Source organism: Stenotrophomonas maltophilia (assembly GCF_002799155.1).
Lineage (GTDB): Bacteria > Pseudomonadota > Gammaproteobacteria > Xanthomonadales > Xanthomonadaceae > Stenotrophomonas > Stenotrophomonas maltophilia_R.
Genome location: NZ_NERD01000002.1, coordinates 1 through 113,392, shown reverse-complemented (window position 1 = coordinate 113,392; position 113,392 = coordinate 1). Strand labels below are relative to the sequence as shown.

The window sequence follows — 113,392 nt, the reverse complement described above, 5'->3', positions numbered from 1 at the left end:
GCCCCTAAGCCGCAGACAGTAGGCACGATGTGGCTGCGAGCGTCGGCGCTGCGGTCACTACTGGATGCGCACTGCTATCCCAGTGAGCTGGACAACGACAATGCACTTGATCCGGTCATGCAGTTGCTGCCGGACCTTGTTGCCAACGCAGGCTACGTCGTCTCAGGCCCACAACGCCAGCCCTGAGGCTGGCGCTGCGCGGCAACATCGTTGACTTCAGCGCTGGAACGCGACGCCGGTCTTTTCCTTCAGTTCTTCATCGCTGACACCCGGCGCGGCTTCCACCAGCAACAGGCCCTTGCCAGTCACGTCGAACACCGCCAGATCGGTGATGATGCGGTCGACCACGCCCACGCCGGTCAACGGCAGCGTGCATTCGGGCAGGATCTTGTGCTCGCCGTTCTTGGCAGTGTGCTCCATCAGCACCACCACGCGCTGTACGCCGGCGACCAGATCCATCGCGCCGCCCATGCCCTTGACCATCTTGCCGGGCACCATCCAGTTGGCCAGGTCGCCCTTGTCGGTCACCTGCATGGCACCGAGGATGGCCAGGTTGACGTGGCCACCGCGGATCATCGCGAAGCTGTCGTGGCTGCCGAAGTAGCTGGCGCCGGCACGTGCGGTGACGGTCTGCTTGCCGGCGTTGATCAGGTCGGCGTCCACTTCGGCGTCGGTCGGGAACGGGCCGATACCGAGCAGGCCGTTCTCCGACTGCAGCCACACATCCACCCCTTCGGGAATGTGGTTGGCCACCAGCGTCGGCAGGCCGATGCCCAGGTTCACGTAGGCGCCATCGGTCAGCTCCTGGGCGGCGCGTGCCGCCATCTCGTCACGGGTCCACGCCATGTCAGTTGCCCTCCGCGCGGATGGTGCGCTGTTCGATTCGCTTCTCAGGATGCGCGTTGTGCACGATGCGGTGCACGTAGATACCCGGCAGGTGCACCTGGTCCGGGTCGATGGCGCCGACCGGCACCACCTCTTCCACTTCCACGATGCAGACCTTGCCGGCCATCGCGCAGGCCGGGTTGAAGTTGCGTGCGGTCTTGCGGAACACCAGGTTGCCGGCCTCGTCGGCCTTCCAGGCCTTGACCAGTGCCACGTCGGCGCGCAGCGCAGTCTCCATCACGTAGTGCTTGCCGTCGAACTCGCGGGTTTCCTTGCCCTCGGCCACCACCGTGCCGTAGCCGGTGGCGGTGAAGAACGCCGGGATACCCGCGCCACCGGCACGCAGGCGCTCGGCCAGGGTGCCCTGCGGGTTGAACTCCAGTTCCAGTTCGCCGGCCAGGAACTGCCGTTCGAATTCCTTGTTCTCGCCCACGTAGGACGAAATCATCTTCTTGATCTGCCGCGTTTCCAGCAGCTGGCCCAGGCCGAAACCATCGACGCCGGCGTTGTTGGAGATCACGGTCAGGCCCTTGGCGCCACTGTCGCGCAGCGCAGCGATCAGCGCCTCGGGGATGCCACACAGGCCAAAGCCGCCCACGGCCAGGGTCTGGCCATCGGCGACCACCCCCCGCAGGGCCTCCGCCGCACTGGCGAAGCGCTTGCCGCGCTTTCCGCCGGAAGTCGATTGCTGCATTGCTCTACTACCCTGCACGTTGAGGATGACCGCATTCTAGCCGGAGGCAACGAAAGAGCTGGATGCGCCGCAGCATTGCGGAGGCATCGCCAAGGGTTCCGTTGCATCGGGAATTCTCCTGCCGATCGTGGGCGCCGTGGCCGGCTCGCCTGCACTGATGGCCCGGACCCGCAACGAAGAGGCCCTGCTCCGCTGGATGAACGCGTGGCCAATGGAAAAGGGTGAACGCCGCCTGTCAGATGCCGCGGCATGCAGCGATGCGGCGACATGCTCATCGCCGAGGTGAAATGCGCGGCCAGATACCCCTGCCGGAGGAAATCAACCTCGCCACCCGCCTGCGTCATCCCTGCAGCTGTTCACGTCCGACCATCGCCCCCATCCTGCTCCGCCACGTCAAGTACGCCAGCAACGGCGTGATCGAGTTCGGCCGGCAGTGGCAGGAAACAACGCCTGGGCTGCTGCTGGAACCCCCGGCCACTTGACGCAGGCAGACCTGGCCGTGATCGCCCTGCTATGGGCTCGTCACCCGCTCGCCAACCGGTACAGGCGGCCCCTTACCCAATGTCATCAGCCAATCACGGGGAGTTGCGGAATGGAAACGATTCCCATACAGGACAAAGGCTACAATCAGTGGCTAAGCTCACATTGGATCTGACCGATGCCCCTGCCCGCCTTCAAGGCCTATGACATCCGCGGCCGCGTGCCGGAAGAACTGAACGAAGACCTGGCACGCCGGATCGGCACGGCCTTGAATGCACAGCTCGCTCCGGGCCCCGTGGTGCTGGGCCACGACGTCCGCCTGACCAGCCCCGCGCTGCAGGACGCGCTGGCGGCCGGCCTGCGCGGTGCGGGCCGCGAAGTCATCGACATCGGCCTGTGTGGCACCGAGGAGGTCTATTTCCAGACCGATCACCTGGGGGCTGCCGGCGGGGTGATGGTCACCGCCAGCCACAATCCAATGGACTACAACGGCATGAAGCTGGTCAAGGAGAACGCCCGGCCGATCAGCTCCGATACCGGCCTGTTCGCGATCTCCGATGCGGTCGCCGCCGATTCATCCGCGGCACAGCCGCCTTGCGCCGGCCAGATCGCCCAGCACGACAAGAGCGCCTACATCCAGCACCTGCTGAGCTACGTTGACGCCAGCAAGCTCAAGCCGCTGAAGCTGGTGGTGAACGCCGGCAACGGCGGCGCCGGTGCCATCGTCGACCTGCTGGCACCGCACCTGCCGTTCGAGTTCATCCGCATCTGCCACGAACCGGACGGCAGCTTCCCCAACGGCATTCCCAACCCGCTGCTGCCGGAAAACCGCGCCGCCACCGCCGACGCCGTGCGCGAACATGGCGCGGACTTCGGCATTGCGTGGGATGGCGACTTCGACCGCTGCTTCTTCTTCGACCACAACGGCCGCTTCATCGAGGGCTACTACCTGGTCGGCCTGCTGGCCAAGGCAATCCTCGCCCACCACCCGGGTGGCAAGGTCGTGCATGACCCCCGCCTGGTCTGGAACACCGTGGAGATGGTCGAACAGGCCGGTGGCGTGCCAGTGCTGTGCAAGAGTGGCCACGCCTTCATCAAGGAAAAGATGCGCGCGGAAGATGCCGTGTACGGCGGCGAAATGAGCGCCCACCACTACTTCCGCGAGTTCGCGTATGCCGACTCGGGCATGATCCCGTGGCTGCTGATCGCCCAGCTGGTCTCCGAAAGCGGCCGCTCGCTGGCCGACTGGGTTGAAGACCGCATGGCCGCCTATCCTTGCAGCGGTGAGATCAACTTCAAGGTTGCCGATGCCAAGGCTGCGGTCGCACGGGTGATGGAACACTTCGCCGCGCAGTCGCCCGCGCTGGACTACACCGATGGCGTCAGCGCCGATTTCGGCGACTGGCGCTTCAACCTGCGCAGCTCCAACACTGAACCGCTGCTGCGCCTGAATGTGGAATCGAGGGGAGACGCTGCATTGATGCAGGCGCGTACCGACGAGATTTCCTCCCTGCTGCAGAAATAATCAAAGGAAGGCCATGAGCACTATCCAGCCTGTCATCCTGTCCGGTGGCTCCGGTACCCGTCTGTGGCCGCTTTCGCGTGAGGCCTATCCCAAGCAGTTCCTTCCGCTGGCCAGCGAACAGACGATGCTGCAGGCCACCTGGAAGCGCGTCGCACCGATTGCCTCGCGTGGGCCGCTGGTGATCGCCAACGAAGAGCACCGTTTCGTCGCCGCCGAGCAGCTGCAGCAGGTCGGCGCCGAGCCAGCCGCGATCATCCTTGAGCCGGTTGGTCGCAACACCGCCCCGGCGATCGCGGTGGCCGCGCTGGAAGCCACCCGCGACGGCGCCGATGCCCTGCTGCTGGTGCTGCCCTCCGATCATGTGATCACCAACGAGACTGCATTCCGCAGCGCCGTGCAGGCTGCCGCCGCTGCCGCCGAAGCTGGAAAGCTGGTGACCTTCGGCATCGTGCCGACCGGCCCGGAAACCGGCTACGGCTATATCAAGGCCGCCGATGGCCAGGGGCTGCGCGCGGTCGAGCGCTTCGTCGAGAAGCCCGACCTGGACACCGCCACCGGCTACGTCAGCAGCGGCCAGTACTACTGGAACAGCGGCATGTTCCTGTTCAAGGCCTCGCGCTACCTGCAGGAGCTGGAACGCTTCCAGCCCGCCATGCTCGCCGGCAGCCGCCAGGCCTGGCAGCAGGCGCGTCGCGATGCCGATTTCACCCGCCTGGACAAGGATGCCTTCACTGACGTTCCGTCCGATTCCATCGACTATGCGGTGATGGAGAAGACCGCCGATGCGGTGGTGATTCCACTGGATGCCGGCTGGAACGATGTCGGCTCGTGGACCGCGCTGCGCGATGTCTCGCAGCAGGACGGCGATGGCAATGCGCACCAGGGCGATGTGATCGCCATCGACTGCCGCAACACCTATGCCTACGCACAGCGCCTGGTGGCGCTGGTCGGGCTGGATGACGTGATTGTCGTCGAGACCGACGACGCGGTGCTGGTCGGCAGGGCCGACCGCATGCAGGAGGTCAAGACCGTCGTCGGTCAGCTGAAGTCCGAAGGCCGCAGCGAGGCCACCTGGCATCGCAAGGTCTACCGCCCGTGGGGCGCCTACGATTCGATCGACAACGGCGAGCGCTTCCAGGTCAAGCGGATCACGGTCAAGCCGGGCGGCACACTCAGCCTGCAGATGCACCACCATCGTGCCGAGCACTGGATCGTGGTCAGCGGCACCGCCGAGGTGACCCGTGGCGATGAAGTGATCCTGCTCAGCGAGAACCAGAGCACCTACATTCCGCTGGGCGTGACCCACCGCCTGCGCAACCCGGGCAAGCTGCCGCTGGAACTGATCGAAGTGCAGTCCGGCAGCTACCTCGGCGAGGATGACATCGTGCGGTTCGAGGATACCTACGGGCGGAGCTGACCCAGCGCCCGCTGGAGGCTGCCGACCGTTGGTCGGGGTGGGTGCCGACCGTTGGTCGGCACTTCGCCTACCGGGTCAGGCAATCTCCGCCATCACCCGCTTCAGGCCGTCCTGCCAGGTTGGCAGTACGATGCCGAAATCCTGCTGCAGCTTGCGATTGTCCAGCACCGACCAGGCCGGGCGCTTCGCCGGGGTCGGATACTCGGAGCTGGGAATCGCCTCGACCGTCGGCACCTTGGCCAACATGCCGGTGGCCAACGCTTCGGCGAAGATCGCCTCGGCGAACCCATGCCAACTGGTCTGGCCGCTGGCGGTCAGGTGCCAGGTACCAGACAACTGGCCCGGATGCTGCAGCGCCTGCGCGGTGACATCGGCAATCAGCGCGGCCGGCGTCGGTGTACCGATCTGGTCGGCCACCACCCGCAACGCATCGCGCTCGGCGCCCACGCGCAGCATGGTGCGCAGGAAGTTCGCGCCGTGCGAGGCATACACCCACGCCGTGCGGAAGATCAGATGGCGGCCGCCGGCCGCGCGCACCGTATCCTCACCATCGCGCTTGCTGGTGCCGTACACGCCCAATGGCGCGGTCGGCTCATCCTCGCGGTACGGCGCGCTACCCTGGCCATCGAACACGTAGTCAGTGGAGTAATGCACGAACGGCACGCCGTGCGCCGCACACCAGCGCGCGATCACGCCTGGCGCCTGCGCATTGGCAGCGAAGGCCGCATCGACGTCCTGTTCGGCGCGATCAACAGCGGTGTAAGCCGCCGCATTGACCACAACCGATGGCTGCACGCGGTCCAGCAATGCCGGCAGGCTGTCGGGCTGGGAAAAGTCGGCCACCTCACACGCACTGCCATCAGGCAACTGACCAGTGCGGGTGGTCGCGACCACCGGCCCAAGCGGGGCCAGCGCGCGCAGCAGCTCCTGGCCGACCTGGCCGTTGCCGCCGAACACCAGCACCGTCATGGGGTGTAGACCGGCAGGCGGTCCTCGGCGACGTCCTTCAGGAACGGTGCGTTCTCGTCCTTGGCCGACAGCGTCGGTGCACTGACTGGCCAGTCCACGGCGATATCCGCATCGTTCCAGCGCACGCCGGCGTCGAAGTCCTTCAGGTAGACCTCGGTACACAGGTAGCTGAACACCGCACGCTCGGACAGTACGGCGAAACCGTGGGCGAAGCCCTCCGGAATCCAGAACTGCTTCTTGTTCTCCGCGCTCAGCACCACCGCATCCCACTGGCCGAAGGTCGGCGAGCCGCGACGGATGTCCACGGCGACGTCATAGACCTCGCCTTCCAGCACGCTGACTAGCTTGCCCTGCGGCCGCGGCCACTGGTAATGCAGGCCGCGCAGCACGCCCTGCGCGGAAGTGGAGACGTTGCTCTGCACGAAACGGTCCGGCAGGCCCAGCGCGGCGAAGCGCTCGGCGTTCCAGGTTTCGAAGAAGTAACCGCGGGCATCACCGAACACGGCCGGCTCGATCACCACGCAGCCGGGCAACCTGGTTTCAATCACTTTCACGGAACGACTCCACGCAGGGCGAGTTTATGCAGGTATTCGCCGTAGCTGTTCTTGATCAACGGCGCGGCCAGCGCTTCCAATTGTCCAGCGTTGATCCAGCCCTTGCCGAACGCGATTTCCTCGGGACAGCAGACCTGCAGACCCTGACGGGTCTGGATGGTCTCGATGAAGTTGGATGCCTCCAGCAGCGACTGGTGGGTGCCGGTATCCAGCCACGCATAGCCACGGCCGAGTGCTTCCAGGTGCAGGTTGCCTTCGGCCAGGTAGCGCTTGTTGAGATCAGTGATCTCCAGTTCGCCCCGCGGCGACGGCTTCAGTTCGGCCGCGTAATCGCTGGCGTTGCCGTCATAGAAGTACAGACCGGTCACCGCATAATTGGAGCGCGGCTTTTCCGGTTTCTCCACCAGGTCGATCACCTTGCCGCTCTGGTCGAACTCGGCCACGCCGTAACGTTCCGGATCATTGACCCAGTAGCCGAACACGGTCGAGCCGTGCACGCGCTCGTCGGCACGCTTGAGTACCTCACGCAGCCCGTGGCCGTGGAAGATGTTGTCACCCAGTACCAGGCAGCTCGGCTTGCCGGCCACAAAGTCCTTGCCGATCAGGTAAGCCTGGGCCAGGCCATCCGGGCTCGGCTGTACCGCGTACTGGATGTCCATGCCCCACTGCGAACCATCGCCCAGCAGCTGCTGGAACAACACCTGTTCGTGCGGGGTATTGATGATCAGGACCTCACGGATACCCGCCAGCATCAGCACGCTGAGCGGGTAGTAGATCATCGGCTTGTCGTACACCGGCAGCAGCTGCTTGCTGACGCCCTTGGTGATCGGATACAGCCGGGTGCCGGAACCACCGGCGAGGATGATGCCCTTGCGCTGGGTCATGGTGTCTCCTGGGTTCAGGCCGTGGTGCCGATGCGCTGCAGGCGGTAGCTGCCATCCAGCACGCCGTTGACCCACTCCTGATTGTGAAGGTACCAGTCAACGGTGAAGGCGATGCCCTGCTCGAAGGTGTAGGCCGGCTCCCAGCCCAGGTCGTTCTTCAGCTTCGAGGCGTCGATCGCGTAGCGGCGGTCATGCCCGGGGCGGTCGGCAACATAGGTGATCTGGCTGCTGCGCGGCTCGCCGTCCGCGCGCGGGCGGCGCTGGTCCAGCAGTGCGCAGATCGCCTGCACCACTTCAATGTTCTGCTTTTCCGAATTGCCGCCGACGTTGTAGGTCTCGCCGACCTGGCCCTTGGCCAGCACGGTGCGGATCGCCTCGCAATGGTCGGACACGAACAGCCAGTCGCGCACCTGCTTGCCATCGCCGTACACCGGCAGCGGCTCGCCAGCCAGCGCCTTGGCGATCACCAGCGGAATCAGCTTCTCCGGGAAGTGATACGGGCCGTAGTTGTTGGAGCAGTTGGTGGTCAGCACCGGCAGCCCGTAGGTGTGGTGGAACGCACGCACCAGGTGGTCCGAGGCCGCCTTCGACGCCGAGTACGGCGAATTCGGGGCGTATGGCGTGGTTTCGCTGAACTTTCCGGTCTCGCCCAGCGTGCCGTACACCTCGTCGGTGGACACGTGCAGGAAGCGGAAGGCCGCGCCCTGCCCGGCCGGCAACGCCTTCCAGTAGTCACGCACGGCTTCCAGCAGGCCCAGGGTGCCCACCACATTGGTCTGGATGAAGGCGCCCGGGCCGTCGATGGAACGGTCCACGTGACTTTCGGCGGCGAAGTTCAGCACGGCGTCCGGCTGGTGTTCGGCCAGCAGGCGGGCGACCAGCGCGCTGTCACCGATGTCCCCCTGCACGAACACATGGTCCGGGTTGCCATCCAGGCTGGACAGGGTCTTCAGGTTGCCGGCGTAGGTCAGTGCGTCGAGATTGACGACCTTGATGCCACGGGCGACCGCTTCGAGAACAAAGTTACCGCCAATGAATCCGGCGCCGCCGGTGACAAGCCATGTGGGCACTACCTGTTCTCCTGATTGGTACGGGTTGGGACGTGTCTGCAGCGAAGTGTTCAGAGGACCACGGGATATCAAGCGTTGATCCGGCCTGGCAAGCGTAGCCTGCCCGCGGCGGCAATGATGAACAGCGCCGCTGGGACCAGTGGCAGAAGGTAGCGTCCCTGCCCCTCGAACAGCAGGATCGACACCATTCCCAGGCCAAGTGTGGCCACGGCAAGCCAGTGAACGGGCTGCCAGCGGCGCAGATGGAGGCAGATGCGCAGCAGCGCAACCGTCGTCCAGACCGTCAACGCAATGTTGAGTGCCAGCGTCAATCTACCCAGCCACACCGGAGCACCGCCTCTTTCCAGGAACGGCCAATGCAGGAGGCTGCCGACATCGAACGATCCGCGCACGCGCAGCAGCGCCAACTCCAGGAAGCGGCCCGGGTGTTCGGAAATCCAACGGCGGCCAATTCCTGAGCCAATCACGTCGGCCGCAGGCGTCCAGTGGCGGAGCTTCCAGTCCTCGCTTTCTCCGGTGAAGAACCCTTGGGGAAATCCAGCATCGGCAAACCGAGCCTTGTCGTCAGCCTGGAGGGGTACGTCCTTCAACGGCATCCACCCGCCATGCGCATTGGCATCGTTGTTGTTGACCATCAGTACATACCCACTGTTTGCACTGACGGGCACAAACTGGCCGAAAAGAAGTGCGTTGCGCAGGGTCCATGGACCAAGTACCAGCAGAAAACCCAACACCACCATGCAGATCCGCCGCCAGGTGGCGACGCGTATCCCATCACGCAGGAGCAACGCCAGTGCCACGGCTCCCGGCAACGGGAGCATCTGTGGCCGGTTCAACGCGGTAAGTGCCAGCACAGCTCCCAGCAGCAGCCATCGGCCCGGAAAACGCACGACCGCCAGAAGCATGCCGAACACGGCAAGGAACAGTGACAGCGATTCGGTACCCAGTACATTGCTGTAGGCGACCAGCGCTGGGTGGAATGCCAGCACTGCCAGAGAGGCGACCTGCCAGGCCGGGCGCAGCTGGAGGCGCACCCCCAGACCGACCCACGAAACCAGCGTGCCGGCCCAGAGCAGGACGTTGAGAATCTTGCCCGCCCCCACGTTCACGCCGGTGAGCATGAACCAGGCGCCGAGCACTCCGGGGTACAACGGAGGCTGGGACACATAGGGAATGCCTGAAATCCGGAAGCCGCCACCGCTGGCAACGCTGCTGGCAACCTCCAGATAGCGGCCGAAATCGGCAACGGGCTGCAAGGGGATCCATTGCACCAACAGCAGGCGCATGGCCACACCAGCAACGGCAATCGCCAGCAGCAGGCGGCATGGAGGGGGCGAGGTCAATGAAGGCATGTGGCGGGGCAACGGAACCGGCCGCTAGAGTAGCCACTCAGGCGACTTGGATACAGGACGCCGTTTCACCATACGCATTCGCATGGTCGACAAAGGCCAGTTAGAATCGGGGTCCCACCCCCGAACCGGTTGCTGTGCGAGGACCGGACGTTCTCCCCGTTATTGAAGGACCCCGTACCAGATGAAAATCCTCGTCGCGTACAAGCGCGTGGTGGACTACAACGTCCGCATTCAGGTCAAGCCGGACGGTTCCGGCGTGGTCACCGACGGCGTCAAGCTGTCCCCCAATCCCTTCGATGAAATCGCCCTGGAAGAAGCCCTGCGCCTGCGCGACAAGGGCATCGCCAGCGAAGTCGTGGTCGCCACCATTGCTCCGGCCGATGCCCAGGCGCACCTGCGCAACGGCCTGGCCATGGGCGCCAACCGCGCCGTCCATGTGGTCACCGACCAGGCCATCCAGCCGCTGACCGCCGCACGCACCCTGCTCAAGCTGATCGAGAAGGAACAGCCGGACCTGGTGATCCTGGGCAAGCAGGCCATCGACGACGACGCCAACCAGACCGGCCAGATGCTGGCCACGCTGTGGGGCCGCCCGCAGGCGACCTTCGCCAGCAAGCTGGACATTGCCGACGGCAAGGCGACGGTGACCCGCGAAGTCGACGCCGGCCTGGAAACGCTGGAAGTCGATCTGCCAGCGGTGGTCACCACCGACCTGCGCCTGAACGAGCCGCGCTTCATCAAGCTGCCGGACATCATGAAGGCCAAGGCCAAGCCCTTGGAGACCCTGCAGCTGGCCGACCTCGGCGTTGAAGCCGCCGATACCTTCAAGACCACCCAGTACGCCGCGCCGTCCAAGCGCAGCAAGGGTGTGATGGTCAAGGACGCGGCCGAACTGGTTGCCGCACTCAAGCAGAAGGGGTTGCTGTAATGAGCAAGATTCTCGTCATCGCCGAGCACCACGACGGCAAGCTCAACGCTGCGACCGCCAAGACCGTCAGCGCTGCTTCCGCCATCAGCGGTGCCAGCATCGACGTGCTGGTGCTGGCCGCCGATCCGGCTGCCGTCGCCGCCGAGGCAGCGAAGATCAGCGGCGTCGCCAAGGTCCTGACCGTGGCCAACGCCGCCAACGCGCAGGCCATCGCCCAGGTGCTGGCGCCGCAGATCGCGCAGCTGGCCAAGGGCTACACCCACGTGTTCGGCCCGTCGACCACCTTCGGCAAGGACCTGATGCCGTGCGTGGCCGCCCTGCTCGGCGTCAACCAGGTCTCCGACCTGATGAGCATTGAGGGCAGCCACACCTTCAAGCGCCCGATCTACGCCGGCAACGCGATCATCACCGTGGAAGCCCCGGCCGACCAGATCGTGGTCGCCACCGTGCGTGCCGCCTCGTGGCCGGAAGCGGCCCAGGGCGGCAGCGCCGCCATCGAAGCGGCCAGCGTCGACGCCGCCCTGCCCACCCACACCCGCTTCATCGGCCTGGCCGCCGGTGCCAGCGACCGCCCTGATCTGCAGAGCGCCAAGCGCGTGGTCTCCGGTGGCCGTGGTGTCGGTTCGGAAGAGAACTTCAAGGTCATCTTCCAGCTGGCCGACAAGCTCGGTGCCGCCGTCGGCGCCTCGCGTGCCGCAGTCGACGCCGGCTACGTGCCCAGCGACCTGCAGGTCGGCCAGACCGGCAAGATCATCGCGCCGGAACTGTACGTGGCGGTGGGCATCAGCGGCGCGATCCAGCATCTGACCGGCATCAAGGACGCCGGCACGATCGTGGCGATCAACAAGGATGCGGATTCGCCGATCTTCGAGATTGCCGATATCGGTCTGGTGGGGGATCTGTTTGCGATCCTGCCGGAGCTGGAAAAGGCGCTGTAAGTCGAAACCTGCATAGCAACCCGCAGGGTGGGCAGACATTGCTCACCCTGCCACTCGTCAAAATGTGTCGGCGTATTGCAACACGCCTTTTGTGCTGTCTTGATTCTGTAGCATTCCCCCTCCCATCGCTCCAACCGGAGGGAGAGAATGCAGATGGCGATGAAATGCCTGCTTTTTGCGGCATGGATCGGAATGCTCGCGTTGCTTGCGCGACGTTGCACACATGGACAGCGATGGAAGCTGCTGGTCACTGCGCTCTGCGGAGCACTGCTGGCGATCTGGCTTTTCATTGATGCACTCAGTGGCAACGGCATCGATTACGCCGTGATCTATCATCTGCGCGCAGGCATGCGCGGCGCAGGAGCCGCTGATTTCAGCTTACCCATCGTTCTGCTTTCGGCAGCACTGGTGGCGTGCCTGCTCCTCGCTTTCATGCCCCGCCTGCATTCGGCACGAAGGTGGGCACCCGCCGGTCCTATGTTCACGGCTTCTCTGCTGGCGACGCTGGTTTTCAATCCGATCGTCTACGACGTCGCGACACTGGTACGCCAGGATCGGCAGGCGCGTCTTGCACCGGCACAAGGGGACCAGTACGTACGGCCCGACGGCCCGCTCGGGAATCACCGCAACGTGGTGATTCTCTACGCCGAAAGCTTCGAGCGTACCTATCTCGATGAGTCGCGATTCCCCGGACTGACGCCAGAGTTGAACAAGCTGCGCAGCGAGGCCGTGGATTTCCTGCACGTGGACTCGCGTGAAGGCGGCACGTGGACGATTGCCGGCATGGTCAGTTCTCTGTGCGGCGTCCCCCTTTCCCTCAGCCAGGATGCCAATGGCTATGCAAGCATCGGCCGCTTCCTGCCTGGCGCGTACTGCCTGACCGATCACCTGCGCGAGCGCGGATACGACGTCGAGTTCATCGGAGGCGCCGCTTCTGATTTCGCTGGAAAGGGACAGTTCCTCGCCAGCCACGGCTTCGGCACGGTACGCGATCGCTCCTATTTCAAGAACCTGAAGCTGGGCGACAACCGCTTCTCGCCATGGGGCGTCCACGATGATGTCCTGTTGGATGCGCTCTGGGACCGCTTCGCTGCGCTCTCGCAGCGGACCACGCCTTTCGCGCTCGTCGGCCTGACTCTGGATACACATCATCCAAGCGGACACATCCCCCATGCCTGCCTCGATGTAGCCTATGAAGGACTTGGCCAGCGCAGGCCGATGCTCGACGCAATCCATTGCTCGGACCGACTGGTTGCTGATTTCGTACGTCGCATCCGCACCAGTCCCTACGCTCGCAATACAATCATTGTTGTTGCATCGGACCATCTGGCTCTGCCCAACGACGTTGCCGACCTGCTGCGCGATGCTGATCGCAGCAACCTTCTCCTCATGTTCGGCAGCGGCCTGCGCGCGAGGCAGGTTGATCGACCCGCAACCACCCTCGATACGGGGGCCTCTCTGCTTGATGCCCTGCAAGGCGGAGTGGCACTCGGATTTGGCCGCTCACAGCTTTCAGTGAAAGGCGCAGGCACTTCATTGAGTGTCCGCCCCGGTCGGGAACCAGATGCCAGCCAGGACCACTTACCAGGTTTCATGGCCTATTCCAGCACACTATGGGAACTGGGCCGGATCGACGATCATCTGCAGTTGGTGGATGGCGTCATCCAGTTGGGTAAGCAGACCCTGACTCCGCCCTTGGCCATCGCTGCCGATGACCGCGGCCGAATTGCCCAGCTGGGCACGAATGGCATCCGCTCTGGCCACCTTCTGGCCGGAGGTGATTCCCAGCAGGTCCTCTATATTGATCGCTGCTTTGCGTTCGACGAACGACAGCCCGCCGATGAGTGGTGCCTGTGGGGGAGTGCTGATGGAACGGCTCGCGTGGTATCACAACAATCGCTCAAGGCCGGCGCGTTGGTGCCGGAACTGCTGCAGGCTGCACGCGAAGCCCCCCCGGCATCTCAGCTGCGCAACGATTTCATCATCCGCAACCACTTCGATGCGAGCAATACGATCGTCGGAGAGGCGATGGATGGAAAGCTGTTCTCGCAGGGTGCCGAAGGGACCTTGGCCTATGGTGCCTACCAGGATCTGTGCGCGGGCAACTATACCCTCAGCCTGAAGGGCGTGGCCCACCCCGCCAACGGTGCCTGGGCAGACATCGTCGCCAGTTACGGGGCACAGACCTACGATCGCCATGCGCTGCTGGACACAGCCGATGAACTTGACGGGACGATGCTGGAAGCCAGATATGTATTCCCTGATGACCTGCCTCTGGCTGAAGTACGTGTCGGGGTGTCGCCAGAGGCTGCGGTGCGACTGGATGGCTATACCTTGTTGCCTGCCTACGAGGCGCTCCCCGTAGGATCGTCGGTGGATTTCAGCACCGATGCCAGCAATCGTTTCATTTCCTGTGGCTGGCACGGTCCATCTCCCCAAGGGCGCAGCGTTCGGGCTGCGGCCGCCTCGCTCCGCCTGCGCCTGCCATCCGAACCCGCCCGGCTGGAGGCAGTCCTTTCACTGTCAGCGCAGTCACCTCGCGAGATCACGGTGCTGGCCAATGACGCCCCGCTCGGCTTGCTTCAGATCGAGGCAGGGACGCGTGAATACGCCATCGACCTGGCACGCCTGTCCAGCGAGGCTGGCGGGCAGCTCACCTTGACGCTGGTGCCTGGACAAACGACCTGCGCTACGGCGGGCTGCGAGCTCATTACCCTGCACCAACTGCGATTGGCCCCTGCTGTGACGGCTCAGCCGGCTGCTCCAGCCTGTCCTGGGACGCACTGCCTTCACGCCCCCGGGGTGGTACCTGAATCTGTCGCAATGTAACGCCCCCTCGTATACTCCCCGCACTATTGGATGAGGGGAACTGCGGCACATGTCGCATCACAATGATGTACCGGCCGGATCCGGGGAGTTGACGCCGGGAGCAGCCCTGTGCGTCGATCTGGACGGGACGCTGCTGCGTAGCGACCTGCTGTACGAATCACTGTTGGCCCTGCTGGCGCGCAACCCGCTGTTCGCTTTGCTGGTACCGTTCTGGCTGCTGCGCGGCAAGGCCTACGTGAAGCGCCAGCTCGCTTCCCGGGTGACCTTGGAGGTTGAAACGCTGCCATACGATGAGCGTGTCGTGGCATTGCTGCGCGGGACACCGCAGCGTCCGCGTGTCCTGTGCACCGCCTCGGACCGGCTGCTGGTCCAGCCGATCGCCGATCATCTCGGTGTTTTTGACGAGGTCATCGCCAGCGATGGTGCCCGCAATCTGGCCGGGCACGCCAAGGCTGAGGCCCTCGTCGAGCGCTATGGGGAACGGGGTTTCGACTACCTTGGCAACCACCGCGTTGACCTGCCGGTCTGGAAGCACGCCGCAGGTGCCATCGTCGTCAACGCCTCCGAATCGCTGGCAAACCGAGCCAGCGCGCAAACCCGGTTGATCGATCACCTGCCTGGACAGCCCGGAGGACTCCGCACCTGGATCAAGGCCCTGCGGCTGTACCAGTGGCTGAAGAACCTTCTGGTACTGGTCCCACTGCTTACCGCGCACCGCCTGTTCGAGCCAGAAGCCGTAGTAAACGCGGCGCTCGCCTTCCTTGCATTCGGCCTGTGCGCATCCGGCGTTTACCTGCTGAACGACCTGCTGGATCTGGCACCGGACCGGCAGCATCCACGGAAGCGGAAGCGACCATTCGCGGCCGGGACCTTGCCCCTGTTTCATGGCGTGGTCGCCACCCCCCTGTTGACACTGGCTGGTTTCGCCCTGGCCCTGTGGACAAGTCCTGCGTTCGCGCTTGTCCTGCTGATCTACTTCATCACGACCCTGGCCTATTCGTTCACGCTCAAGCGCATCGTGATGATCGATGTGGTGGTGTTGGCGGCGCTTTACACCGTACGGATAATCGGCGGCGCTTTTGCAATCGATTCGCCACGGTCATTCTGGCTGCTGGCGTTCTCGATGTTCATTTTCCTCAGTCTTGCCCTTCTCAAGCGCTATACCGAACTAACTGCAGCTGCAACGCAGGGGAAACAGAAAGCCTCGGGGCGCGGATACTCCGTGGCCGATCTGCCGCTGGTGCAGTCATTCGGAACAGCTGCGGGCTACATCGGCGTTCTGGTCTTCGCCCTCTACATCAACAGCCCTGACAGCCTCAGGCTCTACGCCACACCCCAAGTGCTCTGGCTGCTCTGTCCTGTGCTGCTGTACTGGATCAGCCGTGCCTGGTTTGTCGCCCACCGGGGCGACATGCATGATGATCCCATCGTTTTCGCAGCGCGCGACCGCGTCAGCCAGGGCGTCGGCCTCGTCGGGCTGGTCATCGTAATGGCGGCGACACGCCACTGGTAATGCCTCCTCACCATTCCAAAGTTGATCGCATGTATCTCAAATTCATCCCACTCATTCTGTTCTCCGTAGCCCTCAATGCGAGCGCGCAGCTTTTCCTTCGCAAAGGCATGCCGAATGTTTCGCTGGTGACCAACCAGGGCGTGCTTGAACTCGCACAGGGCGCCCTCCGCATCGTCTTCAATCCATGGGTGTTCAGCGGACTGTCGTGCTATGCGATCAGCATCGTGCTCTGGATGTACGTCCTCTCCAAAGTCCAGGTGAGTTTCGCGTATCCCTTCCTGAGCGTGGGATACGTAATCGTCGTTGGTGCTGCATATCTGTTCTTCCGTGAACCGGTCAGCGTAATGAAGCTGGCTGGAATCGCGCTGATCTGTGCTGGCGTCGTTCTCGTCGCGCGTGGGGGCTGAGCCGTGAGCAAGCATATTGTCATTGGTGGATCAGGTTTCACCGGATCGCATCTCGTCCGGACCCTCCTTGCACAGGGCCAGCAAGTCCACACCGTTGACCTGCTGCCTCTCCCTGCAGAATTTTCAGGGAGGGTCGTCCACCACCAACTGGATATCCTGGATACTGCGGCGCTATCGCGCGTGCCATTGGATGAAGGTGATGTCGTCCACCATCTTGCGGCAAGGCAATTCCATAACGCCGTGCCGGCAAAAGAGCAGGACGCCTGGTTCGCCGAGGTCAACGTTACCGGTACAGCCAATGTACTGAAGTGGATGCGCAAACTGCGCCAGCCACGCTTGATCTATACCAGCACGGATATGGTGTACGGGCTGCCGGAATCGCTGCCTGTACCTCCAACGCACCGGCGCAACCCGTTGGGTCCGTATGGGCGCAGCAAGGCGGCTTCAGAACAGCTGTGCGAACAGGCACGGACCGATGGCTACCTGATTACCGTGCTGCGTCCACGCATGATTGTGGGCCCCGGACGCTTTGGCATCCTGATCAAGCTGTTCCGGCTGATGGACCTGGGCCTTCCCGTGCCAACCATCGGCAGCGGCCGGAACCGCTACCAGATGATCGCCGTGGAGGATGTCGTCAGCGCAATTCTTGCTGCGGTCGAGAAGGGATTCCCCGCCGTCGCACTGAGCTTGGGATCAGGCGATGCACCGCCAGTCCGCCAGTTGCTGCGCAATACGATCAAGCGCATCGGCTCGCGCTCGATTGTAGTGCCAGTACCGGCCAAGCCGTTGAAGTTGGCCCTGTCGTTGCTGGAAAAGCTGGGCAAACCACTGCTGCATCGGGAGCAGTATCAGATTGCCGACATCAATTACGTGGTCGACATTGCACCTACCGAGCGCCTTCTGGGCTGGCACCCGAGCCGGAACGACGAGGACATGCTTGTCGCAGCCTACGAGCACTACCGCCAGCAACATTGAGTAGCCCAATGAAAGAAATGTTGATGGACTCCGGGCGCCGCCCCGTAGTTGCGCCATTGCAGAGTGCCGCGCCGCGCCGCGTGGCCGCAGCGCTGATCGTGCTGGTAATACTGATGGTGACGGGAAAGGCGCTCAGCACCTACCTGGGGCTGCCATACGCCTGGATCGTGCTGCCCTTCGCTGTCGGAGTCCTGCTCGTGCAGCAGGCCGGTATCCGGAACTGGGCACTGCCTGCGGTGCTTGCTGTGGCCTTGGTGGCACTCGCAGCCTGGACGGGCAATCAATTCCAGGATGCCACCTGGGATGGGAATATGTATCACAAGCCAGCCACTGTGGCATTGCACGAGGGCTGGAACCCTTGGAGCGCACCGGAGTTCATCGATTGGGCGCGGACCCGGGACGAACCGTACTACGCTGGCAGCATCTGGGAAGGCAACGACAACAACAAATGGGTCAGTCACTACCCCAACCTGTCCTGGCTGTTTGGCGCGGCTTTGATGGACACAGGCTTCGGGTGGGAGTCGGGCAAGGCCTTGGGCATGGTACTGGCCATCGCGTTGTTCCTGTATGCGATCTCCGTACTGACGCCAGTGCTGGGCCAGCGTCGGCGGGCGGTTGTGGGAGCGATACTGCTGGCGATCGCACCTACGCTGATGGCACAGGCGGCGACCAACTACGTTGATGGCGCGACCTATGCCGCGGTTGCTCTATGCGTGCTGGCTTGCCTGGATGAGCAGCGGGGACCCACCGGCAACGTCATCGCATGGGGCAGCCTGATCGTTCTTGCTGGACTGAAATTCACCGGAGCTCTTTATGGGGCGCTGTTGGCTCTCCCCTTCCTGTTTCTGCGCAGGCCCAACTGGAAAGAAGTCCTCGGATGGGCGCTGCTGGGCGCGTTCGTTCTGTCTCATCCCTACCTGAACCATCTCGTCTCGGGCCTGCCCATCGCCTATCCGGTCACGGGCAACAACAAGGTGATGGAGAATCAGGCCGAGCCCAGCATGCTCGAGGGAAATCGTGCGGTAACGCTGGCGCGATCGCTGTTCGCCCATACCTCCAACACTTTTGTGCACCCAGGCCTGAAGCTGCCGGGTGAGGTAGGCCCTGGCGAGGTCGAGGCCGCCGGCATTCCTGACACCCGTTATGCTGGTTTTGGACCACTGTTCTCCCTGGCATTCTGCATCGCCGCACTGGCCATCCTGGTTGCCACGATCAAGCCGCGCGAGCGCACTGATCAGCCCACTCGTCTTCTCTTGGCGCTGATCGGATACCTGATGCTGCTGACCTTGGTGCACGCCGCACCTTGGTGGGCTCGTTACGTACCGTTCCTTTACATTGCGGTGGTACTTGCACTGCTTGGCAGTTGGAGGTCGCCATCCTTGCCGGCACGTTGCCTGTCCATTGCCGGGATGCTGGTGCTGGTGGCCAATATCGGGCTTGTCAGCCAGGGCGTGCATCGCTATACGCACCAGGCTGCTGTGGAATCTGCCGCCGACGTGGACGCGGTAGTGAACCAGCACTGGCGCGCTGACAGTACGCTGATTGTTCAGGCACCTCAGTTCGTTGGTTTTTCGGCGGTCTATCACTTCAGCGAAGTAATGAAGATCGGCCGCGTCCAGTATCAGTATGTGCCCTTGGGTTCGGATAACTGTGGCAGCGATGCCGATCGGGGTTACTGGATTCGCCTGGTGCGGGTCTGCCAGCACACTCCATGAGCCGGATCCAAACCGGCTCACGCGTCCAGCATTTGCCGCAGGCGCTCGCGAAACCGCCCGGCGTCGTAACGTTGGCGAAGATAAGCTGCTGCCCCTGACGCTGCCGTCACCCAGGCAGCGTCATCCTCTACCAGTTGATGGATGGCGGAAACGATCACCTGTGGATCATCGCTGACGGGCAGGAAGGTTTCCAAGCCATCCAGTCCCTGGGCACCAGCGGTCGACATCACGCAGGGAACTCCCTTGCCGATCGCTTCGAGAACCTTGCCCTTGACCCCCCCGCCGAAACGCAGCGGCGCGATCACTACACGGGCGTGGCCATAGCACGCATCCAGGGTTGCATCGTCAACGCGCCCCAGAATGCGGACCTGCGTCGTGGGCAACGGCGGCACGTAAGCCTCCATTCCGGAACCCACGATCGTCAGCGTGCGTTGTCCCGCATGCAGCTTCAGCTTGGGCTGCACCTCCCTCAGGAACCAATCCAGGCCATCCACGTTCGGCGCGTGTGCGTAGCTGCCCACAAACAGAAGTCCCTGCCGACCGCTGGGCGCCGCAACGCAGACGTCACCCTCCAGAGTCCACAGCGGGAACATTTCGGCATTACCGGCCAGTGCTTGCGCACGACGGAATGCATTTACCTCGTCCGCTTCCTCCTGCGAGGGATAAAGCACCACATCAACGTACTGCCATAAGCGTCGCTCGACCCTGCTCATCACCCACCGCTGCCAGAGCAGGCCCCGGCTCGATATGGTGCCGATGCGCCGCATCGCCTGCAGGCGGCGGAAATGAATGTCATGGCCGTAGTAGATGCAGGGGCCAGGCAGGCCGCGGCGTATGACCGGCAGGTACATGGCGGCGATCAAGGGTCGACTCAATACGGTGCCAACCAGGTTCCAGGCACGACCGGGACCACGCAACCATTCTTCCAGCGGCCCCGTTTCCCTGCGGCAGGAGGCATGGATACCGGCACGGTGCAGCGTCGCTCTTCCCGCAGCAGATGGCGTGGTCGATGCTGCCCAGAACACAAGCTCGAATCCGGCCTCACCCACGAGCTTGGCGAACGACAGAATCGCTCGCGAGCCCGCATCACGGTCGATCTCCGGGAAGTCGTGGTCCACCAGCAGAACAGCGCGACGCCCACCCTGTACCAAGGGCACGCGCTGTTCGGTCGCTGCTTCGGGTGATCGACTGCGATCGAACCAGCGGCTATAGAACTGTGGAACAACCGCCAACATTGCTTCCAGCACATGGTGCCTGGCCCTGGAAAGCGCTGCCAACCAGCGATGCATGCTCAATGCCAGGACTTGAGGTCCACGAAGAACTCCGGATACCCCTTCCACTTGTCGCGGAAATAGGCTGCGTTGCGATTGAACAGCCGCTTGTAGCGCTCGCTACCCTCGCTGGCGCCGGTAGTCTGGTGCGGCTGATGACGGACACCGGCCAGGTCACGGAACGCCACCGAATAACCAGCCTTCTTCACCTGGAAGCAGATGTCCGTGTCTTCGAAGCACGTAGGATCGTAGAACACATCGAAGCCTTCCAGACGCTCGAACAGGTCGCGGGCAATGAACATGCAACTGGTTCCCAGGAATCCCACGTCATCGCGGTATCCCTTGACGCGCGCCTCGTTGTTCATGCCGCGATTGGGAAGGTAGTCGGAGATGGGCCCGCCCAGGTCATCACGCGAGGCGTCGAACCAGCCTGCGTTCCAGCCGATGGTGCCGACACCGGGGTTGGCCGCCAGGATGTTCACGGCTTCACTGAAGCAGGAAGGAGAGGTCAACCATTGGTCGGAATCGAAGAACGCAATGTAACTGCCGGTGGAATGCTTGACACCCAGGTTGCGGCCCGAGGAGCACCCATTCTCACTATTGCGAACAAGCTTCACCTTGGCATGCCCTGCATACAGCGATTCAACCAGTTCGGCGCCACCATCGCTGGACTGGTTATCAACAACCACGATTTCCTGCAGCCATTCCCCGGCATGCTCCAGCAACGTGCTGACGCAGCGTTCAATGATGCGGCGGTTGTTGTGGATCAGCACGACCACGCTTACTGACACCGGATACTCCGGTTGCATCAACTGCTCGACATGGCCCAGCCAGGCGTGACGGGCGATGAATGCGTAGTCTTCCGACGCAGTGGCACCGGCCAGCTGTGCGGAAAGCTGCGCGGCATCCATACGATGCAGGTTGGGCGACGGTGCGAACGACGGCAGCGCATCGACAAACACCGGCTTCTCCAGCAGCAGCGCCGCCATTGACAGGTCGGCAAGGCGCGTACTGTCCCCGGCTCCGCCGACGATGACGACCGCATGTGCGCCGGCGATCAGCGGAGCCATCTGCTGCGGCTGCCACGACCAATCGAGGGCACGTACCTGACGGCTGTCGCGGCCATCCACGTTCATTCCCGTGACATGGAAAACGAGATCGGGGGATGCCTTCAGCGCGGCATCGAGCCAAGCGTCGCCGTCTCCGCCGAGGACAACGAACAGGACATGTTGTCGCCCGTCCTCATATGCCTGCGGCAGCCCATGACTGCGGTAGGAGTCGAAGATTTCATTGTCTCCGGCCGCGCCCAGGAAGCGCGACGGCACGCCGTCGACCTTCTGCTCCGGGGTTTCGGTGACAACGCGATCAGTAAGGACGCGCAGTTCCGCTGAGAGAGAATCCGCACCGAGTGCAGCAAGATCGACGATCACTTCGGCACCGCGTTCACGCGCCGATCGGGCCAGGCCCAGCGCCTCCGGCGATGCATCTGCAAGCAGAACGCGAGTGCCCTCGGCACGCACTTCCTGCAGCCAGGTGTGCGCATCGACAGCGAGACGCGCAGGCAGGCCGCTGCCATCGTCCGGCCAGGCACTTCCATCCACTGCGGTGATGCGCACGAAGAAGCCGGCACGATCGCCCGCCTTCGCGAACTGCATCGCCCGGTTGGGCCAACCATCGGTAGCCAACGTACTCGCAAGCACCAACAGGCGCTCGCGACGTACCGGGCGCACCATTGACGGAGGCGGCTCGACCGCCAGTTGTGCGCCTCCGGGCTGAGGAACACCCAGCGTCTTCATGCGCCGCGGGATCTGTTGCAGTGCGACCTTCAATCCATGCCGCCTCCACACCGAAGCCAACTTGAAGGGGGCGGCCAGCAGGCGCACCAGGTCGCGGCGAAGCAACTGCAGGAACCTGCGCAGGCGACGCCAGAGATTCAGCGCATCTGCGGTTTCCTGACGGCTGCGCACCAGCTCGGCCTGCACCTGCTCGATCTGCTGCCGCAGCATCGCGATGTAGACTTCCTTGTCATCAATGTAGGCCTGTTTGACTGCCAGCTCCTGCTGGATCTGCTGCAACATCTGCGCACTTTCCTGAAGCTGGCCTTGAACCGTATCCAGGCGGACCATGTCTTCATTCATCTTCGTTTGCTTCTCGACAAGTTGCTGCGTCAGGTTTGTGTTCTGCGTGGCCTGTTCGGCAAGCTGATGATCCCGGAACAGCAGTAGATCGTGGGCCCGTTGGCTCTGCTGCCGGGTCTGTCCAAGCTCGACCAGTGCCTGTTGCAACCACAATGACAACCAGTCTGTGGAGGTTGCGTCGAAGCGAAGGGGCACCGGCGGCAGGGAGGAGCAGTCGTCAAGCAGCCGCAGGTGTGCGCTGGCGGACACTTCCAGGCCGTCTACCACCTGCGGATCCGGCCGCCAGGCTTCGGCGACCAGCGATTGGATCGCCTGCACGAAGCGCTCCGGGCCATCGTCGGTCGAGAGCCTCAGAATCGACGGCATTCCAGCCATCGCATGGGCATGCGACAGCTTGTCGTCGTACTCAAGGCCCGCAGTAGGTTTGCCCGCCAGCAGGGCAAGGATACTGGCATGCAGGCGCATGGACAGCACCGCGTCAGCGCTGGCGATGGTCTGCCAGGTCGCATCCGTTGTTGCCGGTGCGATCAGTTCGTCATTGCTGCGCCCCGGTAGCTGCTGGCGCAGCGATTCGATCAAGGGCAGGTCGGACGTGGCGCCACTGCCTTCGGTATGGGCCTGGAACGCCACCCATTGGATGCGCCATCCTGCAGGAACTGCGGTGCGCAACGCCTCCACCAGGGACGTTTTCCACTGCCCCTTGTCCCATTCACGCACCACCACCGCCAACACCTTGTCCTGCGGCTGGCCTGCGCCATGCGCGGCCTGTTGCGGCGGCAATGGGTGATAGCGGCGGAACAACCATCCCGGATCGGCGGCAACCAGGATATCCCGTTCCACGCCGATCTGGCGCAGCAGTGCCTTGGATGATTCGTCCCGCACGGATACCGCAGCCGCATGCTGGAACAACTCGCGCACCAGGGTGCGTGCGCCCTCTGAACTCAGCGGCCCAACCCCCTGCCCCCATACGATCGTCGGCACTCCCAGTTGCCGCGCGAGCAGCATCGGCCGTGCATAGCCGGAAATGTCGTTCGCATAAGGGAGGTACACGGCATCGAGGTTGAAGGGATGATGGTCCTGGAAGATGCCGCCGCCCCCCATCACCAGTACGTCGCAATGCATCAATGCACGAGCGATGTCCCCGACGTTGGCAAACTGCACGGCATCCACACCATGCATGCGGCGGGTCAACGAGGGATCGATGCTGGCAACCACCGGCTCGCCGCCCAGTTCGCGGATGCGGCGGACCAGCAGGTCCAGCAGCACCTCGTCGCCCACGTTGGGTGCCCCATAGAAACCCACGACCAGGGCCCTGAATACTGGCTTGGAGTGCGTCATCATGCAGTTCTCACTGGTGCGGTGAAGCGAGGGGCCGGAGCAAGCCAGCCATGACCGGAATGGGGCTGAGGCAATACATCCACATGGCCCGCGTAGGGCACGCGTGAATGACGGTGGTACTCACCCGTGTCGAGGTCACCGATGCCCAGTGCCAGCACATAGCGGTTGCCGGTCACATTCAAGGTCAATTTCCAATCGAAAACATAATCGCCCGGTTCCGTTGGCAGCGGCGAAAGGCTCATGTTCTGGGTGGTGCCAGCCCACAGGGCAATATCATCCACGCTCTTCAACTGAATTCCATAGCAGGGCTGCTCGATACGCCGGCGTACATGGATGGCGACCTTCACCAGTACTTGTTCGCCATGGCTGAACGTCGTCCTCGGCTGCCCCTGCAGGTCAAGAATCTCCACGCCGGTGATTTCGCTTGCCGGCAATGCCGCAGCGTCTGCAGGCAGGTCATCGTCCTGCAAGCTGGAAAGGGCCTCGTCCGCATAGATAACGGCTCCGCCTTCTTCGTCCACCAGGTCGTCGGCATACTTTTTGACAACCTCGCGGCAGGGGCCATCCAGCACGACCCGTCCTCGGCGCAGATAGATGCCCCGGTCACAGTATTCCAGCAGGGTATTGGTGGAATGGGTAACCAGGATGATGCTGACACCTTCGGACTGCATCCTGCGGATGCGGGTGAGGCACTTGGTCTGGAAGGCGGTATCACCCACTGCCAGTGCTTCATCCACGACCAGGATATCGGGCGACACATGGATTGCCACGGCGAACGCGAGCCGTACAAACATGCCCGAGGAGTAGGTTTTGACGGGCTGGTCGATGAATTCGCCGATATCGGCGAACTTCTCTATCTCAGGCATGAGGCGGGTCATGTCCGCCGAACCCAGGCCGATGATGGCGCCTGCCAGGTAGACGTTGTCGCGTCCGCTGAATTCCGGGTTGAAGCCAGCGCCCAGTTCCAGCAGCGCCGATACCCGTCCATTGACGGCTACGCTACCGGTATTGGCCTGCAGCGTACCGACCAGGATCTGTAGCAGCGTCGACTTGCCGCTGCCATTGCGGCCGATGATTCCAACAGTTTCGCCCGGCGCGATGTCGAAGCTGATGTCGTCCAAGGCATGAAACACGCGCACCGGCTGCGGCTGCATGCCTACCAGGCGCCGGAGCCGGTTTGCTGCCGGCTGCAACAGACGCTGCGCCGGACGGTCGAAAATGCGGAAGACCTTGCCGACACCACGTACCGAAACCACCGGCGCAACCGTCAACGGCGTATCTGCTGCCTGCATTACATCACCCCCGCATGCCGATAGGCGGCTCGCTTGGCGTCCAGGCTTGCCTGCTGTGAATACTCGCGCGCCATGAGATCCTGCCCGGCGGCCGACAGAGCTGCCAGTCGCGTTCGATCCTGCGCGCATTCCAGCAATGTACGGGCAAACCCTTCGGCGTCATCACGCACCAGGATGTTCACGCCGTCGGTCGCGCCGATGCCCTCGCACCCCTTGCTGGTGCTGAGAACCGGGATACCGGCAGACATCGCCTCGACAATCTTGACGCGGATGCCGCCGCCGGATAGCAGTGGCACCATCAGCAGATGCGCTTTGTCCAGCAGCGACTGCAGGTCGTCGACGAAGCCATGCACGAGAACGTTGCGCCCATCATGCAGTGCCTGCAGCGCCTCCGGAGGATTGCCGCCGCAGAAGTGCAGAACAATCTTCCGCTCCCGCAACTGGTCTGCCAGCAGCGGATGGATCTTCTCGGCAAACCACGTCACCGCCTCCGCATTCGGGTACCAACCAAAGCCTCCCATCCACAATACGTGGAAGACATCATCCGGCTTGTCTTCAAAACGCGTGGTACCCAGCGGAAAGTGCAGCGGCATGAGGTAGCGGGGGACCTTGTCGGTAACCCGCGACATGTCATGGCGAGAGATGAAGGTCATCGCCGAGAACCCGAAGGCATTGTCGATCTCGACAGCCTTCGCGGCTTGCCGGCTTCGGCTGGCAACCCACTCCATGAATCGCAGCTTCCATCCGGTCAGGCCTGCCGGCATCCAGAACGGAAAAATGTCAGCTTCGATGTTGTGGCTCAGCAGGATGCCCGGCACCTGTGGCATGAACCGACGGAAGAACGCAAGATGGGTCGAGTTGACCTCGATCGCATCGATGCCCTGCTCCCGGACGATGCGACGTGCAGCCGCAACGGCGCTGCGGCTGTAGTAGCTGGCATCGATGAAAGGCAGACCCTGCAGTGCTTGCCGCGCCATCGACAGGGCACGCTGCACCTTGGGCAGCTCGAACGGCATCTTCGGACGAGGCTCGAGGTGGACCGAGCGGAACACTTTGTCGTAGAGCGTGCGATGCTGCTCGACTTTACGTCGATCTGCGTCGCCGCCCACGTAACAGAACAGGTGGTAGTCGATCTCCTCGGCGAACGGCAGTACTGCGTTCACCGCATAGATGTCGCCCCCTGTCACCGCCGGCAGCGAAGGCGCCAGCATGAACACGAGGACTTGTTTCTTAACCTGCGGTTTCATCGAAGACATCCGAATCAAAATACGGTGAGAACCTGGTGAGGTACTGGATATCCCGGTTGCGTTCACCGATCTTTCGGGCGGGTACGCCACCCACCACCTCATACGGTGCCACGTCGCGTGCGACGACCGCACCCGCCGCAACCACGGCACCTTCGCCGATGGTCACGCCCGGCAACAATGTGGCGCGGGCGCCGATCCAGGCATGGTCCTGGATGGTGACCACGCCGCCAATCGCGGGAAAGGTCGGTGCGTTGTGGTCATGGTGCAGGCTGAGGATGCAGGTCTGGAAGGACACATTGACGTTGTTTCCAACAACCACGCCTACCCGGCCATCCAGATACACCTCTCGGTTGATCACGCAGTTGTCACCGATGCTGACGTGCGCGCGCACCGGATAACCGGTGACGAACCAGCGCATGCTGACGTGCGTGTCCTTGCCGATCGCCACCTTGAGCACACGGGTCAGATAGAAGCGGCGAACACATTCGATCGGAAAGCGGGCAACGACATTGTTGCCGAGGTAGTACTTCAGCCCCATAAGCACATAGAAGAAACGCTGGCGAAGAAGCCATTGCTTCAGGCGACTCATCGTGCAAGCTCCTTCTCAAAGGACATCAGCGAATCCACACTTGGTGCGACGGAACCAGGCCATTCCCAGCAGGCAGACCACAGACGCGGCAGCAAACTGCCCCGCCAGCTGCCACCAGTCCGGAAGCTGACCGAACACCGCGACGGCACGGGCCTGCTCGATGATCGTCGTAAGCGGATTGGCCAGGAAGAGCGGACGGATGTACTCGGGAATCTTGGTGACCGGGAAGAACACAGGCGAAATGAACAGCAGAATCTGCGAGAACACACCCACCACCTGGTTGACGTCCCTCAAGTACACGCCCACAGACGCCAGTATCCAGCTGATGCCCAATGCATACAGCACCAGAGGGACCATCACTACCAGAATCAACGGAAAAGTGACCGGAACACCGTTCCCAACGAACACCAGTGCAAGCGCCAGAACGCTCAGACTGATGAACCAATGGAACAGCGCCGATGAACAGGAAACGATCGGCAGAATGCCGATCGGGAACACGACTTTCTTGACGTAGTTGACGTTTCCAGTGATCAATCCCGGCGCGCGGTTGATGCATTCGGCGATGAATCCATGGAGGATCAGGCCGACGAACAACAGGATCGCAAAATCCGACTGACGCTGTGGCTGATCACCCCAGCGAACTTTCAGGATCACCGAGAAGAACAACGTGTATACGCTGAGCATCAACAGCGGATTGACGAAGGACCAGAACAAGCCGAGCACTGAGCCCTTGTAGCGGCCACTGACTTCACGCCGGGTGAGCTGGAAGATGAGACCAGCCAGATTCGAGGCACTCATGCGTCAGACACCATGGACAATCCGACGGTCACTGAAGCGCCCTCTCCAGATCCACCTGCAGATCCCCCAGCTCCTCCACACCCACGCTCAGCCTTACCAGCGCATCGCTGATCCCCAGCTGCTCCCTACGCGCCACCGGAATCGAGGCATGGGTCATCACCGCCGGGTGGTTGACCAGGCTTTCCACGCCGCCCAGCGATTCGGCCAGGGTGAACAGTTCGGTCTTCTCGCAGAAACGCTTGGCCGCCTCGAAACCGCCCTTGAGGACGATCGAGACGATGCCGCCGTAGCCGCCCATCTGGCGGGTCGCCAGCTCATGCTGCGGGTGCGACGGCAGGCCCGGGTAGATCACCTTCTCCACCGCCGGGTGCTTTTCCAGCCACTGGGCCAGCGCCAGCGCGTTGGCGCAGTGCGCCTTCATGCGCAGCGGCAGGGTCTTCAGGCCACGCAGGGCCAGGAAGCTGTCGAACGGACCCTGCACACCACCCACCGAGTTCTGCAGGAAGGCCATCTGCTCGGCCAGTTCGGCGTTGTCGCCGACCACGACCATGCCGCCGACCATGTCCGAGTGGCCATTGAGGTACTTGGTGGCCGAATGCAGGACCAGGTCCGCGCCCAGTTCCAGCGGACGCTGCAGCATCGGCGAGGCGAAGGTGTTGTCCACCACCACGATCAGGCCATGGCGCTTGGCGATGGCGGCGACCGCGGCGATGTCGACGATCTTCAGCATCGGGTTGGTCGGGGTCTCGATCCACACCATCTTCGTCTTCGGCGTGATGGAGGCTTCAAACGCCGCCAGATCGGTCAGGTCGACGAAGCTGAAGTCCAGCCCGGCGGTGCGGCGACGCACGCGCTCGAACAGTCGGAAGCTGCCGCCGTAGATGTCATCCATCGCCACCACGTGGCTGCCGGCGTCCAGCAACTCGATCACGGTGGAGCTGGCCGCCATGCCCGAGGCGAAGGCGAAGCCGCGGGTGCCGCCTTCCAGCGAGGCCACGCAGCGCTCATAGGCAAAGCGGGTCGGGTTGTGGGTACGCGAGTACTCGAAGCCCTGGTGCTCGCCCGGGCTGGACTGGGCATAGGTCGAGGTGGCGTAGATCGGCGGCATCACCGCGCCGGTGCTGGGGTCGGGCGACTGGCCGCCGTGGATGGCCAGCGTGGCCAGGGCCAGCGCGCGGTCCGGGGAAGAAGCGTTGGACATGTCGTTTCCTGATTGGCGCCGATGACCGGCGCCGTCGAAGGAGCGGGAGTCTATCAGCGCGGCCTTAACGAGCTTTGACGCGGATAAACCGGGATTCAGCAGCGATCTGCGGCGATAAACGCCTTACTGAACGCGCCGGCGCAGGTAATTCAGCAGGTCGATGCGGGTGATCAGGCCGAGGAAGGCGTCCCCGTCCATCACGATCGCCACCTGGCCGCGGTCGAACACCGGCAGCAGGGCCTCGATCGGCGACTTCACGTCCAGCCGGTCCAGCTTGCTGACCATCGCGGTGGCCACCGGGTCGCGGAAGCGCGCTTCGTCGCCATAGACGTGCAGCAGCACGTCGCTTTCGTCGACGATGCCGACCAGCTGCTCACCCTCCATCACCGGCAGCTGCGACACGTCGTACAGCTTCATGCGCTGGTAGGCGGTGGTCAGCAGGTCGTTCGGGCCGATCACCACGGTGTCGCGCTGGCCATACGGGCGCAGGATCAGGTCGCGCAGGTCGCCGTGCTGCGGGCGCTGCAGGAAACCGTTGTCCAGCATCCAGTAGTCGTTGTACATCTTCGACAGGTACTTGTTGCCGGTGTCCGGCACCAGCACCAGCACCTTCTTCGGCGTGGTCTGCTCGCGGCAGTATTTCAGGCCGGCGGCCAGCAGGGTGCCGGTGGACGAACCGCCCAGGATGCCTTCCTTGCCCAGCAGCTCGCGCGCGGTGTGGAAGCTCTCGGCATCGCTGATGGCATAAGCCTTCTTGACGCGGCTGAAATCGGAAATCGACGGCAGGAAGTCCTCGCCGATGCCTTCCACCAGCCAGCTGCCCGACTTGTCGTTGAGATTGCCGTCGTTGATGTACTCGGCCAGGATCGAGCCGACCGGATCGGCCAGCACCAGTTCGGTCTTCGGCGACCGCTTGGCGAAGGCGCGCGACAGGCCGGTCATGGTGCCGGAGCTGCCGCAGCCGAACACGATGGCATCAAGGTCGCCGCCCATCTGCTCGAGGATCTCCGGGCCGGTGCCGAATTCATGCGCGGCCGGGTTGTCCGGGTTGCCGAACTGGTTGATGAAGTAGGCGCCCGGGGTCTGCTCCGCGATGGTCTTGGCCAGGTCCTGGTAGTACTCCGGATGACCCTTGGCGACGTCCGAACGGGTCAGGCGCACTTCGGCGCCCATCGCCTTCAGGTTGAAGATCTTTTCCCGGCTCATCTTGTCGGGAACGACGAGGATCAGCTTGTAGCCTTTCTGCTGTGCAACCAGCGCCAGGCCCAGGCCGGTGTTGCCGGCGGTACCCTCGACCAGGGTCGCGCCCGGCTTCAGGTCGCCCCGCTGCTCCGCCGCCTCGATCATCGACAGGCCGATGCGATCCTTGATCGATCCGCCCGGGTTGGCGCTCTCGAGCTTCAGGTACAGCTCGCAGACGCCGGTGTCCAGGCGCTGGGCCTTGACGATCGGGGTCTGGCCGATGAGTTCGAGGACGGAAGAATGGATGGGCATTCGGAGGACTTTCGATTCGCGCCACGCAGGGCCGGACCGATGATTATCCGACGGATGGCGCTGAATGTCAGGTCGGTGCGGGCATGCCGCTCGCCTGCCCCTTGAGGGGATGCGGGCGGCCCCGGATCGACGAGGAGACCGGTACCGCCCGCATCGGTGAGTGTGCCTGCAGGCCAAGGCACCACCGCCTGTGGTGCCTTGGCGCGGCCGCCTCATCGGCGGTGCCGCGATGCCGGGGCTGGAGCGCCCGGCGGGGCCATCGATGGCCGGGTCACGCCGTTCCAGGCGTAACGGGGTGCGTCAAAGCGTGGGGGACGTCGTGGGGAGCGGTGTTTCGTACATTCGCAGAAGTCGTTGCTTGGCCAGCAGCTTCTCGCGCTTCATGCGACCCAGGGTGACATCATCGATCGGGAGTACACCCAACTCCGCGTCCATGCACTTCTTGTTCAACTTGCGGTGCTGGTCATGGAGTGCCCTGAACTCCGGATCACGCGCGCGACGGGCGTCGATCTCGCTCTGGGGCTGATCTTCAAACATGATGGACCTCCTTCGACAGATACACGAACGCCCCGGCCGCAAGGCACGGGGCGTTGTTCATGGAGGAGCGCCGGTCGATGGCCACCTGGACGCCTGCAACGACCTGCGGCACTGGCCTGCGCACGTCGATCTGCTGCGGTTCGCGCCCTGCTTGCATCGGCCCGGCCCTCCCATCGTCCGGTCCGCGGCATTGCGTCCCGGACGATTGACCCTACGCCTGCTCAAGGCGGGGTACAAGACCCCTGCGTCAAAAAGACCGAACCCCGCCGGGGCGGGGTTCAGGCTGAATGCTCATCACAACGAAAAACAAACAATATCAATGCATTACGGGGCGATGATGACCTCGGCCGAGCGCGCCCGGGTGGAGGCTGCCTTCTTGCCGCTGACCTGGATGCGGTTGCTGGCGACACCGGCTGCAACGAGGGCGTCGCGCAGCGCTTCGGCACGCTTCTGACCGACCCCGTTGGCGCTGTCATAGGCCTCGATGCGCAGGCGGCCCTTCTTGCCGATGTTCAGATACTCGGCCAGCGCCTTGGCCTGGTTGCGGGCTCCACCGGACAGGCTGGAGGCGCCTGCGGCGAACGCGTCGCCATTGAAGGTGAAGACTTCGCCACGGCCATCGAACTTCGAACCCGGCAGCTTCTGCCCGGACACCAGCTCGGCTTCCTCCCGGGCCAGCTTGGCGGCGTTCTGCTGGGCGGCGCTGAGGCGCTGCTGCTGCTTGCCGGCCACGCTGGTCAGGGCGTTCTCGGCGTCCTGGCGGGCCAGGGTTTCGGCCTCGGCGGCCTGCCGGAGGCGCTCGGCCTCCTCGGCCTGCATCTGCGCCTGCATCCTGAGCTGCTCGGCTTCCTGGCGGGCACGTGCGGCATCGCGGCGGCTGGCCTCGATCAGCAGGTCGCTGCGGGTGCGCTCCAGGCGGTCGACCTCGCGCGCGGCCAGTGCGGTACGCACGGCAGTCTCGGCGATCTCCACCCGGCGCTCGGCCAGGTAGGTGGCCAGCTCCTGGTCACGGCGCTTGGCCTTGTCCAGAGTGGCGATGGCCTGCTGGGCCTGCATGCGCTCGAAAGCGCCCAGCTCAGCGGTGTCGGGATTGGCCTGGATGGCCATCAGGCGCTGGCTCAGCTGCGCCACCAACGGGTTGTCAGCGGCCACGGCCAGGGTCGGCAGCGCCAGCAGCGCAGCCAGGGTTGCGGCGGTCATCGGCTTCACCGGCGGTCCTCCCCGGTCGACAGCTGGCGTTGCAGCTGGTTGACCTCGTTGCGGCGCAGCTGCAGCTGCGCGGTCACGGTGGCTTCCTCGCTGCGGGCGCGGGCCAGGTCGGCATCGGCGGCGGCGCGCAGGGCCATCGCCGGGGCGTTCTTGCGCTCGCGGCGGTCGCCAGCGGCGCGCTGCGCCTGCTCCAACCCCTGCCGGGCCAACCCGATCAGGTCCGGAGCGTACTGGTCGGCATCGGCCTGGGTGGCCTTGTCGACCGCCTGCCGGGCCTGGGCCAGTTCCAGTGCGCCGTCCTGCGCCCAGGCGGGGGCAGACAGTGCGAATGCAAACGCCATCACATACAGGCCATGGCGCATTCGTGCGAAGCTAAGTCGTTTCATTGGGGAGGCCGTACCGGTTGTCGGTTCACGGCCATTGTCGTCAAGCCGACACCGTGCTGGCAACGGGCGTCGGCCGTTTCGTTGGGGAAAATTCGCAATGGATATCGGCTACTTCCTGAAGCTGATGACCGAAAAGAACGCTTCGGACATGTTTTTGACCACCGGGGCACCGGTCTACATCAAGATCGAGGGGAAGCTTTATCCGCTGGGCAACACCGGCCTGCCACCGGGCATGGTCAAGAAGATCGCCTACTCGCTGATGGACGAAGGCCAGGTGCCGCAGTTCGAGCGCGAGTTGGAGCTCAACATGGCCATCGCCCTGCCCGATGCCGGGCGCTTCCGCGTCAACGTGTTCAAGCAGCGGGGCGAGGTCGGCATGGTCATCCGCGCCATCCGCAGCCGCATCCCGAGCATCGAGGAGCTGAACCTGCCGCAGGTGCTGAAGGACGTCATCATGACCCCGCGCGGGCTGGTGCTGGTGGTGGGGTCCACCGGTTCGGGCAAGTCCACCTCGCTGGCGTCGATGATCGACCATCGCAACAGCACCACCACCGGTCACATCCTCACCATCGAGGATCCGATCGAGTACCTGCACAAGCACAAGATGTCGATCGTCAACCAGCGCGAGGTCGGGCTGGATACCCATGCCTTCCACAACGCGCTGAAGAACGCGATGCGTGAAGCGCCGGACGTGATCCTGATCGGCGAGATCCTGGATGCGGAAACGATGGAGGCGGCGATCGCCTTCGCCGAAACCGGCCACCTGTGCCTGGCCACCCTGCACTCCAACAACGCCGACCAGACCATCGAGCGCATCCTCAACTTCTTCCCGGAAAGCGCGCACAAGAACGTGCTGATGAACCTGGCGCTGAACCTGCGAGCGGTGATCAGCCAGCGCCTGGTGAAGAACAAGGAAGGCCGTCGCCTGCCGGCCACCGAGGTGCTGATCAACACGCCGATGATCCGCGACCTGCTGCGTCGCGGCCAGGTGCACGAGATCAAAGCGGCGATGGAGGCCTCGCTGGAGGAAGGCATGGAGAGCTTCGACCAGTGCCTGTTCCGGCTGGCCAAGGCCGGCACGATCGAGCAGGAGGAAGCGCTGCGCGCGGCCGACTCGCGCGATGGCCTGGCGCTGAAGTTCCGGCTGTCCGAGGGCAGCAGCGGCGAGCACGACCCGTACGCGGATTTCTCGGCCGGGCAGCCAAGCATCACTCACGGGTTCTGAGTGCACGAAAAAGGGGACGGAGGGGATTAAGTCGTATATGCACTTACGACGTAATCCCCTCCGTCCCCTTTTTCTGAAGCGTTCAGGGGCGGTCTCATCCAATGAGACCGCTCATCCGTAGGTTTCCTCAATGGAAACCATCCGCAAGCTGGCCATCCTGGCCGACGCCGCCAAATACGACGCCTCCTGCGCCTCCAGCGGCTCGGGCAAGCGCGATTCGCGCGCCAGTGGCGGCATCGGCAGCACCGAGGGCATGGGCATCTGCCACAGCTATACGCCGGATGGCCGCTGCGTTTCGTTGTTGAAGATCCTGCTGACCAACTTCTGCATCTACGACTGCGCCTATTGCGTGAACCGGGTTTCCAGCAACGTGCCCCGTGCACGTTTCAGCGTGGACGAGGTGGTCGCGCTCACCCTGGACTTCTACAAGCGCAACTACATCGAGGGGCTGTTCCTGTCCAGCGGGATCATCCGCAATGCGGACTACACCATGGAACAGATGGTGGAGGTGGCCCGGCAGCTGCGCGAAGAACACCGCTACGCGGGCTACATCCATCTCAAGACCATTCCCGAGGCCTCGCCGGAACTGCTGGCCAGTGCCGGGCGCTACGCCGACCGCCTGTCCATCAACGTGGAACTGCCGACCGAAGCCGGCCTGAGCGCCTTGGCGCCGGAGAAGACCGTGCATTCGATCCGCGGCGCGATGGGCGAACTACGCTGGCGCATCGAGGAAGCCAGGGAGGCACGCAAGGCTTCCGCCGCAGTGGCGCCGACGGCCAGCCGCAGCGCACGCCCGCGCCCTCCCCGTTTCGCCCCGGCCGGGCAGAGCACGCAAATGATCGTCGGCGCGGACGGGGCAAACGACCAGCAGATCCTGGCAAGCGCCGAAAGTCTGTACGGCAACTACCGCATGCGGCGGGTGTACTACTCCGCGTTCAGCCCGATTCCGGACGCCAGCCGGCAGTTGCCACTGCAGCCGCCACCGCTGCAGCGCGAACATCGCCTTTACCAGGCTGACTGGCTGCTGCGCTTCTACGGGTACGGCGTGGATGAGATTACCGATACCACCCAGGACGGCATGCTCGACTTGGATATCGACCCGAAGATGGCCTGGGCGATCCGCCATCCCGAGCGCTTTCCGGTCGATCTGAACCGGGCACCGAAGGAAATGCTGCTGCGCGTGCCCGGCCTTGGCGTGCGCAACGTCAAGCGCGTGCTGATGGCACGCCGCCACGGTCGCCTGCGGGTTGCCGACGTGGCTCGCCTGAAGGCGCCGATGAGCAAGCTGCTGCCCTTCGTGCTGCTGGCCGACCACCATCCGCGCAGGGCGCTGGACGATCCGGCGGCGTTGCGCGCGCAACTGGCCCCGCCGCCGCGCCAGGGTTCGCTGTTCGATGCCCCGTCCGCAGCCTGACGCGCAGCGCTGGTCGCTGCGGGTGGATCCGCCATGGTCGCTGGAGGCCTGGCGCAACGGTGCGCGTGATGCCCTGCTGCGCGGCGTCGCGCCGGAACAGCTGGACTGGCTGGAGGGCAGCCACGCATCACTGCTGGACGCGCCCGCGGTCAACTCGGCGCCCATGCAGGCCGATGCTGGCGCGCCGAATGTACCGCGCGACTTCCTGGAACTGGCGGCCACCTGCCTGTGTCATCGCGATGTGCAACGCATGGCCCTGCTGTACAGGTTGCTGTGGCGCATCACCCATGGCGAACGCTCGGTGCTGTCGAACCCCGCCGATGCCGACGTACTGCGGGCCATGGCCATGGCCCAGGCCGTCCGCCGTGACACGCACAAGATGAAGGCATTCGTGCGCTTCCGCGAGGTGCCTGGCCAGCCTGATGCATTCATCGCCTGGTTCGAGCCGCAGCACCACATTGTCGGCCGGGTCGCGCCGTTCTTCGCGCGCCGCTTCACCGGCATGCACTGGGCCATCCTCACTCCTTCGCGCAGCGTCGCCTGGGATGGGCAGGCGCTTGCCTTCGGTCCCGGCGCACGGCGCGAGGATGCCCCGGCCGAGGACGCACGCGAAGCGCTGTGGCAGACCTACTACGCCAGCATCTTCAATCCGGCCCGGCTCAACACGCGGATGATGATGCAGGAGATGCCGGCCAAGTACTGGCGCCACCTGCCCGAGGCACAACTGTTGCCGCGCCTGGTGCGCGATGCGGCCGACCGTGTGCAGGAAATGCATGACCGGCCGGCGCAGGCACCGCAGCGCAGGATTCCCCTGAGTGCAGGCGCTGTGCCATCGACCACCGATGCCAGCAGCCTGGAGAATCTGCGTGGACAGGCCAGTGCCTGCCGCCAGTGCCCGCTTTGGGAGCAGGCCACGCAGACCGTGTTCGGGCAGGGGCCGGCAAGCGCCGAGGTGATGCTGGTCGGGGAACAGCCTGGCGATAGCGAGGACCTGCGCGGACAACCGTTCGCGGGCCCTGCCGGCCGGTTGCTCGACCGTGCGCTGGCTGAACTGGGAATCGATCGCGCGACGCTGTACCTCACCAACGCGGTGAAGCACTTCCATCATGAACGGCGCGGCAAGGTACGGCTGCACAAACGACCGGAAAGCCGCCATATCCAGGCCTGCCGCCCCTGGCTGATGGGCGAGATCGCGCGCGTGCGGCCCCAGGTGATCGTGTGCCTCGGCGCAACCGCGGCAGCCTCGGTATTCGGCCGTGATTTCGACTTCTCACGTGACCGCGGACGCTGGCACACCCTTGAGGACGGCACACGCGGCTATGCCACGGTGCACCCGGCATGGGTGTTGCGGCAGACCGACGATGCGCGCCGCGAGGATGCCTATCGGCTGTTCCGCGATGATCTGGCCCGATTGCAGCAAAAAGGGGACGGAGGGGATTAAGTCGTAAGTGCACAAACGACTTAATCCCCTCCGTCCCCTCTACTTTCAGGCGGCGTCGAGCTGGTTTTCCGGGCGCGCGCGGTCGAAGGCGTCCAGCGCCTGGCAGGCGGCCTCGATGCGGCGCAGGGTCGGGTACGACGCCAGATCCAGGCCGAAGCGATGCGCGTTGTACAGCTGCGGCAGCAGGCAGATGTCGGCCAGCCCGGGGCGGTCGCCGTGGCAGAAGGTGCCGGTGTCCGTGCTGTTGGCCAGCAGGGCTTCCATCGCAGCGAAGCCCTCGGCGATCCAGTGCAGGGTCCATTGCGTGCGGGCATCGGCCGGCAGCTGCAGGGTGCGCTCCAGGTACTGCATCACCCGCAGGTTGTTGATCGGGTGGATGTCGCAGGCCACCAGCTGGGCCAGCGCCCGAACCCGCGCGCGGCCAGCGGCGTCGGCCGGCAGCAGCGGCACGTGCGGGAAGCGCTCATCCAGGTACTCAAGGATCGCCAGCGACTGGGTGAGCGCGTGCCCCTCGTGCAGCAGGGTGGGCACCAGTTGCTGCGGATTGAGCGTGCGATAGGCGTCCAGGTGTTGTTCGCCGCCCTCGCGCACCAAGTGCACCGGCCGCGCCTCCCAGGCCAGGCCCTTCAGCTCCAGGCCGATGCGCACGCGGTAGGCGGCGCTGGATCGCCAGTAGGTGTACAGCACGATGCCGTCGTCGGCCGGGATCTCCATCGCCGCCTCCCTGCTCAGGGCCTGGTCGCCTGTTCGATGCGCTGCTCGATCGCACCGAAGATGCTGTTGCCGGCGGCATCGAGCATCTCGATGCGGACCACATCACCGAAGGACATGAACGGCGTGCTCGGCTTGCCATCACGCAGGGTTTCGACCACACGCTGCTCGGCGAAGCACGAAGCGCCCTTGCTGGTGTCCTCGTTGGCAATGGTGCCGGAACCGACGATGGTGCCGGCGCCCAACGGACGGGTCTTGGCCGCATGTGCGACCAGCTGGGCGAAGTTGAACTGCATGTCCACGCCCGCTTCCGGCGCACCGAACCACTGACCGTTGATGTGGGTCAGCAGCGGCAGGTGCACCTTGCTGTCCTGCCACGCAGCGCCCAGCTCGTCGGGGGTGACGAACACCGGCGACAGCGCCGAGCGCGGCTTGGACTGCAGGAAGCCGAAGCCCTTGGCCAGTTCGCCGGGAATCAGGTTGCGCAGCGAGACATCGTTGACCAGGCCGACCAGCTGGATGTGGCCAGCGGCCTGTTCCGGCGTGGCCGCCATCGGCACGTCGTCGGTGATCACCACGATTTCCGCTTCCAGGTCGATGCCGTAGTCCTCGCTGACCACCTTGACCGCGTCGCGCGGGCCATGGAAGCCGGCGCTGGTGGCCTGGTACATCAGGGGGTCGGTATAGAAGCTCTCCGGCACCTCGGCGCCACGGGCGCGGCGCACGCGCTCGACATGCGGCAGGTAGGCGCTGCCATCGACGAATTCGTAGGCACGCGGCATCGGCGCGGCCAGCGCCTGTGGATCGAGGTCGAACACGCCATCGGCGTCGCCGGCGTTGAGCGATTCGTACAGGGCGTTCAGGCGCGGTGCGATGTGGCTCCAGTCCTCCAGGGCCTGCTGCAGGGTGGCGGCAATGCCGGTGGCGCGCACGCCGTGGCGCAGGTCACGCGAGACGACGATCAGGGTGCCGTCGCGGCCGCCTTCCTTCAAAGAACCAAGCTTCATGGGTGGGTGTCCGGAGTCGTGGGCAAACAAGTTTCAAGTGTAATCAAATCTACGGCGGCGCCAAGCTGCAGCGCGGCATCGGCCCACCCTACCGCAGGAGGGGGTTCGGCAGGGCTGCGCCCTGCACCTGCTCAATGCAACGGCAATGGCAACGGCAACGACAACGTCAAAAACAGCTCTGGCGTTCTGCTGGTTGGGCGGGGCGGTGTGGGTGGGCAGGACACGCCGTAACCCCCCCCTCCGGGGTCCGGCCCAGCCGCTGGCGGCTGCGCGCTCGGGCGCTTGCGAAGCTGTGCTTCACAAGCAAAGCGCCCTCACCCATGGGGGCTCGATGGCGCCATCCATGGCGCCAACGTTCCTGCCCACCCACACCGCCCCACCCGACAGGTTCACGCGGCTGACGGTGGGTGCCGACCGTTGGTCGGCACATCTGTCAGATATCGAAATTCAAAACAGAATCAGAGCTCGTGCCGACCAACGGTCGGCACCCACCAAAGCAGAACACCGTTCCGACAGATCGCGGAAAACTGTCGAAGGCGGGGTGGGTCCGGTGGCAGGGGCGTGAGCCGCATGGATGCGGCGACCGAGCCTACATGGACGTATTTACGGCGCCCCCTGCCACCGGACCCACCCCGCCATCCCTCAGGAAACCAGCTTTTGACGTTGACGTTGACGTTGCTCCGGCCTCTGCGGGTGCAGGGCGCAGCCCTGCAGAGAGCCCCTACCTGAACAGGCCTTTTTGCGTGAAGTCTCAAACATCGTTTAGACTTGCGGGGTCTGCAGCGGCCGTCCGTTTCCCTCCGGGACCGCCGGCGACCAGGGTCCGCCCTCTTCGCCCGCCCCCACTCCGACGCCGTTCGTCACGCATTCCAGCCTGCGCTTCGTGCCGGCTGCACCCAATTCTCGCAGCGCGGTTCACGGGAACGCTCCGAGTCAGCCGATCAGTTTGATCTGCCCCCGCCTGTCCAGTCGGTCAGGCGTTTCTTGTACTTGGAGCAAACTCAATGTCTTTTGAATCGCTGGGCCTGGCGCCCTTCCTGCTGCGCGCGCTTGCCGAACAGGGCTACGAAAACCCGACCCCGATCCAGCAGCAGGCGATCCCGCTCGCGCTGGCCGGTCGCGACCTGCTGGCCGGCGCGCAGACCGGTACCGGCAAGACTGCCGCCTTCGGCCTGCCACTGCTGCAGCACCTGGGCACCGCCTCGCAGGAAGTGCGCAGCGGCCCGCGCAAGCCGCGTGCGCTGATCCTGGCCCCGACCCGCGAGCTGGCCACCCAGGTGCATGACAGCCTGCGTGGCTACAGCAAGTATCTGCGCATCCCCAGCGCCTGCATCTACGGCGGCGTCGGCATGGGCAACCAGCTGGACATCCTGCGCCGTGGTGTGGACCTGCTGGTGGCCTGCCCGGGCCGCCTGATCGACCATCTGGAGCGCCGCAGCGTCGATCTGTCCGGCATCGAACTGCTGGTGCTGGACGAAGCCGACCGCATGCTCGACATGGGCTTCCTGCCGTCGATCAAGCGCATCCTGGCCAAGCTGCCGAAGCAGAACCGCCAGACCCTGCTGTTCTCGGCCACCTTCGAGGACAACATCCGCCAGCTGGCGCTGGAGTTCATGCGCAACCCGGAACAGATCCAGGTGACGCCGAAGAACACCGTGGCCGAGACCATCACCCACCGCGTGCACCCGGTCGATGCCGGCCGCAAGCGCGACCTGCTGCTGCACCTGCTGGCGCAGGACAGCCGCGAGCAGACCCTGGTGTTCGCCCGCACCAAGCACGGCAGCGACAAGCTGGCCACGTTCCTGGAGAAGTCGGGCATCAAGACCGCGGCGATCCACGGCAACAAGAGCCAGGGCCAGCGCCTGCGCGCGCTGGGTGACTTCAAGGCCGGCCGGGTGACCGTGCTGGTGGCCACCGACATCGCCGCGCGCGGCATCGACATCAACGAGCTGCCGAAGGTGATCAACTTCGACCTGCCGATGGTGGCCGAGGACTACGTGCACCGCATCGGCCGCACCGGCCGCAATGGCGCGACCGGCCAGGCGATTTCGCTGGTGGCGCAGGATGAAGTGAAGCTGCTGCGCGCGATCGTGCGCCTGCTGGGCCGCGACATGGACATCCGCGATGTGCCGGGCTTCGAGCTGCAGACGCCGATCCGCTGGGGCAACAGTGCGCCGGGCAAGGCCGAGCACGATACCGGCGAGCGCGCACCACGCAAGAGCCACGCGCGTCGCCCGCACGGCGATGCGCCGCGCCATGCGCATGCCGGCCCGAAGAAGGCCGGTGGTGGCCGTCGCGAGGGCGGTGGCAATGGCCAGCAGCGTGCGGGTGCAGGCGCCGGTCAGGGCCAGCGTCGTGGGGGTGGTGGCAATGGTGGCGGTCGTGGTCGTGGCCAGGGCGGCGGCGGTCGCGCCGGCTGATCACAGCTGACAGCTGTTGTGCTTCCCGCTGCGCGGGAGGCTATCGGGGGACGGCGCTGACGCGCCGTCCTTTTTTTTTGCCGGCTACCGTGGGTGAAAGCACGCGGATGGTTTGGCTTGGGGCGGCGCAGGGCGGAGTGGGGGCAAAACACGCCGTAAACCCATCCATGGGGGCTCGATCGCGCCATCCATGGCGCTCACGGTTTTGCCCCCACTCCGCCCTGCGCCGCTTCAAAGATCGCCAGCGCCTACTTGTCCCGCCGGGTAGCCGGGAGAAGAAGATCAAATTCAAATTCAAATTCAAATTCAAATTCAAATTCAGATTCAAAGGCAAAAGCCGAAGTCGAAATTCCTGGCTTTGCTTTTGCCCTTGCTCCCGCCTTGGGGTTCGATGCGTCCGCGCCCGCAGGAAACTGTCGAGGGGAGGCCGGGCGGGCTGCGCAGGACCGTGAGGCGCATGGATGCGCCGATCGAGCTTACATGGACGTATTTACAGCGTGTCCTGCGCAGCCCGCCCGGCCTCCCCCACACGCATCAATCAAGGCGCGCAAAGCCTCAACCCCGCGCTTTACTCGGATTCACCAGATTCCCGAAGAAGATCGCGTTGATCAGCAACCGATCCGTCCCGTGCCAATACTTGCGATGCGCGGGGTCATCGGCAAACAACACCACGTTGCCCTGCCCCTGGGCCGACACCAGCAGCCATGCGCTGCCCGCCACCCGCGTGCGGTTGCGCGCGGACAGATAGCCATTCACTCGCGGCGGCGTGTCGATGCGCACCACCGTCGAGAACGGATTCGCGCTTGGCTGCAGCGTTACCGTATTTTCCTTGTTGATCGCCAGCTGCCTGCGTGGCACGCCGAACGCCAGCGGATGGCTGGTATCCACGTCGGCACTGAGGATGTTGCCGCTGACCCGCTCGATCGCGGCGATGTCACGCTGGTCACCAAACGCACGACGGCTTTCGTCAGCAGCATCTTCCTCCTTGCCAAGCTTCTCACCGTCGGCCAGCTTCTGTTCGATCGCCCATTTCGAGGCACTGCCGTAGGTCACCAGTGAACCACCGGCCTGTATCCAACGCTTCAGTGCAGCCACCGCCGTGGCATCGATGCCGGTGTAGGTTCCGCCGGACAGCACGATGGTGGTGTAGCGATCCAGCGGCACCTTGCCCAGCTGCTGGGGATCCAGCTTGCTGGCGCGCAACCGCAGCTGCTGGTCCAACAGGAACCACGCCGAACCAATTTCGGTGGCCGCTACGCCCTCGCCCATCACCAGCGCAACGGCCGGCTTGCGCAGTGCCTTGACGCCATCACTTCCGAGATCGATGCCCTCGCTGCTGCGGCCGCTGGACAGCGCATGCACCGGCACGCCGGCAGCGCGCGCGGCGGACGTCACTGCTTCAAGCAGCGCCGCGCCCTGCAGCGACTGCCCGGCAACAGGAATCACCAGGCTGCCGGCAGCGAAGCTGACCTCGCCCTGCGCGGTCGCGGTGGTGAACGGCTGGAATGCCGCGCGTGCATTCACACCCTTGTCCTGCAGCGCGGCCAACGCGCGCCCGGCATTGTAGTCGCGCCAGTCGATCGCGTAGGCGAATCCGGCCTGGCCGCCCAGCACGGCGCCCGGCTCCGCCGGTAGCGCGGTCACGCGTGCGCCGCCGTCGATGCGGCTGCGGCTGCCGGCGAAGGCCACGCCGTAAGCGGGTGCAATGGCATAACTGGTGCTGCCGTAGAACACATCGCCCTTGATCGGCGGCGTCTCGGCAAAGATCGAATGCACCAGGCGGAACTGCGCCTGCTGCACCGGCACCACGTAGGCGCTGCCGGCATCGAAGCGCTGCCCATCGACAGTGACTGCACGATCCAGCGCGCGCACTTCGATGCGATGCAGCAGCAACAGTTCCAGCAGGCGGCGGGTCAGTGCCGGATCATGCGCATCGCCGAATACGAAACTCTTCACCGGCTGCTGTGCGGCCTGCTTCAGCGCGCTCTGGAAGAACTGCTTCTGCAGGTCGAACAGGCCGCTGCGCTCGGTCACCGCGCCACGCACCGTGCCCAGTCCGGTAGCGACCTGGTTGCGGATGGTGAACGGGAAGGTCAGCAGGCCATTCACCGATTCCTGCACGCGGCCGCGCGAGCTGGCCTGCTCGACGGTAACGCCGACGGCGCCATGGAAGTCCGGGTAGGTGGAGCCATAGACCGGCGAGAAGTTGTCGAAGTTTTCGCCGGTGTAGTACAGCGAACCCAGTGCATCCAATGCCTGCGCGTGGTACTTGGCCAGGGTCTTGTTGAACTCATATGACGCCGCCGGAATCAGCGGGCTGTGCATGCTCTTCGGCGACGGCTCGAAGTAGTAGGTGCTGTCCTTGCCCATCTCGTGGAAGTCGATCTGCACGTTCGGGTACCACTGGTGGAACACCTCCACCTTCGGCCGCGAGTCCCGCTGGGTCAGGGCCAGCCAGTCGCGGTTGAGATCGGTGAAGTAGTGGTTGGTGCGGCCCTGCGGGAACGGTTCGACGTGTTCCTTGTCGGCCGGGTCGGCTGAAGCTGGATCGGACGCCCAGGCGTTGTGCCAGTTGGCGGCGCGATCGCGGCCGTCCGGATTCTGCGCCGGGTCGAACAGCACCACCGCCTGCTGCAGCCACTGCTGGGTTTCGGCGCTGCGGTTGGCCACCAGGTAGTAGGCCGTCAGCATCGCCGCTTCGGCACTGGAGGTCTCGTTGCCATGCACGCTGTAGCCCAGCCACACCACCACCGGGCTGTCACCGGCGGCGCTGCGCGGCTGCGCCGGATCGGCCAGGGTCGCGTGCTGCTGGCGGATCTGTTCCAGCCGCGCATGATTGCCTGCAGCGGTGACGGTGGCGATCAACAGCGGGCGACCTTCATAGCTGCGGCCGATCTCGCGCACACTGATCCTGTCCGAGCGTTTCGCCAGTTCCTGGAAGTACGCCACAAGCTGGTCGTGCCGCGTGTAGCGGCTGCCGATCGGGTAGCCGAGGAACTGTTCCGGCGTGGGCACCGCCGCATCGAACGCCGCTGCATCGGCAACCTGCGGGAAGAAGTAGGCACTCTGTGCCTGCGCCGGCTGCGGCAGGGACAGTGCGGTGGCGGCGGCAAGCAGCAACGGAAGAACGGCACGGCAATGCAAGGACACGATGACTCCCCTGGAACGCAACAGCAGACAGTCGCGCGGCCGGTCCCGTCAGGTGACCGGCCGCGGCGGATGGATCAGAAGCGGTAATCGAAGCCCAGCGTGAAGTAGCGGCCACGCAGGTCGTACTGGCTGAAGTCGTACGGCGCGCGGATGCCGGGGAAGGAGGCGTCGTACGGCGGCGTCTTGTCGGCCAGGTTCTGCACCTTGGCATACACGGTCAGCTTGTCGATGCCGGTGTAGGCCAGGTACAGGTCGTACTGGCTGTAGCTGCCGACGCGCTGCTGCACGGCCTTGGCGGCGGAGCTGGCCTCCTGGCGGTAGCTGCTGGTGTAGTACCAGGTCAGCGCTGCGTTGAAGTCGCCGTACTTCCAGTCCAGCGTGGTGGTGGCCTTGTCCTTGGGCAGGGTCGCGCCGAGGTTGCTGCCGGCGTAGTCGACCAGCGGGCCGCCGACCACGGTCGGGCGACGGTAGTCGCGCACGTGGGTGTAGGCCGAGGACACGGTGAAGTCACCCAGTGCAGCGGTCGGGATGCGCTGGCGCAACTCGACGTCGATGCCCGAAGTCTTCAGCTCGCTCAGGTTCTGGTAGCGGTTGTAGACCGCCTGCAGCTTGCCGCGCTCATCGCGCTGCACCGCGCCGGCCACGTTGTCGTTGACCAGGGTCTGGGTGTTGTTGGTGCCGACCAGGTTGTCCAGCTGGATGCGGTAGTAGTCCACGCTCAGGTTGGTGTTGGCCCACGGCGACAGCACCACGCCGAAGTTGACGCTCCTGGTGCGCTCCGGCTTCAGTGCGTTGTTGCCGACGGTGAAGAAGGTCGGGTTCTGGCGCGAGCCCGGCACGTCCGGATCACGCGGATCGACCACGCTGCCGTAGGCGATGCTGGTGCTGTTGGAGTTCTCCGACAGCGACGGTGCACGGAAGCCCTTCGACGCCGAGGCACGCACCAGCAGGAAGTCGAGCGGCTGCCAGCGCAGCCCGATCTTTGGCGAGAACGCATCGCCAAAGTCATCGTAGTGATCGGCGCGCGCGGCGGCGGACAGCTCCAGCGTCGAAGCCAGCGGCACGTTCACTTCGGCGTAGGCGGCACTGACCTGGCGCTGGCCATGCACTTCGGCGATGGCCGGGCGCACCTGCAGGCCGGCATCGATCTGCCACGGGTTGTTGGAATCGAGCTTCTCGCGGCGCCACTCGGCACCGGCAGCGAAGCCGATCTCGCCAGCCCAGGTATGGCCCAGGCTGCCGGAAATCTTCGCGTCGACACCCTGCAGCTTGGACTCGGCCGGGCGCAGCGTGGCGATGTTGATTGAATCACGTACCGACTGCGGCGTGGCCGCCGGATTCAGCAGGTTGTAGCTGCCGGTGGCCAGCGCATCGGCCAGTGCCCAGCGGTTGGCGAAGCCGCCGGACACACTCTCGCGCTCGCTGCTGCGTGCGCCGAATGCGGCCACTTCCCAGTCCCAATTGGCGGTGGTGCCGCGCAGGCCGAACACGCCGCGATAGGCGGTGGAGCGGTTGGTCTTGATCGTGCCGCCGAGGTCGAAGAAGGTGTATTCAATCGGGATCGCGCGGCCGTACGGGTTGTACGGGTTGTTGGCCGGCAGCAGCGATGACACCGGCTCTGCCAGGCCGCTGTTCGCGTTCAGTGCGAAACGTCCGCTCTCCAGGGTGAAGAACGGGCTGCTGCCGAACCACGCGGCGCTCTTGATCTGGCTGTACAGCACTTCGCCGAACGCTTCGACATTGTCGTTCAGGCGGAAGGTGCCGTTGGCATAGGCCTGGTAGCGCTTGGTGGAGGGGATCAGCGTGGTGAACGGCGCCTGGTTGAAGCCGCAGGTGTCGCCGGCCAGGCCGTCGATCGGTGCGCTGGCAACGCGGGAGGTGCCAGCGGGGCAGTTGCCGTTGGCATCGAGCATCGGCACCGACACGCCGTTGACCAGGTAGCGCGCGCCCTTGGCCGACCAGCCGTTCCAGCGGCCGCCAGGCTTGTCGGTGTAGATGCCGCTCCTGGTCAGGTTGCGTTCGTCCTGGTCCAGGCGTTCGCGGTTGTAGCCCTGCAGGCTGAAGAGGATGTTGTAGCCATCGGTATCGAGATCACCAAGGCCACCGACGAACTTCAGGTTCTGCTCGTGCAGGCCGCCCTGGTCGGCACCGCCGAAGCTGCCGCCGATCTCGGCGCCTTCGAAGTTCTGCCGGGTGATGATGTTGACCACGCCGGCCACGGCGTCGGAGCCGTACACCGCCGAGGCACCGTCCTTGAGTACTTCGATGCGCTCGACCGCGACCAGCGGCAGCGCGTTGAGATCGACGAAGGTATCGGACAGGCCGCCGGCGGGGAAGCCGTAGTTGGCCAAACGGCGGCCGTTGAGCAGCACCAGCGTGTTTTTCTGCGACAGGCCACGCAGGCCGATGCCGGCCGAGCCGGAGGCCCAGCCGTTGTTGGTGGTTTCGTTGCTGGCGTTGCCGGTGTTGGCCGAGATCGAACGCAGCACGTCGGCCACGGTGGCCTTGCCGGTCTGTTCCAGCTGCTGGCGGCCGATCACCTGCACCGGGTTGGAGGCCTCGGTATCGGTGCGCTTGATGTTGGAACCGGTGACACGCACGGCGGCCAGGGTGCTGGCTTCGCCACGGGCGTCGGCGGAGGTTTCGGCGGCGGCGGACAAAGGCGCGGCCAGAGCGACGGCCAGGGCCGCCACGAGCAGGGTGTGCTTGGGCATGACGATGTAGGGGAGGTGGTAAGGACGACGAAGTTCCGCAGTAGTCCATGCCTGGCCGGGGTCCGGCCAATAACATCTCTTCATACGGATATAAGAGAAACTATCATCTCTTCATCCGGATGAAAAGACGTTCTTCACGAAAGACCAACCTCCGCTCAGGCTGCCCGGCGGCCTGCGGCGTACAATCGCGGCATGGAAATCTTCAAAGTCTTCATGCTCGAGGCGGCGCACCGCCTCCCCAACGTGCCGCCCGGGCACAAGTGCGCGCGCCTGCACGGCCACTCGTTCCGGGTGGAACTGAAGGTCGAGGGCGAACCCGGCGCGCAGACCGGCTGGATCATGGACTTCGGTGACGTGAAGGCGGCCTTCCAGCCGATCTACGACCGTCTGGACCATCACTATCTCAATGACATCCCCGGCCTGGAGAACCCGACCAGCGAGAACCTGGCGGTGTGGATCTGGAACGAACTCAAGCCGAGCCTGCCGGCGCTGAGCGAGATTACCGTGCACGAAACCTGCACGTCGGGGTGCCGCTACCGCGGCCCGGCGACCTGATTAACCCATTGATCTGAAAGGTTTTCCAAAGGCGTCTTGGGCGCCTTTTTTATTTTTGTTGCAATGCCGCATCAAGGGCGTATGCTGCATTGCATCAAGTCACTCCCTGATGCCCCATGGCCGCCGCCTTCAGCGATCGCTTCAGTGATGCCACCCGCCAGCTCGCCGCCGCGGCAACGCGCGCGAACCGGTTGGCGTTGGAGAACGCGGAAAGCATGTTCGGCGTGCAGCTGAAGGTGATGGAGCGCAACCTGACCGCGACCGGCGGCTGGCTGGGTGAACTGGCCCGCGGCGACGATGCGGCCGGGACACTCTCCAAGGGGGCGCAGCTATGGCAGGACAACCTGCAGCGGCTGGGCCAGGCCCAGCAGGACGTGGTCGGACTTGGCCTGCAGGCCAGCAAGGCCTGGTCCGAACTGGTGCAGGGCTACAACGAATCAACGGCGGACGCGAACAACCACTGACGCGACGCAACGCTCATTGCGTGGGTCCCTCCCCCCACGCAATCCGGACCCGGCAGATCCCTCCCTCTGCCGGGTCTTTTTTTGCCTGGCGTTCGGATTACGGAGCGCGTCTTCGTCCGGATTCGCTGCGAACTGATGGGCCTCGCCGGGGTGAGCAGGGGCCTGGGCAAATGTCCCCCGGCGCCGGCCGTTGGCCGTCACCTCCTCCTTTACTTTGCCCAGGCCCCTGCTCACCCCGACGAGGCTCGGCGTGCGGTGAGTAGAGCGCAGCGCGCGCGGGCGCCTTTCAAGGACGCGCCGACGAGCTCCGAACGCAGGGCGGATGCCCTTGCGTACGAAGTAAAGGGGGAGGTGACGGCCAACGGCCGGCGCCGGAGGACATTCGTACGCAAGGGCATCTGCCCTGCGCCGCGCAGAATGAAACCGCCGCACGCGATGCAGGAACGACTCAGCGCCCGCGGCTACCGTGCCAATGCTGGTGCCACGCCTGGAACATCAGCACGTTCCACAGGTGCGTGTGCCACTTGCGCTCACCGCGCAGGAACGCTTCCCAGATACCGCGCACCCGCGCCGCGTCGAAGCAACCCTGGTTGCGTAGCAACTGCGGGTCCAGCAGCGCCTCCGCCCAATCGCGCAACGGACCTGCCAACCAGCGCGCCATCGGCGGACCGAAGCCGCGCTTGGGGCGATACACCAGCGGATCCGGCAGGTAGCGCGCCAGCAGGTGCTTGAGGATCCGCTTGTGCTCGCCATCGTGGTACTTCAGGTGCTGCGGCAGGCGCCAGGCCAGGCGCACCACCTCCATGTCCAGCAGCGGCGCACGGGTTTCAACGCCCGCCGCCATGCCCGCGCGATCAACCTTGGCCAGGATGCCCTCGGCCAGGTCCATGCGGAAATCCAGCAGCTGGATGCGCGCCTCGGCCGGCAGCGCCGTGTCCTGCTGCTGGAAGATCGTCACCGGCTCACGCGCGCCCAGCACCACCTGCGCCGGCTGCCGCCAGCGGGTCACGCGCTGCAGGTAGTGGCCTTCCACATCGTTGGCGGCAACCTCGGCCACCAATGCGCGCCAACCACCGAGGCGGCCACGCTCCACGTTCATGCGATTGCCACTGCGCCGCGCCAGCCCGCGTACCCAGTCCGGCAGGCCGCCGCACAGGCGCGCATTGCGCAGTGCGCGGCCGTAGCTGGGGTGGCCGAAGAACAGTTCATCGCCGCCATCACCCGTCAGCGCCACCGGCTTGCGCGCGCCCAGCAGTTCGCTGGCCAGCAGGGTCGGCAGCTGCGAGGCGTCAGCGAAGGGCTCGCACCAGACCTGTGGCAGGCGCTGCAACAGGTCCAGGCCCTGCCGCGCGTCCATGCGGTGCAGGTGGTGTTGCACACCCAGGTGGCGCGCGACCTGCGACGCCCAGTCGCTCTCGTCATGCCCTGGATCGTCGAAGCCGACGGTCCACGCTTCGATCGGCAGCGTGGATTGGGCCTGCATCATCGCCGTCACCAGCGAAGAGTCGGTGCCGCCAGACAGGAACGCGCCGCAGGCCAGTGGCGAGTGCATGCGTGAAGCAATGGCCTTCTGCAGTACCGCTTCGAGCTGGTCGGTGGCCTGTTCCAGGCTGGGCGCCGGCTGCAGCGGCTCCTGCAGTGCGCTCTGCATCGCATCGCGTGCACACCAGTAGCGCGTTCCCCCCTGCGCGGCCTGGCTGGCGCAACCCGCGGCATGGTCACTGAGATCGATGCGCAGCACCCCGCCCGCCACCAGCTTGTGGATGCCACGGTAGATGGTGTGCGGCGCCGGCACATAGTCGTGGCGCAGCAGCAGGCTCAGGGCGTCCTGGTCGATGCTCGGCGCGAAGCCGGCGAAGGCCTGCAGCGCCTTCAACTCGGAGGCGAACAGGAACTGGCCCTGGTGCCAGCCGTAATACAGCGGCCGCTCGCCCACCGGATCACGGGCCAGCCACAGCACGCGCGACTCGCGGTCCCAGATACTGAAACCGAAAGCGCCCTCGATACGCGACAGCGCCCGCTGCACGCCCCATTCAACGATCGCCTGCAGCAGCAGCCGCGCATCGCTGCAGCTGCGCGGCAGATCGCGCAGCTGCGCCTGCAGGTCGCCGCGGTTGTACAGGCGGCCGTCCAGGCACAGTACGTAGCGACCGCAGTCCGAGCTCAGCGGCTGCAACGGCGTATCGGTCGGCGCCCGGCAGTGGCCCAGCGCGAGGCCGGCCTCGGCATCGGTCCAGTAGCCGATGCGGCCACGCCCCCGCTGCTGCAGGGCGCGCAGCATCGGGGCCAGCTGCTGCAGCAGCTGCTCGTCCTCGGCCGGCGGCAACCAGGCCCCGACCACGCCGCTCATCGGGAGCCTCCGCACTGACAGCGGTGGGACGGGTTCGGCAGGCAGGGGGCGGCGGGCGACATGAGGACGGCACGCGGAGCGGAGGAGACTCCATGCTCGGCCCCGGGCCGCGCGGCGTCAGTCGCTTTGCTGTCAGCGATCGTCACCAGACGTATCACGAAGGTAACGTTTTGTAACAGCCTCAGGCTATGCTGGACGCCAAGTTGTTGCCGGGACTGAGACCCGGCCCGCGCGCCAGCAACCCCGGCTGAATGGCGCCCGCCCCCGGGACCCGGGCGGCCCGAAGGCTGGGATAGCATCGCCGCGCTCGTGCCGTGGCGGTACGTTTGCGCCCACGGAGGCCTTGGAAATGCTGGATATCGTACTGGTCGAAGACGATGCCCGCCTGGGAACGATGGTCAGCGACTACCTGCAACGGCATGGCTACCAGGTGGCCCACGAGCGCAGCGGCGAGCGCGCAGTGGCCCGGATCCTGGCCGAGAAGCCGGCCCTGGTGCTGCTCGATGTCGGCCTGCCCGACCAGGATGGTTTCGAAGTGTGTCGGCAGATCCGGCCCCACTATGACGGCATCATCTGCGTGCTGACCGCCCGCACCGACAACATCGACCAGGTGCTGGGCCTGGAACTGGGGGCCGACGATTACATCGGCAAACCCATCGAACCGCGGGTGCTGCTGGCCCGGCTGCGTGCCCACCTGCGCCGCCACCGCCGGGTCGAGCCGCGTGACGGCAGCCTGCGCTTCGGCGAGTTGAACATCGACCCGTCCACCCGCAACGTGCACCTGCAGGGCGGCCTGCTGGAGCTGACCACGGCCGAGTTCGACCTGCTGTTCCTGCTGGCCAGCAATGCCGGCCAGATCCTGGACCGCGACGCGCTGCTGCGCGGCCTGCGTGGAATCGCCTTCGACGGCCTGGACCGTTCGATCGATGCCCGCATCTCGCGCCTGCGCCGCAAGCTGGGGGACAACCCCGAGCAGCCGGAACGGATCAAGACCGTCCGTGGCCGCGGCTACCTGTTCAGCCGGTCGGCATGGGGATGAAGCGCACGCCTTCGGCGATGCGCGGCCACGCCTTCCACTTCCTGCGCTACGGCATCGGCTTCCTGGTCGCCCACCTGTTGTTGATCGTGCTGGGCCTGTGGGCCTGGGATGCCCTGCTGGAAGACCGCACTGAAGCCGGCCTGCAGGCCGAGATGCGCGGTACCCACGCGCTGCTGCAGCATCGTTTCGCCGAAACCCCGCGCGAGCAGTGGCCGGCGCTGGCGCGCGAACTCGACGCCGATTTCGCCTACGCGCTGCGCATGGTGCCGCTGGCCGAGGCCATGAAGGAGCTGCCGGCCAGCCAGCGCCCGCCGTTCAACAACGGCCGCGTGCAGATCGACCTGGAGCACATGCGCAGCCTGCAGCGGATCGGCCACAGCGACTACGCGGTGATGCTGGGACCGTTGGACGAGGCGCTGCCGGAAGAAGGCTGGCAGGACAGCGAAGTATCCGGCGTGGCGATCCTGCTGCTGATCCTGATGGTGGCGGTGGCACTGCCGATGTACGTGATGGTCTACAGGCTGTGGCGGGATGTTTCGCAGTTGGCCCAGGCGGCGCGGCAGATGCGCGACGGCCAGCTGGATACCCGCGCGCCACGCGCCGGTACCGCGCTGGTGCGGCCATTGGCCAACGCCTTCAACCACATGGCCGAGCAGCTGCAGCAGCTGCTGGAAAGCCAGCGCGTGCTGGCCCAGGCGGTGGCGCACGAGGTGCGCACGCCGTTGGCACGGATGCGATTCGGCCTGGCCGATCTGGAAGACACCGCGCTCGACGATGTACAGCGCGATGCGCTGGGCGGGCTGCGCACCGATGTCGATCGGCTGCAACACCTCACTGATGCCGGCGTCGAGTACGCCGCACTGGGCCGCTGCCATCAACTGACCCGCCAGCGCCTGCAGCTGGCGGCGCTGGTACGCGGCGTGGTGGCCCAGTTCGCACCGTTGCCGATGCCGGTGCAGCAGGCGTTGTCACCCGTGGGCCTGGTCAACGTCAACCGACACATGCTGGAACTGGCGCTGCGCAACCTGCTCGGCAATGCGCTGCGTTACGCGCGTCGGCAGATCCGCATCGCCAGCACGGTCAACGACGGCTGGCTGTGCGTGCAGGTGGAGGACGACGGCCCCGGCATCGCACCGGAACTGCGCGGCCAGGTACTGCAACCCTATGTGCGGCTGGACCCTGGCAGCCCCGGCTTCGGCCTCGGCCTGGCACTGGTGCAGGTGGTGGCCGACAAGCACGGCGGCCACGTCGAGGTGACCGATTCGGAACTGGGTGGCGCCTGCATCCGCCTGCACCTGCCGCTGGAAACCGGCGGTGTCGTGGAGGGCGAGGCGACCTGCTAGACCGACGGTTCCGCGCGCGGCAGGGCAAACACGAACAGCGCGCCTCGCTCGCTGTCGCGCAGTTCGATACGGCGGCCATGCAACTGCACGATGCGCTGCACGATCAACAGGCCCAATCCGCCGTTGTCGCCACGCCGCGCACCCAGCGCGGCCGGTGCCTGGAACAGCTGGGTACGCAGCGCCGGTGCCACCCCGGGGCCATCATCGGCGACGCTGACCTCCACGCTGTCTGGGGTCGCGCGCAGGCGCACTTCGATCTGGCCACCCTCGGGTGCATGCCGCAACGCGTTGTCGAGCAGGTTGGTCAGCACCCGTTCGACCAGGCCCAGGTCGGCACGGACCAGGGGCAGGCCGGGCGGGAACGCCGCGTGCAACTGCTGGCCACGTGCCTGCGCCGCCAGCTCGAATTTCTGCAGCACGTCCTGCAGCAGCTCCGGCAGCGCGAACACCTCCCACTCCAGACGTACTTCGCCGTGCTCCAGCCGCGCCAGCTCGAACAGCGCGCGCGCCAGCCGGCCGACCTTGGCACTCTGCGCCAGCGCAATGCCGAGATAACGCCGGCGCTCATCCGGCGAAAGCGTGGCGTCCTTCAATGCCAGCGTTTCCAGATAGCCGTGCAGCGACGACAACGGCGTGCGCAGGTCATGCGAGATGTTGGCGACCAGTTCGCGGCGCTGCAGGTCCTGCTGGCGCAGCTGCTGCCACTGCTCACCCAGCCGCTGCGCCATCTGCGCGTGCGCGTGTTCAAGGATCACAAGCTCGTCGCGCTCACCGGGGCGCAGCGGCTCCGGCGGCGGCAACGGCGTGGGCGCATCGATGTCGAAGGCCTGGATGCGCCGGGTCAGCCGCCGCAACGGGCGCGTCACCCAATAGAACGCCACCAGTCCGGCGAACAGGCCGAGGCCGCCGACCAGCACCACCGACCACAGCGTGGTGTTCCACTGGCTGCCGGCGGCAAGATCGTCGGCGAGCATCTGCCGGTGCTCGCCGACCAGCACCACGTACACATAACCGGCCTGGCGGCCCTGCACGATCAACGGCGCGGCGCTGAACACCTTGCGGCCATCGGCGCTGCGCGGGTCATCGCCGAGGATCGGCAACGGCGCGCCGGCCAGCAGGCGACGCAACGGCGTCACGTCCACCCGGTTGCGCACCAGGTGCCCACTGGGTGCATCGTGGCCGAGGATGCGGCCCTGGTCGTCCAGCAGGTAGACCTCGACGCTGGGGTTGACCGCCATCAACTGGCCGAACAGCGCACGCACCGCGGCATCGCGCATGCCACTGGTGTCCATCAGTTCACTGCGCTGGGCGATGTGCTCGGCCAGGCCCAGCGACAGGCGCTGTACCACCTCCTGTTCGTGGCGGGTGTTGGCACGCATCTGCAATGCCAGCAGCGCCATGCAGCACATCAGCATCAGCGCGGCGATCACCACCGCCAGCTTCTGCCACAGGTTCGGCTTGATCATGCCGCCGCCCCGGCCGGATCGACCAGCTTGTAGCCGCGGCCCCACACCGTCAGCAGGCGCCGTGGGTTGGCCGGGTCGGGTTCGATCTTGCTGCGCAGGCGGTTGATGTGGGTGTTGACCGTATGCTCGTAGCCATCGTGCTGGTAGCCCCAGACCTGGTTGAGCAGCTCCATGCGCGCGAACACCTGGTCTGGATGACGGGCAAAGAACAGCAGCAGGTCGAACTCGCGCGGGGTCAGCTCCAGCGCGTTGCCATCCACCGAGGCAGTGCGTGCCACAGGGTCCAGCTTCAGCCCACCCAGCTCGATCGCGCCGGCATCGATGCGTGCGCTCTGCGCCATCGCTTCGGCGCGGCGCAGCAGGGCGCGCACCCGTGCCACCAGTTCCGGTATCGAGAAGGGTTTTGCCAGGTAGTCGTCCGCGCCCAGTTCCAGGCCGACGATGCGCTGCGTTTCGCTCCCGCGCGCGCTGATGATGATGATCGGTACATAACGTGCCATCGCGCGTGCACGCTGGCACACCTGCAACCCATCGACGCCGGGCAGCATCACGTCCAGCACCAGCGCATCCCACGGACCTTCCTGCTCGAGCAGGCGCAGGCCGGCATCGCCGCTGGCGGCATGGGCGACGTCGTAGCCCTCGTCGCCCAGATGCATGCGCAGCAGGTCGGCGATGTGGGCATCGTCTTCAACGATCAGCACGCGTTTGGTGGACATCGGCAGCTCGGGGCCAGTGGGGAGGCTGGCTGCATTGTGGCGCGGGACGGCCGCCGATACCTCACGAAAAATTGAATCCTGCGTGAGGATTCGTTGACCCGGGCCGGCGCAGCATGGCCCCGTCGCCCCTTCCCGGAGTCCGCCATGTCCCTCTCCCGCCGCCATCTGCTGGGCCTGGGCGGTGTTGCCACCGCCGCCGGACTGCTCGGCCTGGGGGCCTGCAGCCGCGCCGCCCCGGCCGCCGCCGAAGCGCGTCCGTCGCGACAGTTCGAGGTCATGCACAGTGATGCCGACTGGCGCCAGCGCCTGACTCCGGCGCAGTACGCGGTGTTGCGCCAGCAGGCCACCGAACGGCCGTGGAGCAGCCCGCTCAACAAGGAACACCGGCAAGGCACCTTCGCCTGCGCCGGCTGTGCACTGCCACTGTTCTCCTCGTCCACCAAGTTCGAGAGCGGCACCGGCTGGCCCAGCTTCTGGGCGCCACTGCACAACGCCATCGGCGAAGACCGTGACGTCACCTTCGGGATGCTGCGGGTGGAGGCGCATTGCCGCCGCTGCGGCGGCCATCTCGGCCATGTGTTCAACGACGGCCCGCGCCCGACCGGGCTGCGCTACTGCATGAACGGTGCGGCGATGGTGTTCGTTCCCGGTGCCACTGATGGCACTGCCGACGGCTGGCGGGTACCGGTCGGTTCTTCCACTGCTTCCGGAGCCTGACGATGCTGCTGTTGCTGCTTGCCTACCTCGGGGGCGCGCTGACCCTGCTCAGCCCCTGCATCCTGCCGGTGCTGCCGTTCGTGTTCGCGCGTGCCGATCGCCCGTTCCTGCGCAGCACGCTGCCGCTGCTGCTGGGCATGGCGCTCACCTTCACCGTGGTCGCCAGCCTCGCCGCGGTGGGTAGCCAATGGGTGGCGCAGGCCAACCAGGTCGGACGCTGGATCGCCCTGCTGCTGATGGCGCTGTTCGCGGTCGCTCTGTTGTGGCCACGACTGGCCGACCACCTGCTGGCGCCGTTCCAGCGCGTGGGTGCCCGCCTGAGCGCGCGCGCCGATGCGGCGGATGCTGCCGGGCATGGCGGCGCGTGGACCTCGCTGCTGATCGGCATCGCCACGGGCCTGCTGTGGGCACCCTGCGCCGGGCCGATCCTCGGCCTGGTGCTGACCGGCGCCGCCCTGCATGGCGCCAGCGTCGGCACCACTGCGCTGCTGCTGGCCTATGCGCTGGGCGCGATCACCGCACTGGCGCTGGCGGTGTGGATCGGCGGCCGGGTGTTCCGCGCCATGCAGGCGCGGCTCGGCCTCGGCGACGTCCTGCGCAAGGTGCTGGGTGTGGCCGCGCTGCTGGCGGTGGTGGCGATCGGCCTGGGCTGGGATACCGGCCTGCTGACCCGTCTTTCGACGGTCAGCACCACGCGCATCGAGCAACGCCTGCTGGACGCAGTACCCGGCGCGCAGCCGGCGGCACCGCCGATGATGATGATGGCCGGCGCCAATGCCGGTGCCGATGCACCACTACCGGTGGAGGGCACCCTGCCCGCGCTGGACGGTGCCACTGGCTGGCTCAACAGCCCGCCGCTGAGTGCAGGGCAGCTGCGCGGCAAGGTGGTGCTGGTCGATTTCTGGACCTATTCCTGCATCAACTGCCTGCGCGCGATGCCGTTCGTGCACGAATGGGAGCGACGCTACCGCGACCACGGCCTGGTGGTGGTCGGCGTGCACACGCCGGAGTTCGCCTTCGAGCGTGACCCACGCAACGTGATGAAGGCGGTGCAGCAGCTGAAGGTCGAGTACCCGGTGGCGCTCGACAACCAGTACACGATCTGGCGCGCCTTCAACAACCGTTACTGGCCGGCGCAGTACTTCGTCGACGCACAGGGCAACATCCGCGGCCACCAGTTCGGCGAGGGCAACTATGCGCGCTCGGAACAGATGATCCGTCGCCTGCTGACTGAAGCCGGGCAGACGAATCTGCCGCCACCGGCCGATCCCGCTGCCGCCGAACTGAAGGGCGTGGCCGTGCAGGCCGACATGGGCAACCTGCGCTCGCCGGAAACCTACCTGGGCCACGCCCGCGCCGAGCAGTTCGCCTCGCCCGGTGGGCAGCGCAGCGACACCGCGTTCGACTACACGCTGCCGACCACCCTGGCGTTGAACCAATGGGGACTGTCCGGGCGCTGGACCGTCACCGACGAAGCCGCGCAGCTGCAGCAGGCCGGTGGCCGCATCGCCTTCCAGTTCCATGCGCGCGACCTGCACCTGGTGCTGGCACCGAGCGAGGACGGCAGGCCGGTGCGCTTCCGCGTCTGGCTGGATGGCCAGCCGCTGCCGGCCGCCGATGCCGGCAGTGATGCCGGTGCCGATGGCAGCGGCGTGATCGATGAGCACCGCCTGTACCAGCTGGTGCGCCAGCGCGGCACGGTCGGCCCGCATCGCTTCGAGATCGAATTCCTCGATGCGGGCGTGCAGGCCTACGCCTTCACCTTCGGCTGAACCGGGAGGACACGATGAAACTTTCCTTTGAACAGGGCATCGCCGCCGGTGTCGCCGGACTGGTGGCTGCCGCATTGATCACCGGCGTGCTGCTGGTCGACCACAGCGCAGTGGCGGCACCGGTCGAGGCCAGCGCGCAGGTCAAGGCACTGCCTGCGCCCAGCGGCGACGCCGCGTTCCGCGATGAGGCCACCCATGCCAGCGTGGTGTTCGCCGGCGGCTGCTTCTGGGGCGTGCAGGGGGTGTTCCAGCACGTCAAGGGCGTGAGCAATGCGGTGTCCGGCTATATCGGTGGCAGTGCTGCCAATGCGCGCTATGAGCGCGTCAGCGGGGGCCAGACCGGTCATGCCGAAGCAGTGAAGATCGACTACGACCCGCGCCAGGTCAGCTATGGGCAGCTGATGCAGGTGTTCTTCTCGGTGGTGCATGACCCGACCCAACTCAATCGACAGGGACCGGATCAAGGCAGCCAGTACCGCTCGGCGATCTTCAGTGACGACGCGCGCCAGCAGGCTGCCAGCCGCGCCTACATCGCCCAGCTTGGCCAGGCCGGCAGCTACCGCGCGCCGATCGTCACCCAGCTGGTCAGCGGCCAGCGCTTCTATCCGGCCGAGAGCTACCACCAGAACTACATGAGCAACTACCCGCAGGCGGCCTACATCCGCTACTACGACGCACCGAAGCTGGCCGCGCTGGGCAAGCAGTTCCCGGCGCTGTACCGCCGCGAAGCGGTGCTGGTACCGATGCGGTAGCGGTTCTGCACAAAAAAAGACGCACGGCCATCCAGCCGTGCGCTTGGGAAGTATCGGCCGTGCCCCGATCAGGCCCGGCCGACAACGACATGCTAGGCTCGCCATCATCATGGGTACAGCACCAGATGGCGGGAACTTCGATGGATACAGATGACCAGAGCGCGATGATCCCACCCCGCTACCAGCGGCTGTCCGACGAACTGGCCGAGGCCATCCACGGCGGGCGCCTTCCGGTCGGCAGCCGCCTGCCTTCGCTGCGGCAGATGGCCCTGCAGCGCAGGCTCAGCCTGAACACGGTGATTGCCGCCTATCGCCAGCTGGAAGACGCCGGCCTGGTCATTCCGCGGCCCAAGGCCGGCTTCGAGGTCGCGCCGCGGCTGTCGGTACCGGAGCGTTCGCTGCGGGATACCCCGTCCGCACCCACCGCACCACTGCAGCAGGTGCTGATGGCCCGCGTGCTGGAAGCACAGCGGCGCCCCGGTGTGGTCGACCTGGCCTTTGCCGGTCCGCGCGGGCGCCAGTTCTATCCGGGCGCGCAGCTGGCCCGGCATACCGCGCAGGTGCTGCGCCACGGCCTGCAGACGGTGGAGACCTACGCGCGCCCGAACGGCTCGCCGCGGCTGCTGGCGCAGATCGTGCGCCGCGGGCCACGCATGGGCCTGCACACCCACAGCGAGCGCCTGCTGCTGACCCACGGTGCGATGGAGGCCCTGCAGCTGGCGCTGCGCGCGGTCACCCAGCCCGGTGATGCGGTGGGCATCGAGGCGCCGTCCTACTTCAACCTGTACCCGTTGCTGGCCAACCTCGGCCTGCAGGCCATCGAGCTGCCCACCCATCCGCAGCACGGCCTGGATGTGGATGCGCTGGATGCGCTGCTGGAGCACACCCCGCTGGCCGCGCTGGTGGTGATGCCCACCGTGCACAACCCGCTGGGCTGCACCATGCCGACACCCGCCAAGCAACGCCTGGCCGAGCTGGTCAACGCACGGCAACTGCCGCTGATCGAGGATGCGGTGTACGCCGAGCTGCAGTTCTGCGAACCGCCGGCGCCCTTGCTGAAGGCCTTTGATCGCGATGGCTGGGTGATGGTGGTCGGTGGTTTCTCCAAGACACTGGCACCGGATTACCGCATCGGCTGGCTGGACGGCGGCCGCTTCGCCGAACGCATCGCACTGCTCAAATTCCAGTCCACCGGCGGCGAGCCGCAGTTGCTCGGCGACGCGGTGGCCGCGTATCTGGAAGCGGGCAGCTACGAGCACCACCTGCACCGCATGCGCCGGCTGTATCGCGAACAAGTGGGACGGCTGCGCCAGCTGGTGGCCGAACACTTCCCGGCCGGCACCCGCGCCACCGAACCGCAGGGCGGGTTCCTGCTGTGGCTGGAACTGCCGGGCGTGGATACGCGCGAGCTGTTCGAGCGTGCATTGCAGGAGGACATCGTGTTCATGCCCGGCCAGGTCTATTCACGGGGTGCGCGTTATCGCCACTGCCTGCGGCTGTCGTGCTGCCAGACGCTGGACGCGCGCTTCATCGGTGCGGTGGAGCGGCTGGGTGCGATCGCGCGGGAGCTGGCGCTGATTGATCGGTAGCGCCGGGCCATGCCCGGCGGGCTTTCTGGTCGCCGCGCTGCGCGCTCGCGGGGCATGGCCCGGCGCTACCCCGGGTCCCCGCGCAGATTGGCACTCAGCGCCTCACCACTCGCACCCGGCAGATGCGGCAGCCGTCCCCAGCACGGCATCGGCAAGCGTTGCTGCAGGGTCCTGATGTTCTCGTCCTGGCGCTGCATCGCCGGGTCGATGTGGTTGCCGATCCAGCCCAGGCACTCCACGCCGCTGGCCTGCAGCGACTGCGCAGTCAGCCGCGCGTGGTTGACGCAGCCCAGCCGCATGCCCACCACCAGCAGCACCGGCAGCCGCAGTGCACGTACCAGGTCCAGCTGGTCCAGCGTGGCCGAGACCGGCGCCAGCCAACCGCCAACGCCCTCCACCACCACGACATCGGCCTGCGCGCGCAGTCGCGCGAACGCGGCCACGATCGGCGCCAGCTCCACCTGCACGCCATCCTCGGCAGCGGCCAGTTCCGGTGCCAGCGGCTGCCGCAGCGCATACGGGTTCAAGTCGGCGTAGTCCGGCACCGGCCAGCTGGCTGCCTGCAGGGCCAGCGCGTCTTCGTTGCGCAGGCCCTGCCCCAGGTCTTCGCTGCCGCTGGCCACCGGCTTCATGCCCACCGCGCGCAGGCCGCGCCGGCGCAGTGCATGCAGCAGCGCGGTGCTGGCTGCAGTCTTGCCGATCTCGGTATCGGTGCCGGTAACGAACAGGGCGGGCGGCAGCGTGGCGGGCAGCGGCATCGATGGGCTCCAACGGGACGACAGGGCGTGCATTATCGCCGGCCCGGCGTGCTTGCTAGACTGCGGGCATGTTCGCCAATGCCTCGCTTACCGGCAGCAAGCCGGAACAATACGCCCAGCTGCTGGAACAGGCCCGTGGCCTGGTCTACGCCGAGTCCGACCGCATCGCCAACGCGGCCAACCTCTCCGCACTGGTCTACCACGCCCTGCCCGAGCTGAACTGGGTGGGCTTCTACCTGTACGACGGCAAGGAGCTGGTGGTCGGCCCGTTCCAGGGCCTGCCGGCCTGCGTGCGCATCCCGCTGGACAAGGGCGTGTGCGGTGCCGCCGCCAGCCAGCGCGTGACCCAGCGCGTGGACGACGTCGATGCCTTCCCCGGCCACATCGCCTGCGATTCGGCCTCGCGCTCGGAACTGGTGGTGCCGCTGCTGCGTGGTGATGAACTGATCGGCGTATTCGACATCGACAGCCCGAAGGTCGGCCGCTTCGATGCCGATGACCAGGCCGGCCTGGAAGCCATCGCCCGCGTGTTCGTCGAGGCGCTGGGATGAGCGCGCCAAAGCTGCGCAACATCGGCCCCAAAAGTGCAGCCTGGCTGCGCCAGGTCGGCCTGCGCAGCCGCGAGGACCTGGTTGCGATCGGTGCGGTCGGCGCCTTCGTCAAGGTCAAGCGCGCGGGCTTCAAGCCCAGCCTGAACCTGTTGTACTCGCTGGAAGGCGCGCTGCTGGACTGCCATTGGCAGGAACTGAGCGAGCCGCAGCGTGAGGCGCTGGTGCAGGACTATGAAGCGCGCATCGCCGCGCACCCGCTGAAGGCGGCCGGCCCGGCGTCGGGTCCGGTGCACGAGCAGCGCTTCGACGCCGACGATGACGCGGAAGACAGCGTGGCCGAGCACGCCGACGAGGACTGACGGGTAGTGCCGGCCGCTGGCCGGCAACTGCACGATCTTTGCAGCGTTCCTGAGGAAGCCGGCCAGCGGCCGGCACTACCGTCGGGTCAGGGCTGCTGCAGTTCCAGCAGCTCGCCCACCAGCCCGACCTCACCGCGTTCCAGCCACACCCGCAGGCGGGTGCCGTGATCGATGCGCAGTGCCCAGCACAGTGACATCGGCAGGCCGCAGACCTGTGACAGCACCATGCGCAGTGGACCACCATGGCTGACCACCAGCGTCGGCACCGGATCGTCAACATCAAGCAGGCGATCCAGCGCGCGCGCGATGCGCCGCTCGAAGTGCCCCCAGCTTTCACCGTTCGGTGGCGGGAATGCATGCGGATCGGCATGGAAGGCCGCCAGCGCGTCCTCCGGCAGGTCGAATAGCGACTGCCCGTCCCAATCGCCGAAATCCAGCTCTTCCCATTCCTCGTCCGCTTCCACGTCCAGCCCGCGCGGGGTGGCCAGGGCCATCGCCGTGTGCAGCGAGCGCAGCCGCGGCGAACTGATCACCCGCTCCCAGGGCTGCGCAGCGTAGGCGTCGACCAGTTCCTGCGGCAGGCGGGCCAGCTGCGGTGGATCGCTGCGGCCATCGAGGAACTCATCGCGACCGTTGGCGGCATGGCGGACCAGGTCGAGGATCATGCACGCGTCCTGTACGGGCAACGCGGGAACAGCGGAAAACAGGCGGACATCGGCAACGGCACCACGGGATCAAGGGACCATTCTAAAGGCACGGCAAAGGCAGTCGAGCAGGCTCGACGCTACGGGCCGCCTTCGATGCCGTAGACTGCGCGCACTTCCAGGTGACCTGCGGCCACGGCCGGCAGGTTGAAACGGGAAGCCGGTGACGCGTGATTCAACGCCATGCCGGCGCTGCCCCCGCAACGGTAAGCACGTCAGTTCCAGGCAACAACGCCACTGTGCCGCAGGCATGGGAAGGCGCCTGGACGGTGGCCTCGCGCCACCCGGCGGCAAGCCCGGAGACCGGCCCGGAAGCCTCAGGTCGCGATGCGGTGGGCATGGCGCTGGATGACCGCAGCCTGCGCTGCGGCGTCGGCGCATGCCTGCCTTCGCGGCTCCTCCCCTTCGCCACGCGGGCGTGCGTGGCACCTGGAGTCCCCCATGAAGCTGCAGTCCCGAATGCTGTCCCTGGCCGTGCTGGCCGCCCTGCCCACGCTGGCCCAGGCCGCCGATGACACCACCGCGCTCGACCAGATTCTGGTCACCGCCACCCGCACCCCGATCGCCCTGCAGGACAGCATCGCGCCGGCCCAGGTGATCGACCGTGCGCAGATCGAATCCAGCCAGGCCACCTCGCTGCAGGAGCTGCTGCGCGGCCGCGCCGGCATCAACCTGGCCAATGCCGGCGGGCTCGGCAAGCAGAGCTCGCTGTTCCTACGCGGCACCAACTCGGGCCACACCGTGGTGCTGGTCGACGGCGTGCGCATCAACAGCGCCGACCTCGGCCTGGCCATGTACCAGGACCTGCCGCTGGCGCAGATCGAGCGCGTGGAAATCGTGCGCGGCCCGCAGTCCAGCCTGTACGGCGCCGACGCCATCGGGGGCGTGATCCAGATCTTCACCCGCCGCAACCAGGGCGATTTCGCCCCGCACTTCCAGCTCGGTGGCGGCAGCAACGGCCTGCGCGAAGCCAGCGGCGGCATCGGTGGTGGCACCGAACGCGGCTGGTTCGGCGCCGACATCGCCTACCAGCATTCCGATGGCATCGACGCCTGTCGCGGCTCGGCGACACTGTTCACCGGCTGCTTCGCCGACGAACCCGACCGCGATGGCTACCGCAACCTGTCCAAGAGCCTGCGTGGCGGCTACACCTTCAACGACCAGTGGAACGTGGAAGGCAGCGCGCTGCGCGCCGACGGCAAGAACCACTACGACGGCTATTACAACTACTCGGAAACCCGCCAGCAGGTGCTGGCCGGCAAGGTGCGCTACACCCCGTCCGAGCGCCTGGCCTTCACTGCAAATGTCGGCCGCAGCGACAACGAGTCGGATAATTTCGGCGACTTCGGTGCCCGCGGCAGCGCGCAGACCCATCGCGACAGCGCCTCGCTGCAGGGTGACATCACCTTGGCCGAAGGCCAGCTGCTGAGCACCGGCGTGGACTGGAGCGAAGACAATCTGGATGGCAGCAGCGCCGGGTATCTCGTCGACAGCCGCCGCAACACCGGCGTGTTCGTGCAGTACCAGGGCCGCTTCGGCCGCCACCAGCTGCAGGCCAGCGCGCGCAACGACGACAACCAGCAGTTCGGCAACCATGCCACCGGCAGCCTCGGCTGGGCGATGCAGCTGGAGCACGGCCTGCGTGTCAATGCCAGCTACGGCACCGCGTTCAAGGCGCCGACCTTCAGCGACCTGTACGACCCGTGGAGCGGCGTGCCAACGTTGAACCCGGAGAAGTCGAAGAGCGCCAACCTCGGTGTTTCGCAGCAGGGCCAGGGCTGGCATTGGGGCCTGGACGTCTACGAGACCCGCATCGATGACCTGATCACCTACGATGCGTCCACCATGAAAATGCAGCAGGTGGAGAAGGCGCGCATCCGTGGCGCCGAGCTGACCGGCGGCGTGCTGTTGGCCGGCTTCGACATCAACGCGCAGCTGAGCTACACCGACCCGCGCAACCGCACCCACGGCAGCACCCAGTTCGACAACTGGCTGCCGCGCCGTGCACAGCAGACCGCACGCCTGGACATCGACCGTCGTTTCGGCGGTTTCCGCGCCGGCCTGACCGTGCAGGGTGCGGGCAAGCGTTATGACGATGCCGCCAACGCGGTGAAGGTTGGCGGCTACGGTACCTTGGACCTGCGCGCCGAGTACGCGCTGACGCCGGAATGGTCGCTGCTGGCGCGTGCCGCCAACGTGTTCGACCGCCGCTACGAGACGGTGGCGTGGTTCAACCAGCCCGGCCGCGAGTACCAGCTGAGCGTGCGTTACCAGCCGAAGTAAGGAAATGCGCCGGGCATTGCCCGGCGCATCCTGACGCCATCGACGCATGGCGTCGATCTACTGTGAGCCGAGCGTGGGCTCGGCTCTATACCGGAATGCCCGTGGCCAACCCCGGCAGCTCACGCAGGTCGTCGATCACCGCCACCGCATGCGCGGTGGCCAGGTCCAGGCCGCGCGGATAGCCGTAGCGCACCAGCGCGATCGGCATGCCGGCATCTTCGGCGGCACGGTAGTCGGTCAGCGAATCGCCCACCATCAGGCAGGCATCCACCGGCAACCCGAAGTGCGCGGCGATGTGCCGCAGTGGCTCACCGCTGGGCTTGCGCTGCGGCAGCGAATCGCCGCCCAGTATCAGCGCGAACGCATCACCGATGCCCAGGTGCTGCAGAAGCGGTGGCACCAGCGCTTCGGGCTTGTTGGTGCAGATTGCCAGCGGCACATGGCGTGCACGCAGCTGGGCCAGTGCTTCGGCCACGCCATCGAACAGGCGCGGGCTGCGCAGCAGGCACTCACGGTAGTGCACCATGAACACCGGCATCACTTCGGCCAGGTCGACCTCGCGGCCGGCCGCATGCATGGCCTGTTCGACCAGGCGGCGCACACCGTCGCCGATCCAGCCGAGCACCGTGGTTTCCGGCACGCGTGCCACACCGATGGCCTCCAGCGTGCGGTTCAGCGCTTCAGCGATATCAGCCGCGCTGTCGACCAGCGTGCCATCGAGGTCGAACACGACCAGCGGATAGGGATACGACAAGGGACGGCACCTGTTGAACGTGGGGCCGTCCATTGTACGCCGCCGCTTTTTCCGCAGACCCTTCTGCCGCTGTGCCTCAGCCGATCCTGCGTGCGCGGGTGGCGAGGAAGGTGGGCAGATAGCGGTCGATCAGGAAGCGCGGCTGCGGCTGCCAGTCTTCCATGAAGCGGTCGATGACGAAGCCGGCATCCAGCTGCCCACCGATCAGTTCGGTCAGGCTGTGGCCGAAGGTCAGCGCATCGCCACGGGCCAGCTTTGCCTCGCGCTCGGCCGGCGCCAGGTCTTCCAGGTCCGAATAGGGAATGGCGTACCGCGGCCGGATCAGGCCCTGTGCATCCAGCTGCGGATCACGTGCACCGACGAACAGCACCGGGTTGTAGAAGCTGGCCATCAGCATCCCGTCGCGCGCCAGCACACGGCGGCATTCGGTCCACACCGGGCGCACGTCGGGCACGTACAGGTTGGAGATCGGGTGGAACACCACGTCGAAGCTGTCGTTGGCGAACACGTGCAGGTCGCGCATGTCGCCCTGCACCGTGCGCAGCTGCAGGCCGTCGCGCGCAGCGACCCGGCGGTCCTGTTCCAGCTGCCCGTCGGACAGATCGAACACGGTGACGTCGGCGCCCGCAGCCGCCAGCACCGGCGCCTGCTGGCCCCCGCCCGAGGCCAGGCACAGGATGCGACGGCCGCGCACGTCGCCCAGCCAGTCCAGTGGCAACGCGCGGGGCGTGAGGTGCACCTGCCAGCGGCCTTCGCGCGCGGCGGCAATGGTTGAACTCTCCACCGGGCGCGACCATTCGCGCACTTCGCTGGCCTGGCGGTCCCAGGCAGCACGGTTGTGGTCGATCAAGGCCTGTCCATGGTTCATGTGTTCTCCTTGCCCGGTGGGCGCCAATCCAGATCCTGGAAGGCCGGGCTGGCGAAACACTCGGCCAGGTAGTCCAGGAATCGCCGCATGATAGCGGGCTGCTGGCGCCGCGACGCGTACACGGCATGAATGCCGAGCTCATCCAGGCTGAATCCGGGCAGCAGTTCGATCAGCTCGCCACTGCGCAGCAGCGGCGCCACCTGGTAGGTCGGCAGCATGGCAATGCCGGCACCGGCGCGCACCGCCTCCAGCAGCAGCGAGGCCTCGTTGGCACTGATGTTCCCGCCTACCGCCACCGACAACGAACGGCCATCGCGGTGCAGCTGCCACAGGCTCCTGCCGACGTAGTGATGGGTCAGGCAGTTGTGCGCGGCCAGGTGCTCGGGGGCGGTCGGTGTGCCGCGTGCCTGCAGGTAGGACGGCGTTGCGCACAGTACCGAGCGGCAGGTGGCCAGCCGCCGTGCGATCAGGCTGGGGTCGATCTGGCGCGCGATACGCACGGCCAGGTCCACCCGCTCCTCCACCAGGTTCACCGTGCGGTCGACCAGCAGCAGCTCGATGCGTGCCGCCGGATGACGCGCAACAAAGCCGGCCACCGCCCGCGCCAGGTGGCTCTGCCCGAACGACACGCTGGCAGTCACCCGCAGCGTGCCGTGCGGCTCGGGATCATCACTGGCCAGCTCGCCCTGCAGCTCCTCGCCAATCGCCAGCATCTGACGGAAGCGCGCCAGCGCCGCCTCGCCCGGGCCGGTCAGGCTGATCCGGCGCGTGGTCCGGTGCAGCAGGCGTGCACCCAGCCAGCCCTCGACCTCGGCCAGGTAGCGGCTGACCATCGCCCGCGACATGTCCAGCACCTCAGCGGCAGCGGTGAGGCTGCCGCGCTCGGCCACTTCGACGAACACGGTCATGGCGGTCAGTCGGTCCATATGCTCGATCCATGCAACAAACAAGCGCGTTATACGCTGTTTTTCGAGCGACTGCAGCGGCCTAGAGTGGCCCCATTCCCACCCCACACCGCCCCACGGAGTCCTGCCATGAAGATCGCCCTCGTTGGTTCCACCGGCAACATCGGCCGCCAGATCGCCCGCCACGCGCTGGCCCACGGCCACGAACTCACCGTCATCGTGCGCAGCGCACAGGACCTTCCGGCTGAACTGGCCGGTGCCCATCCGGTGATCGCCTCGCTGGATGACCCGGACGCGCTGGTTGCCGCCATCGCCGGCCACGACGTACTGGCCAGCGCCTACGGCCCGCGACCGGGCGATGACATCGGCCGCGTGGGCGAGGTTGCCGCGCAGCTGGCCGCCGCCGCACGCAAGGCCGGTGTACCGCGCCTGATGGTGGTCGGTGGTGCCGGCAGCCTGGAAGTGGCCCCCGGCGTGCAGCTGGTCGATACCCCCACCTTCCCGGAGGCCTACAAGCCTTACGCACTGGCCCACCGTGAGGCGTTCAACCGCCTGCAGGCGGTGGATGACCTGGACTGGACCTTCTTCTCGCCGGCCGCCGAAATCGGCCCGGGTGAAGAGCGTGGCCAGTACCGCGTGCAGCCCAAGGCGCTCCTGGCCGATGCCAGCGGCCACAGCCGCATCAGCTACGCCGACTACGGCGCCGCGTTCGTCGCCGAGCTGGAAGCGCATGCGTACCCGAAGCAGATCATCACCGCGGCGTATTGATCCACGTGCGTCCCTTGTAGTGCCGAGCCTGCGCTCGGCGCTACGCGAACCTGCAGCCGGGCATTGGCTCGGCGCTACACAAGGAATTCCGATGCGTACCGCTGCCCTGCTGCTTCCCCTCGCCCTGGCCGCCACCTTCACCGGTGCGCCGCTGCTGGCCGCGCCAGCCACCGCAGCGCCGACCACGGCGACGAAATCCCAGCTGCACCTGCAGACCTTCCATCCCGGCCCGCAGGCGATGTTCTCGGTGTCCTCGGTGCTGATCGAAGGCCGCCACGACGCGATCCTGGTCAATACGCAGTTTGGTGCCAGTGACGCGCGCAAGCTGGTCGCGCTGATCCGCGCCAGCGGCAAGCAGCTGACCACGATCTACATCAGCCACGGTGATCCGGATTACTACTTCGGCCTGGCCACCGTGCAGGACGCGTTCCCGCAGGCACGCATCGTCGCCACCGCGCAGACCGTCGCCCACATCCAGCAGACCCAGGCCGGCAAGCTGGCCTACTGGGGGCCGAAGATGGGTACCGACGTGCCCGCGCGCATCGTGGTGCCGCAGGTGCTGGACGGCGATGCCCTGCAGCTGGAAGGCCAGCGCCTGCCGCTGATCGGCCTGGATGGCCCGACCCCGGACCGCACGGTGCTGTGGGTGCCGTCGCTGCGCGCGATCGTCGGTGGCATTCCGGTGGTGGCCGGTGAACACGTGTGGATGGCCGACACGCAGACGCCGAAGTCGCACACCGACTGGCTGCAGACCCTGCAGCGACTGCAGGCACTGAAGCCGAAGGTGGTGGTGCCGGGGCATTACGCGCCGGGTGCGGCGCTGGATGCCAGTGCGCTGCGCTTCACCGCGGACTACATCCGTGCGTTCGACGCCGAGACGGCAAAGGCCAAGGACAGTGCGGCGCTGGTGAAAGCAATGCAGGCACGCTACCCGAAGCTGGACGGCGTGGCATCGCTGGAACTGAGTGCGAAGGTGGCCAAGGGCGAGATGCAGTGGCCATGAGCTAGGGGGTTTTCTTTTGCAGGGCTGCGCCCTGCACCGGCAGAGGCAACAGCAACAGCCGAAGCAACAGCAGAAGCTGGTTTCCTGAGGGTGGGCGGGGTGGGTCCGGTTGCGGGGGGCGCTGCAAGTACGTCCATGTAAGCTCGGTCGCCGCATCCATGCGGCGTACGCCCCCGCAACCGGACCCACCCCGCCTTCGACAGTTTCCCGCTAACTGTCGGAACCTGCTGCTGATGGTGGGTGCCGACCGTTGGTCGGCACGGGGTCGGATCCCGTTGCTACGCAACGGGCTCTGACCCCACTGTTTGATGATTAGGTATCTGTGGGATTGTTCATGTCGTGCTCGAACAATTCCCCCTGCACCACCGGTTCCTTTTCGCGGAAGCCGCCGAGCCCGACGCCGACCAGCCGGTAGCGGGTCTCCGCCGGCAGGTCGACGCGGGCACGCAGGGCCAGGGCGATATCGCGCAGTTCTTCCATCGACTCGGGCGGGCGCTCCGGAGTGAAGCTGCGGGTGAGGATGCGGAACTGCGCGGTCTTCAGCTTCAGCACCACGGTGTGACCGACACGCTCGGTCTTGCGCGTGGCATTCCAGGTCTTCTCCGCCAGCTGCACGATCGCCTCGCCGAGGTCTTCCAACGGCAGGTCCTCGGCGAAGGTGTCCTCCGAGGAGATCGACTGCACCTGCTGGTCCGGCTCCACCGGCCGCTCGTCGATGCCGCGCGCACGGTTGTACAGGCTGCGACCGAAACTGCCGAACGCCTCTTCCAGATCGATCAAGGCCCACTGCCGCAGATCGCCGCAGGTGACGATGCCACGTGCGGCAAGTTTTCCTTCCATCACCTTGCCGACGCCGGGCACCCGGCTCACCGGCAGTGGCAGCAGGAAGGCGTCCACCCGCTGCGGCGGAATCACGAACTGGCCGTCGGGCTTGCGCCAGTCCGAGGCGATCTTGGCCAGGAACTTGTTCGGCGCGATCCCGGCTGAAGCGGTCAGGTTCGTCTCCTCGCGGATCTGCGCACGGATGGTGCGGGCGATGTCGGTGGCCAGTTCGATGCCGCTCTTCGGCTCGGTCACGTCCAGGTAGGCCTCGTCCAGCGACAACGGCTCGACCAGGTCGGTATGGCGCAGGAAGATCCCGCGTACCTGCTGTGACACCGCCTTGTAACGTGCGAAGTCCGGCGGCACGAAGATCGCGTCCGGGCACAGGCGCTCGGCACGCACGGCGGGCATCGCCGAACGCACGCCGAACACGCGTGCCTCGTACGAGGCCGCGCACACCACCGAGCGTGCGCCGCGCCATGCCACAACCACCGGCTTGCCGCGCAGTGACGGATCGTCGCGCTGCTCCACCGACGCGTAGAACGCGTCCATGTCAACGTGGATGATCTTGCGCAGTCGGGTCATGTCAGGCGGAAAAGGCGGGGGCGTGCCGAACGGGCCACACGCCGAAGTATGGTCGTTGCACATCAACAGGATGCGCGTATTCCCTTGAAAACACTACGGTTGCGTACGGTTGAAATGTTTGATCGGCACAGTTTCCACGGGCATCCTCGAGGACTTGTTTTCCCGTTTCCCCGCTTCCAGGATTGTGCTTCATGACCCGTCTCCACGCGTTCAACCGCGAACAGCTGCTGGCCAGCGCACGCGGTGAACTGTTCGGCACCGCCGCCGGCCGTTTGCCCAACGATCCGATGCTGATGTTCGACCGCATCACCGACATCCGCGAGGACGGCGGACCGCATGGCAAGGGCATGGTACGCGCCGAGCTGGATATCCGCCCGGACCTGTGGTTCTTCGGCTGCCACTTCATCGGTGACCCGGTGATGCCCGGCTGCCTGGGCCTGGATGCCATGTGGCAGCTGACCGGCTTCTTCCTGACCTGGCTGGGCGCCCCGGGCAAGGGCCGCGCACTGGGCTGCGGCGAGGTGAAGTTCACCGGCCAGGTCCTGCCGGAGGCCAAGCGGGTGCGCTACGAGATCGACATCAGCCGGGTCATCAACCGCAAGCTGGTGATGGCCCAGTCGGACGCCCGCATGTACGTGGATGATCGCGAAATCTACAGCGCGCGCGACCTGCGCGTCGGCCTGTTCACTGAAACCGGGAGCTTCTGATGCGTCGCGTCGTCATCACCGGCATGGGCATCACGTCCTGCCTCGGCAATGATCTGGATACCGTTTCGGCTGCGCTGCGCGAAGGGCGCTCGGGCATCACCGCCCTGGCCGACCACGCCGAAGCGGGCCTGCGCAGCCAGGTCGGCGGTCGCGTCGACCTCGATCTGGAGGCGCTGATCGACCGCAAGCAGAAGCGCTTCATGAGCGATGCAGCGGCCTTCGCCTACCTGTCCATGCGCGATGCCATCGCCGATGCCGGGCTCAGCCCCGAGCAGGTCAGCAACCTGCGTACCGGCCTGATCGCCGGTTCCGGTGGCGGCTCCAGCGAGTGGCAGATCGGCGCGGTCGACCTGCTGCGCGAACGTGGCGTGCGCAAGGTCGGCCCGTACATGGTGCCGCGCACGATGTGCTCGACGGTCTCCGCCTGCCTGGCCACGGCCTACCAGATCAAGGGCGTCAGCTATTCGCTGTCGGCCGCCTGCGCGACCTCGGCGCACTGCATCGGCGCCGCCGCGGACATGATCCGCCATGGCGCTCAGGACATCATGTTCGCCGGAGGTGGCGAAGACCTGCACTGGTCGATGAGCGTGATGTTCGACGCGATGGGCGCGCTGTCGACCAGCTTCAACGACACCCCGGCCAGCGCCTCGCGCCCGTACGACAAGGACCGCGACGGCTTCGTCATCGCCGGTGGCGGCGGCATGCTGGTGCTGGAGGATTACGACCACGCCGTCGCACGCGGCGCACACATCCATGCCGAGCTGATCGGCTATGGCGTGACCTCCGATGGCGCCGACATGGTCGCCCCGTCCGGCGAAGGCGCGGTGCGCTGCATGAAGATGGCGCTGCAGGGCGTCGATCGCCCGCTGGACTACCTCAACACCCACGGCACCTCCACGCCGCTGGGCGACGTCACCGAGCTCAACGCAATCCGCGAAGTGTTCGGCGACGCGATGCCGCCGCTGTCCTCGACCAAGGCGCTGTCCGGCCATTCGCTGGGCGCGGCCAGCGTGCACGAGGCAATCTACTGCCTGCTGATGATGCGCGATGGCTTCGTTGCCGGTTCGGCCAACATCGGCGAACTGGACCCGAAGGTGGAGAGCTTCCCGATCCTGCGCGAGAGCCGCGAGCAGACGCTCGATACGGTGATGTCCAACAGCTTCGGCTTCGGTGGCACCAACGCTGCGCTGGTGTTCGGGCGGGTGTGATTGGGCAGGTGTGCCGACCAACGGTCGGCACCCACCTGGGCAGGGGTGGGTGCCAACCAAGGTTGGCACCCACCAAAGCAGTAAAGAGTGCCGACCAGCGGTCGGCACCCACCTTACCTCGGTAGCAGCGGCAGCAGCAGCGCGTGCGCGTCCACCAGCGAGCCGACGATGCGGTGGCCCAGTGCGCGCAGCTCTTCATCCGGATGCACCAGATCCGGCACCTGGATCACGGTCATGCCGGCCGCCAGTGCGGCGCGCGTGCCGGCCGGTGAGTCTTCCAGCGCCAGGCAGCGCTCGGGCACCTGGCCCAGCCGCTGCGCGGCCAGCAGGTAGATGTCCGGCGCCGGCTTCGGCCGCGCCACGTCACCACTGGTGATCACGGCATCGAAGTACGGCAGCAGGCCTGCGGCCGCCAGCTTGCGGTTGGCGCGCGGCTGCCGCGTGGTGGTCGCCACCGCACGCGGTACCGCGTGCGCCTTCAGCAGCTCCAGCAGCTCCAGGATGCCTGGTCGCAGCGGCAGCCCGGTCTGCGTGCGTGCTTCGTACAGCTCATGACAACGTGCCGCCACCGCCTCGATCACGCTGTCCTCGATGCCCTGCGCGCGCAGCAACGCGTGCGTATCACGGTCACCGAGGCCGACCATGCGCAGGAACACGGCGTCTTCCACGCCCAGCCCGAATTCGTCGGCGGCCTCGCTCCAGCAGGCCAGCGAGACGCGCTCGCTGTCGATCATCAGGCCGTCCATGTCGAAGATGACGGCGTCGGGCAGGAACGGCAGCGCAGCGATGGTGGTCATGGAGCGAACAGCGTATCCAGGTCGGTGGAAGTGAGCTGCCGCCATTGCCCTTCGTCCAGGCCCTGCAGGTCCAGCCCGCCGACGCGGCTGCGGTGCAGGGCCTGCACGTGGTTGCCGGTGGCGGCGAACATGCGGCGTACCTGATGGTAGCGGCCTTCATGCAGCACCAGCCGCGCGCGACGCGCCTCCAGCACTTCCAGTTCAGCCGGCAGCAGGGGCGTCTTCTCGGACTCCAGCATCAGCGTACCGCTGGCGAACAGCGCTACCTCGTCGCCGCGCAGGTCGTCGCTCAACTCGACCTCATAGACTTTCGGCAGCTTCGACTTCGGCGAGATGATCCGGTGCAGCAGGCTGCCATCGTCGGTCAGCAACAGCAGGCCACTGGTCTCGCGGTCGAGGCGGCCCACCGTGGACACCACCGGGTCGCGGTCGCGGAAGCGCGGCGGCAGCAGGTCGTAGATCAGGCGGCCGGTGTCCTTGGTCGAACAGGTGTAGCCGGCCGGCTTGTGCAGCGCGATCGACAGCCCCACCGGCGGGTCCAGCGGCTCGCCATCGACCCGGATCGCCTCGTGCGGCACCTGGTCGTCGGCATACAGCACCTCGCCGTCGGCGTCGGTGACGCGGCCTTCGCGGAACATCCACTGCACCTGCTTGCGGCTGCCATAGCCCAGGTTGGCGATGTGCTTGACCAGCTTCACTTGCCCTTCCCCTTCACGGCTTCAACCAGCTTGAAGCCGTCGCGCTCGGCGACCACGCGCACCGCGCCGAAGCTGTCGTTGAGAGTGTGCTCGTACGGCAGGTGGCGGTTGGCCACCACGTACAGGCGCCCGCCCGGGCGCAGTGCCTGCGCGGCCACGGCGATGAAGCGCTGGCCGATGTCCGGGCGGTCGGCACGCGACGGCGTGTGGAACGGCGGATTGCTGATGATGACGTCGTAGCCTGGCTCGATGCCGGCGGTGACGTCCTGCCACAGGAAGCGCAGCGGCAGCGCGCGCGGCGGCGGCGCCAGGTTCAGTTCGGCCAGCGCCAGCGCACGCTGCTCGGCCTCGTACAGGTCCAGCGCAGTGATCTTCGGGCAGCGTTCCAGCAGCTCGCGCGACAGATAGCCGTAGCCAGCGCCCAGGTCGGCAGCGCGTCCGGCCAGATCGGCCGGCAGGTGCTCGGCCAGCAGCGCCGACGCCGGATCGATGCGATCCCAGGCGAACACGCCCGGGCGGCTGAGGAAGCGGCCACCCACGATCGGGCGCACCGCATCCAGCGCGGACCAGCGCTTGGCCAGGTCGGCGTCGTGCTGGCCCTGCAGCGGGGCGGTCCAGTACACGCGGCAGTGGTTCTTGGTCAGGCAACCACCGAGGCCGGCCAGCTGCTTGAGGTCGCCTTCACCGGAGCGCGCGCCTTCATTGTTGGACTGGCAGGCAACGATGCGGCCGCCTTCGGCGACCAGCGCCAGCGCGCGGGCGAACAGCGCACGGGCTTCTTCACGCTGGCGCGGTGGCAGCACCAGCACCAGCGGGTAACGGCCCTTGCCGGCCACATCATCCAGCTGGCCACAGACGGTCCAGCCGGCGGCCTGCTGCAGTGGCTGCGCGAACGGGGCAAAGCTCTGTTCGCAGTGCACCTCGCGGTTGCCGGCCGCTTCGCGCAGCGGCCAGCCATCGCGGGCACGCAGGAACGCCACCGGGCCCTCCGGCCAGCGCAGCGCGCCTTGGGAGAACGGCAGGAGCAGGGTCTGCAGGGGGGCGTCGTCGCTGGAGGCCATCGGCGCGGGTACTTCAAGCGTGAGGGCCGTCCATTGTACCGGCTTGGCCGCGCCGGCCCCGGCTGGTCGCTTTGCGAAACCCGAACGGGGCCTTGATGTGGCAGAAACATTGAAACGTTCAGGGTAGAGGCTCCCCCCCGGAAACCCAGGAGAACCTGCATGCGAGCCTTGTTCGTCGGTGGCGTGGTCGATAACAGCGAAATGGACCTGGAAGGCAGCCATCCGCCCGTGCATTACCCCGAGGACACCGGCGGCGGCCACTCACGCTACCGGCTGCACCAGGTTGGCCATGGCGCCGACGGCAGCGTGGCGTATGCGGTGTACGGCGCGCCGGACCTGGCCGATGACGAGGTGGCCCGGGTCGCTGAAGAACGTGCCTACGCGCGCCGGTTCGAAGCGACGCCGACGTTGTTCGAGCATTGAGCGTGAGGGATCGGCAACCGGTCGCCGGGCATGGCCCGGCGCTACCGGTTTACGCGGTCCTCGGTGGCAACTGCCGGATGCTGGCAATCTCGTCCAGCCAGACATGGTGCTGCTGCACCGGCGTATCGTAGTCATCCAGGCGCAGCTGGCCATTGCTGCCTTCGTCACCGGCCTCGTTGCGGTACTGCTGCACCGTCGGTCTCACCGCGACGGTGCCGAGCAGGCGGCGACCATCGTGCAGGGTCAGTTCCACCTGCGTTTCGCCTTCCAGCTGCGGCAGCAGGGCTTCCAGGCGCGCGATCTGCGCCGGGTCGGTATGGATGCGGGGAGCTATGCGGGACATCGGCGACCTCCTGCAGGCAGGGTCGCCGATCGGCCGTGAATGCTCAGTGCAGCGCGCTGTCCACCCGGGGTACCTGCACCTTGCGCACCGCAGCCACCAGCTGCGCCACCGAGTACGGCTTGGCCACGTGTTCCTGGAAGCCCGACGCCAGCGCGCGCCGGCGGTCATCGGCACGCGCCAGCGCGGTCACGGCCACCGCGGGCAGGGTCATGGCGTCCACGCCCATGTCCTCGCGCAGCGTACGCACCAGGCCATACCCATCCATGCCCGGCATGCCGATGTCGGTCAACATCACGTGGTACTGCAGATGGCCGGTGTCGGCCAGCAGCGCCAGCGCCTCACCGGCCGAACTGGCCGCGGACACGCTGGCGCCCTGCTCTTCCAGCATGCGCCGCAGGTACTCCAGCACTTCCGGCTGGTCTTCCACCGCCAGCACGTGCATGCCGCGCAGCGGGTACGGCTCGACGATCACCGGTTCCAGGATCGGCCCGCTGATCACTTCGCGCAGCGGACGCCGCTCGGCATCGGGAATGTGCTTCGGCAGGCGCACGGTAAAGGTGGAGCCGTGGCCGTGGCCCTCGCTGGCCGCGGCGACCGTGCCGCCATGCAGTTCGACCAGCTGCTGCACGATCGCCAGGCCCAGTCCCAGTCCACCATGGCGTCGGGTGGTGGTGCCATCGGCCTGGCGGAAGCGGCTGAACAGATGATTGAGGAATTCGGGCGCGATGCCATCACCGGTATCGCGCACGGTGATCTCCCAGTGATTGCCATCGGCCCGCAGCTGCAGGTCGATGCGGCCTTCAGCCGGGGTGAACTTGATCGCGTTCGAGAGCAGGTTCCAGAACACCTGCTGCAGGCGCGTGGCATCGCCCAGCACCAGGCTGGGTTGCCCGGGCAGCTGCAGGTGCACGTCCAGCGCCTTGCCTTCGGCCACCAGTTCCTGCGCGCCGAGGGCCTCACCCAGCACCGTGCTCAGGTCCAGCACTTCCACCTCCAGCTGCACCTTGCCCAGCAGCATGCTGCTGAGGTCGAGCATGTCCGAGATCAGCCGCTTCTGCGCGCCGGCGCTGTTGGCGATCACGTTCAGGCCCTTGTACAGCGGGCTGGTGTTGTCCACGCGCTGCAGCAGCAGCTCACTCCAGCCGAGGATGGTGGTCAACGGCGTACGCAGCTCATGCGACAGCGTGGCCAGGAATTCATCCTTCAGCCGCGCCATGTTTTCCGCCGCACTGCGCGCAGCGCGCTCGGACTGCAGCAGTTCCTCGCGGGCCAGTTCGATCTCGCGGCGTTCGGTCACGTCCGGGCTGCTGCCGGCCAGGCCGATGAAGCGCCCCATGCGCGAGAAGCGCGGGCGGGCATTCATCTCCAGCCAGCGCCACTGCCCGTCGGCACGGCGCGCGCGCACCAGCGCATGCATCGAGCGCTGCGCCTTCAGCGCTTCCTGCAGTTCGTACTCGAACACCGACGCATCGTCCGGGTGCACCAGGCCACGCCAGACGTCTTCCGGCACACGCGTCTCGTCACCGCCGAAGAACTCGCTGAAGGCGCTGTTGACGAATCGGGCATGGCCGCGCTCGTCGAGCACCCACACCGGCATCGGCAGGCCATCGGCCAGCGCGCTGAAGCGGGCTTCGCTCTCGCCCAGCTCCACTTCCATCTGCTTGCGCGCGGTGATGTCGAAGAACAGGATGCCGACCTTGTCCTCGCCCGGCCGGCCCACGCGCACCGCGTCAACCGCGAACGAGCGGCCCAGCGCGCGCGCTTCCATCTCGAACTGGGCGGGGCGACCACTGCGTGCGACCTCACCGTAGATGCGGAACCAGTCTTCCTCATGGTGCGGTTCCAGCACGCTCATGCGCTGGCCGCACGCATCCTTCAGGCCGGTGTGGCGCTCGAAGGCGTCGTTGACCTCGATGAAACGATAGTCGACCGCAAGATCGCCCTCGAACAGCACCTGGATCACGCAGAAACCGGCGTTGATGCGCTCAAGCACGCCATGATGCAGGTCGGGTTCGGGCGCCGGCACCATCATCGGTGGGCGCTCCACGAGGGGCGGCAGTGTGGACAAGGGCGTCTGTGCGGGCCGGGTTGGAGGCACAGCATCTTCCAGAGGGCGTATTCACAGCGTCAAGCGCCGTCAGTCATGGTTGACGACGATGAATTGGCGGCAACCACCCTTGTGCCCGACGCATCAGGCCATTGCTGTCGCCTGAAAGCAGGATCACACTCGATCTGTGATCAACATCGCCCCATCGAGGGGACGCAGGAGACCGTCATGAAACGCTCAATCGCGATTGCCCTGTTGGCAGGGGCTCTTGTGGCGGGCGGCGCCAACGCGGCACCGCGCACCGTGACCGACCCGGAAGCGCCGCGCGCACTGCAGGCCGATGGCCCGGTCAATGTGAAGTGGGACGATCCGGCCAAATTCACCGAGATCCGCCAAAGCACCAACCGCTTCGAGGCCGAGCGTGGCGACTGGGTGCAGCAGCTGGCGCGCTACCTGCAGACCGCCGCCGCCAAGCCGCTGCAGCCAGGGCAGACGCTCGATGTGACCCTGGTCGACATCAAGCGCGCCGGTGACTACGAGCCATGGCACGGCCCGCGCGGCCGCGACATCCGGATCATGCGCGACATCTACCCACCGCGGATCAGCCTGCAGTACACGTTGAAGGACGCCAACGGACGCATCGTCAGCGAGGGCGATGCGCGCCTGAGCGATACCGGCTACCTGCACAACGTCGGCCTGAAGAGCGACAGCGATCCGCTTCGCTACGAGAAGCGCCTGATCGATGACTGGGTCAAGCGCCAGCTGGCCAGCGAGGCGACCGCTGCGCGATAAGCCCATCGGCAGGTGTCGACCTTGGTCGACACCCATTCACGGCACCGGCCAAGGTCAGCCGCCACCAGAGCCGAGCGCGGGCTCGGCCCTACACGTACACCTTCGCCACGCGCTTGACCGCACACGGCAACTGGTACGCGCTCACGCCACAGCGCGGCGCCAGTTCAGACAGCGTCGGCGCAGATCCCCACAGCTCCACCACGCTGCCGATGCCGGCCTGCGCATGCGCGGTCAGGTCCACGGTCAGCATGTCCATCGACACGCGCCCGATCAGGGCACCGGGCTGATCGTCAATCAGCACCGGGGTGCCATTCGGGGCGAACTGCGGATACCCGTCGGCATAGCCGAGCGCGACCACGCCCACGCGGGTGCGCGCCTTGGCCACGAAGCGGGCGCCGTAGCCCACCGGCTCACCGGCCTCGATCCAGCGCTCGGCGATCACCTTGGACTGCATCGTCATCACCGGGCGCAGGCGCCCGGTCAGCACGGTGTTGTCCGGCAGCGGATTGGCGCCGTACAGCATCAGGCCCGGGCGTACCCAGTCGCTGCGTACATCCGGCCAGCCCAGCAGCGCCGGCGAGTTGCACACGCTGGTCTCGCCCTGCAGGCCATCGATGGCGCGCGCGAAGGTCGCGGCCTGTTCATGGGTGCGTTCGCTGTCCAGTTCGTCGGCGCGCGCAAGGTGGGTCATCAGCACGATGCGCTCGACCTGCGGCAGCGCCGACAGGCGCGCATGCGCGGCGCGGAAGCTGTCCACGTCCAGGCCGAGGCGATGCATGCCGCTGTCCAGCTTCAGCCACACCGTCAACGGGCGCGGGCTGTCGAACGCGACCAGCGCTTCCAGCTGCCACGGCGAGCCCACCGCGAACCAGAAATCGTGTTCGGCCACCAGCGCCATGTCACTGGGCTCGAAGATGCCTTCCAGCAGCAGGATCGGCGCACGGATGCCGGCCTGGCGCAGCTCCAGTGCTTCTTCGATGGTGGCCACGCCGAAACCATCGGCCTCACCTTCCAGCGCCTGCGCACAGCGCACCGCGCCATGGCCATAGGCATCGGCCTTGATGATCGCCAGGGCCTTGCCACCGCCCAGTTCACGGGCGAGCCGGTAGTTGCTGCGCAGGGCGCCCAGATCGATCAGCGCGCGGGCAGGACGCATGTGCGGTTCTCTTGTTGCGGGGCGTGACCGTACTGGCCGTAGCGGAAAATATCCAGGCCTTCAGTGCTGATCTGCGGCTGGCGCGCGCTCATCAGGTCGGCCAGGTAACGGCCCGAGCCGCAGGCCATGGTCCAGCCCAGGGTGCCGTGGCCGGTGTTGAGGTACAGGTTGCGGAACGGCGTGGCGCCGATCACCGGCGTACCGTCCGGCGTGGCGGGGCGCAGGCCGGTCCAGAACTGCGCGCGCGACAGGTCGCCGCCCTTCGGGTACAGGTCGCTGACCACCAGTTCCAGGGTCTCGCGACGGCGCTGCGACAGCGACAGGTCGAAGCCGGCCACTTCGGCCATGCCACCGACGCGGATGCGGTCGTCGAAGCGGGTCACCGCCACCTTGTAGCTCTCGTCGAGGATGGTCGAGGTCGGCGCCATCGCCGGGTCGGTGATCGGCAGGGTCAGCGAATAGCCCTTCAGCGGGTACACCGGCAGGCGCATGCCCAGCGGAGCCACCAGCGCCGGTGAGTAGCTGCCCAGCGCGACCACGAAGCGGTCCGCGCTTTCCAGCTTGCCGTCGATGCGCGCGCCGGTGATGCGATCGCCATCGAACTCCAGGCCGGTGATGTCCTGGTCGAAGCGGAACTCGACGCCGGCATCCACGCACATCTGCGCCAGGCGGCGGGTGAACAGCTGGCAGTCGCCGGTCTGGTCACGCGGCAGGCGCAGCGCGCCGACCAGGCCATCGACGTGGGCCAGGGCTGGTTCGGCCTGGATGATGCCGGCGCGGTCCAGCACCTCGTACGGCACGCCGTACTGGGCCAGGATCTCGATGTCCTGCGCCGAGGCATCCAGCTGCTGCTGGGTACGGAACAGCTGGGTGGTGCCCAGGTCGCGGCCTTCGAACTCGATGCCGATCTGCGCGCGCAGCTCGTTCAGGCAGTCGCGGCTGTACTCGGACATGCGCACCATGCGCGCCTTGTTGATCGCGTAGCGCTCGTGGGTGCAGTTGCGCAGCATCTGCCACAGCCAGCGGTACTGGGCCAGGTCCATGCCCGGCTTGATCGCCAGCGGCGCGTGCTTCTCGAACAGCCAGCCGATGGCCTTCTTCGGCACGCCCGGGGCTGCCCACGGCGAGGTGTAGCCGAACGACAGCTGGCCGGCATTGGCAAAGCTGGTCTCCAGCGCCGGGCCGGGTTGGCGGTCGATGACCGTGACTTCAAACCCGGCCTGTCGCAGGTACCAGGCACTGGTGGTGCCGATCACGCCGCTGCCGAGAACTAGGACTCGCATGGGACTTCTCCAACCCGATCATTCCCTGCACTGGAGCGTGCCGGGACCATAATTGGGGAAGTATAGACAGCCAATACCAGTTGATTTGCCTGATTTGAAATCAAGCGGCAGGATGTTCTCCTGCAATTCATTCCCCAAGGTTGACGGCCATGGCCACCCGTACCCGCGAACTGGACAAGATCGACCGCAAGATCCTGCGCATCCTGCAGGCCGAGGGCCGCATTTCCTTCACCGAACTGGGTGAGCGGGTCGGCCTGTCGACCACCCCATGCACCGAGCGCGTGCGCAGGCTCGAGCGCGAAGGGGTGATCACCGGCTACCACGCCCACCTCGACCCGGCGGCGGTGAAGGCCAGCCTGCTGGTGTTCGTGGAGATCAGCCTGGCCTACAAGTCCGGTGACATCTTCGAGGAGTTCCGGCGCGCCGCGTTGAAGCTGCCGAACGTACTGGAGTGCCACCTGGTCTCGGGCGACTTCGATTACCTGCTGAAGGCGCGGATCAGCGAGATGGCCTCCTACCGCAAGCTGCTCGGCAGCACCCTGCTGACCCTGCCGCATGTGCGTGAATCGAAGAGCTACATCGTGATGGAAGAGGTGAAGGAGACGCTGAGCCTGCCGATTCCGGATTGAGGCGTTTGCAGCAGGATGGGGTCAGAGCCCGCTGTGCGGGATCTGACCCCGGTCATGGCAACAGTCAGCGCTGCTGCGGGTGCTTCTGCGAGCGCTGCTCCTGCTGCTTGCCGCCCTTGTGCGGCTGCTGCGGCTCCATCTGTTGCTGTTGCTGCTGTTGCTGCTGCGGGTTGCGACCCTGCGGTTCCTTGCCGGGATGACGGTTCTGCTGGTTTTTCATGATCGCGATCCAGTGGACGAAGGACATGCGGCGGCGGAATGCCGGCGCAGCGCCACGGTGGTCCCGGAACGGTTAATCGCAGGCGAAAAAGCAGTGATCGGCAGGACGTTGTTTTCGTGCGTTCAGGCCGTACGGCGTGGTCTCGCCGCCCGCCCTGGCTGGCACCCGAGGTCAGCGCTTGATCTGCTGGCCGTCGCCGGCCGGCACGCTGTCGTAGTAGCGGCCGGTGCGCGAATCGAACACGCGGTTCGGGCCAGCCGGGCGCACACCAGGCACGATGCGGCCATTGCGGTCATAGACCTTGTCGGCCGGCTTCGGCGCCGGGGCGGGCGCAATCCGGGCAGGACCGGTGGACCTGATCGGCTGCGCCGGCTGCGGCGACGGCAGCACCTGAGGCTGCGGGCGGGCGGCCTGCGGCGGCGGTGCCACCGGCGCCGGTGCCACGGTGCTCGCACTGCGGGTGGCCGTCGGGTCGGCAGTGGGCACCTGGGCCAGCGCCAACGTGGGCAACAGGGCCATCAACAGCAGGGGAAGGGTCGCTTTCATGGCACGCTCCGGCGTGGATCATATGTACCTTGCGCCTGCACCCGTGTGCCGCCCATGAACGGCCGTCACACTTGCAAGCGCGCGCCGGCACCCCCACGTTTTCCGGCATCCCAGGCCATCGACCCCACGGAGAGCCGGCATGACTGCCTTCGACCTGACGCCCCCCACTGCCACCCAGACCGAGGCGCTGATCGCCGGCCTCAGCAGCGAAGAACGCCGCGTGCTGCTGCAGCACGGGACCGAAGCGCCGTTCTGCGGCGTGTTCCTGGACAACAAGCGCGAGGGCGTCTACTGCTGCCGGCTGTGCGCGCTGCCGCTGTTCCGCTCCAGCACCAAGTTCGATTCCGGTACCGGCTGGCCCAGCTTCTTCGCCCCGTTCGACCCGGCGCACGTGCGCGAGATCCGCGATACCAGCCATGGCATGGTGCGCACCGAGATCACCTGCGCGCGCTGCGGCAGCCATCTGGGCCACGTGTTCCCGGACGGTCCGCCGCCCACCTACGAGCGCCACTGCCTGAACTCCGTCTCACTTTCGTTCACCGGCAATGGCGAGCCCTGGCCCGACCCGTTGCAGCGTGGCGGTGCAGAAAGCGGCGTGGCGGGCTGAAACACCCTGCTGACCGATTTCACAGAATTCCCTCTTCAGAAATCCGGGCGACGGGCCGACAAGGAGATATCCCCTCTCCTTGCGTCGCCCCATGCTCATCATCGTTGGATTCCTGGTCGTCATCATCAGCGTGATCGGGGGCTACCTCGGTGCCCACGGCCGCCTGGGTGCCCTCTGGCAGCCCTACGAGCTGGTCATCATCGGCGGTGCCGCGCTCGGCGCTTTCCTGGTGGGCACGCCGGCCAAGACGGTCAAGCAGACCTTGCAGGCCATGGTCGGCGTGTTCAAGGGCCCGCGCTACAAGCAGCAGGACTACATCGATGTGCTCAGCCTGCTCTATGAACTGCTGAACAAGGCCCGCCGCGAAGGCTTCATGGCGCTGGAAGACCATGTCGAGCGTCCGGCCGAGAGCGCGCTGTTCGGCAACTACCCCAAGGTGCAGGCCGACCACCACCTGATCGACTTCATCACCGATTGCCTGCGCCTGATGATCGGCAGCAACATCGAGCCGCATGAGCTGGAGCCGCTGCTGGAACTGGAGCTGGAAAAGCACCATGCCGAGGCCATGGCACCGTCGCAGGTGCTGACCAAGGTCGCCGACGGACTGCCCGGTTTCGGCATCGTGGCGGCGGTGCTCGGCATCGTCATCACCATGGGCTCGATCGGCGGTGACATCGTCGAGGTCGGTGGCCATGTGGCCGGCGCGCTGGTCGGCACTTTCCTGGGCATCCTGCTGGGCTACGGCTTCGTCGGCCCGATGGCCGCCGCGATGGAGGCCCGCGCCGAGCAGGACAGCCGCATCTACGAATCGGTCAAGACCGCCCTGCTGGCCTGCCTGCGCGGCTACAACCCGAAGATCGCGCTGGAATTCGCCCGCAAGACGCTGCCGTCGAACGTGCGCCCGGCCTTCTCCGATTTCGAGCAGCACCTGAAGACGGTCAAGTAAGCCATGGCCGAGACCAAGCCCACCGTCATCGTCCGCCGGGTCAGGAAGGCCGGCCACGCCGCCCATCATGGCGGTTCGTGGAAGGTGGCCTATGCCGACTTCGTGACCGCGATGATGGCCTTCTTCCTGGTGCTGTGGCTGATGGCCACCACCAACAAGAACGACCGTGCGGCCATTTCCGAGTACTTCCGCAACCCCAGCCCGCTGAGCGGGCAGAACGCCACGCCGGCGCCCGGCATGGCCGGCCCGGGTGGCGCCAGCACCTCGATGATCAAGCTGGGCGGTGCCACCGACATCTCGCGAGGCAGCAGCAACGATCCCTTCCAGAACCAGAAGGAAGCGGTGCCGCAGCCGGTGGACCCGCAGCAGCGCGACAAGCAGCAGCTGGAAGCGCTGATGAAGGAACTGCAGGAAGCGATCAGCAGGAGCCAGGCACTGGAGCCGTTCAAGGACCAGCTGCTGCTGGACCTGACCCCGGAAGGCCTGCGCATCCAGATCGTGGACAAGCAGAACCGGCCGATGTTCGACCTCGGCAGCGCCACGCTGAAGCCGTACACGCAGCAGATCCTGCACGAGCTGGCCAACTACCTGAACCACGTGCCGAACCGGATCAGCCTGACCGGCCACACCGACATTACCGCCTATTCGGCCGCGCGCGGCTACGGCAACTGGGAACTGAGTGCTGATCGTGCCAACGCCGCACGCCGCGCACTGGTGGACGGTGGCCTGGAGGACAGCAAGATCACCCGCGTGGTCGGCCTGTCGTCGTCGGTGCTGTTCGACAAGGCCGACCCGCAGAACCCGATCAACCGCCGCATCAGCATCGTGGTGATGACCCAGGCCGCCGAAGCGGCGGCCCTGGCCGGTGCCGGCCCGCAGGTGGGGCTGTCGGCCCCCACCGCCGACCCGGACGTGCAGGCCGCGCAGGGGCCTGCGCGCTGAATCGGGGTCAGATCCCTTTCCATGGGAAAGGGATCTGACCCCACCTGCACGCCGCCGCTACAATGGCGGTCTTTCCGTTTCCAGGTGACCCCACCCCATGTCCCAGAACTCCAAGGCCAAGCGCGACAAGCGCAAGAAGCAGCAGGCCAAGCGCCCGTTCCTCCGCCTCAACGCCCAGCAGCAGGTGCAGAACCATGCCGTGCTGACCAACGAAGACGGCCAGGTGGTCGCGGCCATCGGCCTGCAGGGCCGTGAGTGGCTGCTGGCCATCGGCGGCCAGACCATGGGCAACGCCGAGAACCCGGTGCCGATGCTGGCCATGCTCAAGCACCTGGCCAACGTGCAGGAGAAGGAAGGCCGCAAGGTCAACCTGGAGTACTCCGAACTGCTGCAGAAGCTGCTCGACACCCTGGCGGCCGAATCCGAGCAGACCGCTGACGAGTACCTGGACAAGCTGGTCGCCGAGTTCGAAGGCGTCGACGCTGCTGAAGGCGAGGAAGGCGAAGCCGCCGAGGGCGACGTGGCCGAAGAAGCCGCTGCCGAGGCCACCCCGGCCGCCGACCGCGACAGCAAGCCGCAGGCCTGAGCCGGCCGCGGCGGTGACGGTCTACGTCGATGACGCGGTGCATGCCTGGCGCGGACAGCGCTGGGCGCACCTGATGGCCGACACCCTGGCCGAGCTGCACGCGATGGCGGCGCAGCTCGGCATTCCCCCGCGGGCCTTCCAGAACAAGGCCAGCGGTGCCCACTACGACGTCACCGCCGAGCTGCGCGCGCAGGCGATCGCGCTCGGTGCGCGGGCGATTTCCCGTCACACCGACCGCGGGCTGGTCAAAGCCGTGATCGCCAACGCCAGGGCGCAATACCGGCCGTAGGCAGGCGCTGGCGGCTGCCGCGCGCTGGGGTGGGTGCGGACCGTGGTCCGCCCATCAGGCACAGGGCATGCCGACCAGGGTTGGCATCCACCCATGGGCGGGCTCCGCACCCACCTACCCTGCTCAGAACGGGTCGCTGCCCAGCCGGATTTCCACGTTCAGCAGCGAACACAGCGCCAGCATCGCGTCGTCGTCGCGGGTCAGCGCCATCACGCCGGTGAAGCCGTCGCTGCCGGCATCCACGCTCCACAGCGTGTAGTTGTGCTCGCGCAGGCGGTCGAAGGCGGTGGACATCAGCTGCACGCCGTCCAGGTCTGCGATGAAGTCCTCGTCGTCCAGGTCGCCGCCCCAGTCCAGCTGCAGGTTGAAGCGCGCCGACAGCTCGTTCACCGCCGACTGCAGCGATTCCAGGTCGTCACGCTCGACCTCGAAACCGGACTGCCAGGCAATGGCCGTGAACAACGCCGGCAGCCAGTCGCTGTCCGCCTCCAGCGGCTGCCCGTCCTCGGCCAGGTGCTCGCGCCAGCGGTTGAACTGCTGCAGCGCCAGCTCTTCGTCGCCCGGGTTGATCAGCACCAGCAGGTTCCAGACCCGCGCCTCGAAGCCCTCCTCGTCGAAGTCGTGGATGTCTTCCTCGAAGTCGAAATAGTCGCTGTTGTCGGGCATGGCGGAACGTCCTCTGGGGCAGGCCGGCATTCTACGGTTTATCCTGTGCCGCTGAAGCCGGCCTTGGTGGCCGTCACTGTGAATGAAACGATGAGCGATACCCCTCCCGACCACCTGGCGATCAACCCGGCCAGCCCCTTCCATGATGCGCAGGCGCTGGAGCGCGGCGTCGGCGTGCGTTTCAACGACGTCGAGCGCGACAACGTCGAGGAATACTCGGTCAGCGAAGGCTGGATCCGCGTGCAGGCCGGCAAGGCCCGCGACCGCCGCGGCAACCCGATGACCATCAAGGTCAAGGGCAAGGTCGAGGTGTATTTCCTGGAAACGAAGCCGGAATAAGCGCGGCTCCCGGATCCTGGGGTCAGATCCCTTTCCTGCGGAAAGGGATCTGACCCCGATCGACGGCGCCCGACCGCAGCATCATTCGCGCTTGCGCGATTCCAGCAGGTCCAGGTTGCGGATCAGGCGCCGCGAGATCTCGTCGGAGATCACCCCGCGCCGGGTCAGGCGGAACAGTTCCTCGCGCTCGGCATTCAGGCCCGCGCTGCGCAGCTGGCGGTACCCCAGTTCCATGCGCCGTACCTTGTCAGGGTCCACGTCGGGCCCGTCGTTGTCCTTCTCCAGGTGCCGCTGGTACAGCAGGCTCACCCGCGAGGCGGCGTCGTTGTACAGCTGCACGTTCTCGGTGTTCTGGTTCATCACCAGCTGCTGGCGCATGCGTTCGACCCCGGCCAGCGCGGCCTTGGAGGACAGCTTGCGTGCCAGGTCCTCTTCCTTGCGCTCGCCCGAATCGGCTGGCAGCTGCAGGCCCTTCAGCAGCTGCGGCAGCGCCACGCTGGCGCCGATCAGCGAGAACAGGATCACCGCCGCCGCCAGGAAGATCACCAGGTCGCGCGCCGGGAACGCACTGCCATCGGGCAGGAACAGCGGCAGGGTCAACACACCGGCCAGGGTGATCGCACCGCGCACGCCGGCCACCGAGGTCGCCACCACGATGCGCCAGTTCGGCGCCTCGCCCCGCTCCAGGCCGCGGCGGCGCGCGCGCAGCAGGTTCCAGCGCAGCGACAGCCATACCCACAGCAGGCGCAACGTGATCAACGCCAGGTTGATCACCACCACGTACACCACCAGCCACCACGCACTCTGGTGGCCGGACTCGTTCATGGTGGTGGTGGCGCGTTCGACAATGCCCGGCAGCTGTTCGCCCAGCAGCACGAACATGATGCCGTTGAAGCTGAACTGCAGCATGTTCCAGACCCCCGCACGCTGCACGCGCATGCTGCCGGAGACGCGGCCGGTCAGCTCGACGTAGCTCATCGCGATACCGGCCGCCACGGCGGCAAGGATGCCCGAGGCATGGATTTCTTCGGCCAGCAGATAGGCCGCGAACGGGATCAGCAGGTTGACCAGCATCGCCGCACCCGGCTCTTCGCCGAACCGGCGCCACAACCAGCGCTGGAACGTGGACACGCCCAGGGTGACCGCCACGCCCACGGCAAGGCCGGCCACCGCCACCCACAGGAAGGTCAGCGAGGCCGTGGCCAGCGAGAAGGAGCCGGTCATCACCGCCGCCACCGCGAAACGGAAGCAGACCAGGCCGGACGCATCGTTGAGCAGCGACTCGCCTTCCAGGATGTGCATCAGCCGCTTGGGGATCGGTGCCTTGGAGGCGATCGCCCCGACCGCCACCGGGTCGGTCGGCGACACGATGGCCGCCAGCGCGAAGCACACCGCCAGCGGCATCACCGGAATCATCCAGTGGATCAGCAGGCCGGCACCGATCACGGTGAACACCACCAGGCCGAACGCCAGTTCGAGGATCGCGCCCTTGTCGCGGAACAGCCCCTGCTTGGGAATGCGCCAGCCATCGAGGAACAGCAGCGGCGGCAGGAACAGCAGGAAGAACACCTCCGGCTCCAGCGCATGGCCGCGGTTGAACACGCCGGCGATCACCGCGCCCAGGCCGATCTGCACCAGCGGCAGCGGCAACGAGAACGGGAGGACGCGAACCAGGTAGCCGCTGGCGACAACGGCCACCAGCATCGCCAGGACGACTTCAATGGTATGCATGCTTCTTCCAGGAAGCGGCGCGCGGGGAGGCTCGGAAGCCAGCGCCGGAAACCCGGAAAAAACTACCACACGCGGCCGCAACCGCGACGGCCGGGGCCGTCGCGCGTCAGCCCCGGCTCATGCCCCGTCGAAGCGGTACAGGTCCATGGCGAGGAATCCGGCATCGATGCCGGCGTCGATGCGGCGGGCACCAAATCCGCCCTCACCGGCCGCGCCCATCGCGAAGAACAGCGGCAACAGGTGCTCGTCGGTCGGGTGCGCACGTTCGGCGAACGGCGCCTGCCGGCGGTAATCGAGCAGGGCCTGGCGGTCATCGGCGGCCAGGCGCTGCTCCACCCACTCGATGAAGGGCCGCACGTACGGCGCTTCCTTGCCGTCCTGGTAGTCGCCCCAGTCGTGCAGGTTGTGGGTGATGCTGCCCGAGCCGACCAGCAGCACGCCCTGCTCGCGCAGCGGTGCCAGCGCGCGGCCGAGCGCGAACTGGTGTTCGGGGCCGAGCAGCGGCTGGATCGACACCGGCACCACCGGGATGTCGGCCTGCGGGCGCAGCAGCCGCAGCGGCACCCACGCGCCATGATCGAGGCCACGTTGCGGGTCGATGGCCACCGGCAGGCCAGCGGCGGCGATACGGCCGGCCACCTCTTCGGCCAGCGCCGGATCACCCGGTGCCGGGTACTGCAGTTCGAACAGCGCACGCGGGAAGCCGCCGAAGTCGTGGATCGTCGGTGGCTGCGGATGCGCGCCGACCCGCGGCTGGCGGCCCAGCCAGTGCGCCGAGGCCATCACGATGGCGCGCGGCGTCGGCAGGTCACGCGCCAGCTCGGCCAGGCGCACGCCGACCTGGCCCGGATGCAGGGCGGTCATCGGCGAACCATGGGAGATGTACAGCGAAGGCAGGCGGGACATGGAATCCTCCAGTTGCAGGGTCAGGCCGCGATCAGCGCGAACGCAGGGTCCACTTGCCATCGCCGACCAGGAACAGCACCACCAGCGCCAGTGCCCAGAACGCCGGGTATTCCCAGCCGCCGCCAGCATTGGCGAAACCGAAGCCGTTGGCACCATGCACAGTGACGATGGTGCCGAGCAGCAGCGGCACGCCGACCAGGCCCACCCAGCGCGCATAGACGCCCAGCAGGAGCGCGACGGTGATCACCAGCTCGGCGCCGATGGTGAGGTAGCCGAGCACGCCGGGCAGCCCCAGCGACTCGAAGAACGCCGCCGTACCGGCCGGGGTGAATACCAGCAGCTTGGTCAGCGCATGGACCAGGAACAGCACGCCCAGGGCCAGGCGCAGCAGGGTGGCGCCGTAGGGGGCCAGCGGAGAAACCGGAGCGGTCGTGGTGTGCATGGGGAACCACCTTGAAGGGAGTGGGCACAGGTTATTGCGCCTCCGCGAGCCGATAAATACGATGGATTGACCGTATTTATTTCAAAAGGCGCAACAATGGACACCCTCGAGGCGATGCGCGTGTTCGTGGCGGTGGTCGATCGCAATGGCTTCAGCGCCGCCGCCCAGGCCCTGGACCTGTCCACTGCCGGCGTCACCCGCCAGGTCGCCGCGCTGGAAAAGCGCCTGTCCACCCGCCTGCTTCACCGCACGACGCGACGGGTCAGCCCGACCAGTGCCGGCGCCGCCTACTACGCCCAGTGCGTGCGCCTGCTGGCCGAGTTCGACGCGCTGGAGGCCAGCATCGGTGCGCAGGCGCTGGAGCCTTCCGGCACGCTGCGCATCAACGCACCGGTCAGCTGGGGCATCGCCCGCCTCGGCCCGCTGCTGGCCAGCTACCGCGAACGCTACCCGCAGGTGGAGCTGGACCTGGCCCTGTCCGACCGCCTGGTGGACATGGTGGAGGAAGGCTACGACGTGGCCATCCGCATCACCCGCGAGCCCGGGCCGACGCTGATCGCGCGCCGCCTGGGCGAATCGCGGGTGAGCCTGTGCGCCGCGCCGGCCTACCTGGCCGCACGCGGTACCCCACAGACACCGCAGGACCTGCAGGCGCACGCGTGCCTGAGCTACAGCTACTGGGCCGCCGGCGACCATTGGCCGCTGCAGGGGCCGGGCGGCGAAGTGAAGGTCTCGGTGAGCAGCCTGCTGCACGCCAACAACGGCGACGTGCTGCGCGAAGCGGCGATCGCCGGCATGGGCGTGATCCTGCAGCCCGACTTCCTGCTGGAAGACGCGCTGGCCGATGGCCGCCTGGTGCGCGTGCTGCCCGAGTGGGAGGCCTCGCCGATCGGCATCTTCGCGGTCTATGCCAGCCGCAGCCACCTGGCACCGAAAGTGCGCAGTTTCATCGACCATCTGGTGGAAGCCGGGGTATAGCCGAGTCTGGCGTCTGCCAGCCAGCGGCCGGCAGATGCGAAACCCGCTCAGGCAGGAACTTCATCCAGCGCGTCGATGATCCGTTCCAGCGGTGCCGGCCGCCCCAGCAGGTAGCCCTGCACCTGGTCGCAGCCGTGCGCAGCCAGCCAGTCCAGCTGCCCCGGCGTTTCCACGCCCTCGGCGATGATGGTCAGGCCCATGCTGTGGCCCAGTGACAGCAGCGCGCGGCAGATCGAGGCATTGCGTGGATTGGTTTCCACGTCGGCGACGAAGCTGCGGTCGATCTTCAGGATGTCCAGCGGCAGGTGCTGCAGGTAGGACATGCTGGAATAGCCGGTGCCGAAGTCATCCAGCGACACGCTGATGCCCTGCTCATGCAGGCGCTGCATGGTCTGCATCGCCTGCGCCGGCTTGCGCATCAGGCTGCTCTCGGTCAGTTCCACGTGCAGCGCACCGCGGGCCAGGCCGAAGTCCTGCTGGGCGCGGGTGAACTCGGCCACCAGGTCGCTGTTGAAGAACTGCACCGCCGATACATTGACCGCGATCGGCAGCTCGCCCCAACCGGCCTCGACCAGCCGGCGCTGCGCCTTCGCCGCCGCGCGGATCACCCAGCGGCCCAGCGCCAGGATCAGCCCGGTGTCCTCGCACAGCTGGATGAACTCGTTGGGCGGAATGAAGCTGCCGTCGGCCTGCGGCCAGCGCAGCAGGGCCTCCAGCGCGGCCGGGCTGCCATCGCTGGCATGCCGGATCGGCTGGAAATACAGCTGGAATTCGTTGTCGATGGCGGCGTGGATGCGCCCGGCCAGGCGCAGGCGGTCGGCCAGGCGCGTGGTCACCGCCGCGTCGAACCAGACCACCACGTTGCCCTCGGCGCGCGCCGCGTGCGCGGCCTGTGCAGCCATGCCGATCACCTGTTCGGCGCTGTGGCCGTCACCGGCGATGTGCACGGCCACGCCGATGCGCGGTTCGAACTGGTGCAGCGAGTCCTTGCCACGCATCGGCGCCGACACGATCTGCAGCAGGTCGTCCAGCACGCGCTGGGTATCGTGCTCGGCACCGATGGCGAACACGAAGTCCTCCGCCGGCTGGAATGCCAGCGTGCCACAGCGCGCGCCCAGGCCACCGAGCCGGGTCGCCATCGACTGCAGCACCGCATCGCCGATCTCGCGGCCCAGCGTATCGGCCACCAGCTGCAGGCCGCGCAGCTGCACGAAGGCGATGGTGTAGCCCTCCTGCTGCTCGTCCAGCTGCTCGGTCAGGGCGCGCACGTTGAGCAGGCCAGTGGCCGGGTTGTGCCGTGCCTGGTAGGCCAGGTCACGCTCGTAGGCCAGCCGTTCGCTGACATCCTCGGCCAGCACCAGGCACGCGGGCTGTCCGTCGAAATCGAGCCTGGACAGGTGGGCACGCACTTCGAACACGCTGCCGTCCTTGCGCCGGTGCAGCCGCACGGTGGCGTCCTGCAGCTCGCCGACGCGGGCCTTGGCGATCGCCCCCTTCACCTCATCCCAGCCTTCGCGCGGGCGGATGTCGAGGATGCTCATCGCCAGGAACTCGTCGCGGCTGTAGCCGTACTGGCGCACCGCGGCATCGTTGACCTCGATGAAGCGCAGCGTGTCCGGGTCGAATACCCAGAACGGCGCCGGGTTGCGGTCGAACAACAGGCGGAAGCGGCGTTCCACCTCGCTCATCTGCTCGCGGGCCTGGTAGCGCTCGCTCAGGTCGGTCAGCGCACCGATCATGCGGCGCTCGCTGTCGGCCACCTCCACCCGCTGCCCGCGCGCGCCCACCCAGCGCACTGCCCCCCCGGGCAATACCAAGCGGAACACCTGGTCGAGCACCGCGCCACCGGCGAAGGCCTGGTCGAAGGCCTGCTGCAGGCGCGCGGCATCATCGCGATGCACCCGTGCGAAGAAATCGGCGACCGGCAGGGCATCGGTCTGCACGCCAAAGATCTCGCGCGCCAGCGGCGACCAGCGCAGCAGTGCGGCATCCTCGTCCACGTACCACGTGCAGACGCGCCCGACCTGATGCGCCAGGCGCAGCTCGGCGTGGCCTGTCTTCAGCTCCTCGGCCATCGCCTGCTGGCTGCGGGTGCTGCGGCGCACCGCGTACAGCAGCACCAGCAACACCGCGATGTAGGCCAGCATGATCGCCACCGACGCCTGCAGGTACGGCCACCACGGCGCCAGCACGTCCTCGTCGGCCAAGCCGACCTGCACCGCCAGCGGGCTGCGTTCCAGCGTGCTGATGGTGATGATGCGCGGCACGCCGTCGACCACGCCGGGCAGGCTGCCCAGCTCGACCACCGCCTGCTTGTCGAGCAGGTCACGGCGCGGCAGATCGTAGCGGCGGCCCACCGTGCCGTGCGGGTCGGGCACGCGTGCCAGCATGTAGCCCTCGGCATCGCTGATCGAGACCAGTCCGTTGGGGCCGACATCGAGGCCACCGACGATGCGCTGCAGTTCGCCACAGCGCAGCCGCGCCAGCAGCCAGCGGTCGCCGGCCATCGGCAGCGCCAGCGGGACCACCCAGCCGCCATCACTGGCCCGCTGCGGCGGGCCGATATACAGCGCGCTGCCCTGGCCTCGGCGTTGCGGGTCGGTCCACAGCGGCAGCTGCAGGTCGCCCTTGCCGGCCGTCAGCGGTCGGCCATGGCTGTCGAGCACTACGATGCTGTGCAGCTCGGCGTGCCGGCGCAGCACGCCGCCGATGGAGGCATCCAGCAGGGCCGGCGCCTGTGCCGGCACGCTGCGGAACAGCTCGGCGGCGTCGGTGGCGATGCCGGACATGGCCCGCTCCAGGTTGCGCAGCTCCAGCGCCAGCAGGCGCTCGCTGCCCACCGCCAGCGCACGGCTCTGCCGCTGCGCCGCTTCCAGGCGACGGTGGTGGTCATTGGCCAGCATGGTGGCCAGGCCGGCCACCAGCAGCACGCCCAGCAGCACGCCGCCCCAGGTGATGGCGCGCAGCGGCCGGGCCAACGCCCGTTTCAGCGCGGGCATCGGTTGATCTTCCTTGTGCAGTCGGCTGGCTTCATGCGCGAACGAATCCTCCACGTCCCCGACCTCAACGGCCGGCGGACGCCATTCTTGACGCCTGACCCCGTCCTGCATGGCCACCTCCCCGTGTCCGCGCAGGGCTCCGGGGGCCAGCATGCACCACCCCGGTGACGGCGTGAAGATCGCGTCTGCGCGTTCAGCCAGATCCTGCACAGGGCGGGCCCTGCAGGGGGGCGGCCAGTGGCGCCGGAGCGGATTAGACTTGGGGTTTTCCGCTGCAAGAGAAGTCCATGTCCAAGCTGCGCCGTCCCACCCTGGCGCTGGCCATCGTTGCCAGCCTGTCCCTGGCCGCCTGCGACCGCCCGGCCGAACCGGCCGCCGGTACCGCCGCGCCGGCCGATGCCGCCCCCGCTGCGGCCAAGCCGATGCTGGGCAGCTTCGGCTTCGATGCCAGCGGCATGGATCGCAGCATCACCGCCGGCGATGATTTCTTCGGCTTCGCCAACGGCACCTGGGTGAAGAACACCGAGATTCCGGCCGACCGTTCGCGCTTCGGCAGCTTCAACGTCATCGCCGAGAAGACCCTGGCCGATACCCGCGCCATCCTTGAAGGGGCCGCCGGCAACACCCAGGCCAGCGGTGACGACAAGCTGATCGGCGATTACTACGCCGCCTACATGGACGAAGCCGGCATCGAGCAGCACGGCATCGCGCCGGTGCAGCCGCAGCTGAAGGCCATCGATGCGATTGCCGACAAGGCCGGCCTGGCCCGCGCCCTGGGCGGCGACCTGCGCGCCGACGTCGACCTGCTCAACGCCACCAACTTCTACACCGACCGGCTGTTCGGCCTGTGGGTGTCGGTGGACCTGCTGCAGCCGGACCGCACCGCGCCCTACCTGGTGCAGGGCGGCCTGGGCATGCCCGACCGCGACTTCTACCTGGGCGGCGGCCGCATGGCCGAACTGCGCAAGCAGTACCAGGCCTACATCGCGCAGATGCTGCAGCTGGCCGGCGTCGCCGACCCGGCCGGCAAGGCGCAGCGCATCCTCGCGCTGGAAACGAAGATCGCGCAGGCGCACGCCACCCAGGAAGAAACCAACGACGTGACCAAGGGTGCCAACCCCTGGACCCAGGCCGACTTCGCTGCCAAGGCGCCGGGCATGGACTGGAACGCTTTCCTCGACGCAGCCGCGCTGGCCAAGCAGCAGGACTTCATCGTGTGGCAGCCCAAGGCCGTGGCCGGCCTGTCCAAGCTGGTCGCCACCGAGCCGCTGGATGTCTGGAAGGATTACCTGGCCTTCCACGCGCTGGACCGTGCCGCCGCTTACCTGCCGAAGAAATTCGCCGATGCCCGCTTCGCCTTCCACGGCACCGCGCTGAGCGGCACGCCGCAGCAGAGCGACCGCTGGAAGCGCGCGGTGGACGACGCCAACCATGCGGTCGGCGAAGCCATCGGCAAGCGCTATGTCGAGAAGCACTTCGACGCCAAGACCAAGGAACGCGCGGACGAGATGGCGAAGAACATCATCGCCGCCTTCGCCAAGCGCATCGATGCACTGTCGTGGATGTCGCCACAGACCAAGGCACGTGCCAAGGCCAAGGTGAACGGCCTGACCGTCGGCATGGGCTATCCGGAGAAGTGGCGCGACTACACCGGCCTTGAGATCCGCCGCGATGACCCGCTGGGCAATGCACAGCGCGCCGAGCTGTTCGAGTACCAGCGCAACATCGCCAAGCTGGGCAAGCCGGTCGACCACAGTGAGTGGGCGATGCTGCCGCAGACCATCAACGCGATGAACGTGCCGCTGGAAAACCGCCTGGTGTTCCCGGCCGCGATCCTGCAACCGCCGTTCTTCGACGGCGCCGCCGACGATGCGGTGAACTACGGTGCGATCGGCGCGGTGATCGGCCACGAGATCAGCCACGGCTTCGACAACGCCGGCGCGCTGTTCGACGAGACCGGCAAGCTGCACAACTGGTGGACCGCCGAAGACCTGAAGCAGTTCAACGCGGCCGGTGATGCGCTGGCCGCGCAGTTCAGCAGCTACGAGCCGTTCCCCGGCGTGCACGTGAACGGCAAGCTGACCCTGGGCGAGAACATCGCCGACGTGGCCGGCCTGGGTACCGCCTACGACGCTTACCAGCTGTCGCTGCAGGGCAAGCCGGGCCAGACCCTGGAAGGCTTCACCCCGGACCAGCGCTTCTTCCTCGGCTTCGCCCAGGCGTGGCGCAGCAAGAGCCGCGAGCAGGCCCTGCGCAATTCGCTGCTGACCGATGTGCATGCACCGGGCCAGTTCCGCGCACTGACCGTGCGCAACATCGACGCCTGGTACCCGGCGTTCGAAGTGAAGGAAGGCCAGAAGCTGTACCTGGCCCCGGACAAGCGGGTCAAGGTGTGGTGATGTGAATCGAACGGGCGCCGCAAGGCGCCCGTTTCATTTCCCGGTAGCGGCCACCCCTGGTTGGCACATGCCCCGCTCTGGTGGGTGCCAACCTTGGTTGGTACGGCATGGATCTACCTGCGGGTGGTGGCCGCCATCAGCAGAGCGCTCGCAGCCAACACCGCCGCCGCCCACAGCGTGGCGTGCAGCCCGATGCCATCGAGCAGCCGGCCACCGCCCCATGCGCCCAGTGCGATGCCGATGTTGAACACTGCGACATACAACGCCGTGGCGATCTCCACGGCCTGCGGCACCGCTTTCATCATCCAGCTCATCAGGCCGACCGACACGCCGCCGTAGGCCAGGCCCCACAGCAGCAGCACCGCAATGCCGCCGGCCGGCGTGCTGCCCAGCCACAGGAACAACAGCGGCGTCAGCAGCAGGCCCGATGCGATCAGCAGCAGCGTGCCACGTGGATGCCGCGCGGCCATCGGCCCGGCGATGAAGTTGCCAGCGATGCCGGCCAGGCCGTAGGCGAACAGCAGTGCACCGATCCACGACGCATCCACGCTGGAGACGGCTGTCAGCAGCGGCCGCACATAGGTAAACGCGATGAAGTGCCCGGACACCAGCAGCACGGTCAGCCACAGACCACGCCGCAGGTCGTGCTGGCCAAGCTGCTGCACGAACTGCCGCGGCCGCACCGACGCGGTGACCGGCAACGCCGGAACCACGCGCAGATGCAGCAGCATCACCGCCGCGCTGAACAGCGCCATCGACGCAAACGCGCAGCGCCAGCCCAGTGCGTCGCCGATCAGTGCGCCCAGTGGCACGCCCAGCACGGATGCTGCGGCCACGCCGCCGAAGATGATCGAGGTGGCCAGGCCGATGCGCTGCGCAGGTACCAGGCGCGCTGCCAGCCCACCGGCGATGGCCCAGATGCCGCCCATGCAGAACCCCACCAGTACGCGCGCGGCCAGCAGCCAGCCGATGCCTGGTGCCAGTGCCGACGCAAGGTTGGCGATCAGCAGCAGGCCCAGCAGCACGCACAGGATGCGGCGACGATCGATGCCACCGGCTGCGATCACCACCAGCGGTGCGAACAGCGCCGCCAGCAGCGCCGGCAGGGAGATCATCAGCCCGGCGGTGCCGGTGGAGGCACCCAGATCGTCGGCGATAGGGGTCAGCAGGCCCACCGGCAGCATTTCGGTGGTGACCACCGAGAACGTGGCAAGGCCGACGGCGGAAACCGCCCACCACGGCGGACGGGGCACAGGCGCGGCGTGCGCAGGCGATGATGCGCTCACGAGATGATTCCTTCAGGGGATGTGGATGCGGCAGACGGGCGCAGTGCACGTTGCGCGAGCACGGCGAACAGCAGCACGCCGCCGCCTGCCACCAGCGCAACGACAAAGCCGCTGCGCACGCCCCCCGCATCGACGCTCTGCCCGGACAGCGCCGCGCCCAGCGCCACACCGATGTTCAGTCCGGCCAGCAACCAGGTCATGCCTTCGGTGAGGCGCGATTCGGGCACGCGCTGTTCGACCAGCGACATCGCCACGATCATCGTCGGCGCGAAGAACAACCCGGCCAGCAGCACCGCCACGGCCAGCGCCGGCAGGCTGCCGACCCACAGCAACGGCAGCGTGGTCAGCGCGGTGGCCGCAGCGCCGGTCAGCAACAGGCGCGGTAACGGCACCTGCAGCTTCAACGCACCGAACAGCAGGCCCGCTGCGCAGCTGCCCAGCGCATAGGCCGACAGCACCGCGCTGGCGGCCACCGGCTGCCCCCGCTGTTCGGCGAAGGCCACGCTGGTGATGTCGACAGTGCCGACGATCACACCCATCGCCAGCATCAGCAACGCCAACAGGCGGATCTCCGGTTGCCGCAGCAGCGAGCGCGAGGGTATTGCGCCTTCGTAGTGCCGCAGCGGTGGCTCGGTGCCCCGCTGCAGCACCAGTGCGGCGACGCCGACCACCAGCAACAGGGCGGCCGCCAACACGCCGGCCTGTGGCCATACCGCCACCGACAATCCAACTGACAACGGCGGCCCGGCAATGAAGGTGACCTCGTCGAAAACAGTTTCCAGCGAATACGCAGTCTGCAGCTGCGGGCGACCGCGGTGGATCGCGGTCCAGCGCGCACGCACCATCGCCGACACGCTGGGCATGCAGCCGGCCAGCATCGCCGCAATGAACAGGGTCCAGTCCGGCGCGGCCAGCAGCGTGCAGACGAGCAGAGCCAGCAACCCGGTGGCACTGCCCGCCGTGGCCCAGGGCAGCACCCTGCCCTGCCCACGCCGGTCGACCCAGCGCGACACCTGCGGCGACAGCAGCGCGTAGGTCAGCACGAAGGTGGCCGACACCGCGCCGGCCAGTGCATAGCTGCCGCGCAGCTGCGACAGCAGGGTGATGATGCCGATGCCGGTCATCGGCAATGGCAGGCGTGCCAGCAGGCCCGCGAGGGCAAGGCCAGCGGTACCGGGGGTGGCGAACAGGTCGCGGTAGGGGGTGGCCATCGAATTCTCCAGGGCAGCGGCTTGCCTGGCGCACGCGGCGCCACGACAATACATACAGAGCGTATGAATAAGAGGCTACATTCATACGTCTCGTATGTAAATAATCATGCACCGCGTATGTAAGGAGCTCCGAATGGTCCGTCGCACCCGCGCCGAGATGGAAGAAACCCGCGCCAGCCTGCTGGCCACCGCCCGCCGGGTATTCAGCGCGCATGGCTATGCCGCCACCTCGATGGATGACCTGACCGCCCAGGCCGGTCTGACCCGGGGTGCGCTCTACCACCACTTCGGTGACAAGAAGGGCCTGTTGGCAGCCGTGGTCGCCCAGCTCGACGCCGAGACCGACCTGCGCCTGCAGGCGATCAGCGACGGCGCAGACGATGCCTGGCACGGCTTCGTGCAACGCTGCCGCACCTACCTGGAATTGGCGCTGGAACCGGAGATCCAGCGCATCGTGCTGCGCGACGCGCGCGCGGTGCTCGGTGGCGCCTCACCGGAATCGCAGCGCCACTGCGTGCACTCGATGCAGCAGCTGATCGAACAGTTGATCGCGCAGGGCGTGGTGGCACCCGTGGATGCGCAGGCATTGGCATCGCTGATCTACGGCAGCCTGGCCGAGGCCGCGTTCTGGATCGCCGAGGGCGAGGACGGTGATGCGCGCCTGCGCAAAGCAACGACGGCATTGGAAATGCTGTTGCGTGGGTTGAAGGTGGCCGGGTAACGCCCATCCACGCATGGCGTGGATCTACTGCGGAAGCCGCTCGCTTCTGCGGCACCGCGTGAAACACGTGCCAACCAAGGTTGGCACCTACCCGGCAACCGCGGGCCACTCGCGCAGGACGTCCACCGGCACGCTCATGCGCGCACAGGCGCGGCTGGCCAGGCCATCGGGCAGCGCGCGGCGGAACAGCGACGCCATGCCCTGCATCAGCTTCGCTGAAGCTGCCGCCTGCGCACGCTGGCGCGCATTGCGTTCAAGCATGCCTTCGGCCCAGTCCGGCAGCAGTGCCGCGCCCGCACCCAGGAACACTTCGCGCGACAACCCCGGCACCGGTACCGGCAGGCGCACTCCGGACAGCACCTCCAGCACCTCGCGCGAGCGTTCGTCGACGCGCAGCTCCGGCTGCCGTGCACAGAAGTACGCCGCCACTTCCGTTTCGCTGCGCGGCACGTCCACCGCGCCCAGCGCCTCGGCCACGCAGCGGTATTCGTCGTAATAGCGATCGGCGATGGGCGCCGGCACCTCGCGTCCGTAACGACGAAAACCCTGCAGGAACCCGAATGCTTCGGTCACGTGCACCCAGGTCAGCAGCGGCGGATCATCGGCGGCGTAGGGTTCGCCCTGCGCGGTCTGCCCGCGGATCTGCGCATGGGTGCGGCGTACCTTGGCCACCAGCGCCTCCACCTCGCCGGTGGGCGCATAGCTGGTGCCGGCAACGAAGGCCGTGGTACGGCGCAGGCGCCCCACCAGGTCCTGGCGGAAATTGGAATGGTCGTAGACTCCGGCCAGCGCGCGGGGGTGCAGCGTCTGCAGCATCAGCGCGCACAGGCCACCGGCAAGCATCGAGGGGAATTCGGCGTGCAGGCGCCAGGTCACGCTGTCCGGGCCGAACCAGCCCGGGTCGCCCTGCGGATGGTCGTAATCGATGCCGCTCTGGCCACGCGGGAAGGCCTCCAGTACCCAGCGCCGGATCGGCGCGGTGACGGGGCGGGAGAGTCGCTGCAGCAGAGCCGGCATTGCAGATCCAGGAAAGGCGGAGGAACGGCCGCACGTTGCGCGGTCGACACCGATTCTGGGCGATCACGACGGCGGCGGCGAGTCTCCGCACTCAGCTACGGTTTCATGTGCGACTGCAGCACGTTTCACCCTGCGACATCCTGTCGCAGGCTGCGACCGCGATGCTGCCATGCAACAAGATTCACCCATTCAGACAAAACCCTTGCGCCGCTTGGCATTGCGCCCATTGCACGGTTCGCTGGAAGTGCTAGAACTGAACCCGCCACACCGTCCAACGCTGATCGACGCACGTTCCACAAGGAGCCAGCCATGATTGCTTTGTTCAAGGGTTTGGGACTACTGCTTCGCGACAACGAGCTCTACAGCAGCCCGTTCGAAAAACAGGTCGCGCACTGGCGCAGCCTCAGCGAGCAGCAGATCCGCGATGAAGTGGCTGTGCTGGCCCAGGCCAAGTGCCAGTGGCTGATCGCCTCGATCGTCGGCTGGCAGGCGGCCTCGTTGCTGATCCTCGGCCTGATCACCAACTACCTGTGGCGCGACGATTACCACATCACCTTCACCCGTGTGGTCGTGGTGTTCGGTTCGTGGATCTCGATCCTGTTCGTGATCTGGTTCATGGCCAACATGTTCGACCGTACCGCCGGTTTCGAGCGCTGGATGAAGGCCTTCAACAGCCGCGCCCGCATCAGCTCCAAGGCTGACAGCGTCGAGCACGTGGCCGAGGCGCTGGACCTGGCCGAGCACTACCCGGAAGTGCTGGACTACAAGCAGGCGGTCACCGCCAAGCGCGAACTGCGCCATGAAGACATCCGCATCATGACCGAGATCGGGCGGATGAAGCAGCACTCCGAACTGGTCGGCCGCCTGAACCATGTGGGCGAGACCGAACACCATCACGACCTGACGCTGCAACCTGCCTACTGACCCTTCAGGGAAGCGGGGGGCCCCACAATGCCACCGTGATCACTCACGGTGGCATTGTTCTATCGGGTCCTGGCTGACGCACTGGCGGAAGCCGTCGGGCAGGCCACGCATGGCCTCGGTCTTTCCCACCGCCACCGCGAACCGGCGCAGCGGCGGCGTGGCACACGCGGCATCGGGGCTGCAGGCCGGATCGAGCACCAGGTAGTGGCAGGCGCCACTGCTGCTGGCAATGCACTGGAAGCGTGCCTCGCCATCGACGACGGTGCCCTTGCTGTACAGCGTATCCACGCCGTTGGCCTGGGTGCGGGTGATCGAGGTGTTGCGGGATTTTTCGCAGCCGGCCAGCGCCAGCACGACGACGCACGCAATCAGCAGACGGGGCATGTTCGTTCCTCGGTGCAGGGGTGATGCAGCTGCGGCTACATGCCGCGGAACAGGCTCATGAACGGCTGGCTGACCACCAGCGTCTCCGTGCGCCCGCGCAGGCGCAGCACGCCGCGCCCGGTGTCGTCGCGGCTCACTGCCGCCACCGCCTTCATGTTGACGATGGTGGAGCGATGGATCTGGCGGAAGTGCTGCGGATCGAGCACTTCCAGCAATTCGCGCAACGGTGTGCGCAGCAGGCTTTCGCCGGCGGCGGTGACCACGGTGGTGTACTTGTTGTCGGCGCGGAAGTAGGCCACGTCTTCCAGCATGATCAGCTGCGTCTCGCGGCCGTTGCTGGCGGTGATCCAGGCCAAGGGCGGGCGCTCGGCAGCGCCCTGCGATGGACCCAACCGCTGCAGCAGCCGCTCCAGCACGGCATCGTCCTGGCGCGTCGATGGCAGCCGGGACAGGATGCGTTCGCGGGTCGCCAGCAGGCGTTCGTCACTGACCGGCTTCAGCAGGTAGTCCATCGCACCCTGCTCGAACGCATCGATGGCGTACTGGTCGTAGGCGGTGACGAACACCACCTGGGTGCGCGGGCTCAGCTCGGACAGCGAGCGCGCGACTTCGATGCCGCTGATGCCGGGCATGCGGATGTCGAGAAAGGCGATGTCCGGCTGCGTCTCGGCCAGCTGCTCCAGCGCGCTGGCACCATCCTCGCACTGGGCCACCAGTTTGAGGTCCGGCCACAGCCGGCCCAGCTGCTCCACCAGTGACTGCCGCAGCAGATCCTCATCTTCGGCGATCAGGGCTTCAAGCGGCATGGCTGCGCTCCTTGTGCGACTGCGGCAGGGTCATGGTCGCGGCCGCGCCGCTGGGGAAGTTGGCAACGATCGCCACGCCGGCCTGCTCACCGCAGGTCAGGCGCAGGCGTTCGCGCAGGTTCTTCAGGCCGATGCCGGTGCCACTGGTGCCCTGGCCGAAGCCGAGCCCATCGTCGGCCACGGTCACGGTCACGTGGTCGTCGAAGCCACGCGCCAGGATCCAGATCGTGCCACCGCCGGGCTTGGGTTCCAGGCCGTGCTTGATCGCGTTCTCCACCAGCGTCTGCAGTGCCATCGCCGGCAGGTGCACGCCGTGCAGTTCGTTCGGTACCTGCACTTCCACCGCCAGGCGTGCGCCCATGCGGATACGCAGGATTTCCAGGTAGGCGCGGGTGCGCTCCAGCTCCACGCCCAGCGTGGATACCGATTCGTCCACCTGCGGCAACGAGCTGCGCAGGTACTGGATCAAGTGGCCGAGCATCTGTTCGGCACGCGCCGGGTCGGTGCGCGTCAGTACCTGCGCATTGGCCAGCGTGTTGTAGAGGAAGTGCGGTTCCACCTGCGCGTGCAGCAGGTTCAGCCGCGCCACCGACAGTTCCTTTTCCACCTGGGTCTGCTCGGCCGCGGCCTGCTCGTCGCGGCGCTGGTCGGCAACACGGCGGCTGATCGCGCGGGTGACCGCTTCGGCGTTCTCGTAGTTGCTGCCCTCGTCCAGCGCCAGCAGGTCGGCCCACCAGCCGGCGTCCGGTTCGAACAACAGGGTGACGGTGCTGGTGCCCTGCCCTGGCGTGACCGTGGCCAGCACGCTGTTGCGCTTGATCGCCAGCCGCGCCGGCAGGTTCCAGCGCGACGGTTGGCGGCCGTTCCAGAGGTCGACGCGGCGCACATAGGCGCGCACCTGCAGGCTGCCGGCCGAGCTTTCCACCTCTTCCACCCGCGGCAGTTCACCCACCGCCGCCTCGACCACGGCGAAGGCGTGGCCGGCATCCATCGGCAGTTCGATCTGCCGGCGCTGGCGTCCGGACAGGGTGGCACCATCGAGGCGGCCCGCCACCAGCCAGACCCGGCGCACATGGGTCACCGCACTGCCCAGCGCGGAGATCATCAGGAACATCACCAGCAGCCCGAATACCCAGCCGGGACCATCGTTCATGCCGCTGAAAATACCGCTCCAGACCATGCCGGCCACGAACAGTGCCGCGGCCCAAGCCAGCAAGTGACGGAGGATGAGGGAGAGGCTGGCGATCACGGCGGCGCCTTGGTGGAAGGGGGTGAGCCGAGCATAGGGCGGCCCATCGGGCAAGCAAGCGGGCTGCGACGAAGGCCTGGAAAGCGGGGATGGAAGGCCATCTGGTAGAGCCGGGGACTCGCCTGCGCAAGCCGTGGGCCCCTCTCAGCAGCCTCCACACCCCCGCGCCTCCGGCGCTGCCCCCTGACCCAGGGGGCGATTACTGCGGGTTGCAGGCGCCTTACTTGCGCTGGTCGGCGCTGGCGTCACGCACGGCGCGGAACGACTCGTCCTTGCTCCAGTTCGGCCAGCTGCGCGCGTTGGCCAGCTGGTTGCCCAGCGTGTACAGCACTTCCAGGTCGCGGGCGGCACCGGCGAACACCCAGTCCGGCTGCCACTCGTCGCCCTGCTGGTGGTAGCGCTTGGCGGTGTAGTCCTCGGAGGCCTTCTTGCCTGCGGCCACGCCACCGTCCACCCAGTCCTGGCCGGCCGACCAGGACAGCGCCGGCACGCCGCGCTTGGCGAACGGGAAGTGGTCGGAGCGGAAGAACAGGCCCGCTTCCGGCTTCGGGTCCGGCGTGTAGCGGATGTCCCAGCCCTTGGCCACGTCCTTCAGCTGGTCCAGCAGCTCGAAGCGCGCGGCACCGTAGATGCCGAAATCACGCGACGGGCCGAACGGCGCCATGCCGTCCATGTTGATCACCGCCACGGTCTTTTCCAGCGGATACAGCGGATGGGTGGCGTAGTACTCCGAACCCAGCAGGCCCTTCTCCTCGGCGGTGACCGCCAGGAACAACAGCGAGCGCTGCGGGCGCTTTTCCTTGGCGAAGCCACGGGCCAGTTCGATCAGCGAGGCGGTACCACTGGCATTGTCCAGTGCGCCGTTGAAGATGCGGTCGCCGCGTGCGTCCGGCTCACCCACGCCGATGTGGTCCCAGTGCGCGCTGTAGATGATCGTCTCGTCCGGGTGACTGCTGCCTTCCAGGCGCGCGGCGACGTTGTGCGAGGTGATCACTTCGGTCTTCACCGCGTACTTCGCGTCCAGGCTGGCGCCGGTCAGCGCCACCGGGGTGAAGTCGCGCTGCTGCGCCTTCTTCTTCAGCGCCTCGAAGTCCTGCCCGGCGGAGCGGAACAGCTCCACCGCCAGGTCACGCTGGATCCAGCCTTCCAGCAGCGGATGGCTCTCGGCCGGGTTGTCGCGCACCACATCGAACATGGTGTTGGTGTTGGAACCGGCCACGGTGGCCCAGCCATACGACGCCGGCGCGGTCTCGTGCACGATCAGCACGCCCAGCGCACCCTGGCGGGCGCCTTCCTCGTACTTGTAGGTCCAACGGCCGTAATAGGTCATGCCCTTGCCGTCGAAATCACCCTGGCCGGTTTCGAAGTCCGGGTCGTTGATCAGCACGACAGCGATCTTGCCCTTCAGGTCCACGCCCTTGAAGTCGTCCCAGTTGCGCTCCGGGGCCTTCACGCCGTAGCCGAGGAACACCAGCGGGGCCTTGCTGATGTCGACGTTGCTGGCGCCGTTCATGGCGGCACGCACGGCGATCTGCTTGCCCTGCTCCAGCGCAACGGTCTTGCCGCCCTGGTGCAGCGCCAGCTGCGGTGCGCCGACGATGTCGCCCTTGCGCAGCGGCACAGCCTGGGTCCACAGGCGCTTGCCGTCCTTGAGGTCGCCGCCCGGCTGCAGGCCGGCGTCGGCAAACTGCTTGCTGAGATAGGCGATGGTCTTCTCTTCGCCGGCAGTGGCCGGCGAGCGGCCTTCGTAGGCGTCGGAGGCCAGTTCCTTGACGTCGGCGGAGATCCGCGCGCCATCGAATTTCGGGGTGGCCGCCATCAGTGCGCTCGACACCGACAGGGCCAGCACGCCCAGTACCACTCGTTTCATTGCTCTCTCCAGCAGGGAAATCCTTCTGGAGTGTAAGGGGTTCGGCAGGGCTGCGCCCTGCACCCGCAGAAACAACGGCAACGGCCGAAGCAACAGCAACAACAACAGCAGACGCGGGCATTCCGTGGGATGGCGGGGTGGGTCCGGTTGCGGGGGACGCTGCTGTTGGTGGGTGTCGACCTTGGTCGACACGAACGGAAACAAGAAGGGGTCAGATCCCTTTCCCTGCGGGAAAGGTCTCTGACCCCATCGGTGTGTTGCTTGGGCCTGTTACCAGTTCGGATCTTCGGCCGGGGCGGCGGCAGGCTTGGGCTTTGGCTTGGCCGCCGGGCGCGCGGCGGCGGCCGGTGCAGCCGAGGACGTTGCGCCAGCAGCGGCGGCAGCCGGCTTGCTGCCGAGCTTCTGGCGCAGTTCGATCTGGCCCGGACGGAAGCCGCCGCGCAGCGCGTCGACACCGTCCTCAATGGTGCCGTACGAGGTCTGTGCAGCAACGCGGTCGATGCGGATGGTGCAGCACGGGTGTTCACTGCGGCCCAGCGAGCGGCCGGTCTGCGGGTCCTTCAGTTCCTCGCCCAGGCGCACGGCCTGCCAGCGCTGGCCGGCCTGCAGGGTTTCGCCGCCCTGGCTCAGCACCACCTGGTCACCGTCCACCGAAACCACCGACACCGGGAACAGCGTGGTAACGATGGTGGTACCGATCTGGCCGGACAGTGATTCCATCATCGCCGCGGCCATGTTGCGGCCATTGACCACGCGCGGCAGGGTGCTCGGTCCGGTCGAGGCCAGCTGGTGATCGAAGCTGTCGGACATCACCACCTGGCCGGTGGTGGCGTTGATCAGGCGCAGGGTGATGCGGCCGCCACCGGCGTACGAGGTCACCTGGCGGTCGGACATGCGCAGGTTGCGCACGCTGCGCGGGTACTCGAAGCGTTCGATGGTCGGGATCAGGATCAGGTCGGTCGCCAGCTGCTGGCCGACGCGGGCGGTGTCCTGCAGGCGCACGTTGCCGCTGTTGATGTGGTCGATCTCGGCCTGCAGTTCGTCGCCGAACTCGCGGTCCAGCACGATGAAGCGCTGGGTCTGGGTCAGCGTGTCGGACAGGCGCGCGCGGATCGCGTCGGCCACTTCATCGGCACTCACGCGGCCATCGCCCACGGCATAGCTGCCGGCCTTGGTGCGCGGCAGCGCGACCACGATCTTCGGCTTGCCCTGCTCGTCCGGCGCACGGTACTGGGCAATCTGTGCACGCACGCGCACCTTCCAGTAACTGCGCATGCTGCGATGGGTCACGTCGGAGTCGAACGAGCTGGCGCCACGCTTGGCATCGACGCTGACCTTCTCGTCGTAGCTTTCCCTGACGCTGGCCGAGCCGCCGGCGCCCTTGGCCGTGGCTTCGCCGGAAGCGCTGGCAGACGCCGAACCCTTGAAGCTCCAGCCTTCATCGCTGGCGCGCACGCGGGCGATGGTTTCCTCATCCAGCTGCCGCACTTCGTCCTGCGACAGGATTTCATATCCCAGCACCGCGCCCTGCGAGCCGGCGATCATCTGCTGGGTGAACGCGTCGGCGCGGATATCGCCGACGTGTTCGTCATCCACATCCACATGCAGGCCTGCACGCAGGCTCTGCATCTGGCTGGCCACGCGTACGCCGTTGACCTGCGCCACCGCCGACTGCAGCGCCGCCAGCACCGCCAGTTCCGGGGTGCTGCCGATGCCGTCGGCCTCGCGCGCGACCTGGGTGGTGCCGCCGAAATCCGGCGTGCCACGCAGGGGCGCGGCGTCCACTGGCGCATTGCTGGCCAGTGCACTGGTTGCCTTGTCCTTGGCGGGTGCGGGCGCTTCGGCCGGGGTGTCCTGCTTGCCACAGGCTGCAAGCAGCGCGGCAGCCAGGCCCAGGCCGATCAAACGGGAGGTCGTACGCATGGGGATTCGCCTCGGATCAGTTCATCTTGTCCAGCTGGCCCAGCATCGAGTCGGCGTTGGACGGCACCTTGACCTTGCTCTTCTTGGCGAAGGTCACGGCCGACTTGGTCGAGCCGTACAGGCCCTGGATGAAGCCCGGCGATTCCTTGGCCACCCATGCACCAGCGGCCAGCTTGCGGCCGACGGTGGCCATCTGGGTGGCGCCCAGGTTCTTCATGCCGGCGGTGAAGTTGCTGGCTTCGCCACCCAGCTTCTGCGCTTCGGCAGCCGAGGACAGCAGCGAGACCAGGCCTTCGGCGTAGTGCTGCTTGGATTCAGCGTTCAGCTCCGGCTGCGCGGCCTGGCGCTCGTCGATCGCGGCCTGAGCGGCTTCGCTGACCGACACCGACTTCTTCATCGCATCAACGCTGACCGAACCCGACGACAGCGCCTGGCGCTCGGCTTCCAGCAGCTGCACCTGCTCGGCCAGGCCGAAGGCACGGGCGAACGAGGTCTGGGCCTGCAGCGAGTGCGACTGCGAGCTGACGAAACGACGCACCAGTGCTTCCTGCGCGGCTTCGTTCGGCGCGGCGGCGCTGGAGGTGCTGCCGGAGGAGCCGCTGGAGGCGCCCGTCAGGTCCTTCAGCTTGCCCAGGCCTGCATGGGCCGGCATTGACAGGGTGGCGGCCGCGATGGCCAGGACAAGAGTGGTATTGCGGATCATGTGAGAGTCCTTTGGGAGAGACGGCCGCGGTGCGGCACGTGGAAAACGGTAACCCCGGGGCGATGCCGAGCGAGCTCGGCACCCACCCGGGTGGCGGATCAGCGGACCGCCTTGACGTTCAGTTCGTTGATCATCTGCTGGGCGGCCTTTTCGGCTGCCAGCTGCAGCGCATTGGTACGGGCCACGGTTTCATTCGGGCCGGTACCGGAGAACTGCACCGGGCCGACCGACGACACGGTGCGCGGGAAACGACCGGTGACATCCAGCACCTTGCCGGTGACAGTGACGAACACGCGGGTGTTGCCGCTGGCCGGATCGCGGTCGCGCATGCCGACGTCGAGGGTGCCGACCGCGATGTACGGGATGTTGGCCGCACGGATGCCATTGGCGGTGTCGCGCAGGGTGGCCGGGGCCAGGTCGTTGCCGGTGCTGAAATCCTTGCGGATGCGCTCGATGCTGAGCAGGCCGCGCGACTCGCCTTCCACGTATTCGGCTTCAACCACTTCGTAGCCGGCAGCGCTGAAGGCACCGGTCATCGCGGTGTTGACCTCGGCGGCGTTGGCCACCTTCCAGGTGATGTTGTCGGCGCGCGCGGTGGTGCTGCCGCCGCTGGTGACCGACACCGAACCGTTCTGGTTGATGCTGCCATTGGTGCTGACCGAGTTGCCGCGGAAGCTGTCGCCCTCACGGGTGTTCTCGCTGTAGCTGCTGCCGGCATCGACGCGGCGGTATTCCTTGTCCTGGAACGACTGCACGGTGTCCTGCGAGCGCGCCATGAACAGGAAGGTCAGCAGCGAGCGCTGCGCGGCGGTGGCACCGGCCACGGCCGAACCGGCATCCAGCTTGGTCTGCAGCAGGGTGGTGTTGATCTCGGCGCGGACGGTGACGCTGTAGGTCTTGGCCTTCTTGTCTTCGGTATCCGACAGCTGCACCGCGCTGAGCACGTAGCGGTCGATCTCGCCGATGAACTCGGCGCGGCGCGCTTCGAACAGGCGCAGCTTGGGCGCACCGGATTCGGCGATGTACGCCTCCAGGGCATTGACCTTGGCCTTGTTCAGGGCCTGGGCACGGGTGTCGGCACTCAGGCGCAGGCCGTAGCTGGCCGAGCCGGTGCCGCGCGAACTCGCGGTCTGCGCAGCGACCGGCGAGGCCACCACCAGCGCGATGAGGATGAGCAGGATGGTACGCATCAACGACATGACTTGATCAACTCCTGGAGGGCTTGGGTCTGCTGTTGCAACGGGCGGCCGCCCGGCTTCTGTTCGTCCAGCCAGGCGCGCGAATCGGCGCGCTTGGCGGCGGCGCCGGCGAAGGCGTCGAAGCCGGCCAGCAGGGTTTCGTAGCTGGCCGACCACTGGTCGACCTGCCACTGCGTGACCGGCACCACCTTGGTGGCACCCTTGCGCAGCGGCTGTTCGAAATAGACCTTGCCCGAGAACGGCTCGGTCACCTTGGCGGTGAAGAAGGCGCCGAACAGCATCGTCTTCATCGCCGGGGTTTCCTCGATCACGCCGTTCTTCAGTGCATCGACCTGCACGTGGATGACGTAGTCGGGTTCGGGAATCTTCAGCTGGTAGACCTTGCCGTCTGCAAAGCGGGCGGCCATCGCGCCACCGATCGCCTGGCCCGAAGCCGGCGGCAGCAGGCCGACGCCGGTGTTGGACGACAACGTCTTGGACAGTTCATGGGCCAGGGTGGCGCGCAGCGGCGCGTCCCACTTCGGGTCGGGCAGCTTGGCGCGCACCGCCTCGGACAGGGTCACCCCACCCACCTGCAGGCGACGCACCGCAGCGTCGGGCAGCCGGGCCTGCGACAGGCTGGCCGCCAGTACCTGCGACAGGCTGGTATCGGCGCCGCCGTACAGCAGATCGGCGACGATCGCGTCGATATCGTCGTTGTCCGGACGGTAGTCCTGCACGTCGATGCGCTGCAGGGTGAGCGGATAGGAGGCGATCACCTGGCGCTCGCGGAAGTCGAAGAACAACGCCTGCAGCGCCACTTCCACCAGCACCTTGTACTGGTCGCCGATCGGCTCGACCGAGACCAGTTCGCGGTCCAGCGCTGCGGCCAGCACGGTGGCGCTGGTGGTGCCGTCGAGCATCGCCACCGGCTGGTCGATCAGCTCCAGGTGGGCCGGTGCGCGGCGTTTGAGCGACTGCGCCAGCGTCTGGTTCAACGGGACCAGGCCACGCCGTTCCAGCACCGCATGCGCATGCGGCGTGGTCGCCTGCACGGCGGCAGCGTCAGCGGTATAGGCAAAACCGGCCCAATAGGCCTGCTGTGATTTGTCCGCGGCCTGCACGGCCATCGGCCATGCGGCCAGGCTCAGCGCACAGGCAAGCAGGCGCGCAAAAGCGCGCGATGCGCTCTTCGTCCTTGAATACATCCAACCGCTCCTCGGTCAATACGCACGGATCGCAGACGCTCATGCGTCCGCTGGGCGCGAAACATAGCCGCTCACGGGCCCGCCGACAAGTGCTGCCTTTGTCGGTTCACTCCATGGGTGGCAGGCCCGCCCGTTGCCGCAGCAGACCGCGCTCGGCCTGGTTTTGGCTGAGCCGGGCGGCTTCGGCAAAAGCCTCACGCGCGTCCTGCTCACGCCCCAGTGCCTGCAGCAGCTCGCCGCGCACCACCTGCAGCGGCGCGTAATCGCGCAGGCGCGGGTCGACCAGCAGTGGCTGCAGCTGCGCCCACGCGGCAAAGGCACCGTCGCTGCGCAGGATCGCCACCACCCGGTTCAAGGCCACCACCGGTGAAGGTTGCACCTGCAGCAGCTGTGTATAGAGCGCAGCAATCCGCGGCCAATCGGTGGCGTCAGCGCGACGCGCAGCCGCATGGCAGGCCGCGATGCGCGCCTGCAACACATAGGGGTCCTGGTCGCCGCCGAGGGCCAACGCGCGCGCCAGCACCTGCTGCCCGCGGTCGATCTGCAGCCAGTCCCAACGCGTGCGGTTCTGCTGGTCCAGCAGCACCGGTGCACCCTGCGCATCTGCGCGCGCCGCAGCGCGCGAGGCCTGCAGTTCCATCAACGCCAGCAGGCCCAGCACCGGCGGTACCGGCAACCGGTGCGCCAGGATGCGCGCGAGCCGCAGTGCCTCCTCGCACAGCGCCGGGCGCATCCAGTCGTCGCCGGCACTGGCCGCGTAGCCTTCGTTGAACACCAGATAGATCGCCTCCAGCACCGAGGCCAAGCGCTCCGGCATCGCATCCGCGCGCGGCACCTCATAGGGCACCTGCTTCTGCGCCAGCGTGCGCTTGGCGCGCACGATGCGCTGGGCGATGGTCGGCTCCGGCTGCAGGAACGCACGCGCGATCTCGGCGGTGGTCAGGCCACCAAGCAGGCGCAGGGTCAATGCCACCCGCGCGTCGGCCGGCAGCACGGGATGGCAAGCCACGAACATCAGCCGCAGCAGGTCATCGCCCAGGTCATCTTCCAGTGCCTGGCTGTCATCCGGTGCCGGCAGCGCCGCCGGATGCAGTTCCTCGCCCCATTGCGCGTGCTGCTGCGCCACCCGCTGGTGCTGGCGCAGCACATCGATGGCACGGTTGCGCGCAGTGGTCATCAGCCAGGCTCCGGGATTGTCCGGGATGCCCTGCTCCGGCCAACGCTCCAGCGCGGCCAGCCAGGTGTCCTGGGCCAGCTCCTCGGCACGGCCGACATCGCCACCGAGCAGCCGCGCCAGGCGCGCGATCAGCACTGGCGACTCCATCCGCCAGAGGGTTTCCAGACGCTGCGTCAGTGCGGGCTCGAGCATGCGCCGATCACAGCACGCACGCCCGGCCCGCACAAGCGCCGTGGCTCACGCTTCAACAATCGGCTTGAAGCCGCCCCAGAACATGCGCCGGGTATCAAACGGCATGTCCTTCGGACCCAGCGACGCCAGCCGCGGGTCGGCCATCACCCTGGCGTTGATACGGTCGCGTGCCGCGCGCGAGCGGAACACCACGAAGGCGACGATCACCGTTTCGCCCGGTTTCGCCTTGACCGCGCGCGGGAACGAGGTGCTCTTGCCCGGTTCCACATCGTCGGCCACGCATTCCATGTACTGCAGCGCGCCATGGTCCTTCCACACCGCGCCGGCCTTGCGGGCAAGGCGGCGGTAGGCCGCCACCTTGTCCTGCGGGCACGGCAGCACGTAAGCATCCACGTAAGCCATGAGGGTTCTCCCTGCGGCGGCCGTCAGCCCGGCTCGCCGTCCATGTGTGCGATTTCCCAGAGATGGCCGTCCAGGTCCTGGAAGCCCCGCTGGTACATGAAGCCCAGGTCGCGCGCCGGCTGCGGTTCGCTGCCGCCGGCGGCCAGGGCCTTGTCCACCAGCTCGTCAACTGCCTTGCGACTGGGTGCCGAGAGTGCGTTGATCACTTCCGTGTGGGTATGCGCATCGGCAATCGGCTTGTTGGTGAACTGCTGGAAAAAAGGTTGGGTCAGCAGCATCACGTAGATACTCTCGCTGATGACCATGCCCGCCGCGTCATCGTTGGTGTAAGTTGGATTGAAGGTGTAGCCCAGCGCGGTGAAGAAGGCCTTGGATTTCTCCAGGTCCTTCACCGGAAGGTTGACGAAGATCATCTGCGGTTGCGGTGCACTCATCGGTGAAGCTCCTTGTGGATGAAAGAAAGAGAGGAATCAGGGCTGCTTCATGCAGTTGACCATCCACGGCTTGCCGTAACGGTCGATCAACATGCCCCAGCGGTGCGCCCAGAATGTCTCGCCAATCGGCACCTGTACCTGGCCGCCTTCGGCCAGCGCCGCGAACACGCGCTCGGCTTCCTCGATGCTGTCGACGTCGACATTGATGGTGGTCGAGCCGCCGTCGCCGCCGCCGGGGCCGTCGGCTGCCATCACGATGGCGTTGCCGATTTCCAGCTGGCTGTGCGCGACGTGGTCCAGTGTTTCCGGCGGCATCTCGTTGCAGCCCGGCGAGCCATCGGAGGGCGGCATGTCGCGGTATTTCATTTCCGAGGTGACCTGGCCACCGAGTGCCTTGGCGTAGAACGCCATCGCCTCGTGGGCCTGGCCGCTGAAGCCGAGGAAGGGAATCAGTTTCATGGCAATACTCCGTGGTGTGGTTCAGGGCGGTAGCGCCGGGTCGTGCCCGGCAGGGAGATGAATCGGGTCAACCTTCCAGCTGTGCACGCAGACGCTGTTCCTGCTGCTGTAATTCGGGAGTGAAGGCTTCACCGAAGTCTTCAGCGGAGATCAAGGGGCGCAGTTCGAGCGTGCCACCACTGCCGAACGGCGCACGGCTCGCCCATTCAACCGCCTCGTCCAGCGAACGCACCTCCCACAGCCAGAAGCCGGCGATCTGCTCACCGGCGGGGCCGAACGGACCGGCCTCGACCTTGGGCGCGCCGCTGCCGAAGTGAATGCGTCGGCCGCGCTGGGTGGCGTGCAGGCCTTCACCGGCGAGCATGATGCCGGCGGCCACCAGTTGCTCGTTGAAGGCGCCCATTTCGGACAATTCCTGTTCGCTGGGCATGCGGCCGGCTTCGGAGTCGGCGTTGGCCTTCACGATCACCATCACTTTCATTGCGGTCTCCCATGGGGACGCGTGGTGCGTGCCCTTCACTGGGTACAACGAACCAGGGGATCGCTGCCGCAGAACGTGCAGCAGGCCGTGCTGTACGGCAGTGGCGATGAAGCGATCACCTTCACCTACTTCACCGAAGCCGGCGGCCGCACCCAGCGCAAGCACCGCTTCGAGGGCATCATTCCCA

General features: G+C 66.6%; 104 protein-coding genes, 1 pseudogene and 1 riboswitch (1 of these 106 cut by a window edge). Of the genes and pseudogenes, 44 read left to right on the top strand and 61 right to left on the bottom strand.

The genetic code is table 11. The features are described from left to right. On the top strand, positions 1-186 hold the 3' end of the coding sequence (locus tag B9Y82_RS01050) for a glycoside hydrolase family 99-like domain-containing protein (RefSeq protein WP_100471217.1). 1,707 nt of this gene lie to the left of the window's left edge; only the last 186 of its 1,893 coding nucleotides appear in the window; the start codon falls outside the window, past its left edge; the stop codon is at positions 184-186. Between the two features lie 30 nt (positions 187-216). Here B9Y82_RS01050 and B9Y82_RS01045 read toward each other — a convergent pair whose 3' ends face one another. Further along, on the bottom strand, positions 217-846 hold the full coding sequence (locus B9Y82_RS01045) for a CoA transferase subunit B (RefSeq protein ID WP_100471216.1): 630 nt from the start codon (positions 844-846) through the stop codon (positions 217-219). A gap of 1 nt (position 847) precedes the next feature. Further along, the gene (locus B9Y82_RS01040; RefSeq protein ID WP_100471215.1) at positions 848-1,579 is read right to left on the bottom strand and encodes a CoA transferase subunit A; all 732 of its coding nucleotides are present in this window, start codon (positions 1,577-1,579) and stop codon (positions 848-850) included. Positions 1,580-1,866: 287 nt separating this feature from the next. Between B9Y82_RS01040 and B9Y82_RS01035 the strand changes: the two genes are divergently transcribed. The 3 genes from B9Y82_RS01035 (at position 1,867) to B9Y82_RS01025 (ending at position 5,001) form a co-directional block, all read left to right on the top strand. Further along, entirely contained in the window at positions 1,867-2,061 is a 195-nt protein-coding gene (locus B9Y82_RS01035) for a hypothetical protein (RefSeq protein WP_100471214.1), read from the top strand. Between the two features lie 176 nt (positions 2,062-2,237). Then, positions 2,238-3,584, top strand: a complete 1,347-nt coding sequence (locus B9Y82_RS01030; RefSeq protein WP_100471213.1) for a phosphomannomutase — start codon at positions 2,238-2,240, stop codon at positions 3,582-3,584. 13 nt (positions 3,585-3,597) lie between these two features. Next, positions 3,598-5,001 carry a mannose-1-phosphate guanylyltransferase/mannose-6-phosphate isomerase gene (locus tag B9Y82_RS01025; protein ID WP_100471212.1) on the top strand — a complete coding sequence of 468 codons (1,404 nt, stop codon included), beginning with the start codon at positions 3,598-3,600 and terminating at the stop codon, positions 4,999-5,001. Between the two features lie 75 nt (positions 5,002-5,076). Here B9Y82_RS01025 and rfbD read toward each other — a convergent pair whose 3' ends face one another. From rfbD to B9Y82_RS01000, 5 genes are all read right to left on the bottom strand, one after another. Further along, positions 5,077-5,970, bottom strand: coding sequence for a dTDP-4-dehydrorhamnose reductase (gene rfbD / locus B9Y82_RS01020; RefSeq protein WP_100471211.1), 894 nt, complete (start codon positions 5,968-5,970; stop codon positions 5,077-5,079). Continuing rightward, positions 5,967-6,524 carry a dTDP-4-dehydrorhamnose 3,5-epimerase gene (gene rfbC, locus B9Y82_RS01015; protein WP_100471210.1) on the bottom strand — a complete coding sequence of 186 codons (558 nt, stop codon included), beginning with the start codon at positions 6,522-6,524 and terminating at the stop codon, positions 5,967-5,969. Before rfbC ends, rfbD begins: the two co-directional genes overlap by 4 nt. After that, the gene (gene rfbA / locus B9Y82_RS01010) at positions 6,521-7,408 is read right to left on the bottom strand and encodes a glucose-1-phosphate thymidylyltransferase RfbA (protein ID WP_014035899.1); all 888 of its coding nucleotides are present in this window, start codon (positions 7,406-7,408) and stop codon (positions 6,521-6,523) included. Before rfbA ends, rfbC begins: the two co-directional genes overlap by 4 nt. Positions 7,409-7,422: 14 nt before the next feature. After that, entirely contained in the window at positions 7,423-8,478 is a 1,056-nt protein-coding gene (rfbB, locus tag B9Y82_RS01005) for a dTDP-glucose 4,6-dehydratase (RefSeq protein WP_100471209.1), read from the bottom strand. A gap of 68 nt (positions 8,479-8,546) precedes the next feature. Next, on the bottom strand, positions 8,547-9,764 hold the full coding sequence (locus B9Y82_RS01000; RefSeq protein WP_100471208.1) for an ArnT family glycosyltransferase: 1,218 nt from the start codon (positions 9,762-9,764) through the stop codon (positions 8,547-8,549). Positions 9,765-10,011: 247 nt separating this feature from the next. Here B9Y82_RS01000 and B9Y82_RS00995 point away from each other — a divergent pair, with 247 nt between their 5' ends. The 7 genes from B9Y82_RS00995 to B9Y82_RS00965 all read left to right on the top strand — a co-directional run bounded on the left by B9Y82_RS00995 (position 10,012) and on the right by B9Y82_RS00965 (position 19,135). Continuing rightward, on the top strand, positions 10,012-10,758 hold the full coding sequence (locus B9Y82_RS00995; RefSeq protein ID WP_014035896.1) for an electron transfer flavoprotein subunit beta/FixA family protein: 747 nt from the start codon (positions 10,012-10,014) through the stop codon (positions 10,756-10,758). Beyond that, positions 10,758-11,696 carry an electron transfer flavoprotein subunit alpha/FixB family protein gene (locus B9Y82_RS00990; RefSeq protein WP_100471207.1) on the top strand — a complete coding sequence of 313 codons (939 nt, stop codon included), beginning with the start codon at positions 10,758-10,760 and terminating at the stop codon, positions 11,694-11,696. Before B9Y82_RS00995 ends, B9Y82_RS00990 begins: the two co-directional genes overlap by 1 nt. A 147-nt stretch (positions 11,697-11,843) precedes the next feature. After that, positions 11,844-14,525 (top strand): sulfatase-like hydrolase/transferase, encoded by a 2,682-nt coding sequence (locus tag B9Y82_RS00985; protein ID WP_100471206.1) that lies wholly within the window; start codon positions 11,844-11,846, stop codon positions 14,523-14,525. A gap of 106 nt (positions 14,526-14,631) precedes the next feature. Beyond that, positions 14,632-16,038 (top strand): UbiA family prenyltransferase, encoded by a 1,407-nt coding sequence (locus tag B9Y82_RS00980; RefSeq protein WP_100475148.1) that lies wholly within the window; start codon positions 14,632-14,634, stop codon positions 16,036-16,038. Between the two features lie 29 nt (positions 16,039-16,067). Further along, entirely contained in the window at positions 16,068-16,445 is a 378-nt protein-coding gene (locus tag B9Y82_RS00975; RefSeq protein WP_100471205.1) for an SMR family transporter, read from the top strand. 3 nt (positions 16,446-16,448) lie between these two features. Beyond that, positions 16,449-17,420 (top strand): NAD-dependent epimerase/dehydratase family protein, encoded by a 972-nt coding sequence (locus B9Y82_RS00970; protein ID WP_100471204.1) that lies wholly within the window; start codon positions 16,449-16,451, stop codon positions 17,418-17,420. 8 nt (positions 17,421-17,428) lie between these two features. Continuing rightward, positions 17,429-19,135, top strand: coding sequence for a hypothetical protein (locus B9Y82_RS00965; protein ID WP_100471203.1), 1,707 nt, complete (start codon positions 17,429-17,431; stop codon positions 19,133-19,135). Positions 19,136-19,152: 17 nt separating this feature from the next. Here the strand turns inward: B9Y82_RS00965 and B9Y82_RS00960 are convergent, their stop codons facing one another. From B9Y82_RS00960 to B9Y82_RS00910, 11 genes are all read right to left on the bottom strand, one after another. Beyond that, entirely contained in the window at positions 19,153-20,424 is a 1,272-nt protein-coding gene (locus tag B9Y82_RS00960; RefSeq protein ID WP_100471202.1) for a glycosyltransferase, read from the bottom strand. A gap of 2 nt (positions 20,425-20,426) precedes the next feature. Continuing rightward, entirely contained in the window at positions 20,427-23,885 is a 3,459-nt protein-coding gene (locus B9Y82_RS00955) for a polysaccharide pyruvyl transferase family protein (protein WP_100471201.1), read from the bottom strand. Next, the gene (locus B9Y82_RS00950; protein ID WP_100471200.1) at positions 23,882-25,174 is read right to left on the bottom strand and encodes an ABC transporter ATP-binding protein; all 1,293 of its coding nucleotides are present in this window, start codon (positions 25,172-25,174) and stop codon (positions 23,882-23,884) included. The genes B9Y82_RS00955 and B9Y82_RS00950 overlap by 4 nt, the downstream gene beginning before the upstream one ends. Next, entirely contained in the window at positions 25,174-26,421 is a 1,248-nt protein-coding gene (locus tag B9Y82_RS00945) for a glycosyltransferase (RefSeq protein ID WP_100471199.1), read from the bottom strand. The genes B9Y82_RS00950 and B9Y82_RS00945 overlap by 1 nt, the downstream gene beginning before the upstream one ends. After that, the gene (locus B9Y82_RS20955) at positions 26,405-27,010 is read right to left on the bottom strand and encodes an acyltransferase (RefSeq protein WP_100471198.1); all 606 of its coding nucleotides are present in this window, start codon (positions 27,008-27,010) and stop codon (positions 26,405-26,407) included. The genes B9Y82_RS00945 and B9Y82_RS20955 overlap by 17 nt, the downstream gene beginning before the upstream one ends. A gap of 15 nt (positions 27,011-27,025) precedes the next feature. Continuing rightward, on the bottom strand, positions 27,026-27,808 hold the full coding sequence (locus B9Y82_RS00935; RefSeq protein WP_100471197.1) for an ABC transporter permease: 783 nt from the start codon (positions 27,806-27,808) through the stop codon (positions 27,026-27,028). 28 nt (positions 27,809-27,836) lie between these two features. Beyond that, on the bottom strand, positions 27,837-29,009 hold the full coding sequence (locus tag B9Y82_RS00930; RefSeq protein WP_100471196.1) for a cystathionine gamma-synthase: 1,173 nt from the start codon (positions 29,007-29,009) through the stop codon (positions 27,837-27,839). A gap of 123 nt (positions 29,010-29,132) precedes the next feature. Beyond that, positions 29,133-30,503: a pyridoxal-phosphate dependent enzyme gene (locus B9Y82_RS00925; protein WP_100471195.1), complete on the bottom strand. Its 1,371-nt coding sequence runs from the start codon at positions 30,501-30,503 to the stop codon at positions 29,133-29,135. Between the two features lie 300 nt (positions 30,504-30,803). Then, the gene (locus tag B9Y82_RS00920; protein WP_005407964.1) at positions 30,804-31,040 is read right to left on the bottom strand and encodes a YdcH family protein; all 237 of its coding nucleotides are present in this window, start codon (positions 31,038-31,040) and stop codon (positions 30,804-30,806) included. A gap of 324 nt (positions 31,041-31,364) precedes the next feature. Next, on the bottom strand, positions 31,365-32,249 hold the full coding sequence (locus B9Y82_RS00915; RefSeq protein WP_100471194.1) for an OmpA family protein: 885 nt from the start codon (positions 32,247-32,249) through the stop codon (positions 31,365-31,367). Next, the gene (locus B9Y82_RS00910; protein ID WP_100471193.1) at positions 32,246-32,611 is read right to left on the bottom strand and encodes a DUF4398 domain-containing protein; all 366 of its coding nucleotides are present in this window, start codon (positions 32,609-32,611) and stop codon (positions 32,246-32,248) included. Before B9Y82_RS00910 ends, B9Y82_RS00915 begins: the two co-directional genes overlap by 4 nt. Positions 32,612-32,732: 121 nt before the next feature. On the opposite strand from B9Y82_RS00910, the gene B9Y82_RS00905 reads away from it, so the two are divergent. The 3 genes from B9Y82_RS00905 to B9Y82_RS00895 all read left to right on the top strand — a co-directional run bounded on the left by B9Y82_RS00905 (position 32,733) and on the right by B9Y82_RS00895 (position 36,715). Then, a complete protein-coding gene (locus tag B9Y82_RS00905; RefSeq protein WP_100471192.1) occupies positions 32,733-33,860 on the top strand; it encodes a PilT/PilU family type 4a pilus ATPase in 1,128 nt (375 codons plus the stop codon). A 130-nt stretch (positions 33,861-33,990) separates the two neighbouring features. After that, entirely contained in the window at positions 33,991-35,274 is a 1,284-nt protein-coding gene (locus B9Y82_RS00900) for a putative DNA modification/repair radical SAM protein (RefSeq protein WP_100471191.1), read from the top strand. Next, a complete protein-coding gene (locus B9Y82_RS00895) occupies positions 35,255-36,715 on the top strand; it encodes a UdgX family uracil-DNA binding protein (RefSeq protein ID WP_100471190.1) in 1,461 nt (486 codons plus the stop codon). Before B9Y82_RS00900 ends, B9Y82_RS00895 begins: the two co-directional genes overlap by 20 nt. A 45-nt stretch (positions 36,716-36,760) precedes the next feature. Here B9Y82_RS00895 and maiA read toward each other — a convergent pair whose 3' ends face one another. After that, the gene (gene maiA / locus B9Y82_RS00890; protein WP_100471189.1) at positions 36,761-37,429 is read right to left on the bottom strand and encodes a maleylacetoacetate isomerase; all 669 of its coding nucleotides are present in this window, start codon (positions 37,427-37,429) and stop codon (positions 36,761-36,763) included. A 14-nt stretch (positions 37,430-37,443) separates the two neighbouring features. Then, positions 37,444-38,433, bottom strand: a complete 990-nt coding sequence (locus B9Y82_RS00885; protein ID WP_100471188.1) for a fumarylacetoacetate hydrolase family protein — start codon at positions 38,431-38,433, stop codon at positions 37,444-37,446. Between the two features lie 1,004 nt (positions 38,434-39,437). On the opposite strand from B9Y82_RS00885, the gene B9Y82_RS00880 reads away from it, so the two are divergent. Continuing rightward, complete coding sequence (locus B9Y82_RS00880; RefSeq protein ID WP_100471187.1) at positions 39,438-40,853, top strand: DEAD/DEAH box helicase; 1,416 nt, start codon at positions 39,438-39,440, stop codon at positions 40,851-40,853. Positions 40,854-41,408: 555 nt separating this feature from the next. Here B9Y82_RS00880 and B9Y82_RS00875 read toward each other — a convergent pair. Both B9Y82_RS00875 and B9Y82_RS00870 read right to left on the bottom strand, forming a co-directional pair. Beyond that, positions 41,409-44,003 (bottom strand): M14 family metallopeptidase, encoded by a 2,595-nt coding sequence (locus tag B9Y82_RS00875; RefSeq protein WP_100471186.1) that lies wholly within the window; start codon positions 44,001-44,003, stop codon positions 41,409-41,411. 74 nt (positions 44,004-44,077) lie between these two features. Next, on the bottom strand, positions 44,078-46,717 hold the full coding sequence (locus B9Y82_RS00870; protein WP_100471185.1) for a TonB-dependent receptor: 2,640 nt from the start codon (positions 46,715-46,717) through the stop codon (positions 44,078-44,080). Positions 46,718-46,909: 192 nt separating this feature from the next. Here B9Y82_RS00870 and queD point away from each other — a divergent pair, with 192 nt between their 5' ends. Continuing rightward, the gene (gene queD / locus B9Y82_RS00865; RefSeq protein WP_014035871.1) at positions 46,910-47,272 is read left to right on the top strand and encodes a 6-carboxytetrahydropterin synthase QueD; all 363 of its coding nucleotides are present in this window, start codon (positions 46,910-46,912) and stop codon (positions 47,270-47,272) included. Between the two features lie 116 nt (positions 47,273-47,388). After that, positions 47,389-47,736: a phasin family protein gene (locus B9Y82_RS00860; protein WP_100471184.1), complete on the top strand. Its 348-nt coding sequence runs from the start codon at positions 47,389-47,391 to the stop codon at positions 47,734-47,736. 448 nt (positions 47,737-48,184) lie between these two features. Here the strand turns inward: B9Y82_RS00860 and asnB are convergent, their stop codons facing one another. Beyond that, positions 48,185-50,086: an asparagine synthase (glutamine-hydrolyzing) gene (gene asnB, locus B9Y82_RS00855; RefSeq protein WP_100471183.1), complete on the bottom strand. Its 1,902-nt coding sequence runs from the start codon at positions 50,084-50,086 to the stop codon at positions 48,185-48,187. Positions 50,087-50,435: 349 nt separating this feature from the next. Here asnB and B9Y82_RS00850 point away from each other — a divergent pair, with 349 nt between their 5' ends. Together B9Y82_RS00850 and B9Y82_RS00845 are read left to right on the top strand one after the other, a co-directional pair. Next, positions 50,436-51,125 (top strand): winged helix-turn-helix domain-containing protein, encoded by a 690-nt coding sequence (locus B9Y82_RS00850; protein WP_010484092.1) that lies wholly within the window; start codon positions 50,436-50,438, stop codon positions 51,123-51,125. Continuing rightward, entirely contained in the window at positions 51,122-52,468 is a 1,347-nt protein-coding gene (locus B9Y82_RS00845) for an ATP-binding protein (RefSeq protein WP_100471182.1), read from the top strand. The genes B9Y82_RS00850 and B9Y82_RS00845 overlap by 4 nt, the downstream gene beginning before the upstream one ends. Here the strand turns inward: B9Y82_RS00845 and B9Y82_RS00840 are convergent. Continuing rightward, complete coding sequence (locus B9Y82_RS00840; protein WP_100471181.1) at positions 52,465-53,934, bottom strand: sensor histidine kinase; 1,470 nt, start codon at positions 53,932-53,934, stop codon at positions 52,465-52,467. The genes B9Y82_RS00845 and B9Y82_RS00840 overlap by 4 nt on opposite strands. Then, on the bottom strand, positions 53,931-54,650 hold the full coding sequence (locus B9Y82_RS00835; protein ID WP_100471180.1) for a response regulator transcription factor: 720 nt from the start codon (positions 54,648-54,650) through the stop codon (positions 53,931-53,933). The genes B9Y82_RS00840 and B9Y82_RS00835 overlap by 4 nt, the downstream gene beginning before the upstream one ends. Positions 54,651-54,794: 144 nt before the next feature. Between B9Y82_RS00835 and msrB (B9Y82_RS00830) the strand changes: the two genes are divergently transcribed. From msrB (B9Y82_RS00830) to B9Y82_RS00815, 4 genes are all read left to right on the top strand, one after another. Further along, positions 54,795-55,367, top strand: coding sequence for a peptide-methionine (R)-S-oxide reductase MsrB (msrB, locus tag B9Y82_RS00830; protein ID WP_100471179.1), 573 nt, complete (start codon positions 54,795-54,797; stop codon positions 55,365-55,367). 2 nt (positions 55,368-55,369) lie between these two features. Beyond that, on the top strand, positions 55,370-57,139 hold the full coding sequence (locus tag B9Y82_RS00825) for a cytochrome c biogenesis protein DipZ (protein WP_100471178.1): 1,770 nt from the start codon (positions 55,370-55,372) through the stop codon (positions 57,137-57,139). A gap of 14 nt (positions 57,140-57,153) precedes the next feature. Next, positions 57,154-57,891: a peptide-methionine (S)-S-oxide reductase MsrA gene (msrA, locus tag B9Y82_RS00820; protein WP_100471177.1), complete on the top strand. Its 738-nt coding sequence runs from the start codon at positions 57,154-57,156 to the stop codon at positions 57,889-57,891. A gap of 140 nt (positions 57,892-58,031) precedes the next feature. Next, complete coding sequence (locus B9Y82_RS00815) at positions 58,032-59,480, top strand: PLP-dependent aminotransferase family protein (protein ID WP_100471176.1); 1,449 nt, start codon at positions 58,032-58,034, stop codon at positions 59,478-59,480. A 65-nt stretch (positions 59,481-59,545) separates the two neighbouring features. On the opposite strand, the gene bioD is transcribed toward B9Y82_RS00815, so the two are convergent. Further along, positions 59,546-60,238 carry a dethiobiotin synthase gene (bioD, locus tag B9Y82_RS00810; protein ID WP_100471175.1) on the bottom strand — a complete coding sequence of 231 codons (693 nt, stop codon included), beginning with the start codon at positions 60,236-60,238 and terminating at the stop codon, positions 59,546-59,548. A 68-nt stretch (positions 60,239-60,306) separates the two neighbouring features. On the opposite strand from bioD, the gene B9Y82_RS00805 reads away from it, so the two are divergent. After that, positions 60,307-60,789, top strand: coding sequence for a GAF domain-containing protein (locus B9Y82_RS00805; protein WP_100471174.1), 483 nt, complete (start codon positions 60,307-60,309; stop codon positions 60,787-60,789). Beyond that, positions 60,786-61,148, top strand: coding sequence for a TfoX/Sxy family protein (locus tag B9Y82_RS00800; RefSeq protein ID WP_014035860.1), 363 nt, complete (start codon positions 60,786-60,788; stop codon positions 61,146-61,148). Before B9Y82_RS00805 ends, B9Y82_RS00800 begins: the two co-directional genes overlap by 4 nt. An 86-nt stretch (positions 61,149-61,234) precedes the next feature. On the opposite strand, the gene B9Y82_RS00795 is transcribed toward B9Y82_RS00800, so the two are convergent. Then, positions 61,235-61,813 carry a histidine phosphatase family protein gene (locus tag B9Y82_RS00795; protein ID WP_100471173.1) on the bottom strand — a complete coding sequence of 193 codons (579 nt, stop codon included), beginning with the start codon at positions 61,811-61,813 and terminating at the stop codon, positions 61,235-61,237. Between the two features lie 142 nt (positions 61,814-61,955). Further along, positions 61,956-62,178, top strand: a riboswitch (cobalamin riboswitch). A gap of 115 nt (positions 62,179-62,293) precedes the next feature. Here B9Y82_RS00795 and btuB point away from each other — a divergent pair. Then, the gene (gene btuB, locus B9Y82_RS00790; protein WP_100471172.1) at positions 62,294-64,135 is read left to right on the top strand and encodes a TonB-dependent vitamin B12 receptor; all 1,842 of its coding nucleotides are present in this window, start codon (positions 62,294-62,296) and stop codon (positions 64,133-64,135) included. 85 nt (positions 64,136-64,220) lie between these two features. Here the strand turns inward: btuB and gph are convergent, their stop codons facing one another. The 3 genes from gph to B9Y82_RS00775 all read right to left on the bottom strand — a co-directional run bounded on the left by gph (position 64,221) and on the right by B9Y82_RS00775 (position 66,683). Beyond that, entirely contained in the window at positions 64,221-64,889 is a 669-nt protein-coding gene (gph, locus tag B9Y82_RS00785; protein WP_100471171.1) for a phosphoglycolate phosphatase, read from the bottom strand. A 76-nt stretch (positions 64,890-64,965) separates the two neighbouring features. Further along, positions 64,966-65,757 (bottom strand): class I SAM-dependent methyltransferase, encoded by a 792-nt coding sequence (locus B9Y82_RS00780; protein ID WP_100471170.1) that lies wholly within the window; start codon positions 65,755-65,757, stop codon positions 64,966-64,968. Next, positions 65,754-66,683, bottom strand: a complete 930-nt coding sequence (locus tag B9Y82_RS00775) for a LysR family transcriptional regulator (protein ID WP_100471169.1) — start codon at positions 66,681-66,683, stop codon at positions 65,754-65,756. The genes B9Y82_RS00780 and B9Y82_RS00775 overlap by 4 nt, the downstream gene beginning before the upstream one ends. Positions 66,684-66,791: 108 nt before the next feature. Between B9Y82_RS00775 and B9Y82_RS00770 the strand changes: the two genes are divergently transcribed. Beyond that, positions 66,792-67,430, top strand: a complete 639-nt coding sequence (locus B9Y82_RS00770; RefSeq protein ID WP_100471168.1) for an NAD(P)-dependent oxidoreductase — start codon at positions 66,792-66,794, stop codon at positions 67,428-67,430. Positions 67,431-67,521: 91 nt separating this feature from the next. After that, on the top strand, positions 67,522-68,433 hold the full coding sequence (locus B9Y82_RS00765) for an MBL fold metallo-hydrolase (protein WP_100471167.1): 912 nt from the start codon (positions 67,522-67,524) through the stop codon (positions 68,431-68,433). 312 nt (positions 68,434-68,745) lie between these two features. Here B9Y82_RS00765 and dinB read toward each other — a convergent pair whose 3' ends face one another. Then, positions 68,746-69,840, bottom strand: a complete 1,095-nt coding sequence (gene dinB, locus B9Y82_RS00755; protein WP_100471166.1) for a DNA polymerase IV — start codon at positions 69,838-69,840, stop codon at positions 68,746-68,748. Positions 69,841-70,031: 191 nt separating this feature from the next. On the opposite strand from dinB, the gene fabA reads away from it, so the two are divergent. Next, positions 70,032-70,547: a 3-hydroxyacyl-[acyl-carrier-protein] dehydratase FabA gene (fabA, locus tag B9Y82_RS00750; protein ID WP_100471165.1), complete on the top strand. Its 516-nt coding sequence runs from the start codon at positions 70,032-70,034 to the stop codon at positions 70,545-70,547. Next, positions 70,547-71,755, top strand: coding sequence for a beta-ketoacyl-ACP synthase I (gene fabB / locus B9Y82_RS00745; protein ID WP_100471164.1), 1,209 nt, complete (start codon positions 70,547-70,549; stop codon positions 71,753-71,755). The genes fabA and fabB overlap by 1 nt, the downstream gene beginning before the upstream one ends. A 113-nt stretch (positions 71,756-71,868) precedes the next feature. Here fabB and B9Y82_RS00740 read toward each other — a convergent pair whose 3' ends face one another. Genes B9Y82_RS00740 through B9Y82_RS00730 form a run of 3 tightly spaced genes read right to left on the bottom strand, consistent with a single transcriptional unit; the run spans position 71,869 to position 74,311 of the window. Then, positions 71,869-72,552, bottom strand: coding sequence for an HAD family hydrolase (locus B9Y82_RS00740; protein ID WP_100471163.1), 684 nt, complete (start codon positions 72,550-72,552; stop codon positions 71,869-71,871). Beyond that, positions 72,549-73,250 (bottom strand): pseudouridine synthase, encoded by a 702-nt coding sequence (locus B9Y82_RS00735; RefSeq protein ID WP_100471162.1) that lies wholly within the window; start codon positions 73,248-73,250, stop codon positions 72,549-72,551. The genes B9Y82_RS00740 and B9Y82_RS00735 overlap by 4 nt, the downstream gene beginning before the upstream one ends. Continuing rightward, positions 73,247-74,311 carry a class I SAM-dependent methyltransferase gene (locus tag B9Y82_RS00730; protein ID WP_100471161.1) on the bottom strand — a complete coding sequence of 355 codons (1,065 nt, stop codon included), beginning with the start codon at positions 74,309-74,311 and terminating at the stop codon, positions 73,247-73,249. The genes B9Y82_RS00735 and B9Y82_RS00730 overlap by 4 nt, the downstream gene beginning before the upstream one ends. A gap of 159 nt (positions 74,312-74,470) precedes the next feature. On the opposite strand from B9Y82_RS00730, the gene B9Y82_RS00725 reads away from it, so the two are divergent. After that, positions 74,471-74,734, top strand: a complete 264-nt coding sequence (locus tag B9Y82_RS00725) for a hypothetical protein (protein WP_005407925.1) — start codon at positions 74,471-74,473, stop codon at positions 74,732-74,734. Positions 74,735-74,783: 49 nt separating this feature from the next. Here the strand turns inward: B9Y82_RS00725 and B9Y82_RS00720 are convergent, their stop codons facing one another. Both B9Y82_RS00720 and B9Y82_RS00715 read right to left on the bottom strand, forming a co-directional pair. After that, positions 74,784-75,077 (bottom strand): DUF3247 family protein, encoded by a 294-nt coding sequence (locus tag B9Y82_RS00720; RefSeq protein WP_100471160.1) that lies wholly within the window; start codon positions 75,075-75,077, stop codon positions 74,784-74,786. 43 nt (positions 75,078-75,120) lie between these two features. Then, entirely contained in the window at positions 75,121-77,109 is a 1,989-nt protein-coding gene (locus B9Y82_RS00715; RefSeq protein ID WP_100471159.1) for a hybrid sensor histidine kinase/response regulator, read from the bottom strand. A 243-nt stretch (positions 77,110-77,352) separates the two neighbouring features. On the opposite strand from B9Y82_RS00715, the gene B9Y82_RS00710 reads away from it, so the two are divergent. Next, positions 77,353-77,916, top strand: a complete 564-nt coding sequence (locus B9Y82_RS00710; RefSeq protein WP_100471158.1) for a DUF3016 domain-containing protein — start codon at positions 77,353-77,355, stop codon at positions 77,914-77,916. An 88-nt stretch (positions 77,917-78,004) separates the two neighbouring features. Here the strand turns inward: B9Y82_RS00710 and alr are convergent, their stop codons facing one another. Further along, on the bottom strand, positions 78,005-79,072 hold the full coding sequence (gene alr, locus B9Y82_RS00705; RefSeq protein ID WP_100471157.1) for an alanine racemase: 1,068 nt from the start codon (positions 79,070-79,072) through the stop codon (positions 78,005-78,007). Next, the gene (locus B9Y82_RS00700) at positions 79,051-80,355 is read right to left on the bottom strand and encodes a D-amino acid dehydrogenase (RefSeq protein WP_100471156.1); all 1,305 of its coding nucleotides are present in this window, start codon (positions 80,353-80,355) and stop codon (positions 79,051-79,053) included. The genes alr and B9Y82_RS00700 overlap by 22 nt, the downstream gene beginning before the upstream one ends. Positions 80,356-80,504: 149 nt before the next feature. Here B9Y82_RS00700 and B9Y82_RS00695 point away from each other — a divergent pair, with 149 nt between their 5' ends. Continuing rightward, positions 80,505-80,984: a winged helix-turn-helix transcriptional regulator gene (locus B9Y82_RS00695; RefSeq protein ID WP_005407919.1), complete on the top strand. Its 480-nt coding sequence runs from the start codon at positions 80,505-80,507 to the stop codon at positions 80,982-80,984. Between the two features lie 64 nt (positions 80,985-81,048). On the opposite strand, the gene B9Y82_RS00690 is transcribed toward B9Y82_RS00695, so the two are convergent. Then, entirely contained in the window at positions 81,049-81,231 is a 183-nt protein-coding gene (locus B9Y82_RS00690; protein ID WP_032128744.1) for a hypothetical protein, read from the bottom strand. A 144-nt stretch (positions 81,232-81,375) separates the two neighbouring features. Further along, on the bottom strand, positions 81,376-81,750 hold the full coding sequence (locus B9Y82_RS00685; RefSeq protein WP_100471155.1) for a classical arabinogalactan protein 4: 375 nt from the start codon (positions 81,748-81,750) through the stop codon (positions 81,376-81,378). Positions 81,751-81,889: 139 nt separating this feature from the next. On the opposite strand from B9Y82_RS00685, the gene msrB (B9Y82_RS00680) reads away from it, so the two are divergent. From msrB (B9Y82_RS00680) to B9Y82_RS00660, 5 genes are all read left to right on the top strand, one after another. Beyond that, complete coding sequence (gene msrB / locus B9Y82_RS00680; RefSeq protein WP_005415117.1) at positions 81,890-82,357, top strand: peptide-methionine (R)-S-oxide reductase MsrB; 468 nt, start codon at positions 81,890-81,892, stop codon at positions 82,355-82,357. A gap of 91 nt (positions 82,358-82,448) precedes the next feature. Next, positions 82,449-83,303, top strand: coding sequence for a flagellar motor stator protein MotA (gene motA / locus B9Y82_RS00675; protein WP_005407915.1), 855 nt, complete (start codon positions 82,449-82,451; stop codon positions 83,301-83,303). Positions 83,304-83,306: 3 nt separating this feature from the next. Beyond that, complete coding sequence (motB, locus tag B9Y82_RS00670; RefSeq protein ID WP_100471154.1) at positions 83,307-84,245, top strand: flagellar motor protein MotB; 939 nt, start codon at positions 83,307-83,309, stop codon at positions 84,243-84,245. Between the two features lie 97 nt (positions 84,246-84,342). Beyond that, positions 84,343-84,831 carry a hypothetical protein gene (locus tag B9Y82_RS00665; protein WP_100471153.1) on the top strand — a complete coding sequence of 163 codons (489 nt, stop codon included), beginning with the start codon at positions 84,343-84,345 and terminating at the stop codon, positions 84,829-84,831. 13 nt (positions 84,832-84,844) lie between these two features. After that, positions 84,845-85,120 carry a DUF4031 domain-containing protein gene (locus B9Y82_RS00660; RefSeq protein ID WP_100471152.1) on the top strand — a complete coding sequence of 92 codons (276 nt, stop codon included), beginning with the start codon at positions 84,845-84,847 and terminating at the stop codon, positions 85,118-85,120. 123 nt (positions 85,121-85,243) lie between these two features. Here the strand turns inward: B9Y82_RS00660 and B9Y82_RS00655 are convergent, their stop codons facing one another. Further along, a complete protein-coding gene (locus B9Y82_RS00655; RefSeq protein ID WP_100471151.1) occupies positions 85,244-85,786 on the bottom strand; it encodes a DUF6630 family protein in 543 nt (180 codons plus the stop codon). 90 nt (positions 85,787-85,876) lie between these two features. Between B9Y82_RS00655 and B9Y82_RS00650 the strand changes: the two genes are divergently transcribed. Beyond that, positions 85,877-86,125, top strand: a complete 249-nt coding sequence (locus tag B9Y82_RS00650; protein WP_049456360.1) for a DUF3297 family protein — start codon at positions 85,877-85,879, stop codon at positions 86,123-86,125. Positions 86,126-86,206: 81 nt separating this feature from the next. Here the strand turns inward: B9Y82_RS00650 and B9Y82_RS00645 are convergent, their stop codons facing one another. The 3 genes from B9Y82_RS00645 to B9Y82_RS00635 form a co-directional block, all read right to left on the bottom strand. Further along, a complete protein-coding gene (locus B9Y82_RS00645) occupies positions 86,207-87,856 on the bottom strand; it encodes a Na+/H+ antiporter (RefSeq protein ID WP_100471150.1) in 1,650 nt (549 codons plus the stop codon). A gap of 117 nt (positions 87,857-87,973) precedes the next feature. Continuing rightward, positions 87,974-88,762, bottom strand: a complete 789-nt coding sequence (locus B9Y82_RS00640) for a dioxygenase family protein (protein WP_100471149.1) — start codon at positions 88,760-88,762, stop codon at positions 87,974-87,976. Positions 88,763-88,793: 31 nt separating this feature from the next. After that, complete coding sequence (locus tag B9Y82_RS00635; RefSeq protein WP_100471148.1) at positions 88,794-89,204, bottom strand: DoxX family protein; 411 nt, start codon at positions 89,202-89,204, stop codon at positions 88,794-88,796. 96 nt (positions 89,205-89,300) lie between these two features. Here B9Y82_RS00635 and B9Y82_RS00630 point away from each other — a divergent pair, with 96 nt between their 5' ends. Beyond that, positions 89,301-90,182, top strand: coding sequence for a LysR family transcriptional regulator (locus B9Y82_RS00630; protein ID WP_100471147.1), 882 nt, complete (start codon positions 89,301-89,303; stop codon positions 90,180-90,182). A gap of 47 nt (positions 90,183-90,229) precedes the next feature. Here the strand turns inward: B9Y82_RS00630 and B9Y82_RS00625 are convergent, their stop codons facing one another. Beyond that, positions 90,230-93,292 (bottom strand): bifunctional diguanylate cyclase/phosphodiesterase, encoded by a 3,063-nt coding sequence (locus B9Y82_RS00625; protein ID WP_100471146.1) that lies wholly within the window; start codon positions 93,290-93,292, stop codon positions 90,230-90,232. Between the two features lie 176 nt (positions 93,293-93,468). Between B9Y82_RS00625 and B9Y82_RS00620 the strand changes: the two genes are divergently transcribed. Further along, positions 93,469-95,580: a M13 family metallopeptidase gene (locus B9Y82_RS00620; protein ID WP_100471145.1), complete on the top strand. Its 2,112-nt coding sequence runs from the start codon at positions 93,469-93,471 to the stop codon at positions 95,578-95,580. Positions 95,581-95,693: 113 nt separating this feature from the next. Here B9Y82_RS00620 and B9Y82_RS00615 read toward each other — a convergent pair whose 3' ends face one another. Then, complete coding sequence (locus B9Y82_RS00615; protein ID WP_100471144.1) at positions 95,694-96,866, bottom strand: MFS transporter; 1,173 nt, start codon at positions 96,864-96,866, stop codon at positions 95,694-95,696. After that, positions 96,863-98,077 (bottom strand): MFS transporter, encoded by a 1,215-nt coding sequence (locus B9Y82_RS00610; RefSeq protein ID WP_100471143.1) that lies wholly within the window; start codon positions 98,075-98,077, stop codon positions 96,863-96,865. The genes B9Y82_RS00615 and B9Y82_RS00610 overlap by 4 nt, the downstream gene beginning before the upstream one ends. A gap of 133 nt (positions 98,078-98,210) precedes the next feature. Between B9Y82_RS00610 and B9Y82_RS00605 the strand changes: the two genes are divergently transcribed. Further along, positions 98,211-98,798 carry a TetR/AcrR family transcriptional regulator gene (locus tag B9Y82_RS00605; RefSeq protein ID WP_100471142.1) on the top strand — a complete coding sequence of 196 codons (588 nt, stop codon included), beginning with the start codon at positions 98,211-98,213 and terminating at the stop codon, positions 98,796-98,798. 87 nt (positions 98,799-98,885) lie between these two features. Here the strand turns inward: B9Y82_RS00605 and B9Y82_RS00600 are convergent, their stop codons facing one another. Then, positions 98,886-99,815, bottom strand: a complete 930-nt coding sequence (locus B9Y82_RS00600) for an oxygenase MpaB family protein (RefSeq protein ID WP_100471141.1) — start codon at positions 99,813-99,815, stop codon at positions 98,886-98,888. A 309-nt stretch (positions 99,816-100,124) separates the two neighbouring features. On the opposite strand from B9Y82_RS00600, the gene B9Y82_RS00595 reads away from it, so the two are divergent. After that, positions 100,125-100,739, top strand: a complete 615-nt coding sequence (locus B9Y82_RS00595) for a hypothetical protein (RefSeq protein ID WP_014035825.1) — start codon at positions 100,125-100,127, stop codon at positions 100,737-100,739. 39 nt (positions 100,740-100,778) lie between these two features. Here B9Y82_RS00595 and B9Y82_RS00590 read toward each other — a convergent pair whose 3' ends face one another. The 13 genes from B9Y82_RS00590 to B9Y82_RS00530 all read right to left on the bottom strand — a co-directional run bounded on the left by B9Y82_RS00590 (position 100,779) and on the right by B9Y82_RS00530 (position 113,205). Beyond that, the gene (locus B9Y82_RS00590) at positions 100,779-101,123 is read right to left on the bottom strand and encodes a hypothetical protein (RefSeq protein WP_100471140.1); all 345 of its coding nucleotides are present in this window, start codon (positions 101,121-101,123) and stop codon (positions 100,779-100,781) included. Positions 101,124-101,158: 35 nt separating this feature from the next. Then, positions 101,159-101,929, bottom strand: coding sequence for a LytR/AlgR family response regulator transcription factor (locus B9Y82_RS00585; RefSeq protein WP_100471139.1), 771 nt, complete (start codon positions 101,927-101,929; stop codon positions 101,159-101,161). Beyond that, the gene (locus B9Y82_RS00580) at positions 101,919-103,178 is read right to left on the bottom strand and encodes a sensor histidine kinase (protein WP_100471138.1); all 1,260 of its coding nucleotides are present in this window, start codon (positions 103,176-103,178) and stop codon (positions 101,919-101,921) included. The genes B9Y82_RS00585 and B9Y82_RS00580 overlap by 11 nt, the downstream gene beginning before the upstream one ends. A 220-nt stretch (positions 103,179-103,398) precedes the next feature. Then, the gene (locus B9Y82_RS00575) at positions 103,399-105,048 is read right to left on the bottom strand and encodes a M28 family metallopeptidase (RefSeq protein ID WP_100471137.1); all 1,650 of its coding nucleotides are present in this window, start codon (positions 105,046-105,048) and stop codon (positions 103,399-103,401) included. Between the two features lie 270 nt (positions 105,049-105,318). Continuing rightward, positions 105,319-106,971, bottom strand: a complete 1,653-nt coding sequence (locus B9Y82_RS00570; protein ID WP_100471136.1) for a CsgG/HfaB family protein — start codon at positions 106,969-106,971, stop codon at positions 105,319-105,321. A 16-nt stretch (positions 106,972-106,987) separates the two neighbouring features. After that, on the bottom strand, positions 106,988-107,674 hold the full coding sequence (locus tag B9Y82_RS00565) for a hypothetical protein (protein WP_100471135.1): 687 nt from the start codon (positions 107,672-107,674) through the stop codon (positions 106,988-106,990). Positions 107,675-107,772: 98 nt separating this feature from the next. After that, positions 107,773-108,873 (bottom strand): hypothetical protein, encoded by a 1,101-nt coding sequence (locus tag B9Y82_RS00560; protein WP_100471134.1) that lies wholly within the window; start codon positions 108,871-108,873, stop codon positions 107,773-107,775. Further along, positions 108,864-110,060: a hypothetical protein gene (locus tag B9Y82_RS00555; RefSeq protein WP_100471133.1), complete on the bottom strand. Its 1,197-nt coding sequence runs from the start codon at positions 110,058-110,060 to the stop codon at positions 108,864-108,866. The genes B9Y82_RS00560 and B9Y82_RS00555 overlap by 10 nt, the downstream gene beginning before the upstream one ends. Before the next feature lie 106 nt (positions 110,061-110,166). Next, a complete protein-coding gene (locus B9Y82_RS00550) occupies positions 110,167-111,429 on the bottom strand; it encodes an RNA polymerase sigma factor (RefSeq protein WP_100471132.1) in 1,263 nt (420 codons plus the stop codon). A 45-nt stretch (positions 111,430-111,474) separates the two neighbouring features. Beyond that, on the bottom strand, positions 111,475-111,831 hold the full coding sequence (locus B9Y82_RS00545) for a DUF1428 domain-containing protein (protein ID WP_005407889.1): 357 nt from the start codon (positions 111,829-111,831) through the stop codon (positions 111,475-111,477). Positions 111,832-111,854: 23 nt separating this feature from the next. Then, positions 111,855-112,265 carry a VOC family protein gene (locus B9Y82_RS00540; RefSeq protein ID WP_100471131.1) on the bottom strand — a complete coding sequence of 137 codons (411 nt, stop codon included), beginning with the start codon at positions 112,263-112,265 and terminating at the stop codon, positions 111,855-111,857. Between the two features lie 36 nt (positions 112,266-112,301). Continuing rightward, entirely contained in the window at positions 112,302-112,724 is a 423-nt protein-coding gene (locus B9Y82_RS00535) for a VOC family protein (protein WP_100471130.1), read from the bottom strand. Positions 112,725-112,791: 67 nt separating this feature from the next. Beyond that, entirely contained in the window at positions 112,792-113,205 is a 414-nt protein-coding gene (locus tag B9Y82_RS00530; protein ID WP_100471129.1) for a YciI family protein, read from the bottom strand. Positions 113,206-113,265: 60 nt separating this feature from the next. Between B9Y82_RS00530 and B9Y82_RS21035 the strand changes: the two are divergent. Further along, positions 113,266-113,392, top strand: a pseudogene (locus B9Y82_RS21035) (hypothetical protein); the annotation flags it as partial.

Coding starts and splice junctions, on each gene's coding strand:
- B9Y82_RS00535 (WP_100471130.1), bottom strand. CDS start 112,724: ATGAAACTGATTCCCTTCCTCGGCTTCAGCGGCCAGGCCCACGAGGCG.
- B9Y82_RS00530 (WP_100471129.1), bottom strand. CDS start 113,205: ATGAAAGTGATGGTGATCGTGAAGGCCAACGCCGACTCCGAAGCCGGC.
- B9Y82_RS00895 (WP_100471190.1), top strand. CDS start 35,255: ATGCCCCGTCCGCAGCCTGACGCGCAGCGCTGGTCGCTGCGGGTGGAT.
- B9Y82_RS00825 (WP_100471178.1), top strand. CDS start 55,370: ATGCTGCTGTTGCTGCTTGCCTACCTCGGGGGCGCGCTGACCCTGCTC.
- rfbD (WP_100471211.1), bottom strand. CDS start 5,970: ATGACGGTGCTGGTGTTCGGCGGCAACGGCCAGGTCGGCCAGGAGCTG.
- B9Y82_RS00625 (WP_100471146.1), bottom strand. CDS start 93,292: ATGCAGGACGGGGTCAGGCGTCAAGAATGGCGTCCGCCGGCCGTTGAG.
- dinB (WP_100471166.1), bottom strand. CDS start 69,840: ATGACCCGACTGCGCAAGATCATCCACGTTGACATGGACGCGTTCTAC.
- B9Y82_RS00610 (WP_100471143.1), bottom strand. CDS start 98,077: ATGGCCACCCCCTACCGCGACCTGTTCGCCACCCCCGGTACCGCTGGC.
- B9Y82_RS00640 (WP_100471149.1), bottom strand. CDS start 88,762: ATGTCCCGCCTGCCTTCGCTGTACATCTCCCATGGTTCGCCGATGACC.
- B9Y82_RS00740 (WP_100471163.1), bottom strand. CDS start 72,552: ATGACCACCATCGCTGCGCTGCCGTTCCTGCCCGACGCCGTCATCTTC.
- maiA (WP_100471189.1), bottom strand. CDS start 37,429: ATGGAGATCCCGGCCGACGACGGCATCGTGCTGTACACCTACTGGCGA.
- B9Y82_RS00695 (WP_005407919.1), top strand. CDS start 80,505: ATGGCCACCCGTACCCGCGAACTGGACAAGATCGACCGCAAGATCCTG.
- B9Y82_RS00845 (WP_100471182.1), top strand. CDS start 51,122: ATGAAGCGCACGCCTTCGGCGATGCGCGGCCACGCCTTCCACTTCCTG.
- B9Y82_RS00655 (WP_100471151.1), bottom strand. CDS start 85,786: ATGCCCGACAACAGCGACTATTTCGACTTCGAGGAAGACATCCACGAC.
- B9Y82_RS01040 (WP_100471215.1), bottom strand. CDS start 1,579: ATGCAGCAATCGACTTCCGGCGGAAAGCGCGGCAAGCGCTTCGCCAGT.
- B9Y82_RS00835 (WP_100471180.1), bottom strand. CDS start 54,650: ATGTCCACCAAACGCGTGCTGATCGTTGAAGACGATGCCCACATCGCC.
- B9Y82_RS00800 (WP_014035860.1), top strand. CDS start 60,786: ATGAGCGCGCCAAAGCTGCGCAACATCGGCCCCAAAAGTGCAGCCTGG.
- B9Y82_RS00650 (WP_049456360.1), top strand. CDS start 85,877: ATGAGCGATACCCCTCCCGACCACCTGGCGATCAACCCGGCCAGCCCC.
- B9Y82_RS01030 (WP_100471213.1), top strand. CDS start 2,238: ATGCCCCTGCCCGCCTTCAAGGCCTATGACATCCGCGGCCGCGTGCCG.
- B9Y82_RS00730 (WP_100471161.1), bottom strand. CDS start 74,311: ATGGCCTCCAGCGACGACGCCCCCCTGCAGACCCTGCTCCTGCCGTTC.
- B9Y82_RS00700 (WP_100471156.1), bottom strand. CDS start 80,355: ATGCGAGTCCTAGTTCTCGGCAGCGGCGTGATCGGCACCACCAGTGCC.
- B9Y82_RS00945 (WP_100471199.1), bottom strand. CDS start 26,421: ATGAAACCGCAGGTTAAGAAACAAGTCCTCGTGTTCATGCTGGCGCCT.
- alr (WP_100471157.1), bottom strand. CDS start 79,072: ATGCGTCCTGCCCGCGCGCTGATCGATCTGGGCGCCCTGCGCAGCAAC.
- B9Y82_RS00575 (WP_100471137.1), bottom strand. CDS start 105,048: ATGAAACGAGTGGTACTGGGCGTGCTGGCCCTGTCGGTGTCGAGCGCA.
- asnB (WP_100471183.1), bottom strand. CDS start 50,086: ATGAGCGGCGTGGTCGGGGCCTGGTTGCCGCCGGCCGAGGACGAGCAG.
- B9Y82_RS00995 (WP_014035896.1), top strand. CDS start 10,012: ATGAAAATCCTCGTCGCGTACAAGCGCGTGGTGGACTACAACGTCCGC.
- B9Y82_RS00815 (WP_100471176.1), top strand. CDS start 58,032: ATGGATACAGATGACCAGAGCGCGATGATCCCACCCCGCTACCAGCGG.
- B9Y82_RS00775 (WP_100471169.1), bottom strand. CDS start 66,683: ATGGACCGACTGACCGCCATGACCGTGTTCGTCGAAGTGGCCGAGCGC.
- B9Y82_RS01000 (WP_100471208.1), bottom strand. CDS start 9,764: ATGCGCCTGCTGTTGGTGCAATGGATCCCCTTGCAGCCCGTTGCCGAT.
- B9Y82_RS00870 (WP_100471185.1), bottom strand. CDS start 46,717: ATGCCCAAGCACACCCTGCTCGTGGCGGCCCTGGCCGTCGCTCTGGCC.
- fabB (WP_100471164.1), top strand. CDS start 70,547: ATGCGTCGCGTCGTCATCACCGGCATGGGCATCACGTCCTGCCTCGGC.
- B9Y82_RS00600 (WP_100471141.1), bottom strand. CDS start 99,815: ATGCCGGCTCTGCTGCAGCGACTCTCCCGCCCCGTCACCGCGCCGATC.
- B9Y82_RS00590 (WP_100471140.1), bottom strand. CDS start 101,123: ATGCCCCGTCTGCTGATTGCGTGCGTCGTCGTGCTGGCGCTGGCCGGC.
- rfbA (WP_014035899.1), bottom strand. CDS start 7,408: ATGACCCAGCGCAAGGGCATCATCCTCGCCGGTGGTTCCGGCACCCGG.
- B9Y82_RS00645 (WP_100471150.1), bottom strand. CDS start 87,856: ATGCATACCATTGAAGTCGTCCTGGCGATGCTGGTGGCCGTTGTCGCC.
- B9Y82_RS00665 (WP_100471153.1), top strand. CDS start 84,343: ATGTCCCAGAACTCCAAGGCCAAGCGCGACAAGCGCAAGAAGCAGCAG.
- B9Y82_RS00930 (WP_100471196.1), bottom strand. CDS start 29,009: ATGTCCAACGCTTCTTCCCCGGACCGCGCGCTGGCCCTGGCCACGCTG.
- B9Y82_RS00880 (WP_100471187.1), top strand. CDS start 39,438: ATGTCTTTTGAATCGCTGGGCCTGGCGCCCTTCCTGCTGCGCGCGCTT.
- B9Y82_RS00925 (WP_100471195.1), bottom strand. CDS start 30,503: ATGCCCATCCATTCTTCCGTCCTCGAACTCATCGGCCAGACCCCGATC.
- btuB (WP_100471172.1), top strand. CDS start 62,294: ATGAAGCTGCAGTCCCGAATGCTGTCCCTGGCCGTGCTGGCCGCCCTG.
- fabA (WP_100471165.1), top strand. CDS start 70,032: ATGACCCGTCTCCACGCGTTCAACCGCGAACAGCTGCTGGCCAGCGCA.
- B9Y82_RS00720 (WP_100471160.1), bottom strand. CDS start 75,077: ATGTCCCGCATAGCTCCCCGCATCCATACCGACCCGGCGCAGATCGCG.
- B9Y82_RS01025 (WP_100471212.1), top strand. CDS start 3,598: ATGAGCACTATCCAGCCTGTCATCCTGTCCGGTGGCTCCGGTACCCGT.
- B9Y82_RS00560 (WP_100471134.1), bottom strand. CDS start 108,873: ATGTCGTTGATGCGTACCATCCTGCTCATCCTCATCGCGCTGGTGGTG.
- B9Y82_RS00985 (WP_100471206.1), top strand. CDS start 11,844: ATGCAGATGGCGATGAAATGCCTGCTTTTTGCGGCATGGATCGGAATG.
- B9Y82_RS01035 (WP_100471214.1), top strand. CDS start 1,867: ATGCGCGGCCAGATACCCCTGCCGGAGGAAATCAACCTCGCCACCCGC.
- B9Y82_RS00900 (WP_100471191.1), top strand. CDS start 33,991: ATGGAAACCATCCGCAAGCTGGCCATCCTGGCCGACGCCGCCAAATAC.
- B9Y82_RS01045 (WP_100471216.1), bottom strand. CDS start 846: ATGGCGTGGACCCGTGACGAGATGGCGGCACGCGCCGCCCAGGAGCTG.
- B9Y82_RS00620 (WP_100471145.1), top strand. CDS start 93,469: ATGTCCAAGCTGCGCCGTCCCACCCTGGCGCTGGCCATCGTTGCCAGC.
- B9Y82_RS00975 (WP_100471205.1), top strand. CDS start 16,068: ATGTATCTCAAATTCATCCCACTCATTCTGTTCTCCGTAGCCCTCAAT.
- B9Y82_RS00860 (WP_100471184.1), top strand. CDS start 47,389: ATGGCCGCCGCCTTCAGCGATCGCTTCAGTGATGCCACCCGCCAGCTC.
- B9Y82_RS00630 (WP_100471147.1), top strand. CDS start 89,301: ATGGACACCCTCGAGGCGATGCGCGTGTTCGTGGCGGTGGTCGATCGC.
- B9Y82_RS00885 (WP_100471188.1), bottom strand. CDS start 38,433: ATGAAGCTTGGTTCTTTGAAGGAAGGCGGCCGCGACGGCACCCTGATC.
- B9Y82_RS00555 (WP_100471133.1), bottom strand. CDS start 110,060: ATGTATTCAAGGACGAAGAGCGCATCGCGCGCTTTTGCGCGCCTGCTT.
- B9Y82_RS00960 (WP_100471202.1), bottom strand. CDS start 20,424: ATGCATCGCTGGTTGGCAGCGCTTTCCAGGGCCAGGCACCATGTGCTG.
- B9Y82_RS00565 (WP_100471135.1), bottom strand. CDS start 107,674: ATGATCCGCAATACCACTCTTGTCCTGGCCATCGCGGCCGCCACCCTG.
- B9Y82_RS00550 (WP_100471132.1), bottom strand. CDS start 111,429: ATGCTCGAGCCCGCACTGACGCAGCGTCTGGAAACCCTCTGGCGGATG.
- B9Y82_RS00990 (WP_100471207.1), top strand. CDS start 10,758: ATGAGCAAGATTCTCGTCATCGCCGAGCACCACGACGGCAAGCTCAAC.
- msrB (WP_005415117.1), top strand. CDS start 81,890: ATGACTGCCTTCGACCTGACGCCCCCCACTGCCACCCAGACCGAGGCG.
- B9Y82_RS00910 (WP_100471193.1), bottom strand. CDS start 32,611: ATGCGCCATGGCCTGTATGTGATGGCGTTTGCATTCGCACTGTCTGCC.
- B9Y82_RS00605 (WP_100471142.1), top strand. CDS start 98,211: ATGGTCCGTCGCACCCGCGCCGAGATGGAAGAAACCCGCGCCAGCCTG.
- motA (WP_005407915.1), top strand. CDS start 82,449: ATGCTCATCATCGTTGGATTCCTGGTCGTCATCATCAGCGTGATCGGG.
- B9Y82_RS00765 (WP_100471167.1), top strand. CDS start 67,522: ATGCGTACCGCTGCCCTGCTGCTTCCCCTCGCCCTGGCCGCCACCTTC.
- msrA (WP_100471177.1), top strand. CDS start 57,154: ATGAAACTTTCCTTTGAACAGGGCATCGCCGCCGGTGTCGCCGGACTG.
- B9Y82_RS00595 (WP_014035825.1), top strand. CDS start 100,125: ATGATTGCTTTGTTCAAGGGTTTGGGACTACTGCTTCGCGACAACGAG.
- B9Y82_RS00635 (WP_100471148.1), bottom strand. CDS start 89,204: ATGCACACCACGACCGCTCCGGTTTCTCCGCTGGCCCCCTACGGCGCC.
- B9Y82_RS00950 (WP_100471200.1), bottom strand. CDS start 25,174: ATGCAGGCAGCAGATACGCCGTTGACGGTTGCGCCGGTGGTTTCGGTA.
- B9Y82_RS00710 (WP_100471158.1), top strand. CDS start 77,353: ATGAAACGCTCAATCGCGATTGCCCTGTTGGCAGGGGCTCTTGTGGCG.
- B9Y82_RS00770 (WP_100471168.1), top strand. CDS start 66,792: ATGAAGATCGCCCTCGTTGGTTCCACCGGCAACATCGGCCGCCAGATC.
- B9Y82_RS00570 (WP_100471136.1), bottom strand. CDS start 106,971: ATGCGTACGACCTCCCGTTTGATCGGCCTGGGCCTGGCTGCCGCGCTG.
- B9Y82_RS00685 (WP_100471155.1), bottom strand. CDS start 81,750: ATGAAAGCGACCCTTCCCCTGCTGTTGATGGCCCTGTTGCCCACGTTG.
- B9Y82_RS00780 (WP_100471170.1), bottom strand. CDS start 65,757: ATGAACCATGGACAGGCCTTGATCGACCACAACCGTGCTGCCTGGGAC.
- B9Y82_RS00955 (WP_100471201.1), bottom strand. CDS start 23,885: ATGATGACGCACTCCAAGCCAGTATTCAGGGCCCTGGTCGTGGGTTTC.
- bioD (WP_100471175.1), bottom strand. CDS start 60,238: ATGCCGCTGCCCGCCACGCTGCCGCCCGCCCTGTTCGTTACCGGCACC.
- B9Y82_RS00805 (WP_100471174.1), top strand. CDS start 60,307: ATGTTCGCCAATGCCTCGCTTACCGGCAGCAAGCCGGAACAATACGCC.
- B9Y82_RS00715 (WP_100471159.1), bottom strand. CDS start 77,109: ATGATGGTGCCGGCGCCCGAACCCGACCTGCATCATGGCGTGCTTGAG.
- B9Y82_RS00905 (WP_100471192.1), top strand. CDS start 32,733: ATGGATATCGGCTACTTCCTGAAGCTGATGACCGAAAAGAACGCTTCG.
- msrB (WP_100471179.1), top strand. CDS start 54,795: ATGTCCCTCTCCCGCCGCCATCTGCTGGGCCTGGGCGGTGTTGCCACC.
- B9Y82_RS00585 (WP_100471139.1), bottom strand. CDS start 101,929: ATGCCGCTTGAAGCCCTGATCGCCGAAGATGAGGATCTGCTGCGGCAG.
- B9Y82_RS00725 (WP_005407925.1), top strand. CDS start 74,471: ATGCGAGCCTTGTTCGTCGGTGGCGTGGTCGATAACAGCGAAATGGAC.
- B9Y82_RS00795 (WP_100471173.1), bottom strand. CDS start 61,813: ATGATCCTCGACCTGGTCCGCCATGCCGCCAACGGTCGCGATGAGTTC.
- B9Y82_RS00920 (WP_005407964.1), bottom strand. CDS start 31,040: ATGTTTGAAGATCAGCCCCAGAGCGAGATCGACGCCCGTCGCGCGCGT.
- B9Y82_RS00850 (WP_010484092.1), top strand. CDS start 50,436: ATGCTGGATATCGTACTGGTCGAAGACGATGCCCGCCTGGGAACGATG.
- B9Y82_RS00690 (WP_032128744.1), bottom strand. CDS start 81,231: ATGTCCTTCGTCCACTGGATCGCGATCATGAAAAACCAGCAGAACCGT.
- B9Y82_RS00840 (WP_100471181.1), bottom strand. CDS start 53,934: ATGATCAAGCCGAACCTGTGGCAGAAGCTGGCGGTGGTGATCGCCGCG.
- B9Y82_RS00545 (WP_005407889.1), bottom strand. CDS start 111,831: ATGGCTTACGTGGATGCTTACGTGCTGCCGTGCCCGCAGGACAAGGTG.
- B9Y82_RS20955 (WP_100471198.1), bottom strand. CDS start 27,010: ATGAGTCGCCTGAAGCAATGGCTTCTTCGCCAGCGTTTCTTCTATGTG.
- B9Y82_RS00935 (WP_100471197.1), bottom strand. CDS start 27,808: ATGAGTGCCTCGAATCTGGCTGGTCTCATCTTCCAGCTCACCCGGCGT.
- B9Y82_RS00540 (WP_100471131.1), bottom strand. CDS start 112,265: ATGAGTGCACCGCAACCGCAGATGATCTTCGTCAACCTTCCGGTGAAG.
- motB (WP_100471154.1), top strand. CDS start 83,307: ATGGCCGAGACCAAGCCCACCGTCATCGTCCGCCGGGTCAGGAAGGCC.
- queD (WP_014035871.1), top strand. CDS start 46,910: ATGGAAATCTTCAAAGTCTTCATGCTCGAGGCGGCGCACCGCCTCCCC.
- B9Y82_RS00965 (WP_100471203.1), top strand. CDS start 17,429: ATGAAAGAAATGTTGATGGACTCCGGGCGCCGCCCCGTAGTTGCGCCA.